Raw genomic sequence first — 112,896 nt, forward strand, 5'->3', positions numbered from 1 at the left:
CCTCCTTCTCCTTACCCCCCCCCCCCTCCCCCCCCCCCCCCCCCCCACCCCCTCCCCCCTCCCCCCCCCCCCCCCCCCCCCCCCCCCCGGCGCCGTCCGATTTCCGGCTTCTCCTACTTGACGGCGGTTTTCCCGATGGTCGGCAGGATGAAGTCCTGAATAAGTCCCTTGGCGTCGCGGACAATCGGCCGGAATACCCGATAACGCGAGAGGTTGATCACCCGGGCCGCCATGGGGGTGGACCGGCGGACGAATTCCCGCGTCCGCTCGGTGTCCTCGGTCCGGTCGAAGACCCAGTAGAGGACCACGACCATGAGGTGCAGCCAGAGCACGTCCGGCAGGAGCTCGACCAGCTCCGCGTCCAGCTTCGGCGCCAGTTCCGAGCCCTGCAGCACGTCGCGGAACAGCTCCACGGCGGTCGCCCGCGCCGGGTGCGACTCGTTGGAGAACGGGCTCAGCGAGCTGGTCGGGTCGGCGGCCGTCCGGAAGAACTGCGCGGCGAACTCGTGGTACGGCGCGGCGGTGTCGAGCCAGGAGGTCAGCGCGATTTCCAGCCGCTCGGCGAAGTCCCGAGTATGGGCCATGCGATTCCTGGCGTCCGCCGCGTGGTCGTACGTCATCCGGTCGTAGAATCCTTGGATCAGGAATTCCTTCGCCGAAAAATAATAGTAAGCATTCCCGACCGAGACGCCCGCCTCGGCGGCAATGGCGCGCATGGTGGTTTTCTCGTAGCCGCGCTCCTGGAACAGCCGCATCGCGGTCTCCAGGATCAGGGCCCGGGTCGCCTCACTCTTGTCCGTCTTCGGCTGGGCTCTTCCGCCGGGAAGCTCCGCCGGAGCGGGGGTACCGGTGGCGAGGCCGTCGCCGGGGCTGTCGGTGCCGGCGGTGCCGCTCGTGCTGTCGGGTCCGTTCGTCGCTGCCAGGTCGTCCACGGCTCCGAGCCTAGGGCCTGCCGTCAAACTCCCGCCTGACTGGCGGTGTCAGGGCAGGCATGACGCGACCGCTCGGCTCCAGCCGGTGTCGGTGCGGACAGCACCGGATGCCCCCTCCGCACCCGGTGCCGCCGCTCCGCCCCCGTCCGGTTCGAACGCGTTCAAAAGCATGGGCATGACTCTAGGGGCTGGAGTTGAACATGCTCAAGCTGGGGCGTGTGGGAAGCTCGTCACATGAACGCCACCATCCGCCGCGGCACCGCGCACGACGCCGAGGCCGTTGCCGGCCTGCACGCCCTCAGCTGGCGCACCGCCTACACCGGCATCGTCCCGGAGCAGGCGCTCGGTGACGGGATGGTGGCCGCGCGGCGCGAGCTCTGGGCGTTGCGGCTGACGGTCGACTACGGCGAACCGGCCAACACCCCCGAGCTGCTGATCGCCGAACAGGCCGGGAGCGTCGTCGGCTTCGTCTACCTGGTGCCGCAGGAGGACGGGCGGGTGCTGCTGGACAACCTGCACGTCCGGCCCGGGCAGACCGGCGGAGGCATCGGCCGTGCGCTGCTCGACGCGGCGCGCGGGCACGTCGCCAGGCAGCACCCCGGCGCCGACCTCTACCTGGAGGTGCTGCGCGACAACGCCCGGGCGGTCGCGTTCTACGAGCGCGAGGGCGGCCACCGGACGGCCGAGCAGGAGGGCGTCTTCCCGGGCGGCTACCTGCTGCCCGAGTACGAGTACACCTGGCCGGCGGCGTCGGTGCGGCCGTCACCGGCATCGGCGGGCCTTCAGCCGACGTCGTAGACCGTCACCGGGACCCCCCGGTTCACCAGGCGGGCCGTCACCAGCGGCTCGACCAACTCCCAGCGCCCGCCCGCCAGTCCGCAGCCGATCCGCGGCATGTGGACGGAGGCGCCGAGCGCGAGCGCCCGCTCGGCCAGCGCCGCCAGCGCGGTGTCGATCGCCTCGTACCGCACCGGTACGCCCGTCGACCGGCCGGTCCGGATGCCGCGCTGCCCGACCAGGTTGGCCACCCAGACGTACGGCTCGACCTGCACCAACTGGGCGGCTCCCAGGCCGAAGTCGTTCTTCGCGCGCTCCCGGTGCCAGCGCCGGAACGCCGCCTCCGGCTCCGGCCAGCGCCGCGACAGGGCCAGCACGAATCCCTTGCCCCACCCGCCGAGGTCGTTGCAGACGTGGGCGATCACCTTCACGCCCTTCGCCTGGGGCGCTGTGGCGTCGCCACGGACGTATCGGATGGTCGCCGTCTCCATGCCCGAACGCTAGCTCGCGGCAGTGACAGCCCGTTCGGAATTCTCGGACGCCGAGGGAGCGCCCGGCGCCGATGAGGTGCCCCGTACCGGGAGGGAGCCCTGCACCGGGAGGGCGTCCGGTACCGCGGAAGAGCCCGGTAGCCGCAGGTGGCGGCGGCCCGCCACGGCGATCAGCAGGGCGAGCGCGGCGGCTCCCGCGGGCAGCCAGTAGCCGGAGCCCGGTGCGGCGTGCTCGGCGACCGCCCCGGCGAGGGCGGCGCCGGCCGAGATGCCGACCACGATGCCGGACACCGCGACCGCCATGCCCTCGTTCAGCTGCCTCTGCGGGAGCAGCTCCTGGACCAGCGTCATACCGGTGACCATGGTCGGTGCGGTGCCCGTCCCGGCCACGAACAGCGTGACGCCGAGCACGGCCGGTCCGGCGCCGCCGACCCCGGCGGCCAGTGGCAGGAGCAGCAGGACGGCCATCGCGGTGACACCGAGCAGGAAACGGACGCCCGCCGCCCGGCGCGGCCGGAGCAGGCCGAAGAGCAGCCCGGCCACGCACGAGCCGGCCGCGACCAGCGCCAGCAGACCGCCCGCCACCGGCTTCTGTCCGAGGGCGTCGGCGTAGGCCACGGTGGTCAGCTCCATCGAGCCGAAGACCACGCCGCTGGCGAGGAAGGTCAGTACCAGCACCCGCAGCCCCGGCACCCGCAGCGGCGAGCCGTGGCCGCTGCCCGACGGGCGCTCCGCGAGCGGGGGTTCGGTGCGTCGCTGGGCGGCGAAGAGCAGGGCGCCGACGGAGCCGAGCACCCCGGCGGTGAGCATGCCGGCCTCCGGTGCGACCGCCGTGCAGAGCAGCATCGCGAGCACCGGCCCGGCCATGAAGCAGAGCTCGTCCAGCGCCTGTTCGAAGGAGTTGGCGAGGTGCCGGGCGGCCGGGTCGGCCCGGTAGAGGTGTGCCCAGCGGGCCCGCGCCATGCCGCCCAGGTTCGGCGCCGCCGCGCCGGCCGCCCAGCAGGCGTACAGCGTCCAGTCGGGCGCGCCGGAGCCGACGCAGACCAGCAGGCCGGCGAACGGGACGGCGTTGTACAGCGTGGCCGGGACGGCGACGCGCGCCTGCCCGTACCGGTCGACCAGACGGCCGAGCAGCGGCATGCCGATCGCCCCGGTGACCAGGCCGGCCGCCGAGACGCTGCCCGCCAGTGCGTACGAGCCGCGCCGTTCGGCGAGCAGCACCACCAGGGAGACGCCCGTCATCGACATCGAGAGCCGGCCGAACAGCCCGGCGAGGGTGAAGGCGGTGGTGCCGGGCAGGGCGAAGAGCCGTCGGTAGGAGGCGAGCACGGTACTCCGAAGCAGAGAGTGGGGGAGGGAGCTCCCAGCCTCACGTCTCGGCCCGGGCACGGTCCAACACCTGTTTCGCCGTACTGACAACATGATGTTGTTAATCTGCCGTCATGCCCTCCGACCTGCACCCCCGCCTGCTCCGCGGTTTCGTCGCGACGGCCGAGACCCTGCACTTCGGCCGGGCCGCCGAACGCCTGCACGTCGCCCAGCAGGCGCTCAGCCGGGACGTCCGCGCGCTGGAGAGGCTGCTCGGCGACGCGCTCTTCACCCGGACCACCCGTAGCGTCGAACTCACCCGGGCGGGGCTGCTGTTGCTGCCGAAGGCGCGCCAGCTCCTCGCCCTGCACGACGAGATCGTGACGGCCGCCGAGCTCCGCCCGTTGCTGCTGGACGTCAACAGCAACGTCAACGGCCCCGACCTGACCTCCGACCGGCTGCTCGAACCGGCCCGCGCCGCCTGGCCGGAGGGCGACATCCTGGCCCGCTTCCTCGGCGGTCTGGCGGCGGCGGCCGAGGAGCTGATCGCCCACCGCCTGGACGCCTCGCTCGGCCGGTTCGCCGGCCTGGACGCCCGAGTGCGGGGCCAACTCGTGCAGACGCCGGTGCGGTTGGAGCGGGTCTCGGTGATGATGGCGGTCGGCCACCCGCTGGCCGGCCGACCGGTGCTGCGCCTGGCGGAGCTGGCCGGCCACCCCGTGGACGTCTGCGCCGGCAACCCGGCCACCACCGAATGGGCCGACTTCGGCACCCGGCTGCTGCGCGAGCACGGGCTGACGGCGGCGGCGCCGTACGTCCCGCCGGTCGGGGTGGACGAGACCGCCCGCTACCTCACCCGGCACGGCGACCCGATGCTGACCACCACCAGCGGGCCGCTGATCCCCGGCGTGGTGAACGTGCCACTCGTCGACCCGGTGCCGCTCAGCCTGGTCAGCCTGGTGCACCGCCCGGGCCTGCGGCACCCGGGGCTGACGGCGCTGCGCGCGGCGGCCGCCGAACTCGGCGCCCGGGAGGGGTGGTTGCGGCGCCCGGCGGGCAGTTGGCTGCCGGCCGCCGACGCGGCGCTGCTGGAGGCGGGGGCGGTACTGCCGGGGGCGTAGTTCGTCCCGGCCGCAGCCGGTTCGTCCCGTCGGATGACGGCGGATCCCGCAGGACCGGAATTCGGCGGCCGACGGGCGTTGTTGTGCCCGGAGACGTCCCCACCCCTGCCGCTCGGGGGTCGGCAGGGGTGGGCGTGTGCGGGGCGGTCGCTACGGCGACCGCCGGTGCGAAGGCCGGTCCGGCGGCCGTGGTCGGCCGGTTCAGGCCGCCTTGACGGCGGAGATGTCGAAGCTGAGCTTGACCTTCTCGCCGATCAGCACGCCGCCGGTCTCCAGGGCGGCGTTGTAGGTGAGGCCCCAGTCGGTGCGGTCGAGCACGGCCGAGCCCTCGAAGCCGACCCGCTCGGCGCCGTAGGCGTCGGTGGCGCTGCCGGTGTAGTCGAGGTCCAGCACGATCGGGCGGGTGGTGCCCTTGATCGTGAGCTCGCCGTTCATCCGGTACGAGTCGTCGCGCAGACGCTCGGCGGAGGTGCTGCGGAAGCGGATCTCCGGGTGGGCGTCGGCGGCGAAGAAGTCGCCGGTGCGCAGGTGCTCGTCGCGCTGCGCCTGGTTGGTGTCGATGCTCGCGACCTTGATCACCAGCTCGGCGCTGGAGTTGCCCGGGGTGGTGCCGTCCAGGTGCAGCTTGCCGTCGTAGTCGGTGAAGCGGCCCTTGACGTTGGTCACCATGGCGTGGCGCACCGAGAAGCCGACCTCGCTGTGGGTGGTGTCGATGGCCCAGTCGCCGGTGAGGTGGCCCAGGTCCGGGCCGGCGGGGGTGTCGATGACGGTGGTGGCGACGGCGTTCTTGGTGCGGTTGAAAAGGCCCATGGCTCCTCCTCGGGTTCGAAGCCACTTGTTTAGGCTTCAACTTGTTGCCTCTACTGTAGGACGGTTTCGTTCAAAGTTCAACCACGTGGTGGTGGCGGTCGCGACGCCCGGTACCGTCGACGCCGGTCCGGCCGTGCGGCTTGACCCTCGACCCGGTCGAGGCCCCAGAGTCCCAGGCATGGAGAGCGACCTGCGCAGCATCGGTGAACTGGCCCGCGACAGCGGCCTCGGCGTCAGTGCGCTGCGCTTCTACGACGGCGCCGACGTCCTCGCCCCCGCCTGGGTCGACCCGCAGACCGGCTACCGCTGGTACGCGCCGGACCAGCTCGCCGACGCCCGGCTGCTCTGCCGGCTGCGGCGGGTGGGCCTGCCCCTCGCCGGCATCCGGGCCGTGCTCGCCGCGGCCCCTGGCGACGGCACGGCCCACCGGGTGCTCGACGCGCATCTGCGGCGGCTGGAGGACGGCCTCGCCGACGCGCGCCGGGAGCTCTCCCTGATCCGCACGCTGATCGACCAGAGGGAGAATCCCATGACCACCGCCCCCGCCGCGCACGGCTTCACCGTCTCCGCCCGCGAGCTGGCCGCCGCCCTGGACGCGGTCCGCTTCGCGGTCGGCAGTGACCCCGAAGTACCCATGCTGTCGGGCGTGTTGTTCGACCTGGACGGGGGGCTGCTGCGGCTGGTCGCCACCGACCGGTACCGGATGGCGCTGGCCGAAGTGCCCGCGCCGTCGGCGTCCTCGACGGGCGTGATCGTCCCGACCGCGTTGGCCGACGCCGTCCGCGTGCTGCTCGGCTCCGGCGCGGAGGAGGCGGAACTGGCCATCGGTGCCGGGCAGTTCCGGGTCACGACCGGTGGTCACCGGATCGAGGGCGCCACCCTCGACCACGACTACCCCGACTACCGCTCGCTGGTCCGGCTCGACCCGGGCCACCGGGTCGGCCTGCCCGCCGCCGAGCTGCTCGGCGCGGTCGAGTCCGGCGCCACCCGTAGCCTGCCCTCCGGCCCGCACGGCTCCGCCTGCGAGGTCACCGTGCTCACCCTCGACCGGGACGGGCGGCTCACCATCGCCTCCGACGGCGCCGAGCCCGCCCCCGGTGACGTCCGGGTGGCGGTCAACCGCGACTTCCTCCTGGACGCCCTCCGGGCCGGCGGCCCCGAGCAGCTCGTCCTCGAAATCGGCGGCCCGATCGCCCCGTTGGCCATCCGGACGGCCGGGCGGGACGGCACCTTCTCCCTCCTCATGCCGATCCGGGTCCCCGAGCTCGCCTGAGCGCCTGCGCCCGATCGCCCTCGTGCGGCCGTTCTCGTCCGGCCCGTCCGGCCCGGGCCGGGCGGGCGTGGTCGCCAACCTGCTCTTCCTCGCCGACGCGGTCCGTGTCGGCGTCCCCGGCCGGCGCACCGTCCGCACAGCCCTGGTCGCGGACCCGCTCACCACCCGACCGGCCCTCGACCCCGCCGCCGACCGGTCGGCCCCCACGGGCGACCTCCCCGCCCCGTGGTCGGCGCGCGCCGCCGCGTTTGCTGCTGTTAGCACCGTGCTTGCATTTGCAAGCGCGGTGGTGCAGCCTGGTCGCATGGCCTCACTGAATGTCGGTTCGCTGGGCGAGTACATCCGCGAGCAACGGCGGAACGCGCAGTACTCGTTGCGGCAGCTGGCCGAGGCCGCCGGCGTGTCCAACCCCTACCTCAGCCAGATCGAGCGAGGGTTGCGCAAGCCGAGCGCGGAGATCCTCCAGCAGATCGCCAAGGCGCTGCGGATCTCGGCCGAGACGCTGTACGTCCAGGCCGGGATCCTGGAGGAACGGCGGGGCGAGGGCCTGGAGCTGCGGGCCTCGATCCTGGCCGATCCGCTGATCAACGAGCAGCAGAAGCAGGCGCTGCTCGCGGTCTACGACGCCTTCCTCAAGGAGAACGCCGCGCGCAAGGACACTGACGCGGTGCCCGAAGACCCCGAAGCCGACCGGCCGAAGACCGCCGGCCCGGCAACCTAGACCACGGGAGGACCGGCCATGCCGATCACGGACGAGATCAAGAAGACCCTGAGCGACCCGACCCCGCTCTACGCCCTCGCCGGCGCGGGCGACCTCGCCTACGAGAAGCTGCGCGAGGTGCCCGGCAAGGTCGAGGCGCTGGCCGCGGACCGCAAGGGCGCGCAGGAGAAGGCCACCTCCAGGCTCCAGGAGGCGCAGAGCCGGCTGGTGGAGGCGCAGACGAAGGTCGCGGACTCGGTGACCACGCTGCCCACCGACCTCAAGATCCTCCAGGAGAAGGCGCAGAGCTTCGCGCTCCAGCAGGTCGGCCGCGCGGTCGAGCTGGCGGTGAAGGCCAAGGAGGCCTACGACGAGCTGGCTGAGCGCGGCAAGGGCGTCGTCGACCGGGGCCGTCCCGCCGAGTCCACGCCGGTGGCGGCCGAACCCGCCTCCGCGAAGCCGGTGGAGGCCGAGCCCGAGGCGGTCGACGCTGAGCTGGTCGAGGAGGACGAGCCCGGGGCGGAGGCCGCCACGGAGCCCGCCGCCGAGCGCGCCGTCAAGAAGTCCCCCCGGGCCCGCAAGAGCACCGAGTAGTCCGCCGGCCGGCCGGCGGAACGCCGGGAGCCACCACGGCCCGGTTGAGTCCGGGCCGGCCCGGGGCACATCTGGTGACCTCGGGACGTTGACACCGTGGCGGGCGGATCGCCGTGCCAGGATGGGCGGCGGCCGGGACGCCGGAGCCGAGACGCAGAGGAGACCGCGATGGGCGGAGTGGCTCAGATCCTGGGCTTGGACTACCTGAACCCGTTCTGGTGGCTGGCCGTCGCCATCCTGGGTTTCAAGCTGTTCGCCCTGGTCGACGCGGCCACCCGACCGGAGGACGCGTACCGTGCGGCGGACAAGAAGACCAAGGGGTTCTGGCTGGCGGTCCTGGGGATCGCCTTCGGGCTGGACCTGCTGTTCGGGGCGAACTTCATGACCAGCTTCCTGACCCTGGCGGGCCTGGTCGCGGCGATCGTCTACATGGTCGACGTGCGCCCGGCGATCCGGGAGCTGACCGGCCGGGGCGGCGGCCGGGGCGACCGGCGCAACATGGGCCCCTACGGCCCCTGGTAGCCGCCGGGCGGTGCACGCCCGGACACCCCCTGATACGGCCGGACTCGGGCGGGACAGGCACCTCGGGCGGGACAGGCACGGACCCGGGCGGGCCGAGGCAGCACAAGGCACGGGCGGGACAAGGCAGGACGAGCGTAGAGCCCCGGCGCGCGGAACCATCCGCGCGCCGGGGCTCTCCGTATGTGCCCCCGCCCCGGTCAGCCCAGGATCAGCTGCACCGGGTTGCGCTCCAGCAGCAGCACGGCGACGTCGTCCGTCAGCGCGCCGCCGTTCAGCTCCTCGACCTCGGCGATCGCGCTGTCCACCAGGCGGCCCCTGGTCAGCCCGGCGGACTGGTGGTCGCCGATGAGGTCCGCCAGGCCGTCCTGGCCGAGGCGGCGCGAGCCGGCCCCGACCCGACCCTCGATCAGGCCGTCGGTGTAGAGCAGCAGCCGCCAGCCGTCGGGCAGTCCGACCCGGTGCGCGGGCCAGACGGCCTGGCCGTCGTCGCAGGGGAGCAGGCCGAGTGCGGGGCCGGCGAGGTCGGCCGGCAGCATCGCCGGCTTCTGGCCGGCGCTGAGCAGCAGGGGCGCGGGGTGGCCGGCGAGGTAGAGCCGGGCGTGTTCGACGGTGCCGGGCGAGTCGAGTTCGCCGGCGGCGTCACCGGGCTCGATGACCAGCATGCAGAGCGTCGCGAAGATCTCGTCGCTGCGCCGCTCGTGCTCCAGGACGTGCTGAAGGGTGGTCAGCAGGGCCTCGCCGGTGAGGCCGGCGAAGACCAGGGTGCGCCACGCTATCCGGAGCGCCACGCCGAGCGCGGCCTCGTCCGGGCCGTGGCCGCAGACGTCGCCGATCACGACGTGGACGGTGCCGTCGTCGGTGCGCACGGCGTCGTAGAAGTCACCGCCGAGCAGCGCGCGGCGGCGGCCCGGGCGGTAGCGCCTGGTGAAGGAGAGCCCGGCGCCGTCCAGCAGCGGGGTGGGCAGCAGGTGGCGCTGGAGCCGGGCGTTCTCCTGACCGCGCAGCTCGGCCTCGACCAGCCGGCGCTGGGACTCGTCGGCACGCTTGCGCTCGACGGCGTACCGCAGGGCGCGGGCGAGCAGCGGGCCGTCCGTCTCGTGCTTGATCAGGAAGTCCTGCGCACCGGCGGCCACCGCGGCGGCGCCCAGCTCGGCGCCGGCGGCGTCGGTCAGCACCACGACGGCGGTGTGCGGGGCCCGGCGGAGCAACTCGTGCAGGCCCTCCAGGCCGTCCGAGGCGTCCGAGGGGTGGGGCAGGTCGGCGGGGGCGTCGAGGTCGAGGAGGACGCAGCTGAAGTCGGTGCCGCGGGCCCGGCCGCGCCGGGACGAGGCGGGGGCCAGCAGCTCGGAGGCCTGCTCCAGCCCGCGGGCCCAGTGGATCTCGATCGGGGCGCCGCTGTCGGCCACCGCGGCCTTGAGCAGCTGGGCGTCGGAGGCGTCGTCCTCGATCACCAGCAGCCGGAGCGGGGCCGCCTGGGGTGCGGCGGGCGACGGCGCGGGGGCGGCGTTCGACCGGGGGTGGGGTATCGGGGGAGGCGCCGTGGCCGGGCCGGCCGGTTTGTGGGCGGCGGACCGGTTGTGGGCACGGCCGGAGCGGGCACCGTCGAGGGTGCCCGGCGGGTCGGCGGCACCAGGTGCCCGCCCGTCTCCCGTTGCGGGCATCGGTTGATCCTCCCTTTCCCCGAGTGCGTAACGGTCGGCGTCCGTCCGCAGTGCCCGCGTGGCACCCTGCGTCGGGGAACTTCTCGCGACCATAACGTGATCTCCGGGGAACTCTCTGGCCGACCGGCACGCTTGTGTGGGTGCCACGCCGGTGGTGGTGTGGTGAACAGGACATGGCGACGACCGGGGCCCTGCCGACAGGCGCCGGGACGGGCCCGGAAGGGCGGACACGGTGGTGACACGGATCACCCTGGTCGAGGGTGACATCACGGAACAGCAGGTGGACGCGGTCGTGAACGCCGCCAACTCCTCTCTGCTCGGTGGCGGCGGTGTGGACGGTGCGATCCACCGCAAGGGCGGGCCGCAGATTCTGGAGGAGTGCCGCAGGCTCAGGGCCTCGCACTGGGGCCGGGGCCTGCCCACCGGGCAGGCGGTGGCGACCACGGCGGGGCGGCTGCCGGCCCGCTGGGTGGTGCACACGGTGGGGCCGGTCTACCGGGAGGAGGAGTACGACGTGCGGGCGGAGCAGTTGGCCTCCTGCTATCGCGAGTCGCTCCGGGTGGCGGCGGAGCTGGGCGCGCGGACGGTGGCCTTCCCGGCGGTGTCGGCCGGGGTGTACGGGTGGCCGCTGGAGGACGCGGCCCGGATCGCGCTCGGCACCGTCGTGGCGGAGGTGCCGGGGGCGGTGGGTGAGCCGGCGGAGGTGCGGTTCGTGCTGTTCGGCCCCGAGGCGTACGGGGCGTTCGAACGGGTCTGGCGGGCGATGGAGTCGGAGGGGCGGAAGAAGGAGGAGGGACAGGGGCCGGAGGGGCAGGACTGAGGCGCCGATCGGATGCCCCCATGGTGGCGTGACCAGGCGTCAACACGCCAGAGATATTCGATAACTCGTTCGAGTGAATCCCCGGGCTCGCTCAGTAGCGCGGCAGCGCGGCGCCGGCCGGGCGCCTACGGGGCGAGCGCCGTCCACGGAAGGGTGACCTCGCCCTGGCGCCACCGCCCGCGCGCGTCCACCAGCGGCCAGCTGCCGGCGAGCGCCGTGCAGGCGGCCACCCAGCGCTGCCGGGCCCCGAACGCCCCGTAGGGCGCGGCCGCCGCCCAGGCCCGGTCGAAGTCGGTGAGGAAGGCGTGCACCGGCCGGCCCGGCACGTTGTGGTGGATCAGCGCCTTGGGCAGCCGCTCCGCCAGGTCGGACGGCTGCCCGAGCCCGCCGAGCCGGGCCGCGAAGGTCACCGTCCGCGGGCCCTGCGGCCCGAGCGCGACCCAGACGTGCCGGCGTCCGATCTCGTCACAGGTCCCCTCGACCAGCAGCCCGTCCGGAGCCAGCCGGGCGCAGAGCCGTTCCCAGACCCCGGCCACCGCCGACTCCTCGTACTGCCGCAGCACGTTGGCGGCCCGGATCAGCTGGGCGGGCGCGCCGCCGTCCAGCGGCACCTCGAAGCCGCCGCGCCGGAAGGTGAGCAGCGGCGGCTCCGCGTACGGCAGCGCGGCCGCGACCCGCTCCGGCTCGATCTCGATCCCCACCACCCGGACGTCCGGCCGCACCGCCCGCAGTCGCCCGGACAGCTCGACCGCCGTCCACGGCGCGGCGCCGTACCCGAGGTCGACGGCGACCGGCGGGCGGTCGGCGGAGCGCAGCGCGGGGCCCAGCGTGCGGGCGATCCAGCGGTCCATCCGCCGGAGGCGGTTGGTGTTGGTGGTCCCGCGCGTGACGGTCCCCACCGGCCGCCCCGCCCGCCCGCGGGCAGGCGCGGTCACGGAGTCGAAGGAGGCGGCCATGCCGAAAAGCGTACGCGGCCGCCCCCGGGCGCCCTGCCGTCCGGCCCCGCCCCGGCCCGTCCGTTCCGACATCCCGCGCGCCCAGGGCCCGTCGTACCGCGCTCCGCAGTACCTCGCCCGCTGCGCCCCGCCCCACCGCGCCCCGCGCCGGCGAGCCCGCGTCCGGCGTACCGCCGGCCGCCCGCCGCCGAGGGCCATCTCATGTGCCGATGCGGGAATGCCGGTCGGTCACCCGGTGGTTGGCACACTGGTGGTGATGCGTGCCCGGACGGGGCAGCTCACCGCCGCGCCGCGACCGCGACGCGGTGGTGCGGTGTGGGCGGTGGCGCACACACCGCACGGCAGGCGGCGCACGGCAGGCAGGCAGGCTGCGGAGCGCCGCGGAGACAGAGCAGGGCTGCAGAGGCGGGCAGCACAGAGGAGGCTTCAGCCAGGTGATCCAGCACCCCGTCCGTTCGGTACGCCGTGCCCAGCCGACCCCGCCCGCGCGGGGCCGGCTCCAGTCGCTGGTCACGGGCGGCCGGCGCCGCCCGCGCCGGATAGCCATGCTCTCCGTCCACACGTCCCCGCTGCACCAGCCCGGCACCGGCGACGCCGGCGGCATGAACGTCTACATCGTGGAGCTGGCCAAGCGGCTCGCCGCGCTGGACATCGAGGTCGAGGTCTTCACCCGGGCGATCTGCTCGGACGACGAGCCCACCGTCGAGCTGGCCCCGGGCGTCCTGGTCCGGCACGTCACCGCCGGCCCGTTCGAGGGGCTGGTCAAGGAGGACCTGCCGGCCCAGCTCTGTGCCTTCACCCACGGTGTGCTCCGGACGGAGGCCGGCCACCGCCCCGGCCACTACGACCTGGTCCACTCGCACTACTGGCTCTCCGGCCAGGTCGGCTGGCTGGCCGCCCAGCGCTGGGGCGTGCCGCTGGTGCACACCATGCACACCATGGCGAAGGTCAAGAACGCCGCGCTGGCCGAGGGGGACACCCCCGAGCCGGCCGCCCGGGTGATCGGCGAGACGCAGGTGGTCGAGGCCGCCGACCGGCTGATCGCCAACACCACCGAGGAGGCCGCCGAGCTGGCCCTGCACTACGCGGCCCGCCCGGATCAGCTGGCCGTCGTCCACCCGGGCGTCAACCTGGACGTCTTCCGCCCGGGCGGCCCGGAGGCGCGCGCCTCCGCGCGGGCCCGGCTCGGCCTGCCGCAGGACGCCGCGGTGCTGCTCTTCGCCGGCCGGATCCAGCCGCTGAAGGCGCCGGACGTGCTGCTCCGTGCGGTCGCCGCGCTGCTGGAGCGGCAGCCGGAGCTGCGCGAGCGGCTGGTGGTGCCCGTGGTCGGCGGTCCGTCCGGCACCGGGCTGGCCAAGCCGGAGAGCCTGCACAAGCTCGCCGCCCAGCTGGGCATCTGCGACGTGGTCCGGTTCCACCCGCCGGTCGGGCAGGCCCAGCTCGCCGAGTGGTACCGCGCGGCGACGGCGCTGGTGATGCCCTCGTACAGCGAGTCCTTCGGGCTGGTCGCGCTGGAGGCGCAGGCCTGCGGGACGCCGGTGGTGGCGGCCGCGGTCGGCGGCCTGCCGGTCGCGGTCCGGGACGGCGTGACCGGCACCCTGGTCCGCGGCCACGACCCGCAGGCCTGGGCACAGGCGCTGAAGCCGTACGTCACCGAGCCGGGCCTGCTCGCCCGGCAGGGGGCGGCGGCGGCCCGGCACGCCGCCGGGTTCGGCTGGGACACCGCGGCGGCGACCACCGCCGAGGTGTACGCAGGCAGCCTGGCCCGCCCGGCCGGCCGTCTCGGCGGCTCCCGCCGCCGTCTGGCCTGATCCCGCCCCGCTTTCGGGTGCCGGTACCGCCGAGTAACGTCACCCCCATGGCAATCCGCACCAAGGACGAGGCCCTGACCCTCCTGCGTACAGCGCTGGACGACGCCGGGGTGGCCTGGGAGCCGGCCACCACCGACCCGTACACGCTGGTGGCGACCCTCCCGGGCACCCGCAAGCTGAGCACCACCTGTGCGCTCCGGGCCGGCGACCACACCCTCTCGGTGAACGCCTTCGTGATCCGCCGCCCGGACGAGAACCACGAGGCCGTCTACCGGTGGCTGCTGGAGCGCAACACCCGGCTGTACGGCGTCGCCTACGCGATCGACGCGCTCGGCGACGTCTACCTGGCGGGCCGGCTGCCGCTGGAGGCGCTCACCCCGGACGCGGTGGACCGGCTGCTCGGGACGGTGCTGGACAACGCCGACGAGCCGTTCAACACCCTGCTGGAGCTGGGCTTCGCCTCCGCCATCCGGCGCGAGTGGGAGTGGCGGACCAAGCGCGGGGAGTCCACCCGCAACCTGGCCGCCTTCGCCCACCTCGCCGGACCGGCCGCCGGGGCCGCGCCCGAGACCGAGGCTGCACCCGCGTCCGAGGCCGTCGCCGAGTAGCCCCGCCGTCGAGGGGCCCCGCCGTCGAACCGCCCGCGTCGGGTTGTACCGCCGTCGGGCAGCCCGGCCGCCCGACGGCCCCCCGCCGAGCAGCCCCGGGTTCAGCAAGCAGCCGGGGCCGGCTCGGCCTCGGTGTCCGTCTTCCCGGGCGCCACCGAGGTGCTCGCGCCCCCGGCCACCCCCGCCGTCGCCGCGCCCGGCCGCCGCCCGAGCACCACGTACCCGGCCGCCGCGATCGTGCCGCAGACCGCGCAGGCGCCCCACATGGCGCCACCGCCGGCCCGCTCCAGCAGCACCCCGCCGGCCGCCGGCCCGAGGAACGAGGCGAGCGACCAGGAGAGCGAGTACACGCCCTGGTAGCGGCCACGGGCGTGGGTCGGCGACAGCTCGGCGACCAGGCCCATCATGGTCGGCGCGTTCAGGATCTCGCCGATCGTCCAGACCGCGACGGTGAAGGCGTAGAACCAGGCGGACGACCCGGCGAGCGCGGTCAGCCCGAAGCCCCAGCCGATGAACAGCGCGCTGGCGACCAGCAGCGCGGTCCGGTTGCGGTTCTCCATCCACCGCGTGAGCGGGATCTGCAGCAGCACGATGAGCAGCCCGTTGAGGCCGATCACCAGCCCGTACTGGGTGGAGGTGATGCCGGCCCGGCCCATGTCCACGGCGAGTGTGGTGCTGCCCTGCTGGGCGACGAGGGCGAGCAGCAGGTTGAGCGCCACCACCGCCATGAAGCGGGCGTCCCGGAACACCGTGCCGAGCCCGATCGCGGGCTCGCCCGCCTGCGCGGCCGGAGCGTCCGGCTTGGTCTCGGGGATCCGGACGAAGATGACCACCGCGCAGACCAGGGTGGAGAGCGCGTCCAGCAGGAAGAGCGTCAGGTAGCCATGGGTGGCGATCAGGCCGGCGGCCGCCGCGGAGAGGCCGAAGCCGATGTTGATAGCCCAGTAGTTCAGCGAGTAGGCGCGGACGCGGTCCTCGGCGGGCACGATGTCCGCGATGATCGCCGAGGTGGCCGGCCGCGTCGCGTTGTTGCAGAGGCCGACCAGGAAGGCGACCGCGGCGATCGCCACCTGCCCGTCCGTGAAGCCGAGCACCGTCGTGAACAGCGCGGTGCCGAGCTGCGCGGCGACCAGCGTCGGCCGCCGTCCGATCCGGTCGGTCAGCACCCCGGCGCCGACTGCCGCGATCGCCGAACCGAGGCCGAACAGCGAGGCGACCAGACCCGCGTACGATGCCGAGTAGCCCCGGTCCGCGGTCAGGTAGAGCGCCAGGAACGTGACGACGAACCCGCCGAGCCGGTTGATCAGGGTGCCTGTCCAGAGCCACCAGAACTGCCGGGGCATCCCGCCCATCGTCTCGCTCGCGGCTCTCCGGATTCGGGCGGAGACGGGCAGATCGGGCATGTGGGGGCTCCCGGGCGGCAGGTGTGCCGCTGAGCGGTACCGGCAGGTCCGAGCAGCGGCCAGGTAAGTGGCGCAGATGCAGTGCGCACATTACACGCGGGGGGAGGTCCGAACCAGGGGGTTTTTGGGCCTCCACTAAGCTGGGGGCCATGGCTGACACGACGTACCGACTCATCCTCCTCCGCCACGGCGAGAGCCAGTGGAACCAGAAGAACCTGTTCACCGGTTGGGTCGACGTCGACCTCAACGAGAAGGGCGAGAAGGAGGCCGCACGTGGTGGCGAGCTCCTCGCCGCCGAGGGATTCTTCCCCGACGTGGTGCACACCTCGCTGCTGCGCCGTGCGATCCGTACCTCGCAGATCGCCCTGGACAAGGCCGACCGCCACTGGATCCCGGTCAGCCGCAGCTGGCGCCTGAACGAGCGCCACTACGGCGCCCTCCAGGGCAAGGACAAGGCCCAGACGCTGGCCGAGTTCGGCGAGGAGCAGTTCCAGCTCTGGCGCCGCTCGTACGACACCCCGCCGCCGGTGCTGGCCGACGACGCCGAGTACTCGCAGGCCGGTGACGCCCGCTACGCGGACATCCCGAGCGAGCTGCGTCCGCGCACCGAGTGCCTCAAGGACGTCGTCGACCGGATGCTCCCGTACTGGTACGACGCCATCGTCCCGGACCTCGCCGCCGGCAGGACCGTCCTGGTCACCGCCCACGGCAACAGCCTGCGCGCGCTGGTCAAGCACCTCGACGGCATCTCCGACGAGGACATCGCCGGCCTCAACATCCCGACCGGCATCCCCCTGGTCTACGAGCTGGACGCCGACTTCAAGCCGGTCGCCAAGGGCGGCCGCTACCTCGACGCGGACGCCGCCGCCGCCGCCATCGAGGCGGTCAGGAACCAGGGCAAGAAGTAGGCCCGAAGACAGAACGGCCCCACTCCCCGCGTGTGCGGGAGTGGGGCCGTTGCCGTTGCGTCGTCCGACGTGCGCGACCGTCTCCCACGGCGGCCGCGCACCCCGGAACTCCGCCGGGTGCCGGGCTCAGTGCCCGCAGCAGCCTCCGCTGACGCCGCCGCACTGGCAGGGGGCGCCGGACTGGCAGCCGCAGCCGCAGCCCGGACCACAGCCGCAGCCGGCCGCAAGGACGGGCAGCAGCTTCGGGGCGGGCGGCTCGACGGTGTCGTGTGCCGGGGTCGGTCGAGTCGGGTTTGCCTTCATCGCGCTGGACCCTCCTTGTGAGAGGCACACTTCGGTGCCTACGGCATCGAGTGAAACCGCCGATCGGAGGGAGCGTCAACGGGCGCGCAGTGGTGGGGCGCCCGAAAGGCCGTGCGCCCTCACCACCCCTGCCCGAGGTTTACTCACCCCGCAGGGTGAGCGCCCCACCCGCCGGGTCACTTCCCGGCGGCCTCCGCGGCCTCCGTGGCGGCGACGAACTCGTCCACGTGCTCGCCGGTCACCAGGTACACCACGCGCTTGGCCACCGAGACCGCGTGGTCGGCGAAGCGCTCGTAGTAGCGGCCGACCAGGGTGACGTCGACGGCCGTCTCGATGCCGTGGTGCCAGCGGTCGTCGATCAGGTGCGCGAACAGCTCGCGGTGCAGCGCGTCGATCGCGTCGTCGTCCTGCTCCAGCTCCAGCGCCTTCTCGACGTCCTTGGTGGCGATCACCAGGCCCGCCTTGGCCACCAGCCGCTGGGCGAGCTGGCCCATCTCCAGGACGGTCGCGTGCAGGTCGCGCGGGACGGCCGAGTCGGGGTAGCGCAGCCGCGCGACCTTGGCCACGTGCCGGGCGAGGTCGCCGCAGCGCTCCAGGTCGGCGCTCATCCGCAGCGACGTGACGACGATGCGCAGGTCGGTGGCGACCGGCTGCTGGCGGGCGAGCAGGTCGATCGCCCGGTTCTCCAGCTCGTGGTGCAGGTCGTTGATCTTCCCGTCGGCGGCGATCACGCTCTCCGCCAGCGCCAGGTCCGCGTCGAGGAGTGCGGTGGTGGCCCGGCCCAGCGCCGAACCGGCCAGCCGGGCCATCTCGACCAGGCTGTCGCCGATCGAGTCGAGTTCCTCGTGGTACGCGTCGCGCATGCTCTCTCCTCAGTAGCTGTGTCGGTGGCGGTGCCGACCGGTCGTCCCGTACGACCGTGGGTACGGCGTTCGGGTGACCGCTGCTGGTGGCGCGAATGGTACGCGCGCACCGGGGCCGGCGGACGGGTGTTCGGTCCGCCACCCCTCCCACACGGGCTGCGTGGCCAACTCTCGGCCGTCCGGGCGACCACGCACGACCCGTGCGGTGAATCGGCCGCTACGTGAAGGTGAATTCTCGGCAACGCGCGGCCGATCCCTTGATCCGACCCTTGGGGAGTGGCCTGGCTGTGCGCTTAGGCTGGCCGCATGGACGTGAACGTGGCCGCCGCCGCTGCCTGCGCCATAGCCGGGCTCGGCGTCGGCCTCACGGCCTCCATCGCCTTCCGTTGGAGCGAGCGCGAACAGGCCAGGAGCAGACACGGCGGAACCAGCGGCAAGAACCGGCAGCAGGCGCTCGGCGCAGGCACCCACGAGCCCCCGCTTCCCCCGGGGGTCGACACCGTACTCTCCGTGCTCCGATCCTGCGCGATCGTGCTCGGCGAGGGCGACGAGGTGGTCAAGGCCAGCTCGGCGGCGTACGCCATGGGCCTGGTGCGCGGCGGCGCGGTCGCCGTCGACCCGATGCTCGCGCTGGCCCGCGCCACCCGCCGGGACGGCGAGATCCGCCAGGTCGAGCTGGAGGTGCCGCGCCCGGGCACGGCTCGCACCGCCGAGCCCCTCGCGGTGTCCGTCCGGGTCGCCCCGCTGGGCTCCCGGCTGGTCCTGGTGCTGGTCGAGGACCAGACCGACCGCCGTCGGGTCGAGGCGGTCCGCCGCGACTTCGTCGCCAACGTCAGCCACGAGCTCAAGACCCCCGTCGGCGCGCTCTCGCTGCTCTCCGAGGCGGTCGCCGACGCGTCCGACGACCCGGAGGCGGTCCAGCGCTTCGCCGGCCGGATGCAGATCGAGGCGACCAGGCTGGCCAGCCTGGTCCAGGAGATCATCGACCTCTCCCGGGTCCAGGACGACCGGCTGATGGTCGACCCGGAGCCGGTCTCGGTGGACGAGCTGATCGCCGAGGCGATCGACCGCTGCCGCCAGCAGGCGGCCGCCAAGCAGATCCTGATCGCGGCCGGCGGCATCGCCGGCCTCTACCTGCACGGCAACCGCGGCCAGCTGGCCGCCGCGCTGGGCAACCTGGTGGAGAACGCGGTCAACTACAGCCCGCCGCGCACCCGCGTGGCGATCGCGACCCGCCGGATCTCCAGCGCCGCCGCCCTCGGCGAGGCCGACGGCGAGCTGATCGAGATCTCGGTCACCGACCAGGGCATCGGCATCTCCGAGAAGGACCGCGAGCGGGTCTTCGAGCGCTTCTACCGCGTCGACCCGGCCCGCTCCCGCCAGACCGGCGGCACCGGCCTCGGCCTCTCCATCGTCAAGCACGTGGCCGCCTCGCACGGCGGCACCGTCTCGGTGTGGAGCGTCGAGGGCCAGGGCTCCACCTTCACCTTGCGCCTGCCTGCCGGGCAGGCGCCCGCGGACCACACGCTCCCCGCCGGGGAGTCCGCGCAACTCCTGTCAGAAACAACCCCCCAGCTTGCCCCGGAGGCCTGATCGTGACCCGAGTACTGGTGGTCGAGGACGAGGAGTCGTTCAGCGACGCCCTGTCGTACATGCTCCGCAAGGAGGGCTTCGAGGTGGCCATCGCCGCCACCGGCCCCGACGCGCTCGAGCAGTTCGAACGGAACGGTGCCGACCTCGTCCTGCTCGACCTGATGCTGCCGGGCCTGCCCGGCACCGAGGTCTGCCGCCAGCTCCGGGTGCGCTCCAACGTCCCGGTGATCATGGTCACCGCCAAGGACAGCGAGATCGACAAGGTCGTCGGCCTGGAGATAGGTGCGGACGACTACGTCACCAAGCCGTACTCCACCCGCGAGCTGGTCGCCCGGATCCGCGCGGTGCTGCGCCGGCGCGGCGAGACCGAGGGCCCCGGCGAGGGCGGCGGTCCGGGTGCGCTGGAGGCGGGCCCGGTCCGGATGGACGTCGACCGCCACGTGGTGACGGTGGACGGCGCCAAGGTGGACCTGCCGCTCAAGGAGTTCGACCTGCTGGAGATGCTGCTGCGCAACGCGGGCCGGGTGCTCACCCGGATGCAGCTGATCGACCGGGTCTGGGGCGCGGACTACGTCGGCGACACCAAGACGCTGGACGTCCACGTGAAGCGCCTGCGGGCGAAGATCGAGCCGGACCCGGGCGCGCCGCGCTACCTGGTGACGGTCCGCGGCCTCGGCTACAAGTTCGAGCCGTAAACCCGGGCCGCACGCGCGGACACGGGCAGCGGACACGAGCACAGGGGATGCCCCCTCCGGCAGGTGCCGGAGGGGGCATCCCCTGTTGTTCAGCCCTGGACGGCCGCGGGTCAGTGGGTCCCGGCGGTCGGCGTGGCGGTACCGGCCGGAGCGGCGGCGCCGGACGGCGTGGCGCCCGGGGTGGCCGCGCCGGTGGCGGTGGCCGCGCCGGTGGCGGGGACGGTGGCCGCGGCGGGGGCGGACGGCGAGCCCGCGGGCTTGGACGGGGCGGCCGCCGGGCCGGGGCCCCAGCCCTTGTACAGGCCCGCGTTCGGGCTGACGGCGGCCTCGGTCCCGACCTTCTCGCCGCTCTTGAAGGCGAACTCGGTGGGCGCGTAGCCGCCGACGACCACGGTGGCGGCGGGGACCTTGGCGGACGGGTTGCCGTCCCCACCCAGCAGCACCGTGCCGCCGGCCGGGATGACGAGGGAGCCCACCGGGGCGCCCTTCTCGTCCAGCAGGGCGGCGGCGCTGGTGCCGACGGCGACGGACTGCAGCTCGATCGGCGTCTTCCCGGAGTTGCTGATGTTCACCGTCACGTTGACGGGGCCGGTGTACTCACCGGAGGGCTCGTCGCCGGTGACGACGACGATGTTGTTCAGCCGGATGTTGGTGCCCAGCGTCGCCTGGGCGTTGTCGGGCTTGATCTCCAGAGTGTCCGGCGTGTTGCCGGCCGCGCAGGACGACAGCGAGGCGATGGCGAGGGCGGCGATGGCGGCGATGCTGCCGACTCGAAGGCTGCGGCTCACGGCGGCGGCTTCTCCTAGGTCACGTGGCGGGTGGTCGGGTCTCAGATTATCGACCTTGCTTATGCGCTCCTCACGGGGTGGTCCCCGTGTCGCCCGCCGAAGCTGTCCCGGGCGCCCGTACGGCGGCACATCGCCGTGTCCAGGTCAAAATCGACCAAGATCGGATCACGATCGGGAAACGGCCCGATAAACGGTGAAAACTCAAGATCCAATCACGGTTTCGGGAGTGTTGCCGCAGGTTTCGGTGGGTGCCGGAACCGCCTCCGACCTGCGGTAAGCCCCCGTCGAACACCGGTCGCAGCACGTCATGGGGGTCCTTGTCAAGCCCCGAGACCCGCCCTGACCTGCGAAAACGCCCTTCGGGTGCGCCGAAAAGCGTGTTATTCTGGAAAGCCACGGAAGGGGTCCTGTCACATGACGTTCAAGGTTGGCGACACGGTGGTCTACCCCCATCACGGGGCCGCGCTGATCGAGGCCATCGAAATTCGCCAGATCAAAGGTGTGGACAAGACCTACCTGGTGCTCAAGGTGCAGCAGGGAGACCTGACGCTCCGCGTGCCCGCCGAGAACGCGGAGTTCGTCGGCGTGCGCGATGTGGTCGGCCAGGAGGGTCTGGACCGGGTCTTCGAGGTGCTCCGCGCACCGTACACCGAAGAGCCGACCAACTGGTCCCGTCGCTACAAGGCGAACCTGGAGAAGCTCGCCTCGGGTGACGTTATCAAGGTCGCCGAGGTTGTGCGCGATCTCTGGCGTCGCGAGCGCGAGCGCGGTCTGTCGGCCGGCGAGAAGCGCATGCTCGCCAAGGCGCGCCAGATTCTCGTCAGCGAGCTCGCGCTGGCCGAGAACACCAACGAGGACAAGGCGGAGACGCTGCTCGACGAGGTGCTCGCCTCGTAGTGCAGTCGGGCTGCCGCCCACCGCTCACAGCGCCCGATGCCGGCGCGCCGCTCCCCGGACGAACCGTCCTGGAGTGGTGCAGTGGCACTTCGGGCGCTGAGGCGTGTCCGGACGACGCCCCCTCACCCGAGCCGGCCGGTCCCGGGTCTGCATGACCGTTCTGCGCGTACTGCTTCTGCGTGTGCCGCGGTGCGTGTTCGGCGGGCGGGGGGACCATGGTGCTTTCGGAAGGGGTCCGGACGCCCGTCGTGCACGCGGTCGTCGTGCACGCCATGGCCATACCCACTTCGCCGAAGGAGTGAAACCTGAACGCCGCAGCAGCAGTTGCAGCAGCAGTGGTGCCCGCCGCGGGACGCGGTGAGCGGCTGGGGCCCGGAGCCCCCAAGGCCCTGCGGGAACTGGGCGGGGTGCCGCTCCTGGTGCACGCCGTCAGGGCGCTCGCCCGCAGCCGGGCGGTCGGCCTGGTCGTGGTCGCCGCGCCGGCCGACGGGGTCGCCGAGGTGGTCGGCCTGCTCGACAGCCACGGGCTGGACGGCAAGGACGTCCGGGTGGTGGCCGGCGGGGCGACCCGCCAGGAGTCGGTCCGGCTCGGTCTCGCCGCCATCCCGCCCGAGGTGGAGATCGTCCTGGTGCACGACGCGGCCCGGCCGCTCGTCCCGGTCGAGGTGGTGGACGCGGTCGCGGCCGCCGTCCGGTCCGGGGCCGAGGCCGTGGTGCCCGCCGTCCCGCTGGCCGACACCGTCAAGCGGGTCGAGCCCAACCCGGGCGGGCCCGAGCCGGTGCTCGACACGCCCGACCGCGCCACCCTGCGGGCGGTCCAGACGCCCCAGGGCTTCCGCCGGGAGACGCTGGCCGGGGTGCACGCCAAGGCGCTGACCGAGGAGGCCGAGGGCGGTCTGCCGCCGGTCACCGACGACGCCGGCCTGGTGGAGCGCTTCGGCGGCCGGGTGGTGGTGGTGCCCGGCCACGAGGAGGCGTTCAAGGTGACCCGTCCGCTGGACCTCGTGCTCGCCGAGGCCGTACTCGCCCGCCGGAGGGCATCCGATGGCTACTGATCCGACGACGGCCGCTGGGCCCTCCGTACCGCTGATCCCCCGGGTGGGCATCGGCACCGACGTGCATGCCTTCGAGGCCGGCCGGCCGCTCTGGGTCGCCGGGCTGGAGTGGCCGGGCGCCGAGTACGGCCTGGCCGGGCACTCGGACGCCGACGTGGCCGCGCACGCCTCCTGCGACGCGCTGTTCTCGGCCGCCGGGATCGGCGACCTCGGCGCGCACTTCGGCACCGACCGGCCGGAGTGGTCGGGCGCCTCCGGCGTCACGCTGCTCAAGGAGGCGGCCCGGCTGGTGCGCGAGGCCGGCTTCGAGATCGGCAACGTCTCCGTCCAGGTGATCGGCGTCCGGCCGAAGATCGGCAAGCGCCGGGACGAGGCCCAGGCCGCGCTCTCGGCGGCGGCCGGCGCGCCCGTCTCGGTCTCGGGCACCACCACCGACGGCCTGGGCCTCACCGGCCGGGCCGAGGGCCTGGCGGCGATCGCCACCGCCCTGGTGTACGAGCGGCGCTGAGGGGCCCGGCGGGTCGGGGGCCCGGCCCGGGCCTCACCGGCCGGGCCCGGGGGCGTCGTCGGCCGGGCGCGGGGTCCGTTCCGGGGGCACCCGGAGATGAGGGGTCCGTTCCGGGGACACCCTGAGGTTGACGGGTGTTCAGGACGCCTTGCCGGGGCGGGAGTCGCTACGGTTCGGTGCGGGCCCCTCGGCAGGGGCCTCCCGTACCCGCTTGACGAGAAGAGGTCCCGATGACCGCGCATCTCTCCGACCGGGCCAAGGCCCTGATCGACGGCAAGAGCTTCGCCGTCGTTTCCACGATCCAGCCCGACGGAAGCCCCCAGTCCTCCGTGGTCTGGGTGAAGCGGGACGGCGACGACGTCCTGTTCTCCACCGTCGAAGGCCGCCGCAAGCACCTCAACCTGCTGAAGGACCCGCGGATCTCCCTGGTGGTCAACCCTCCGGAGAGCCCGTACTCCTACCTGGAGGTGCGCGGCGAGGTCACGCTCACCCGGGAGGGCGGCCGGGAGCTGATCGACGAGCTGGCGCACAAGTACCGCGGTGAGAAGGTCTACCGCTTCGACGGCCCGGACGATGTGCGGGTGGTCGTGCGGATCGCCCCGCGCAAGGTGGTCGGCAACCTCTGAGCGGCCGGTCCGGCGGTCCGGCACGGAGGGGGCGCCTCCACCAAGTCACGGAGAAGAAACGGCGCAGCCGCGGTATTGACATTCGAGAATGTCGCGGGGCACCCCCTGCTGCCCACTACGCTTGACGCTGTGAGCATTCGCCTGTACGACACCAGCACCCGCCAGGTACGCGACTTCGTCCCGCTTGTACCGGGTTGTGTCTCGATCTACCTGTGCGGCGCTACCGTCCAGTCGGCGCCTCACATCGGGCACATCCGGTCCGGCCTCAACTTCGACATCATGCAGCGGTGGTTCGCCTACCGCGGCTACCAGGTGACCTTCGCCCGGAACGTCACCGACATCGACGACAAGGTGATCGCCAAGGAGCGCCAGCTCGGCACCCCGTGGTGGCAGATCGCCTACGAGAACGAGCGCGCCTTCAACGACGGCTACTCGGCCCTGGGCTGCCTGCCGCCGACCGTCGAGCCGCGGGCGACCGGGCACGTCCCCGAGATGATCGAGATGATGCAGACGCTCATCGCGAAGGGGCACGCCTACGCGGCCGACGGCAACGTCTACTTCGACGTGAAGTCGTACCCCGAGTACCTCGCGCTCTCCAACCAGAAGCTGGCGGACCTCCGCCAGCCCGCGGGCGAGGGCGAGACCGGCAAGCGCGACCCGCGCGACTTCGCGATGTGGAAGGCCACCAAGCCCGGTGAGCCGAGCTGGGACACCCCGTGGGGCCGCGGCCGCCCGGGCTGGCACCTGGAGTGCTCGGCGATGGCCCACAAGTACCTCGGCGCGGCCTTCGACGTGCACGGCGGCGGGCTGGACCTGATCTTCCCGCACCACGAGAACGAGATCGCCCAGTCCAAGGCGTACGGCGACGACTTCGCGAACTTCTGGGTGCACAACGCCTGGGTCACCATGGCCGGTGAGAAGATGAGCAAGTCGCTGGGCAACTCGGTGCTGGTCTCCGAGATGGTCCAGCGCTGGCGGCCGATCGTGCTCCGCTACTACCTGGCCGCCCCGCACTACCGCTCGATGATCGAGTACAGCGAGGAGTCGCTGCGCGAGGCCGAGGCCGGCTTCGGCCGGATCGAGGGCTTCGTCCAGCGGACCGTCGAACGCTGCGGGCCGGTCGACGCGGCGCCCGAGGTGCCGCCGGCCTTCGCCGAGGCGATGGACGACGACCTGGGCGTTCCGCAGGCGCTGGCCATCGTGCACACCGCCGTCCGCCAGGGCAACAGCGCCCTCACCGCGGACGACAAGGAGAACGCGGTGGCGCGTCTGGCCGAGGTCCGTGCGATGCTCGGAGTGTTGGGTCTCGATCCGCTCGACCCGCACTGGGCCGGGGCGGAGCGCGGTGACGACCTGCACGGCGTGGTCGATTCGCTGGTCCGGATGGTGCTGGAGCAGCGGCAGGCGGCCCGGGCCCGCAAGGACTTCGCCACCGCGGACGCCATCCGCGACCAGCTCGGCGTGGCCGGGCTGGCGATCGAGGACACCCCGTCCGGCCCGCGCTGGACGATCAACAGCCAGTAACCCCATCTGACGATCGGGGTGAGGGTGGGCCGTACCGGACCGGTGCGGCCCTCCCGCATGACGTAGCGCATGCCGTCGGCCGGCTCCGGTTTCCACCGGGCGGCCGGGCATGCCGGACAGACAGGAAGTACAGCCATGGCCGGCAACAGTGCACGCAGGAACCGTCGCAACCCCGGATCGAAGAAGGGCGCGAGTGTCGGTACCGGCGGCCACAGCCGGAAGGCGCTCCAGGGCAAGGGCCCGACCCCTCCCGGCGCGGAGCGCAAGGGCCACCCGAAGCAGCGCCAGGCCAACGCCGCGCTGAAGCGCGAGCGGGACGCCAAGGCCCGGGCCGGCATGCGCCGGGCCGGCGCCGGCGGCCGGGGCGGCCGCGGCGGCGCCGGTGCCGCCGAGCTGGTGTTCGGCCGCAACTCGGTGGTCGAGGCCCTGCAGGGCGGTGTTCCGGCCACGGCGCTGTACGTGATGCAGTTCATCGACACCGACGACCGGGTCCGCGACGCCTTCCAGGCCGCCAACGACCGCGGTATCCCGCTGATGGAGGCCCCGCGGCCCCAGCTGGACCAGATGACCGGCGGCATGAACCACCAGGGCCTGGTGCTCCAGGTCCCGCCGTACGAGTACGCGCACCCCGAGGACCTGCTGGCCGACGCCGCCGACGCCGGTGAGGACGCGCTGATCATGGCGCTGGACGGCGTCACCGACTCGCGCAACCTGGGCGCCGTGGTCCGCTCCGCCGCCGCCTTCGGCGCGCACGGCGTTGTCATCCCCGAGCGCCGGGCGGCCGGCATGACCGCCGGTGCCTGGAAGACCTCCTCCGGTGCCGCGGCGCGGCTGCCCGTCGCCCGCGCCACCAACCTGACCCGGGCGCTGGAGGCGTACCAGAAGGCCGGCCTGATGGTGGTCGGTCTGGCCGCCGACGGGGAGGCCGAGGTCGGCGACCTGGAGGCGCTGTCCGGCCCGGTGGTGATCGTCGCGGGCAGCGAGGGCAAGGGCCTGTCCCGGCTCGTCTCGGAGACCTGCGACATCCGGGTGCGGATCCCGATGCCGGGTGCCACCGAGTCGCTGAACGCCGGCGTCGCCGCGGGCATCGTGCTGTACGAGGCCGCGCGCCTGCGCAGCAAGGTCGGCTGAGGCGGGCTATCGGCCCAGCACAGGCGAGGCGCGCGGCGCAGGCGATCTTCCGAATTTTCCGCAGCGCGTCCGCAATCCGGGTGAAAGCGATCGGGCCCGACCGGGCCCGATCGCTTTTCTCATGATCACTTCAAGTGGGCGCCGGATATCCACCTGCGAGAGTGTCCTAACCGGGTGACACCCGGTTAGACGGGTGTGGACACCAGAACACCTCGGCGCCCCCTCCTGGGCGACGGCAGCACCGGGATAGACGCGGGCCCCGGCCTCAACACCGTCAAGGTGCCGTCCGACCCCGCGCGCCTCAGCAGCACCCAGGCGAGCTTCCGGCTCCGGCTCGGCACCCCGGTGGCGCCGCTGATCGAGGCCCCGGCCGGACTGCTGTCCACCGGCGCCGCGTTCGGCGACCCGTACGCCACCCAGGGCCTGATCCGACGTCCGCTGGTCACCCCGCAGGTCGTCGTGCCCGCCTCCGCCGTGCCGGCGTTCGCAGGGGCCGGCGGCGCCGGTGCGCCGCGCCGCAAGGGCCGGGTCACCGCCGTCACCTGGACCGGGCAGGCGCCCCCCGGGGACCTCGCGGCCACCCAGCTGCTGGACGCCGTCCGGCTCACCGGCGTGCCCGCGCCGGCCGGGGGCGGCAGGCGCGGCATGGGCGACGGAGACCCGGCCGACTACGACACCCAGGTGATCCCGCCGTACGCGGGCGCCCGGACCGTCCCGCGCCAGCCACGCGAGGGCGGCGGGGCGGTCACCGAGGCCGGCGTCGGCCCGGTCGGCGTGCCGCAGGGCTGGACGCCCAGCGGCGAGCTGCCCGAGGTCTCGGCCGCGTCCGCCGAGGGCAGGCAGCCCTGGTACCCCGGCCGCCGGGTCGACCTCGGCCTGGTGCTGCTGCCGCTGCGCGCCGTGCTGGGCTCGCTCTCCGTCTACGCCGGGTTCAGCAAGCTCTGCGACCCGGTGTACTTCGACGGCGGCGAGCGCGGCTCGATGATGCGCTGGCTCTCCTCGCTGCACCCGTGGAAGGTCGCCGAGCCGCTGCTGTCCTTCGCGATGGCGCACCCGGTGGGCTCGGGCCTGGTGGTGTCGTTCACCGAGATCGTGGTGGGCGTGCTGACCCTCCTCGGCCTCTGGCAGCGGCTCGCGGCCGGGGCGGCGATGCTGCTCTCCGCCGCGCTGCTCTTCACCGTCAGCTGGCGGTCCGTGCCGGTCTACGACACGCCCGACCTGATCTTCCTGGCGGCCTGGAGCCCGCTGCTGATCGCCGGAGCGCCGTACGCCTCGCTGGACGGGCGGCTCAACCTGGAGGCCTGGCGCCGGTACGGCTCCGGCGCACCGGGGGTGCTGCGCCGCCGCGTGCTGCGGCGTGGCGCCGTGGTCACCACAGTGGTGGTCGGCCTGACCCTGGTGCTCGGGTCGATGCTGGGCGCCGCGGTCCGCACCGGCGGCCGTCCGCACCCCGCGCCGTCCCGGCCGGGCACCGACTACGGCACGCCGGTCTGGCCGAGCGGCGGGCCGTCCGTGGCGCCCGGCGGGCAGGGCCCGTCCACCTCGCCCTCACCCGTCCCCTCCCGGCCCGCCTCGCCGACGCCGAGTGCGTCCGCGCCGCCGACGCCGGCCTCGGCCTCGGCGAAGGCCGCGACGGCCACCCCGAGCGGCAAGGCGCGGTCGACCAAGCCCGAGACCGGCGGTACCGGCTCGACACCGTCGGCGGCGCCGTCGGCCGCCGCGCCGGCCGGCTCGTCCTCCACGCAGCGCACCACACCGGCGCCGGGCGGTTCCGGGACGGCGCCCAAGCCCAGCCAGAGCACCGGCTCCGGCTCGGGCCTGCTGGGCGGGGTGCTGGGCAGCGGGCCGCTGTCCGAGCTGTCCGGCGGCGGCGCCCGCAGTCCGCGACCGGGGTCGCCGACGTCGACCTGACGGACCGTCCGGTCGCTCGGGGGCTCCGGCCCCTCAGTGGGCCGGGGAACGGATCGGCCGGGTGCTCCGTGGGGGAGCACCCGGCCGATTGCCGTGCGGTGGCCGCCCCCGATTCGGGCGGGGGCCGCCCATGGCCGTGCGGTGGCCGCCCTGCGGCCTCCTGAGGGCCCTCGGGGAGAGCGTCTAGCCGGGAGTGCGGCCCGCCCCCGCGGCGAGCTCCTTGGCCGCCTCGGTGAGGTCCTTCGCGGTGTCGATGGCACGCCAGTAGACGCCCTGCGGCAGCTGGTACCCGGCCAGTCGCTTGCCGCGGGCCAGTTGCGGGAACGTGGTGCGCTCGTGGTCGCCGACGTCCGGCAGCAGCTCGGCGAACTCCGGACTGAACACGTACAGCCCGGCGTTGATGAGGAACGGCGAGGGCGGGGCCTCGATGAAGTCCAGCACGTTGCCGAACTGGTCGGTCTCCACCGCACCCCACGGAATCCGCGGCCGGGCCAGCGCGAGGGTCGCGACGGCGCCCCGCTCGTGGTGGAAGGCGGCCATGTCGCGCAGGCTGAACCTGGTCCAGATGTCGCCGTTGGTGGCGTACCAGGGCTCGCCCGGCCGGGGCAGCGCCTTGGCCGCGTACTTCAGACCGCCGCCGCGTCCGAGCGGCTCGGCCTCGACGACGGTGCGGACCCGCAGCGGCAGGTCGGCCTTGTCGAGCCACTCCTCCAGCACGTCGGCCAGGTGCCCGCAGGAGATCACCGCGTCGGTGACGCCCTCGGAGGCGAGCCAGGCCAGCTGGTGCCCCAGGATCGGCGTGCCCGTCCCCGGGATCTCGACCAGCGGCTTCGGGCGGTCGTCCGTGTAGGGCCGCAGCCGGGAGCCCTGGCCGCCGGCCAGGATGACGGCCTGGGTGACGACGGTCTGCTGGGGCGTGGGAGGCTGCGGCGCCTGCGGGGGCGTGGTGTCAGCGGTCATGCCTGCACAATAGGCGCGCGCCGGTGGCGGCCCACAGTGGCAGGGAGGGTCAGCCGGTGATTCCCGAGGCGAACGAGCCGTCACAGACCGGGCGGGCGAAGGAGCGGGCCCGCTGGGCGTCCCCCTGGTACTTGCGCACCGCCGCCTTGCCCAGCTCGGTGGCGAGCGTGCTGCAGTACGGCGTCAGCGCCGGCTGCTCGCGCATCGAGCGCTCCAGCAGGTCCAGCGCGGTGCCCGGGTTGTGCGCGCGCAGCTCGTCCAGCAGGGCGACGCGCAGCGCGTCCTGCGGGTCGAGCCCCTCCGGCGCCTTGCCGGTGGACGCCCGGCCGATGCCGGCGCCGTCCCCGCTGGACGCCGCCACCACCTGCTGGTCCAGGCCCGTCGGCGGAGCCCACGGCACCCTGGTCACGGCGAGGGTGCCCGTGGTCACCAGGACGACGGGCAGAGTGAGGGCGATGGTCTGGCCGATACGGCGAACAAGCTGCTTCACGCTCAGGAGAGTAGCGCCGGGTAGGGGTCGGATCGCCCTCCGTTACACCATCGAGTGACGTGGTGTCCCGGTTTGTCCCTTCACCGTGTTGACGAAGGCCGGTTGACGGCGGAGCCCCGCCGGACCGCGACGGTCCGACGGGGCTCCGTCCTGCGCTGCTCCGCGCCCTACGTCCTCGGGCAGTGGGGCGCCGGGTCGCTCAGTTGCTCAGGCGGGCGCCGGAGCTGGTGGAGAACACGTGGGTCTCGTTGGCGATCGGCACGACGTGGATGGTCTCGCCGCGCGCCGGGATCTGGCGGCCGTGCACGCGGACGACCAGGTCCTTGTCCTCGCCGCCGATCTTGGTGGTGCCGTAGACGAAGCCGTCCGAGCCGAGCTCCTCGACCACGTTGACGGTGACGGCGACGCCCTCGATGCCGCCGCTCGGGACGATCTCGAAGTGCTCCGGGCGGATGCCGACGGTCACGGTCTTGTCGGTGCCGGCGCCGGCGAGGTCCTCGCGGGAGATGTTGACGACCGAGCCGCCGAACTTCACGCCGCCGTCGACCAGCGGCACCTCGACCAGGTTCATCGCGGGCGAGCCGATGAAGCCGGCCACGAAGAGGTTGGCGGGCCGGTCGTACATGTTGCGGGGGGTGTCGACCTGCTGGAGCAGGCCGTCCTTGAGCACCGCGACCCGGTCGCCCATGGTGAGCGCCTCGGTCTGGTCGTGGGTGACGTACACGGTGGTGATGCCCAGGCGGCGCTGGAGGCCGGCGATCTGGGTGCGGGTCGAGACGCGGAGCTTGGCGTCCAGGTTCGACAGCGGCTCGTCCATCAGGAAGACCTGCGGCTCGCGGACGATCGCGCGGCCCATCGCGACACGCTGGCGCTGACCGCCGGAGAGCGCCTTCGGCTTGCGGTCCAGCAGCGCGGTGAGGTCCAGGATCTTCCCGGCCTCCTCGACCTTGGCCCGGATCTCCGTCTTGTTGACGCCCGCGATCTTGAGCGCGAAGCCCATGTTCTCCGCGACGGTCATGTGCGGGTACAGCGCGTAGTTCTGGAACACCATCGCGATGTCCCGGTCCTTCGGCGGCAGGTGCGTCACGTCGCGGTCGCCGATGCGGATCGCGCCGCTGTTGACGTCCTCCAGGCCTGCCAGCATGCGAAGGCTGGTCGACTTGCCGCAGCCCGAGGGGCCGACCAGGACGAGGAACTCCCCGTCCGCGATGTCCAGGTCCAGCGCGTCCACAGAGGGCTTGTCGGCCCCGGGGTAGACACGGGTCGCCTTGTCGTACGTCACAGAAGCCATGGCTGTGCTCTCCTTCACCGGCAGGAACGTGCCGGACGATCCGAGTAAAGGGTGGATGTCGCGCCGCCCGCCCAGTGGTCTGAACCACTGAACACGGCGACTCCAGGCGACGCTACCGGCGCCTTCGCCGCTTGTCAGCCCCCGGCCCACCCGATTTCGGCATCGGTTCCATCACGCCCGCCCACCCCGCCCCGCCCGGGCCCCGCCCGGCCCATCCCCCGGATATGCCACCACCGCCCGACCCCCGCCCGGTAGACTGCCCCCGGTGCCGCCGTGACCATGTCGCGGACGGTCACCATGCCTCCTTAGCTCAGTTGGCCAGAGCACCGCTCTTGTAAAGCGGGGGTCGTCGGTTCGAACCCGACAGGGGGCTCACTGCACCACCCGGAATTGAGGCGGGACTTTGGCCTTCCGGAGGCTTCGTCAGCGGCCTCGGACGAATTGTCCGAGGCCGTTTGCATGGGCGGACGCGGTGGCTCCGCTTGGCCGATCGGGTTGTCGGGGTGACCTGGCAAGATCAATCTGCCATAGGCCACTTAGGAGGATTCCATGCGCGGAGCGCGCTTCATAGCCGGCGCTGTCCTTGTCCTGCCAGCGGCCAGCGGCCTGCCGCTGGCGTCTCCCGCCTTTGCCGACTCCCCGATCCAGCCGAATCTCACGGTTGCCGTGTACCGGCCTGGATACGGAGAGGCCGATCGCCCGTTGAGGGTGACCGCCAGTATTTTCGGAGTGGGGGAGAGCGAATACCCGATCACCAGGAACGTCGTCGAGTTCGGCGACGGCACGGCGCCCGAGACTGCGGGGATCGGGACCTACCGGCATGACTACGCGGTGCCCGGCACCTACACGGTGACCCACACGATCACGGATGACCACGGTCGCACCGCCACCACCTCACGGGCTGTGAGTGTGGGTAGCAGCTATGTGCCGCTCTACTACCCCACGCGGTACCTCGATACTCGTATCGGCAAGGGCGCTCCCGCCAAGGCGGTGGGCCCCGGAGGCGTAGTCAAGCTGCAGGTCACCGAGTCTGCCACCGGCGGAGTCCCGGACAATCGCAAGGTCACCGCGGTTCTGCTCAATCTGACCGCCACCAACGCCACTGAGGGTACCCACATCACGGCGTTTCCCGGTGGCGCGGTGCCGACGGCGTCGAACGTGAACGTAACCCCAGGCCACGACGTCGGCAACGCCGTACTCGTGCCAGTGGCCGCGGACGGCACAGTCTCGTTCTTCAACCACGCTGGGAACGTCGACTTGGTCGTCGACATCCTGGGCTACTACACCACAGAGCCTCTGAGTTGGTCGGTACGCCTGGGCTCTGCGCAGAACAACGTCCGTGCCCTCGACACCCGTAACGGAACCGGCGGCATCAACCGGCCGGTGGGGCCGAATGAGGTCATCACGGTGCCGGTCCGCGGTGACGGGATGCTCCCCAAGGATGCCGAGATCGCGGTTGTCAATCTGACCGTCACCGAGGGTACTGAGAGCAGCTTCATTACGGCCACCCCGAGCGTAGTGCCGCCGCACACGTCCAACCTCAACTTCACCGCCGGACAGACGGTCGCCAACCAGATCACCGCCCCGATCAACGCCGACGGCACGATCACGCTCTACAACCATGTGGGGAACGTCCATGTCGTCGCCGACATCCAGGGTTACTACGCCTCGGCGATCACGACTGCGGACACCAGGGCGGTCCTGACCACCGCACCGACCCGGCTGGCGGACACGCGCGCTTCCCAGCAGAAGCTGGGTGAAGGCGGTCGGCTGACGGTCAAGGTCCGGGGTGCCGCCGGCGTGCCGGACGGTGTCTCGGCCGTGATGGTGAACCTGACGGCGACCAACGCGACGGGGAGCAGCTGGCTGAAGGTCTCCACGCCCGGAAAGCCGTGGGCCGCCGCCTCGAACCTCAACGTCGAACCCGGTGCCACCGTGCCGAACCTCGCCCTGGTCCCGGTGGACTCCGACGGCAACATCGAGGTCTACAACAACGCCGGTTCGACCGACGTGATCGTCGACCTCCAGGGCTTCATCGCCTGAAGCGCTTGATCGCATCGGATCCTGCCCGTGCGATGTGTGACGTGCGCTCCGATTACCGGCCCCGGGTTTTCTGCCCGGGGCCGGTGGCGTTTCTCGGGGCACCTGTGTCGGACCGGAGTTGGCGCAGGGTCCAGGGGGTGGTGGGGGCGAGGGGGCGGGTGAGGGTGGTGAAGAGTTCGGCGGCACGGCGGTAGGAGAGGCGGGCGCGGCCGGTGTGGGGGCAGCGGTCGGCGGCGGGGGTGGTCGCGGGGGCGCGGCGGTCGGTGAGGAAGAGCGGGCCGGTGGTGCGGCCGGCGAGGAGCAGGGGGAGCAGGCGGGCGGTCCCGGCCCGCCAGCGGAGGGGCGGGGCGGACGGGAGGGTGTGGCGGCGGGGGAGGTCGAGGTCGTCGGCGTCGAGGGCGAGGACGGTCTCGATGGCGGCGCCGCTCTCGTGCAGCAGGTGCCAGAGGGCCTGTTCGCGCAGCGGGGCCCGGAGGGTGAAGAGGGTGCGCAGCTGGTCGGCGGTGAGCGGGGCGGGGCCGTCGGCGGTGGCGGGAAGGGGGTGCGGGCGCAGGCCGGTGGTGGGGTCGGTGCGGATCCAGCCGTGGGCGCGCCAGAAGGCCACGGCGGCGCGCAGGGTTGAGAGTTCGCGGTTGAGCGTGCGCGGGTCGGTGTCGGCGGCGCGGTGGGTGGCGCCGGCCCGGAGGCGGGCGGGGGCGTCAGGGTGGTCGAGCAGGGCGAGGGGGAGGACGGGCGGCCGGGCGCGGCGCCGTCCGGGGCCGGTGGGGGCGGGGCGGTCGGCGAGAGCCCAGGCCCAGGTGTCCAGGGCGATCCGGTAGATGCGGCGGGAGGCCGCGCCGAGGCCGGCGGCGGCCAGGTAGCGCTCGACGGCGACTGCGTACTCGACAGGCTGGGGGCTCTCCACCGGAACGGTTCTTCTTTCCGCAGTAAACGACATCTTGAGGAGGGGTTCAAGAATAGCCACTGGCTGCAGTAAACCGCATGCTGATGTGGTGGATTGAGGATATTTACTGCGGCAGGTCCGACCGTCCGAAGAATTGATGCGTAAAGGCTCAACTTTTCCTCCGGAAACCCTTGTTCGCGGCTCTTCGGCGGGGGCAGACTTGCCGCCCATGGCAGTGGATACGGAGCAGGTTCCGTCGCGTCGGCAGCGGTCGGGCGGGCGTCTCGCCGTGCTGGGCGAGCGCGATTTCAGGTGGTTCTTCGTCGGGTACGCGACGTCGTTGTTCGGCTCCTCGATGGCACCGGTGGCGGTCGCCTTCGCGGTGCTCGACGGCGGTGGGGGCGGGACCGACCTGGGGTGGGTGATGGCGGCCCGGATCCTGCCGATCGTGCTGGTGATGCTGGTCGGCGGGGTGGTCGCCGACCGGCTCGGCAGCCGACGGGTGATGCTGGTGGCGGACGTGCTCCGCTGCGGGGTGCAGGGGGTGTTCGCGGCGGCGTTGGCGGCGGGGCACGCGCCGGTCTGGGTGATGGTCGGGCTGGTCGCGCTCTGGGGGCTCGGCGAGGGGGTGTTCCTGCCGGCGCTCGGGGCGCTGGTGCCCGCGCTGGTCTCCCGGAAGGAGCACCTCCCGGACGCCAACACCCTGCTGGGGCTGGCCCGTTCGGTGTCCACGGTGGCCGGTCCGGCGACCGCGGGGGTGGTGGTGGCGGTGTACGGCCCGGCGGCGGTGCTGCTGGCCGACGCGGTGACGTACGCGGTCGGCGCGCTGGCACTGGCCCGGATCGCGGTGGCCGCACCGGCGGAGCCGGGGGAGCCGGAGTCGATGCTGGTGGACCTGCGCGAGGGGTGGTCGGAGTTCCGCTCCCGGCCGTGGCTCTGGATCACCACGGTCCAGATGGCCTTCTTCAACCTGCTGGTCTGGGCGCCCTTCCTGGTGCTCGGCCCGCTGACCGCGCAGCACGCGCTCGGCGGCGCCCGCGGCTGGGGCCTGGTGATGGGCGTGTACGGGGCCGGCGCGGTGCTGGGCGGCCTGCTGATGCTGGGCCGCAGGCCGGCGCGGCCGCTCGCGGTGGCCACGGCGGCGACGTTCGGCTGGGCGCTGCCCTCGGCCGCGCTGGCGGCGGGCCTTCCACTGCTCTGGACGGCGGCGGCGGCGCTGGTGGCCGGGCTCGGTTCTGCGGTCTGCGGGGCGCTGTACGACTCCACGATGCAGCGCTGGGTGCCGGCCGACGTCCTCGCCAGGGTCACCGCGTTCGGCGGACTCGGTGCGTTCGTGCTCGGGCCGCTGGGCCTGGCGGCGGCCGGCCCGCTGGCGGACCGGGCGGGCGCGGCGTCCGTGCTCGGCTTCGGCGCGTTGTGGCAACTGGGCGCGGGTGCAGTGGTGTTGGCGGTTCCAGCGGTGAGCCGGCGGCGATGGGACGAACCGGCGGCGCCCGGCGCGGCGGCCGGGCGTTCCGGCCGGGCGGGCGAGGACCGGCACGCGGGTGCCGCCCCGGGCGACCGCGCGGCACGACCGCCCCGTCACCCGCGGTGAGCGGGCGCGCAGGGCGGCCCGGGCGGTCGTACGGTGGAGGGAGTGCGGGGGCGAACGGAGGAGGTAGGCCATGCCCGGTTCTTCTACCATCAGCCACCACGAGTCGGCGGTCGCCCTGGACCACACGGACGGGAAGCGGCTTGCCACGGTGCTGGAGGAGCTCGCGTATCTGCTGGAGATCCCCGGTCCGAACCGGATCAACGACGCCCAGCTCGGCGCCCTCTGCGAGGGCCGGGCGCCGGACCGGGCCGAGCTGTCGCGTTGGTCGCGCGGGCTCGCCGCGGAGCTGAAGGGGCGGCTCTAGCCGCGGCCGTGCCGGACCGGCCGGAGCCGTACGATGGCGCGCGGGGCGGGTGGTCCTCGCGCGCCTTCCGGGTGCCGGCGTGGCCGGCGGCCGGCCCGGCGGAGGAGGGTGGGGGCCCGTACGTGTCGCAGTCCGAGTCGCAGCCCCGGCAGGCGTCCGGCCCCGGGCCCGGCCCGAGGTCCGGCACCGGCACCGGTGCCGGCAGCCGCTCCGGGCCCGGCCCGATGTCGTGGCTGACCGTGGAGACGCCGCTGCCGAGCGGGCCGATGCACATCGCGGTGACGCCGCTGGGCGTGGCGGCCGCGGGCTACCTGGGTCACGCGGGCGGTGAGCTGCCGCGCTGCACGGACGAGCCGAAGATCGCCGCCGTCACGGACCGGATCGGTGCCTACCTTGCGGGCCGCAGCCGGGAGTTGGGGCTGCCGATCGACTGGAGCCTGAGCGCCGGGCCGCACCGCGCCGTGCTGCAGACGCTCTGGCGCGACGTGCCGTTCGGGCGGACTATCACCTACGGCGAACTGGCCTCCCGCAGCGGGGTGTTCGAGGACGTGTCGGAGCCGGGGCTGGCGGCCCGGACGGTCGGGCAGATGATGGCCGCCAATCCCGTGGCGCTGCTGGTGCCGTGTCACCGGGTGGTGGCGGCGGACGGGATCGGCGGCTTCGGCGGCGGGCGGGTCGGGATCGACGTGAAGCGCTGGCTGCTCACCCTTGAGGGCGTGCTGGAACCGACGCTGGACTGGAACGGGCCGCTGTAGCAGTCCGGTCGGGTCCCGGAGCGCGTCCGCTCGTGCTCAGTGGACCAGCTCCACCGGGGCGAGGCCGCGGGCGAACGGGGCCTGGCGCGGCAGCACCGGCTGGATGCCCGAGACGAGCGTGTAGTCGATGCCTCCGAAGTCCCCGCCGAAGTCTCCGGTGAAGTCCCGGGCGAGGTCTCCGGCCCGGCCGGTGTCGGGCCGCTCGCCGAGCGCCAACTGCACCGCGTTCCACGGCAGGTTGAGGCCGCACAGGCGCAGCTGGTGCAGGCCGCCCGAGGGCCGGGTGTTGACGTCGATGACCACCGGTTCCCCGGCCAGGTGGCGGAACTGCACGTTGGAGAGGAACGCCATCCCGGTGGACTCGACCACCCGGCGGGCGGGTTCCAGGTACCGCCGGGCGGTGGTGAAGCTGCGGCGGCGCCGGTGCTTGCTGCGGCCGACGGCGGCGAGCAGGGTGCCGTCGCGGTCGGCGAGGCAGTCCACCGAGACCTCGGGGCCCTCCAGGTAGGGCATCACCAGCAGGTCGGCGGGACCGCCGGCGCCCCCGGGGGTGACGCCTTCCGGTGTGGCGGCCTCCAGCGCGGCGGCCACCTGGTCGACCTGGACCCGGCTGTCCCAGCCGGCCAGCCGGTGCAGGCCGAAGGGCTCGCGGGTGAGGACCCGGAACCCCTCGCCGCCGGCGCCCGAGGAGGGCTTGAGGCAGGCGGTGAGCCCGGCGGCCTCGATCCGTTCGACGGCGGCGAGCAGGTCGGCGGCGGTGCGGACCTGCCACCAGGGCGGGGTGGGCAGGCCGGCGGCGGCGATCGCCGCGTAGCCGTCCGCCTTGCTGTCGAAGGCCGCGACGGCGGTGGCGGGCGGGCAGACGAGGGCGGTGCCGATCGCCTCGAACTCCTGGTGGTGCAGGGATATCGCGAGCTGGTGGAGGCGGGGCAGGAAGACGTCGACGGAGTGCCGGGTGCAGTAGTCGAGGGCGTAGCCGACGTACGCGTCGGGGGTGAGGTCGCCCGGCTCCAGGGTGGCGTGGTCGGCGGCGGCGAGGACGGGGGAGTCGGGGTCGACGTGGGTGGCGTGGATCTCGACCGGCCGCGGCGCCTCGCGCAGCTGTTCGATGAAGAACACGTTCTCGGCGTAGGTGCGGTTGAGCCAGATACGGACGGGGGCGCTCATGACGGCTCCCAGGGCAGAGGTGAACGAGGGGAGGGCATCCGGTCCGACCACACTCGTCAACTGGCCCCGTGGCCCTTTGAGGTGGCACCTTAGCGGCCCCTCGCACGGGCGCGAACCCGGGGTGGGTGAGGGGCGGGAGCGGCGCCGCGGGCGGCTCCGGGGAGGGAGTGCGGGGCGGCCGCCGGGGCGAGGCATTATTAAATGTTCGAATAATGGTCGAACTGATATCGATCTGGTGATCCAGTCGTCCTATTTGTTCGGTTATTCCGACCACTCGAAAGAGTGATTGCGAAGCCCACCGAATGGCCTCACCATGATTGTTGCAAGGCGACACTTCATCGGGTATTTGAAGGGCTCCCTATGTCGACCGAAACCAACGTCGGTATTCCTGCGCCGGGCGGCGAGCCGCAGGCCCGGCAGCAGCAGAGTCTCGGCACGGCGGGCGCGAGGAACCTCGCGACGACCACCAAGTCCGCGCCGCAGATGCAGGGCATCAGCCCGCGCTGGCTGCTCAGGATGCTTCCGTGGGTCCAGGTGTCCGGCGGCACCTACCGGGTCAACCGTCGCCTGCGCTACTCGGTCGGCCGCGGCCGGGTGAGCTTCGTGAAGACGGGCTCCGAGGTGCGGATCGTCCCGCCGACGCTGCGCGAGGTACCGGTGCTGCGCGGCTTCGAGGACGACGCCGTCCTGGAGGAGCTGGCCGGGCGCTTCGTCCAACGCGAGTTCTCCGCCGGTGACGTGCTGGTCGCGGCCGGGGCCCCGATCGACGAGGTCTTCATCATCGCGCACGGCAAGCTCGACCGGCTGGGATCCGGGAAGTACGGCGAGCAGACGGTGGTCGGCACCCTCGCCGACGGCGACCACCTGGGCGACGAGGCGCTCCGGCAGGACGACGGCGCCTGGCCGTACACGGTGAAGGCCGCCACCGCCGGTACCGTCCTGGCGCTCGCCTGGCCCTCGTTCCAGGAGCTCGCGGACCGCTCCGAGGCGCTCCAGCTCCAGATCATGGACTACCTGGCCGGCTTCGAGCAGGCGCAGAACAAGCACGGCGAGGCGGCGATCGGTCTCTCCGCCGGCCACCACGGCGAGTACGAGCTGCCCGGCGCCTTCGTGGACTACGAGCTGAAGCCGCGCGAGTACGAGCTGAGCGTCGCGCAGACGGTCCTCAAGGTGCACAGCAGGGTCGCCGACCTCTACAACCAGCCGATGAACCAGATCGAGCACCAGCTCCGGCTGACCATCGAGGCGCTGCGCGAGCGCCAGGAGTTCGAGCTGGTCAACAACGAGGAGTTCGGGCTGCTGCAGAACGCCGAGTACGACCAGCGGATCCAGACCCACTCCGGCCCGCCCACCCCGGACGACATGGACGAGCTGCTGAGCCGGCGCCGTTCCACCAAGATGTTCCTCGCCCACCCGCGGGCCATCGCCGCCTTCGGCCGGGAGTGCAACCGCCGCGGCCTCTACCCGGACACCGTCGAGGTCCAGGGCCGGCAGGTCTTCGGCTGGCGCGGGGTGCCGGTCTTCCCGTGCAACAAGATCCCGGTCGTCGGCGGTCACACCAGCTCGATCATCGCGTTGCGCACCGGGGAGGAGAACCAGGGAGTCATCGGGCTGCACCAGACCGGAATTCCGGACGAATACCAGCCGAGCCTCTCCGCCCGGTTCATGGGAATCAGCGAGAAGGCCATCATTTCCTATCTCGTCAGCGCCTATTACTCCGCCGCCATTCTGGTGCCCGACGCGGTGGGCGTCCTGGAAAACGTCGACGTCGCGCACCACCGCGACTGACCGGGGCCGGTCGGACCCGCGCTGCCCGGCCGGGCTCACCCGCACCCCGGCCGGGCGGCGCCCATCGCCACATCAGGGGGAGGAACCCAATGGCAATCTTCACGTTGGAACGCGACCACCGCGAGGGGCACGAGGCGGAGGACGTGCTCGCCCGCGCCCGCGGCCTCGTCGACCCGGTCCTGCGCGCCGCCGTCGACTCGCTGCCCGGCTCGATGCGCAGGGTGGCCGGCTACCACTTCGGCTGGTGGGAGGCGGACGGCACACCCGTGGCCGCGCCCTCCGGCAAGGCCATCAGACCGGCGCTGGTGCTGGCCGCCACCCAGGCACTCGGCGGCACCCCGGCCACGGCCACCGCTGCCGCGGCCGCCGTCGAGCTGGTCCACAACTTCACCCTGCTCCACGACGACGTCATCGACCGTGACGAGACCAGGCGCCACCGTCCCACCGCCTGGCGGGTGTTCGGCACCACCGAGGCCATCCTCGCGGGGGACGCGATGCACTCGCTGGCCCTGCGCCTGCTCGCCGAGGACACCCACCCGGCTGCCCAGGGCTCGATCCGCCGGCTGACCGACTGCGTGGTCGAGCTCTGCGAGGGCCAGCAGATCGACTGCGCCTTCGAGCAGCGCAGTGACGTTTCGCTCACCGAGTGCCTGGCGATGGCGGAGGCCAAGACGGGAGCGCTGCTCGGCGCCGCCTGTGCGATGGGCGCGACGTACGCGGGTGCCTCGGAGGAGGCCGCGCAGGCGATGGACGGCTTCGGCCGCGAGATCGGCCTGGCGTTCCAGCTGATCGACGACCTGATCGGGATCTGGGGCGATCCGGCCGTCACCGGCAAACCCGTCGGGGCGGACTTGGCCGCGCGCAAGAAGTCGCTGCCGGTGGTGGCGGCGCTCGGCTCCGGCACGGCCGACGGGCGCGCCCTGGCCGAGCTGTACGCACTCGAACGTCCGCTCAGCCCGGACGAGTTGAACCGCTGTGCGGCCGCCGTCGAGGGGGCCGGCGGGCGCGGTTGGGCCCAGGGGGAGTCCTGCGAGCGGATGGCCACGGCGCTCGCCCAGCTGGCTACGGCGGTGCCCGAGCCGTCCGCGGCCGACGAACTGCTCGCCCTCGCGGAGCTGGTCACCCGTCGTACCCACTGACCGGACGGCGTGCGGGGGAGTGGGAGGTCGGCGGGCCCGACGCCCCACTCCCGCCCACGCCTGGCCGGCCAGGAGCAGGCGCGCCAGGTGTAGGCGGGCCAGGATTACGCGCGCCAGGGGCAGGCGGGGCCAGGATTACGCGCCCGGCAGGGATCAGGCGAGCGCGGCGAGCAGGCGCTGCTCCTTCGCCGGGACGATCCCTTGCCTGTGCCGGGCGCCCTTGCGCCCCTTGAGGCCGTCCGGGTCCGTGTCCTCGGCCGGCCCGCGCTGCTGGAGCCACGCCCAGGTGTCGCGCGCGGTCTCGGTGAACGGCCGGCAACGCAGCCCGGCCGCCTGTGCCCGGGAGGTGTCGGCGAGCCAGACGCCCGCCATCTCCGGCACGTCCGGCGCCCAGAGCGGGAGTTCCAGCCACGGCAGGACGCTGTCCGGGCCCTCGGCGAGCAGCGGGCCGTCCTCGACCCAGACCAGCTCGGCGGCCGGGCGGCCGTCGGAGGGCTCGCCGACCACCTCCCGGCAGGTGGCGAGGAACTCCCCGAAGGTGACGTTCCCGGTCGGGGCGGTGGTGATGTAGCGCCCGGTGTGCCGGGCGGTCACCACCTCGATGCCGAAGGCGGCGAAGTCACGGACGTCGATCACCTGCATCGCCCGCTCCCGGTCGCCCGGCGCCAGCACCGGGCCGCCGCGGGCCATCCGCTCCAGCCACCAGGGCAGGCGGCCCCCGTTCTCGTACGGGCCTATCAGCAGCCCGCTGTTGAGGATCAGGGTGCGGTCGGCACCGAAGTGCTCCAGCACGGCGCGCTCGCAGCCGGCCTTGAGGGTGTTGCCGGGCGGCTGGTCGGGCGGGGTGTCGGCGGGGCAGGGGTGCAGCGGTGAGTCCTCGTTCACCGCCAGGGCCGGCCAGTCGGAGAAGGCGTGCACGGAGGAGACGAAGGTGTAGTGGTCGGCGTGCCCGCGGAGCAGCCGGGCGGAGATCACGGCCTGGGCGGGCTGCTGCGCGGAGGTGTCGACGACGGCGTCCCAGTGCCGTCCCTCGACCAGCCGTGCCAGGTCGTCGGCGGAGTCGCGCTCGCCCCGGACGGCCTCGACCCCGGCCAGGTCGCTGTGGGAGCGGCCGCGGTTGAAGGTGGTCACCTCGTGGCCCCGGTCGAGGGCAGCGGAGGCGAAGGCCCGCCCGAGGAAGGACGAGCCACCGAGCAGAAGGATCTTCATACCGGTAAGGCTGCCTCCCCTGCTTCATCCGCATGCGCTCGTTCGCTCTCGGCAGAGGGCGCCGGGCCGGCGGCGCCGGGCGGGGGCGGGCAGTGCGGGACGGCGGGCTGGCCACCCCGGACAGGCGGGCCTGCCGGTCGAGGTGCTGATCCAATCGGCTCCGCATAGCATCCCCCGTGTACCTATATGTCTGATTTCTGAGCAATGATCCGGTCTTCTGGGCGATGCTCCGGCACTGGGGAGAGCGACAGCATGGTCAACCCGGCACTCGTGGACCCGGCCACCATCCGTGCGACCGCCGCCGAAGCGTGGGTCCGCGGCTATCCGATCCTGCAGAACTACCGCACCATGTACGCGCAGGCGGTGGACGACGCCGACCCGAGGTACGTCGGCGGCTTCGGCGTCTTCCGGCACTACCCGCAGCCCTTCACCCCGGCCAACACCGACGTCGTCACCCCCAACAACGACACCCCGTACTCCTGGGCCTGGCTCGACCTCCGCGCCGAGCCGTGGGTGATCTCGGTACCCGCCGAGGACCGCTACTACGTGCTCCCGCTGCACGAACTCGACACCGTCTTCGCCGGCTTCGTCGGAGCCCGCGCCACCGGCCAGGAGGCCGGCGACTACCTGGTGGCCGGCCCCGGCTGGCGGGGCGAGGCCCCCGAGGGCATCAACGGCGTCATCCGCACGGCCACCCAGCTGATCGGCGTGCTCGGCCGCACCTACCTCGGCGGCACGTCACCCGGGGCCGTCGAGGAGCTGAAGGCGATCCAGCAGCAGTACCGCCTGCGCCCCTTGCACGAGTACGCGGGCACAGCGGCACCGGCTCCCGTGCCGAACCCGGTCTGGCCGGTCTGGCGCGAGGAGGTGCTGGACACCATCGAGTTCTTCAGCTTCCTCGACTTCCTGCTCGGCTTCTTCCCCGCCCTGCCCGCCGAGGCCGACCTGCGAGGCCGCCTCACCGACCTCGGCATCGACGGCCGCGGCGAGTTCGAGCCCGCCGCGCTGCCGATCGCGGTCCGCGCCGAGATCGAGCGCGGTATCGCCGACGGCCGCGCCGAGCTGGAACGCGCGGCCGAGGAGACCACCGGCTCCACCGGTCTCTTCGGTACCCGCGAGCAGCTCGGCACCGCCTACCTGAAGCAGGCGGTCGGCGCGATGAAGGGCCTGTACGGGCTGCCCGTGCAAGAGGCCTGGTACGGCGGCTGGCTCGCCGACAGCGAGGACAACCGGCCGCCCGACGCCGCCGACCACGACTACGTCGTGCGGTTCGGCCCGGACGGGTTGCCGCCGGCCCGGTTCTTCTGGTCGGCCACCATGTACGCCCTCCCGGAGCGCCAGCTGGTCGACAACATCCTGGACCGCTACTCGATCGGCGACCGCACCCCCGGGCTGGTCCGCGACGCGGACGGTGGCCTCACCCTCTACCTCCAGCACAAGCGCCCCGCCGACGCCCAGCACTCGGCCAACTGGCTGCCCGCGCCGGACGGCCCCTTCACGGTGGTCCTCCGGCTCTACGGCCCGGACGAGTCGGTCCTCGACGGCCGCTGGACGCCCCCGCCCCTGACACCGCGCTGACCACCGCGCCCTCGCGCCACCTCACCCGCACCGGCCTGCCCGGACCGTGCAACCCGCGCCAGCCACCCGTACCGCCCGCACCACCCGTACCCACGCACGCCGGACCCGAGAAGGAATCCCGATGACCGAGCCCGAGCTGGAGGCCCTGGCCGCCGACGCCTACGTCTACGGCTATCCGCTGGTCTCCGACCTCACCATGGTCGAGCGCTTCACCGAGGGCGGCATGGGCATCCTGCCGGCGGCTCCGTTCAACCACGTCAGCCACGCCGCCCGGCTCGCCGGGCCGGACGACCCCTTCGTCTCCGTCAACAACGACACCGTCTACTCGATTGCCCAGCTCGACCTCTCCGAGGGCCCCCAGGTGCTGCACGTGCCGGACACCGACGGGGCGTACTACGTGCTGCAGTTCGTCGACGCGTGGACCGACAACTTCGCCTACGTCGGCCGCCGGGCCACCGGCACCGGCGCGCAGACCTGGCTGATCGTCCCGCCCGGCTGGCACGGCACCCCGACGGACCACGAGCACGTGATCGTCTCGCCGACCACCGTGGCCACCATCGTCGGCCGCTTCGCCTGCACCGGCCCCGACGACCTGCCGCGCGTCGGGGCGCTCCAGGAGGGACTGACGCTCGAATCGCTGGAGCCGGGCGGCCTGGTCGCCGGGCTGCCCGCACCGGACCCGGACGTGCCCGAGCGGCTGTCGTTCTTCGAACGGCTCCGGGTCTGGATGGCGGCCTTCCCGCCGTCCGCGGCGGACGTCGAGTACCAGCAGCGGTTCGCCCCGCTCGGTCTGCTCGACTCGGGGCCCTCGCCGTACCGGGCCGCCGCGCCCGACTGGACCCTCGCCCTGCTCAAGGGCATGGCGGCCGGCCGCGAACGGGTCGAGGACGCCACCCGGCCGCCGGAGGACCACCCGGCGGGTGAATGGCGCACTGCCCTGCACCTGTTCGACTACAACGTCGACTTCCTCGGCCCGGGCACGATCGACGACCAGGAGTGGCGCATCCCCGACCGCCGCGCCGCCTACCTCAGCCGGGCCGCCGCCGCCCGCGCCGGCCTCTGGGGCAACCACGCGTACGAGGCGGTGTACGCGATGACGTACGACGACTCCGACGGCCGCCCGCTGAACGGCGCCCACGCGTACACGCTGCGCTTCGACCAGCCCCCGCCGGCCGACGCCTTCTGGTCCGTCACCATGTACGGCCTGCCCGAGTACTACCTGGTGGCGAACCCGGACGCGCGCTACTCGATCGGCGACCGCACCCCCGGCCTGGTCTACGGCGAGGACGGCTCGCTGACGCTCCGGCTCCAGCACGAGCGGCCCGCCGACCCGGCCGGGGCGGCGAACTGGCTGCCCACCCCGGAGGGCGGGTTCCGCCCGATCATCCGGCTCTACCAGCCGAAGCCGGCCGCCCTGGACGGCACCTACCGGGTACCGCCGATCCGGCGCACCTGAACCGCACGGGTCCGGGCGCCGAGGCCGCGCACCTGAACCGCACGGGTCCGGGCGCCGAGGCCGGGGACCGGCACCGGCCGGCACCGACGGGCAGCCGGCGCACCGACGAAGGGACGCAGGGATGGGCGACGCCGTCGGCCAGATGCTGGCCTCGGCCGTGGGCATCGCGATCAGCCCGATGCCGTTGATCGCGGTGATCCTGATGCTGGCCACCCCTAAGGGGAAGGCCAACGGCCTGGCGTTCACGGCCGGCTGGGTGGTGACGCTGGCGGCGGTGGTCACCGTGGTCGTGTCGGCGGGATCGGGGCTGAGCACCGACTCGTCCAAACCGACCTGGGCGTGGTGGCTGAAGCTGGCACTGGGCGTACTCTTCGTGCTGCTGGGCCTCAAGCAGTGGCAGGGCCGCCCGCGAGAGGGGCACGTCCACGGCCCGCCGAAGTGGATGCAGGCGATCGACCGGATCACCCCGGGCAGGGCGGCCGGGCTGGCCGCCGTCCTGGTGGCGGCCAACCCCAAGAACCTGGTGCTGGCGGTCGGCGGCGCCGTCTCCATCGCGACCAGTACGGCCTCCGGTGGCGGCAAGGCGGTCGCGGCCGCGCTGATGGTGCTGATCGGCTCGCTCTGCACGCTGCTGCCGCTCTCGGTCTACCTGTTCGCCGGGGACCGCTCGGCCCGCGTGCTGGGGGAGTGGAAGGCGTGGATGGCGGCGCACAACGCGGCGATCATGGTGGTGGTCCTGGTCGTCCTCGGTGTGAAGTACATCGGCGACGCGATCTCGGGCCTGACGGCCTAGCGGCCCCGGCCACCCGGCCACCCCGCCCCCCTCACCCCGGCCACCCCAACCACCCCGGCCGCAGCCTGGCCCACCCCGCCCCCACGGGTCAGTGCGGTGACACGGACCCGGTCGCGGCAGGGGCGGACGCGCTCCCCGACGGCGAGGGCGACGACGGGGGCGACGACGGAGGCGAGGCCGATGCCGTCGCCGTCGGCGCAGTCGTCGGCGGGGCGGACGGGGGTGAAGCGGACGACGGTGACGTCGTCGCGGTCGGCGAGCCCGGCGAGCTCGGCGTACCGGTCGGCCCGCCGGTCGGCGTGCCGGAGGGTGTCCCGCTACCGGAGGGCGTCCCGCCCGGCGAGGGTGTGCCCGACGGGGCCGGGCCCGTCGTCGGTTCGGCCGGGGCCGAGGTGGAGCCGCCGCGGTTGTGCGGGCCTCCCTCCAGGGTGACCACGGCCTGCGAGGGCGGCAGCGCGATGCGGGCGGTCCAGTGCCCGTCCGGGGCGAGGTCCTCGTCCACGGTGACGATCACGGTGATCCGCTGGCCCGGGGCGAGCGTTCCGGCGTCCCGGCTGAGCCGGAGCCAGGCGGCGTCCACCTCGGCGTGCCAGCGGATCTCGGTGGTGCCGGAGTTGGTGAGGGTGAGCACGGTCCGGTTGCCGTACTCGCCGGCCTCGACGGTGAGCAGCCCGGCAGGGGCGGGTACGGGCACCCCGGCTCCGGGCCCGCTGCCCCCGGCACCGCCCGCCGCCGGACCGGCAGCGGGCGCCGGTGCCGGCGCTGGTGCCGCGACCAGCGTCGGACTGCCGAGCGGCGTCGCACCGTGTGCGGGCACGGGGATGGCCGGCCCCTGGATCCCGGGAAGCAACGTTTCTGCACTCACCGGCCCGGCCCACGCCAGCTCCATCCCGGCCACCGCCGGAGCCGCCCCTACGGCGCCCACCACCCCGCCGACCTGCCCGGCCTGCCCGGGCCCTCCGTCGGCCGGCCCGGAACCGCCCGGCCGGTGTCCGGCGGCCCGCTGGTCGTCCTCGACCCGGACGGAGGAGACCGCCGCGGCCGCGCCGGCGCCGCCGCCACCCCGGTGGCCGGCCCAGAGCGCGACGACCGGCGCGGCCAGCACCGCCGCCAGCACTCCCGTGGTCACCACCCGCCGGCGCACCGCCACCGCACGGCCCGCGTCCGGCGCGCGGTGGCGCGGGAACCCGCCCTGGTCGAACCGCAGGCCCGGCTCGACCACCGGGGCGGGGGCGGCCGTCCGCCGCCCCGCCGGGGCCCCGGCCGCACGCGGCAGGAACAACACCCCGCCGCCCCGGCCGGCCTCGCCCGCCGACGGCGCCGACGGCCTGGCCGGCGCCGACGGCGCGGTGAGCACCGGCAGCCCCGAGAGGCCCGCCGTCCCCTCCGCCACCTCGCCGGCCACCCGCTCGGCCGTGCCCCGGCACGTCGGGCACTCCACCACGTGCTGCACCAGCTCCCGGCGCAGCGCCGGGCCGAGCACCCAGTCCCGCCAGCTCTCCGCGCCGGCCCCGCCGAGGCGGTCCAGCTCGGGGCAGCTGCCGACGCCGAGCACCAGCAGCGCCGCCCTGGTCCGGCCGACCTCCGCCTCGGCCGAGGCGAGCAGCACGCGGGAGGTCTCGAACGGGACGCCCAGCACGGCCGCCACCTCGATCGGGCTGAGCCGGTGGCGGACCGACAGCTCCAGCGCCTCGCGCTGCTCGGGGTCGGTGCCGGCCGCCTCGGGCCAGGCGAGCGAGGCCAGCTCGCGCCGCCGCCGGGCCGCCTCCGCCGCCGGAACGCCCGCCCCGGCCTCCGCCACCGAGGGGCCCGGACCGGCACCGGAGGGCCCCGTACCGTCCTCCAGCCGCCGCAGGCAGCAGTACCGCGCCAGCGAGTACAGCCAGGCCCGCACCATCCCGGGCTCCGCCAGCCGTACCCCGTGCCGCAGCGCCAGCTCCCGCACCTCGCACAGGGCGTCGGCGGCCGCGTCGTGCTCGCACAGCACCGAGAGGCAGTAGGTGAACAGGCCGTCCACCTGCCGCTCGTACGCCGCGAGCGCGGGGTCGCGCGGGCCTTCCGTGCTCTGCGGCCCTTCAGTACTCGTTGTCACCCGTCCGACGGTAGAGAGCCGGAGCACGGCATCCGGGCTATTCCCTGCTGTTGTACTTCTTTCGGGTAACAACATCGCCCATTCGTGGACCTCACGCGAGCCCCCGCGTCCCGGCCCGCGCCCCCTCGCCCGCCCCCTCGCCCGCCCCCGCCCACGGCCCGTTGTCGGACCCAGGCGCTACGGTGACCGCATGGCTGCCCGCACCAAGACCACCGCCAAGCCGCGCCCGGCGTACCGCTGCACCGAGTGCGGCAACCAGCTGCCCAAATGGGTCGGCCGCTGCCCGGAGTGCAACGCCTGGGGCACGGTCGAGGAGTACGGCGCCGTCCCGATCCGGACGACGGCCGCCGGCCCGGTCAGCGCGCCCGCCCGCCCGATCTCCCAGGTGGACGGCCAGGTCGCGACGGCCCGCTCCACCGGCGTGCCCGAGCTCGACCGGGTGCTCGGCGGCGGTCTCGTCCCCGGTGCGGTCGTCCTGCTGGCCGGTGAGCCCGGTGTCGGCAAGTCCACCCTGCTGCTGGACGTCGCGGCCAAGGCGGCCACCGCCCAGCACCGCACGCTCTACGTCACCGGCGAGGAGTCGGCCGGCCAGGTCCGGCTGCGCGCGGACCGGATCAACGCGCTCTCCGAGCACCTCTACCTCGCGGCCGAGTCCGACCTCGGCGCCGTCCTCGGCCACATCGAGGCCGTCAACCCCGGCCTGCTGATCCTGGACTCCGTGCAGACCATCGCCTCCGCCGAGCTGGACGGCGCGCCCGGCGGCCCGGCGCAGGTCCGTGAGGTGGCGGGTGCGCTGATCAGGGCGTCCAAGGAGCGCGGCATGGCCACCCTGCTGGTCGGCCACGTCACCAAGGACGGCCAGATCGCCGGCCCCCGCCTGCTGGAGCACCTGGTGGACGTGGTGCTGAGCTTCGAGGGGGACCGGCACGCCCGGCTGCGCATCATCCGGGGGGTCAAGAACCGGTACGGCGCCACCGACGAGGTGGGCTGCTTCGAGCTGCACGACGAGGGCATCGCGGGCCTGGCCGACCCGTCCGGCCTCTTCCTGACCAGGCGTGACAAGCCCGTCCCGGGCACCTGCCTGACCGTCACGCTGGAGGGCCGCCGCCCGCTGGTGGCCGAGGTGCAGGCGCTGATGGTGGACTCGCAGATCCCGTCCCCGCGCCGGACGACGTCGGGCCTGGAGTCGCCCCGGATCGCGATGATCCTGGCCGTGGTCGAGCGGCACGGCGGGGTCAAGCTCGGCAAGCAGGACATCTACACCGCGACGGTCGGCGGGGTGAAGCTGAGCGAGCCCTCGGCCGACCTCGCCGTCGCCCTCGCGGTGGCCAGCTCCTCCTCCGACACCCCGCTCCCGAGCAACCTGGTGGCGATCGGCGAGGTCGGCCTGGCGGGCGAGGTGCGGCGGGTGACGGGTGTGCAGCGCCGCCTGGCGGAGGCGCACCGGCTCGGCTTCACCCACGCGCTGGTCCCGCCGGACCCGGGCAAGGTGCCGCCGGGCATGAAGGTGGTCGAGGTCGCGGACATCGGCGAGGCGCTGCGGGCCATTCCGGGCCGCCGCCGGGCCGCCGCCAAGCCCCGTGGTGAGGCACCGTCGGGGCCGCCCACCCCGCGCCGGGCCGCCGCCGCACCCCCCGTCGTGGCCCACCCGGAGGAGCTGATGGAGGGGTGGGAGCCGCTCGACTCCGACGAACTGCACTGACCCAAGCCCTGTCGTTGCCGTACACAGTTAGACTTTCCCCTGTCTCATTGGTGATAAGGCAGTACTAAGCGACAGAGCAACAGACCGTAGGCCGGCGCACGGCGCGAGGCGCGCGGCACGGGGTCGACCGGAGGAGTCACGTGGCAGCCAGCGACCGGGCGGACAAGTCCTCCCGCGAGGAGGCCCTGCTGCGGGCCTCCCTCACCGCCATCGCGCCCGGCACGGGGCTGCGTGACGGCCTGGAACGGGTGCTGCGGGCCAACACCGGTGGTCTCATCGTGCTCGGCTTCGACAAGACGGTCGAGTCGATCTGCACCGGTGGTTTCGTCCTGGACGTCGAGTTCACCGCGACCAGGCTGCGCGAGCTGTGCAAGCTCGACGGCGCCGTGGTGCTCGACAAGGACATCACCAAGATCGTCCGGGCCGGGGTGCACCTGATGCCGGACTCCACCATCCCCACCGACGAGACCGGTACCCGGCACCGCACCGCGGAGCGGGTCAACCGGCAGACCGGGTTCCCGGTGGTCGCGGTCTCGCACTCGATGCGGCTGATCGCGATGTACGTCAACGGCACCCGCCGGGTCCTGGAGGACTCGACGACCGTCCTCTCCCGGGCCAACCAGGCGCTGGCCACCCTGGAGCGCTACAAGCTCCGGCTGGACGAGGTGGCCGGCACGCTCTCCGCCCTGGAGATCGAGGACCTGGTGACGGTCCGGGACGTCACCGCCGTGGCCCAGCGGCTGGAGATGGTCCGGCTGATCGCCACCGAGATCGCCGGCTACGTGCTGGAGCTCGGCATCGACGGCCGGCTGCTCTCGCTCCAGCTGGACGAGCTGATCGCGGGCGTGGAGCCGGAGCGCGAGCTGGTCGCCCGGGACTACTTCCCCGAGCGGGCCGCCAAGAAGGGCCGGACGGTCACCGAGGTGCTGGCCGACCTGGAGGCGCTGACCCACGCCGAGCTGCTCGACCTGCAGACGGTGGCCAAGGCGCTCGGCTACTCGGGCTCCCCGGAGTCGCTGGACTCGGCGGTCTCGCCGCGCGGCTACCGGCTGCTGGCCAAGATCCCCCGGCTCCCCAACACGGTGATAGAGCGGCTGGTCGAGCACTTCGGCGGTCTGCAGAAGCTGCTGGCCGCCAGCATCGACGATCTGCAGACGGTCGAGGGCGTCGGCGAGACGCGCGCCCGCTCGGTCCGCGAGGGCCTGTCCCGCCTTGCCGAATCGTCTATCCTGGAGCGGTACGTCTGACCGGCACACCGCCGGCACGCGCGAGGACGGCCCCCGGGGATCCACTCCCCGGGGGCCGTCCTGTCGCTCCGTGACCGCTACGGCGTCAGCGGAGCAGCAGGGCCGGGCCGGGGCCGCCGACCGAGGCGAGCCCACCCGCGAACGCCCGCGAACGCCCGCGAACGCCCGCGAACGCCCGCGAACACCCGTGAACCCGCGACCACCGCGAACACCCGCGCGGACCCCCGAACGCCCGCGAAGCACACCGAAGCACGCCGCACGCCGAGGCCCCGGCGCGGAATCGCGCCGGGGCCTCGGGGAGGGCGGGTTGAGGAGCGGTCAGCTCTCCAGGCGGATCGAGGAGCGTGCCGACACCTGGCCGCCGGAGAGGCCGGTGAGGTCGGCGACCACCAGGTAGTTGCCGGCGGGGGCGGCCGCCGGGTCGGCCGTGGCGCACTGCTGCTTGCTGCGGCTGCGGTCCCAGGTGAAGGTCTCGGTCAGACCGCTGTTCGCCGGGATCTGCACCCAGGTGCTGCCCCGGTCGGACGGGCAGTCGCCGGAGGACCAGATCCGCTCGCCGTTGCTGGCCGTCACGGTGATGGCGGAGGCGGTCCGGCCCAGGTCCACCCGGCAGTTGGCACCGGAGGAGTTGCGGACGGTCAGCGCCAGCTTCGGCTTGTCCTTGGGCTGGTAGGAGTTCTGTGCGCCGGCCAGCTCCAGCGTCACCTGCGACGAGGCGCAGACGGGCAGCCCCATCACCTCGGGGGTGTTCACCGCGGGAGCCCCGCCACTGCCGCCGGTGCCACCACCGGCGCCACCACCGGTGCCGCCGGCCGCTCCACCGCCCGCGGCCGTCCCGCCGGCCGCCGCGCCGCCGCCGGTCGCGGGGGCCGGGTTGGGCGCCCCGCCCGTGCCGCCGGTGCTGAGACTGACGTCGCCGCCGCCGGAACCGGAGACCGCGCCGCCGCCAGGGCTGGTGCCACCGCTCCCGCCGCTGCCGGGGCGCGAGTTGTTCGCGGGGCCGCTGGGGGAGGCGCCGGGCGTGATCGCCTGGACGGGGGTCTGGGACGGCGCGGCCTGTGCGGCCTTGCCGGATGATCCACCGTCACCACCGCCCTGATCGGACATCAGCCAGGCGATCAGGGCGACGACCGCGGCGACGGCGACGAGCACGACGACGCGCCGTCGCCAGTAGATCGAAGCCGGCAGCGGTCCCACGGGTTGACGGAGAGAGGGCACGCCCAAACTCTACGAGACCGTGTGTGCCCTTTGACTCACCAACACCGCACACTCGCCCCTTCCTTCACATGATCCGCCATTTGCGCCGTTCGAGGGAGGCTGATCGGGGGTTTTGGCGCGGCGATCCGGATCTTCGGACTCCGCTTCGGCGGGCGGAGCGGGCGTGGGAGGATCGAAGGGCCATGGCTGCCATCACCGTCACCCCCGCCCCCAGTCCCGCCGCCGTCCCGCTGCCTCTGCCGCTGCCGGTGCTGCACTCCACCGTCCTCGGCTGGTACGGGGCCAACGCCCGTGAGCTGCCCTGGCGGACCCCCGAGGCCTCGTCCTGGGCGGTGATGGTGAGCGAGTTCATGCTCCAGCAGACCCCGGTGAAGCGGGTGCTGCCCGCCTACGCGGCATGGCTGGAGCGCTGGCCGACGCCGGCCGGCCTGGCCGCCGACGCGCCCGGCGAGGCGGTCCGGATGTGGGGCCGGCTCGGCTACCCGCGGCGGGCGCTGCGCCTGCACGCGGCCGCGGTGGCGATCACCGAGGAGCACGGCGGCCTCGTCCCGGACGACCACGCGACGCTGCTCTCGCTGCCCGGGGTGGGGGAGTACACGGCGGCCGCGGTGGCCTCCTTCGCCTTCCGCCGGCGCCACGTGGTGCTGGACACCAACGTCCGCCGGGTGTTCGCCCGTGCGGTGACGGGCGTCGAGTACCCGGCGCAGGCCACGACGGCCGCCGAGCGGCGGACGGCGACGGCACTGCTGCCCGAAGACGCGGAGACGGCGGCGACCTGGGCGGTCGCCGTGATGGAGCTCGGCGCGCTGGTCTGTACGGCGCGGAGCCCGGAGTGCGGCGACTGCCCGCTGTTCACCGGCTGCGCCTGGCAGCGGGCAGGCCGCCCGCCGTACGAGGGCCCGGCGCGGCGCGGCCAGTCGTACGAGGGGACGGACCGGCAGGTCCGCGGGAAGCTCCTGGCGGTGCTGCGCGCCGAGCACGGCACGGTCGAGCAGGCCCGGCTGGACGCCGTCTGGCCGGACGCGGTGCAGCGGGCCCGGGCGCTGGACGGCCTGGTCGCCGACGGCCTGGTCGAGCCGGTCGAGCAGGGCGTCTACCGGCTGCCGCAGTAGTTCCCGGAGCAGTTCCCGGTGCACCGGAGTTCCCGGAGCAGCTCCCGGTGCACCGGCCGGAATGACAGGAAGACCCGGCCGCCGCGGCAGGCTGCCGGTGCACCGGCCGGTATGACGGAAAATCCCCCTTGCCCTTCTCATGGGAGAGGGGCAAGGGGGATTTCCGGACCGCGGACGTCAGATGGCGACGGCCTCGGCGTTGGGCTCGGTGGCCTTGCCGTCGCCGTCCGATGCCGGCGCACCGGCGCCCCGCAGCGGGACCTCGCGCACGAAGAGCGCGGCGGCGACCGCGATGACCGCGACCGCGGCACCCCACAGGAAGACGGTGTGCATGCCGTTGGCCACCGCGTGGTGGTACGCGTCCTGGACGGGGGCCGGCAGCGCCTTGAGCGCGGCCGGGCTCAGCTGGCTCGGGTCGCCCTTGCCGCCGCCGTTCGCGGCCGCGTCGCCGAGCCGGTCCTTCATGGTCTCGGTGACCCGGCTGTTGAACAGCGCGCCGAACAGCGCGACGCCGAAGGAGCCGCCGATGGTGCGGAACAGGGTGGCGGTGGAGCTGGCCACGCCCATGTCCTTCAGCTCGACGCTGTTCTGCGCGACCAGCATGGTGATCTGCATCAGGAAGCCCATGCCGGCGCCGAGCACGACCATCCAGCAGGAGGCGGCGAAGCTGCCGGTGTCGGTGGAGAGCGTGGAGAGCAGCACCAAGCCGGCGGTCATCACGATCGTGCCGATGATCGGGAAGATCCGGTACTTGCCGGTCTTGGTCACCGCCTGGCCGACCACCAGCGAGACGACCAGCATGCCGAACATCATCGGCATCAGCAGCAGGCCGGAGTTGGTGGCCGAGGCGCCCTGCACGATCTGCTGGTAGAGCGGCAGGAAGACGGTCGAGCCGAACATCACGAAGCCGACGACGAAGCCGATGATCGAGACCAGGGTGAAGTTCAGGTTCTTGAACAGGCCGAGCGGGAGCATCGGCTCCTGGACCCGCTGCTCGACGTAGCAGAAGGCGATCAGGGTGGCGGCGGCCAGCGCGGCCAGGCCCAGGATCTGCTTGGAGCCCCACGCGTACTGCTGGCCGCCCCAGGTGGTGATCAGGGTGAGCGCGGTGATGCCGGTGGTGAGCAGGACCGCACCGAGGTAGTCGATCCGGGCGTTGTTGCGGACCTTCGGGAGCTTCAGGGTGACCATGACGACGGCGAGCGCGACCAGGCCGAGCGGCAGGTTGATGTAGAAGGTCCAGTGCCAGCTCAGGTGGTCGGTGATGAAGCCGCCGACGAGCGGGCCGCCGATGGTGGCGAGCGCCATCACCGCGGCGAACATGCCCTGGTACTTTCCGCGGTCGCGCGGCGGGACGAGCGCGCCCATGATCGACATCACGCCGACCATCAGACCGCCGGCGCCGAGGCCCTGGAGGGCGCGGAAGCCGATCAGCTCGTTCATGTTCTGGGAGAGGCCGGAGAGGGCCGAGCCCACCAGGAAGATCACGATCGAGGTGAGGAAGGTGCCCTTGCGGCCGTAGAGGTCGCCGAGCTTGCCCCAGATCGGGGTGGAGGCGGCGGTGGCCAGGGTGTAGGAGGTGACCACCCAGGACAGGTGCTCGGCGCCGCCGAGGTCGCCGACGATGGTCGGCATCGCGGTGCCGACGATCAGGCCGTCGAGCATGGCGAGCAGCATGGTGACCACCAGGCCGACCATGACCAGGCGGATCTCACGGGGGGAGCGCGGCTGCTCCTCCTCCTCGGACGTCTTCTTCTCCGGTGCCGGGTTGTCGGCCTTGGGTTGTGACATGGGGGGTGTCTCCCGGACAGGATCGGACGATCGTTCGGGCCTTCGACGGCACTTACTTGTCGCCCGGCTAGTTTGTTGACCGTGGGCACGGTAGGTTGTCTGCTAGCCGGTCGTCAAGCCAGTTTCTCGGCCGGCGGCCTGGGCAGGGAGAATGAGCCCGGGGGTGGGTGCCGAGGGGCACCCGAGAACGAGCAGCAGTCAACCGACGCAGTCATGAGGCAGGCCATGGGTACTCCGCACAGCCCCCGCAGCGACACCCGGGCCCGCATCATCGTGGTCGCGCTGGAGCTCTTCTCGGAACAGGGCTACGAACAGACCTCGCTGCGGGAGATCGCCGACCGGCTGGGCGTCACCAAAGCCGCGCTCTACTACCACTTCAAGACCAAGGACGACATCGTCCACGGCATCGTGGAGAGCATGGCCGCGCCGATCGACGAGACCCTCGCGTGGGGCGCCGAGCAGCCGTGGACCCCGGAGCTGCGGGACGAGCTGATCCGGCGGTTCGCGGCCGGCATGTCCGAGCGGGCACCGCTGCTGCGCTTCTTCCACGAGAACCAGCCCGCACTGCGCGACTCGCCGGCCGGGCTGGAGTTCAAGGAGCGGATGGTCGCCATGGTCCGCCTGGTGCACGGCCCGCAGGCCACCTTCGAGGACCGGCTGCGCGCCGCCATGTCGCTGTTCACCATCAACTCGGCGCTGTTCCTGCTCAAGCAGGACGCCTGCGACGGCGAGGCCGCCGGGCACATCCCGGACGACGTGGTGAGGGCGGCCTCGCTGGAGGAGGCGATGGCGGCCGCGCAGCGCGTCGCCCTGGAGATCGGCGCCCTGATCGACCACCCCGCGGCGCACGTCTGACCGGCGCGGTCGACACTGACGCCCGAGGGGGGCGGCCCGGCTCCGGGCCGCCCCTCGGGCGTGTGCGCGGGCCGGTCAGAACCCGGTGACCCCGTGTCCGGAGAGGTACGCGATCGGGTTGATCACCGAGCCGTAGTGGTTGCTGGAGCGGATCTCGAAGTGCAGGTGCGGCCCGGTCGAGTTGCCGGTGTTCCCGGAGCGGCCGATCTGCTCGGCCGCCGACACGCGCTCGCCCGCCTTCACCGAGATCGCCGACATGTGCGCGTACTGCGCGAAGCGCCCGTCGGCGAGCCGGAGCACGACCTCCTTGCCATAGGCGCCGTCCCAGCCGGCCGACACCACGGTGGCGTTGCCGACCGCGAGCAGCGGGGTGCCCGGGGCGACGGCGAAGTCCACCCCGGTGTGGTACCCCGCCGCGTACTCGGGGTTGGCCACCCCGTACGGGTTGCTGGTCGGCGCGCCCGGGACGGGGGCGGACCACTCGGGTGCCGGAGCGGGTGCCGGGGCGGGCGCGGGCTCGGGCTCGGGGGCCGGAGCGGGTGCCGGGGCGGGCGCGGGCTCGGGCTCGGGGGCCGGGGCCGGAGCGGGCTCGGGGGCCGGGGCGGGCGCGGACGCAGGCGCCTGGTCCGCGGAGGGGGCGGCCGCGGGCGGCTCGGGGGCCTGCAGGTTGGCGGCGACCGCCACGTACTCCTGTGCGGAGCCGTGTTCGTGCGGGAGCTTGTACGTGCTCGGGCCCGCCACCTGGACCAGCGCCGGGGTGGGCGCGGCGCCCTGCGCGACGGTGAACGCCGAGCTGCCGGGGGTGGTGGGGGTGACCGTCTGCGCCGAGGCGCTGCCCGGGGCGGCGACCAGCAGGGCGCCGGAGAGTATCACCGCGCTGGCCCCGACCGCGGTGACGGTGCGGTGCCGGTCGGCCCGGAGCGGGCCGCCGGGCAGGGTGTGCCGGGGCGCGGTGAGCGCGTGCAGCGGGGCGGCGTGGGTGCGGACGGCGTGGCCGAGCCGGGGCTGCCAGGCGGCCGCCTGGGTCGCCGCGCGGGCGGCGAGGCGGCGAAGGGCCGGCCCCATGGGCGGGACGGAAGACATCGGAAGCTCAACCTCACGGACGTACGGGGGCAGCACAACGAGCCCGTTCGGGCGTGCTGAGCGGGGGACCACTCAGGTGTAACCGTCACCGAGCGGACTCCCAAACGGTGTGACGTACTACGGCGTGTAGTCGGCGTCGTGCCGGAGATTCAAGCTGACGGAGCAACGATCATGTGATCCGGTCGTCCGTTCGGGGGTCGGGCCACTCCGGACGCCCGCTCCTCGCGTCTACTACCGCCGGTCGTACCGCTGTGGATCCCTGTGACCAGTCCCACCCGCCGCCGGGGTTCGGACGTTTCCGCGGCACGAATCCCGGGCACGTGCCCGCACCGCTGACCGGGCGCCCCTGCTGCGGGACCATCGACGCATGTATCCCAACAGGAGCGAATCCACCGAAGGCGGCCACGGCCCGGGCCTCCAGGAGCGCCGCTTCGCCGCGCGGCGCGGCTGCGAACGGCTGCTCTCCGGTGCCCGGCCGCTGAGCCTGCGCGAGCACCTCGCCGCCCTGGCCGAGGACGCCGAGGGCGTGTACGACCTGGACCGGCGGCCGGACATGTACGGCGACGGCGTGGTCCGCGCCCTGGAACAGAAGGTCGCCGGGCTGCTCGGCACCGAGGACGCGGCGTTCTTCCCGACCGGCACCATGGCCCAGCAGGTCGCGCTGCGGATCCACGCCGAGGCCGCCGGGCTGCCGACGGTCGCGACCCACCCGCTCGGCCACACCGAGCAGCACGAACGCCACGCGCTGACCGTGCTCAGCGGCCTGCGCAGCGTCTGGCCCACCGTCGCGCCGAGGCTCCCGACCGTGGCCGAGCTGGAGGCGTTCGACGAGCCGTACGCCGCGATGATCCTGGAGCTGCCGCTGCGCGAGGCCGGCTTCGTGCTGCCGTCCTGGGCCGAGCTGGAGGCGGTCGCCGCGGTGGTCCGGGAGAAGCACCACGCGGCGCTGCACCTGGACGGGGCCCGGATCTGGGAGTCGGCCGTCCACTTCGGCCGGTCGCTGCCGGAGATCGCCGCCACGGCCGACTCGGTCTACGTCTCCTTCTACAAGACCCTCGGCGGGATCAGCGGCGCCGCGCTGGCCGGCCGCTCGGGCTTCGTCCGGACCGCCAGGGCCTGGCGGCACCGCTACGGCGGCCAGCTCTTCCAGCAGTGGCCGGCCGCGCTGGCCGCGCTCGCCGGGCTGGACCGCGAACTGCCGCGGCTGCCCGGGTACGTGGCGCACGCCAAGACCGTCGCGGCGGCGCTCGCCGATTCGTTCGCGGTCGTTCCGGGGGCCCGGATCCACCCGGCCCCGCCGCACACCCACCAGTTCCAGCTCTGGCTGCCGTACGCCCCGGAGGAGCTGGACACGGCGGGTCTGCGGCTGGCCGAGGAGGCGGGGACGGCGCTGTTCGGCTCCTGGCGGGAGCAGGGCCTGCCGGGCCTGTCGATGACCGAGGTCACGGTGGCGGCCGACGCGCTGGACTGGACCGAGAAGGAGATCGCGGAGGCGGTGGACGCCTTTCTCGCGCTGCTGCCGACGAGGCCGTTCTGAGGGCCTGAGAGCACGGGCCTGAAAAGACGTCCGGCCCGCCCCCGCGGGTGCGGGGACGGGCCGGACGGTGAATCAGTGATGCCTGGTCAGAGGCTGATCGTCACTGCTCGGTGCGATCAGTTGTCGACCGGGCGGACCCGGATCCAGGTCTCCAGGTAGTTCGAGGACTCGTTCTCGACCTCGATGCTGGTGCCCGTCTTCGGGACCTTGACGCTGCTGTACTTGTTGTCCTCGGACCAGTACGACTTCAGGTCGCTGAACTCGTCGACGCCCTTGGCCCTCGGGACGACCGTCTCGACGCCGTTCTTGTGCAGGGTCAGCGCGTCGGTCTTGCGCGAGCCGAAGGTCGAGTCGTAGCCCTGGATGCGCGGACGCATCAGGGTGCCGTCGGCCCACTTGACCGGGGTCGGGTGGGAGTCGACCGGCAGGATCAGACCCTGGCCCGGGTGGTTGGTGACGTTGTTGTCGGTCTGCGACTCGTCCCAGTACCAGATCAGCAGACCGGCCTGGTACGGGTAGTGCTCCACCCAGCTCGGCTTGGCGGCGCCGAAGCCGAAGTTGTACGGGCCGGTCTTGAGGGTCCGGTCGTACGAGATGTACTGGCGGTTCTCGGCGATGTAGTACTGGGCGTAGTCGTTGGAGAACTTGCCCGAGATGCGCGAGAAGCCCTTGGCGGCCCAGCCGTTGTCACCGTTCTCGGCACCGTCGGTGAAGACGGTGGCGCCGTCGGCGGTGACGACGATGTCGTCCAGGGCCAGGCCCTTCATGTGCAGGCCGCCGTCGGTGGTGTTGTGGAAGCGGACCTTGACGGCCTTGCCCGCGTAGGCGTCCAGCGGGAAGACCAGGTCGCCCCACTTGTTGGCCGAGCTGCCGCTCAGCGACGCCTTGTCGGCGGCGTTGTGCGGGAGGGCGGTGCCGTTGAAGGTGCCCTCCAGGGCCTTCCAGGTGGCGCCACCGTCGGTGGAGACCTCGCCGTATGCGTAGTCGAAGTCCTGCTCCAGGTCGTACCAGGCCTTCGCGGAGAGCGAGCCCGAGGTCTTCCCGGTCAGGTCGACGTCGCGGGTCAGCGTGACGTTCAGGTCGTCGGCGCTGCCGCTCCACCACTCGTTGGCACCCGCGAACGGGGTGTTGATCGTGGTGGTGACGGTCTTCTTCGGCAGGTCGACGACCAGCGCCTGCGGCAGCTTGGAGTTGTACTCGACCGGGCCGATGTGGTGGGTCGACTCGGTGCCGGCCTTGGCCTTGTCGAACTTCAGCCAGCCGAGCTTGAGCTTGCTCCAGGCGTCGAGGTCGTTCGGCATGTCGCCGATCGAGTTCTTGCCCTCACCCAGCCAGGAGCCGGAGGACATCAGCGACCAGAAGCCGACCGAGTTGTCGATCCCGCTGCCCGAGGTGTCGTACAGGTCCGGCAGACCGAGGTCGTGACCGTACTCGTGGGCGAAGACACCGAGGCCGCCGTTCTCGGGCTGCATGGTGTAGTCGCCGATCCAGATGCCGGTGTCACCGACCGGGGTGCCGCCGAGCAGGTTGTTCGACGGACCGGTCGAGCCGGCCTGGGTGCCGTAGACGTACGAGCGGTGGGCCCAGAGGGCGTTGTCGCCCTGCTTGCCGCCGCCCGCCGACTGGTCCTCACCGGCGTGCACGATCTGGAAGTGGTCGATGTAACCGTCGGGCTCGTTGAAGTTGCCGTCGTGGTCGTAGTCGTACCGGTCCCACTGGTCGTACTGCGCGATGGTGGCCTTGATCTGAGCGTCCGTCTGGCCCTTGGCCTTCTGGTCGGCGACCCAGGCGTTGATGCCGTCGCGGATCAGGTCCTGCGCGTTGGAGCAGACGTGCGAGCCGCAGTAGTCCGAGCCGTAACGGGCCTCGTTCCACGGCACCTTCACCCAGTCGGTGACCTGGCCGTCGACCGAGTAGCGGCCCGAGGACTGCTTCTCGTAGAAGGTCTTCAGCGAGTCCTGGGTCTTGCTGAAGTACATGTCCTGGTAGTGCGACTGGTTGTAGTCGGCCTGCCAGAGCGTCGAGTTGTTGGTCGCCGCGTCGGGCTTCTCGATCTGGTTGTGCTGCGGGCCGGGCGTGCCGCCGTACTTGACCTTGCCGTCCGGCGTCTTCGTGGTGCTGTCCACCTGGTCGCTGAAGTCGACCAGGATGGTGAAGATCTTGTCCGTACGCTCACGGGCCAGCTCGACGTACTTGTCCTTGCCGAGCTTGATGCTGCTGCCGCCGCCGTGCTGCTCGATCTGGGCGGTGCCGGCGAGCAGCTGCTCGGTGGCAGCCTTCTGCTCGGCCTCGACCTTCTCGGTGAGCGGGCCCGGCAGGTTGTGCTCAGTGCTGACCTGAACGGCGTCGGCCGGGTCCTGCGGCACCGGGGCGGATCCGGCGGCGAAGGCCGTCCCCGGGAGCAGCCCCGCGCCGAGCGCGGCTATGACCGCGGCGGCCGAAACGGCCGCAGCGGCTTTCCTGGTCATCTTCAACGTTGTGACGTCCTCCCCAAACCGGTCCGGCTCATGGCCTTCCGGTAAACCAATGAAAGACAGGTGGACGTCATTTGATCCAAGTGTGGACGGAAAAGATAGACCTTGACCGTGACATGGCCACAGCGCTATGCTCCGCGACTCCCTATCAGCTGACGATCTGTCAACAACATTGGCATTAAAAGATGATGATTGATTCGATCGCCCTCGCACCACCCCGCGATCAGGCCTCCCACCTGCTGCATCGTGGGGTGGATCACACCTTTTGCGGCGGCACGAAAAACGGCCTGAGCCCCCGACGCGAACGCCGGGGGCTCAGACCGTTTGCTGTTATCTGTTAAATGTTGCTACTTCGTCAGGTCCGGACCCGGCGAGGCAACGGCGGCCGGGGTGTCCGCGACCGCGGACTTCTCCACGCCGCGGAAGGTGAACTTGGCATCCTTGCCGTCACCCTCGACACCGACGACCACGATGTGGCCGGCCCGCAGCTCGCCGAAGAGGATCTTCTCGGAGAGGTGGTCCTCGATCTCGCGCTGGATGGTGCGGCGCAGCGGACGGGCACCCAGGATCGGGTCGTAGCCGCGCTTGGCCAGCAGCTTCTTGGCCTCCACGCTGAGCTCCAGGCCCATGTCGCGGTCCTTGAGGCGGCCGTCCACCTTGTCGATCATCAGGTCGACGATCTGGATGATGTCTTCCTCGGTCAGCTGGTGGAAGACCACGATGTCGTCGACGCGGTTCAGGAACTCGGGGCGGAAGTGCTGCTTGAGCTCCTCGCCGACCTTCGCCTTCATTCGGTCGTACCCGGTCTGGGTGTCACCCGTGGCCGCGAAGCCCAGGTTGAAGCCCTTGGAGATGTCCCGGGTGCCGAGGTTGGTCGTCATGATGATGACGGTGTTCTTGAAGTCGACCACGCGGCCCTGGGAGTCGGTCAGGCGACCGTCCTCCAGGATCTGCAGCAGCGAGTTGAAGATGTCCGGGTGGGCCTTCTCGACCTCGTCGAAGAGGACGACGGAGAACGGCTTGCGGCGCACCTTCTCGGTCAGCTGCCCGCCCTCCTCGTAGCCCACGTAGCCGGGGGGCGAACCGAAGAGCCGGGAGACGGTGTGCTTCTCCGAGAACTCGGACATGTCGAGCGAGATCAGCGCGTCCTCGTCGCCGAAGAGGAACTCGGCGAGCGTCTTGGACAGCTCGGTCTTACCGACACCGGACGGGCCGGCGAAGATGAACGAGCCGCCGGGGCGCTTCGGGTCCTTGAGGCCCGCACGGGTGCGCCGGATGGCCTGGGAGAGCGCCTTGATGGCGTCCTTCTGGCCGATGACGCGCTTGTGCAGCTCGTCCTCCATGCGCAGCAGCCGGGAGGACTCCTCCTCGGTGAGCTTGAAGACCGGGATGCCGGTGGCGGTGGCCAGGACCTCGGCGATGAGCTCCTCGTCCACCTCCGCGACGACGTCCATGTCGCCGGCCTTCCACTCCTTCTCGCGCTTGGCCTTGGCCTGCAGGAGCTGCTTCTCGTCGTCGCGCAGGGACGCGGCCTTCTCGAAGTCCTGCGCGTCGATCGCGCTCTCCTTCTCGCGGCGCACGTCGGCGATCTTCTCGTCGAACTCGCGCAGGTCCGGCGGCGCGGTCATCCGGCGGATGCGCATCCGGGAGCCGGCCTCGTCGATCAGGTCGATGGCCTTGTCCGGCAGGAAGCGGTCCGAGATGTAGCGGTCGGCCAGGGTGGCGGCGGCGACCAGGGCGGCGTCCGTGATGGAGACCCGGTGGTGGGCCTCGTAGCGGTCGCGCAGGCCCTTGAGGATCTCGATGGTGTGCGGCAGCGACGGCTCGGCGACCTGGATCGGCTGGAAGCGGCGCTCCAGCGCGGCGTCCTTCTCCAGGTGCTTGCGGTACTCGTCCAGCGTGGTGGCACCGATGGTCTGCAGCTCGCCACGGGCCAGCATCGGCTTGAGGATGCTGGCGGCGTCGATGGCGCCCTCGGCGGCGCCCGCGCCGACCAGGGTGTGCAGCTCGTCGATGAACAGGATGATGTCGCCGCGGGTGCGGATCTCCTTGAGCACCTTCTTCAGGCGCTCCTCGAAGTCACCGCGGTAGCGCGAGCCGGCCACCAGGGCGCCCAGGTCCAGCGTGTAGAGCTGCTTGTCCTTGAGCGTCTCCGGGACCTCGCCCTTGACGATCGCCTGGGCCAGGCCCTCGACCACGGCGGTCTTGCCGACGCCGGGCTCACCGATCAGCACGGGGTTGTTCTTGGTGCGGCGGGACAGCACCTGCATGACCCGCTCGATCTCCTTCTCGCGCCCGATGACCGGGTCGAGCTTGGCCTCGCGGGCGGCCTGGGTGAGGTTGCGGCCGAACTGGTCCAGGACCAGCGAGGTCGACGGGGTGCCCTCGGCGGGCCCGCCGGCCGTGGCCGACTCCTTGCCGCCGCCGGTCTGGTAGCCGGAGAGCAGCTGGATGACCTGCTGGCGCACCCGGTTGAGGTCGGCGCCCAGCTTCACCAGGACCTGGGCGGCGACGCCCTCGCCCTCGCGGATCAGGCCGAGCAGGATGTGCTCGGTGCCGATGTAGTTGTGGCCGAGCTGCAGGGCCTCGCGGAGCGACAGCTCCAGGACCTTCTTCGCCCGGGGGGTGAAGGGAATGTGACCGGACGGGGCCTGCTGGCCCTGGCCGATGATCTCCTCGACCTGCTGGCGAACAGCCTCTAGAGAAATCCCGAGGCTCTCCAGGGCCTTAGCGGCGACACCCTCACCCTCGTGGATCAGACCCAGGAGGATGTGCTCGGTGCCGATGTAGTTGTGGTTGAGCATCCGGGCTTCTTCCTGAGCCAGGACGACAACCCGCCGCGCGCGGTCGGTGAACCTCTCGAACATCGTTTATCGCTCCTCAGAGCGGTCGGGCAGTTCGGGGTCGGTCCCCGCCCTGTCCTTCCGCATGCTAGTCCCGCTCAGCGGCGCGGCCCACGGATTCACTCCCCGGTACGGGAGCGACATGCTGCGCGACCAGCCGACACCAATCCCAACCTGATGCTGGGAGACGGTGTTCCCACAGGTGGGCCGGATGCACCAGATACCGCTACGCCATCGGCGAACATCGCCGGACTCGGCGGATCCGGAACGGCCCCCGGCCGGTCGCACGTACTGCCCCGGGCGGGGTCGAGGACCCCGTCCACCTGCATTCATACCCGGTATCGGGGTGGTTCTCGCGCAGTTTCCGCGGTGGCGGTGTTCGCCTGGCGAGAAGTCGGCCGGCGGTGACGGTGGTTCAGCCGCGGCCGCTGTGGCCGGTAGGCCATCCCGGTGGTGCCTGCGTTACCGCTTCGCCCCTACAGCGTTGCACAGCCTGTGATTGTTCCGCCGCCCGGAACGCCGCCCGGAACGCCGCCCGCAACGTGGTCCGGAACGACGGCCGGACCGGTGCCCGCCGCCCGGGCGCGCGCCGCGGGGCGCGGAGGAGGATCCCTCCGCGCCCCGCGCGTGTGCCAGGAACACCGCCGGCCCGCGCCGGCGCCCCGCACCTGATCCGGCGGCGCCGGGGTCAGGCCGCGTTGGCCTTGTCGTAGGCCTCGCGGACGGTGCTCGGCACCCGGCCGCGGTCGTTGACCTCCAGGCCCTGCTCCTTGGCCCACGCGCGGATCTTGGCGGTGTCCGGAGCGCTGCCGGACGGGCGCGGAGCCGTGCCACGGCCCGGGCGGCGGGCGCCGGCGAGCCGGCCGCTCTGCTTGCGGCCCTTCTCCACGTACGGCGCCAGCAGACCGCGGAGCTTGTCCGCGTTGGCGCTCTTCAGATCGATCTCGTAGGCAACGCCGTCGAGCGCGAACGTCACCGTCTCGTCCGCCGAACCACCGTCGAGATCGTCTTCAAGAATGACCTGCACCCTCTGTGCCACGGGCTTCCCTTTCCGCTAAACGACCCATTGCCTAAGGAAAGGAAAGCGCCTTTCAGCGGAAAACACAAACCCCTGAGGGGGTCGGGAGCCGCTCACAGGTGCAGCAGCATGCGCGAGTTGCCCAGAGTGTTGGGCTTCACCCGCTCCAGGTCGAGGAACTCCGCGACACCTTCATCGTACGAGCGGAGAAGTTCTTCATAGACATCCGTAGCGATCGCCGCCGGGTCTGTCGTACCATCATCGGTTTCCTGGACCTCGCCGATCTCGACGAAACCGTGTTTCGCGAAGAAGGGCACCTCGAACGTCAAGCAGAAAATCCGACGGACGCCCAGCCAGCGCGCGGTCTGCAGCAGCTTCTCCAGCAGCAGGTGTCCGACGCCGTGTCCGCGGCAGGAGGGATCGACGGCGAGCGTACGAACCTCCGCGAGGTCCTCCCACATGACGTGCAGCGCGCCGCAGGCCACCACCGCCCCGTTGTCGTCGCGTTCCGCGACCCAGAACTCCTGGACGGACTCGAACAGTGTGACGGTGGGCTTGTCGAGCAGAATGCCGTCGCGCGAGTAGGCGTCGATGAGCCTGCGCACTGTCCGCACGTCCGTGGTCCGCGCCCGGCGGATGGTGACCTCCATGGCGGGACGTTATCGCGCCAGCCCCGCCCCGGTCTCCCCGGTATCCGTCCCGGGCCCGGCGGAATCCGGCGGGGCCGGATCGGTCGGGAACAGAGCGGCCACCCGCAGCGCGTCCCGCAGCGCCTCCCGTTGCTCGGGCGACATCAGGCCGAAGAAGTGCACCAGGGCGGCCGCCGGATTGTCGCTGGTGGCCCAGGCGTCGTTCATCAGGGCCGCCGTGTACGCCTCGCGGGACGAGACCGGTTCATATCGATAGGCCCGGCCGGCGCGCTCGCGGCGCAGCCAGCCCTTTCTGTGGAGCTTGTCCAGGACGGTCATCACCGTGGTGTACGCGATTTCGCGTTCCGACTGCAGATCCAGCAGAACCTCGCGAACCGTGACCGGTCGGTTCCACCGCCACACCCGGGTCATGATGGCGTTCTCAAGTTCGCCGAGTTGCCGGACCATAGTGCGGCCAGGATAGGGAGTGAATGGGGCAAATCTTGTGAAGTGCTGCCAAACCGGCGCGCCGCCACCCCGGGAATCGGGAATGGCGGCGCGCCGGTGTCCGCGGGCGGCTGACGGCGTCAGTCGGCCAGGTCCTCCTTGGCCTTCTGGGCCCCGCCCTGGCTGCGGATGATGGCCCGCACCAGGAAGCCGAATCCGATCGCCATGACCAGCGGCGGGACGATCGCGCTGACGTAGTCCATCAGGTCACTCCTCCTCGGTCTTCTCCGCCGCGGTGGCGGCGGACGCCTTGGGCTCCGGCTTGACCAGCGGGAAGAGCACGGTCTCCCGGATGTTCTTGCCGGTGAGCAGCATGATCAGGCGGTCCACCCCGAGGCCGAGGCCGCCGGTGGGCGGCATCGCGTACTCCAGGGCCCGCAGGAAGTCCTCGTCGACCTGCATCGCCTCGACGTCGCCGCCGGCCGCAAGCAGGGACTGCGCGGTCAGGCGGGCGCGCTGCTCGACCGGGTCGACCAGCTCGGAGTAGGCCGTGCCGATCTCGGTGCCGAAGATCACCAGGTCCCACTTCTCGGCCACGCCCGCGATCGAGCGGTGCTGGCGGGTGAGCGGGGACACCTCGGTCGGGTAGTCCTTGATGAAGGTCGGCGCGACGGCGTTCTCCTCCAGCAGGCGCTCGACCATCTCCAGCACGATCTGGCCGTGGCCCCACTCCTTCTCGAAGGGGATGCCGTGCTCGGTGGCCAGCTTGCGCAGCTCCTCGACGCCGGTCTCCGGGGTGACCTCGGTGCCCAGGTGGGCGGAGATGCCGGGGTAGACGCTGACCTCGGCCCACGGCTCGGCCAGGTCGATCTCGTGCTCGACGCCGTGCGGGTCCAGGCCGCGGATCACCGTGGTGCCCAGCGCGTCCCGGGCGGCGTTGATGATCGTCGCCCGGATCAGCTCGGCCTGGGTGTCGTAGTCGCCGTAGGCCTCGTACGACTCCAGCGAGGTGAACTCCGGGTTGTGGGTGGAGTCCGCGCCCTCGTTGCGGAAGTTGCGGTTGATCTCGAAGACCTTCTCCGCGCCGCCGACCACCAGCCGCTTGAGGTACAGCTCGGGGGCGATCCGCATGAAGAGGTCGATGTCGTACGCGTTGATGTGCGTCTTGAACGGACGCGCGTTGGCGCCGCCGTGCACCGGCTGGAGCATCGGGGTCTCGACCTCGATGTAGCCGCGCTCCTCGTAGGTGCGGCGGATCGAGCGGACCACCTTGGAGCGCAGGTGCAGGATCTCGCGGGCCTCGGGGTTGACGATCAGGTCGACGTACCGCTGGCGGACCCGGGCCTCCGGGTCGGTCAGGCCCTTGTGCTTGTCCGGCAGCGGGCGCAGGCACTTGGCGGTGAGCGCCCAGCTGTCCACCATCACCGACAGCTCGCCGCGGCGGGAGGTGATCACCTCGCCCTCGACGCCGACCTGGTCGCCGAGGTCGATGTCGGACTTCCAGGCCGCCAGCCGTTCCTCGCCCAGCTTGTCCAGGGAGAGCATCACCTGGAGGTCGCCGCTGCCGTCGCGCAGGGTGGCGAAGCAGAGCTTGCCGCCCGTCCGGGAGAGGATCACGCGGCCGGTGATGCCGGCCCGCTCGCCGGTCGCGGTGTCCGGAGCGAGGTCCGGGTGCTTGGCACGGAGGTCCGCGATGGTGCTGGTCCGGGGGAAGCCGACCGGGTACGGGTCGACGCCGGCCGCCCGGAGCCGGTCCAGCTTCTCGCGCCGGACGCGCATCTGCTCGGGAAGGTCGTCGGTCGCGGGGAGGGGGCTCTGATCGCTCACCCCACAAGGGTAGCCAGCCACACACCGTGCTCCGCCACGGGATATCCGCAGCGCGTGCCGAAAGGGGGAGGGCGCCGTGGGCCCTCCCCCTTTCCGTGTGCTTCCGGTCAGCGCCAGATCACGTAGAACGACGTGCTCGCCCTGGAGACCCGCGTACCGTCGGCGCTCGTGGCCTCGACGTACAGGACCTGGGAGCCCCAGCTGCTCGGGCGGAGGTCGACCGTCGCGGTGCCGTCGGTCGCGGTCACGGTGGAGTTCATGTTGTAGACGTCACCGAGGCCGTAGCGGAACGACGCGGCCTGCAGGCCCGGTTCGATGTCGTCGGTGGTGGCGGTGAACGTGATCCGGGTCGTCTGCCCGGTGTACACGGGCCCGCTGGGATCCGAGATCTTCATCCTGAACCCGGGGTCGTTCCCGTAGCGGAAGTAGCACGGCCTGCTGGCCGCGGAGGTGTGGACCCCGTCCGTGGTGTACGCGTACCAGCTGTACGCGGTGCCCTGCTGGAGGTCCGGCAGCGGGACGCCGATGGTGGACTTGGTCCCGGGACCGGCCGGCTTGCCCGCGTAGGTCCTGGTGCCGGCCGGGCCGGTCACGACGAGCTGCGTCCACACCGGGCCGGTGGCGCCCGGCAGCGCGCCCTGGACGGCGTTGAAGCCGGTCGAGTAGAGGCCCGGGCGGAGCCAGCGGCCCGGGCCGGGGAGGTCGCAGGCGACCGGGTTGTCGTAGTCCATCGACAGCCCGGTCGGGCCGCCCTGCGGTGCGGTGAAGTAGCCGAACACGTCGACCACCACGTCCACCGAGCCGGAGTGGTTGTAGAAGTTGACGTCCCCGGAGCCGTCGACGGGGACGATCACCGTGTTGGCCACGGTCTGCCCCGCCGTGTAGTTCAGGTTCGAGCTGCTCGGCCGCGGGCTCCCGCCCGGGTAGACGTCGAGGTGGCTGGTGGCCGTCGGGCCGGTCGCGGTCACGTTCAGCACGACGGCGCTCACCTTGCCGGCGGGCAGGGCCGGCTCGTCGCCGACGGACCAGCTCAGGATCTCGCCCGGGCCGACCGGGTGGTGACCCGGGTCGCGGGTGTCCAGGACCCGGGCCGGGCCGGCGGAGGTGAAGCCGGAGCCGCTGGGGGCGCCGGTGTAGAAGCCGAACACGTCCACGACCAGGTCGGCCGAGCCGACGTGGTTGTAGAGGTCGACGCTGCCGTCGGCCCCGAGCGGGACGGTGACGAGGTTGGGCACCGTCCGGCCCGCGGTGAAGTTGAGGTTCGAGGTGACCGGCCGGGCGGTGCCGTGCGGGTACACCGTGAGGAAGCTGGAGTCCTCGGTGTCGGTGGCGGTGACGTTGAGCACCACGGCCGTGGCCCCGGCGGCCGGGACGCGGTTGCGCCCGGCGAGCGCGAGGTTGACCGTGGCGTCGGTGCCGACCGGCTGCGCGGTGCCGCCCGGACCGGTCGTGCGGGTGTCCAGCGCCCGCGACGGGGTGACGGGCTGGAAGGTCGAGGCGGTCGCCGCGGGGTCGTCCGTGTAGTAGCCGAACAGGTCGGCGATCAGGCTGGCCGAGCCGACGTGGTTGTAGACGTCGACGTACCCGTTGGACACCGGGACGGTGACCAGGTTGGCGACCGTCTGGCCGGGGGTGAAGTTGAGGTTGGACGTCCCGGGCCGGGGCCGGCCGTCGGGGTGCACGGTGACGAAGCTGTCCTCGGTGGTGTCCGTCGCCGTCACGTTCAGGACCACTGCCGTGGCACCGGGCGCGAGCTGTCCGACGGGGAAGCGGAGGGTGCTGTCGCCGCCGAGCGGCCCCTCGGCCGGGACGCCGATGGCGGCCCGGGTGTCCAGCAGCCTGGTGAGGTCCGTCTGGACGAACCGGCCGGGCTGGACGGCGGCGGGCGGGACGGGGTCGCCGGGGGAGACGGCCGGTGCGGCGGACGCCGGCACGGTGACCGCCGCGAGGGCCAGGGCGGTGGCGGCGACCGCGAGGCGCAGCAGTGTGCGCGGCGGTGCCCAGGCCCGGGGCCGCGGCGGGTAGGGGGTGGACCGGTCCATCCATGCTCCAGGGATCGCGAGTCGGCAGATCAGGGAGCGAACGATGGCGGACCGCGCACGGTCCGGCCCGGCCACGGGCATCGTGACCGGTGAAACGAACGAAAGAGTGTTCCTGCAGAGCCCGCCCCCACCGGAGGCGTACTCCGGCAGCACACAGTCATACCAGTGGGGTGATCATCGGGGCTGCCCTTTGACGATCACTGTTCGGCAACGAAGAGACGAAGAGAGAGGGGCGGCGGGCCGTCGGCCCGCCGCCCCTCTCGGCCCTCCCGGTCAGCCGGTGCCGGTGGCGAGTTCCAGTTCCTCCTCCGGCGCGGCGGGGGGAGCGGGGCGGGCCGGAGGCTTGGGGCGGCGGCCGAAGAGCTCGGCCGGGGTGGGCATCCGGTGCGGGCGGGGCGCGGACGCGGGGGTGGCGGGCTGCTCGGTGCCGGCGTCGGTGCTGCTCATCGGAATCCGTCCTCCAACAGGGGTGGGGAGACTGCTCGGGGGTGCGGCGGGGCTCGGTACGGCGACGAGGTGGCGCTGGCCGGTGGTGAGGGCGAGCCGTTCGCGGACGGCGGCCTCGGCCAGTGCGTGGCAGCGGCCGGCCAGCCGCGAGCGGCGGGCCCGCTCGCTCTGGCCGCAGGGCTGGCGGGTCAGGCCGCGCAGCGCGGTGAGGTCCTCGGGCCCCGGGAGGTAGCCGTCGGTCACCGCCTCCTCCAGGCGTTCCAGGTAGCCGCGGGCGCTGCCGGGCAGCGCGGCCCGGTAGCGGCCGAGGTCGGCGAGCAGGAAGGTGCGCAGCCGGCCGCCCTCCTGGACGGCTTCGTCGATCGCCTCGGTCAGGCGCAGGGCCTCCTGGACGTCCTCGGCCCACATGTCCGCGCCCGCGCCGGCGAACGGCAGCCGGTCGGGGGCCTGGAGATGGAGGGGGACGGCAGGGTGCAGGGCTTGGGCGAGGGCGCGGCGCAGCACGCGGACTTCGTCGGCGCTGAAGGCCATGCCGCCGCGCGATCCGTGTGGCGTAGGCATGGGTTGACACTACGTGAGGAATATCCGATTTGTCGGTAACGTCGCGCCGACGCCCCACGTTCGGCCCGCCGAATGCCCGCGGATGTCCCGTGGACGAAGGGCCCGGGCGGGGGCCGGGGCCGTCCGCCGGCGCCGGACCGGTGCGGCGTCAGCGTCGCAGCGCCTCCGCCGGCTGGATCCGGGCCGCTCGCCAGGCCGGGTAGACGCCGGCCAGCAGGCCGGTGGCGAGGCCGATGACCGGCGCGGCGGCCACCGTCGCGGGGTCGACGACCGGGGTCCAGTCGCGGGCCAGCGCCACGCCGAGCACCGTGAGCACCCCCAGCGAGGTGCCGACCAGGCCGCCGACCAGCCCCAGCGAGGCCGACTCGGCGAGGAACTGGCCGGTGATGTGGCGGCCCCTGGTGCCCAGCGCCCGGCGCAGGCCGATCTCGCCGGTCCGCTCCAGGACGGCGACCAGGGTGGTGTTGGCGATCCCGACGGCGCCGATCACCAGGCAGAGCCCGGCGAGCAGCAGGAAGAGCCGGTCGAGGTCGGAGGTGACGTCGGAGCGCAGTGTGCGCGGGTCCGGGGGCGGCACCGGCTTGAAGTTCTCCGGGTGGGCCGGGTCCAGGGCGAGCGCGGCCTCGTCGGCGATCTGCCGGGCCGCGCCGATCCTGGTGGAGATGACCATCTTCGCCCGGCTCCGGTCGGGCGGGCCCCACAGCCTCTCGGCGGCCCCGCGCGGCACGGTGACGGAGAGCAGCAGGTCGGCCTTGCGGCGGACGTCGCCGACGATCCCGATGACGCTGAACGGCTTGCCGTCCAGGAAGACCGCGGGTTGGGTGTCCAGCGTGGTGATCCCCAGCCGGGCCGCCACCGCGGCGCCGATCACGGCGACCTGCCGGCCGGTGCCGTCGTGCCAGGAGTCGAAGGTCCGGCCCTGGACGAGCTGCGGCTCGGCCGCCGCCAGCACGCCGGCCGAGGCGGCGACCACCGCCACCTGCTCCCCGCCGTTCCGCCGGCCGACCGGCGCGGCCCGGACGGTGCCGGTGGCCTGGTGCACCGGCCAGTAGACGCCGGCCGCCTCGACCCCGTTCAGCCGCTGGATCCGGGCGTCGGCGTCGGAGGGGAAGGAGAGGGCGGTCAGCTCCGGCCGCGGCCCGCCGGTGTCCTCGACGTTCACCTCGGTCGCGGTCAGCACGCTGAACCGGGAGTCGATCCGGGAGGAGGCGGTGGCGGTCAGCCCGAGGACGGCCACGAAGGCGCCGACCCCGAGGACGGTCCCGAGGCCGGTCAGCGCCGAGCGGGCGGGCCGCTGCAGCAGCCCGGCCAGGGCCTCGGAGAGCAGGTCGCGCAGCGGCAGCCGGGACGGTTCGACCACGGGGGTACGGCGGCGCAGCCTCATGCCGCGGCCACCTCCCGCAGCACGCCGTCGCGGATCGCCACCGTCCGCCGGCCGCGGGCGGCCACCTGCGGGTCGTGGGTGATCAGCAGGACGGTCAGGCCCCGCGCGTGCAGCTCGTCCAGCAGGGCGAGGACGGATTCCGCGGTGGCGGTGTCCAGGTTGCCGGTCGGCTCGTCGCAGAGCAGCAGCGAGGGCCGTCCGACCAGCGCCCGGGCGATCGCGACCCGTTGCCGCTCGCCGCCGGAGAGCCGGGTCGGCAGGGCGTCCAGCCGGTGGCCCAGGCCCACCTGGACGAGGGCCGCGCGGGCGCGCTCCCGTCGCTCGGCGGCGGCCCGGCGGCCGCGGGCCGCCGTGTACAGCAGGGCGAGGGCGACGTTCTCGGCCGCCGAGCGGTGCGGCAGCAGGTGGAAGGACTGGAAGACGAAGCCGATCCGGCGCCCGCGCAGCGCGGTGCGGTCGCCGTCCGGGAGTGCGCCGGTGTCGATGCCGTCCAGCAGGTACCGGCCGGTGGTGGGGGTGTCCAGCAGGCCGGCGAGGTTGAGGAAGGTGGACTTGCCGGAGCCGGAAGGCCCGGTCACCGTGACGTACTCGCCCGGGGCGACGGCCAGGTCGCAGGGCCTGAGGGCGGTGACCGGGGGCGGCCCCGGGTAGGTCAGGCCGACCTGGCGGAACTCGACGACGGGGGTGCTCACGGGGCGCCCGCCCCGGAGGCGTCCTTCACGCCGACGATCACCTGGTCGCCGGGCCCGACCGCGCCCTCGGTCAGCGGCCGGACCTCCGCGCTGCCGCCGCCGACCGTGCCCGGGGTCACCTCCACCCGGCGGCGCCGCCCGTTCTCGTAGACCGTCACCACGGTCTTGCCGTCGGCCGTCGCGGAGACCGCCGACAGCGGGACGACCAGCACCGGGCCGGCCGAGGAGGCGGCCTGGACGGTGAGGCGGACGTCCTGGCCGGCCAGCTTCGGGTCGAGCGGGGCGTCCGGCTGGACGACCAGCTGATAGCCGGCCGGCCCGCCTCCCTGACCGCCGCCGGCCTGCTGGCCGGTGCCGCCCTGGGTGCTGCCGGGGGCGGACTGCTGGCCGTCGCCGGGGGCGTCGGCGACGGCCGCCACCTTGGCGGTGGCCTTGACCCCGGTCACCTCGGAGAGGATCTCGACCGGCTGGCCGGGGTGGACCAGGCCCTTGTCGGAGACGGTCAGCGTGCCCTTGACCACCAGGGCCCCGGCCGAGACGGTCAGCACCCTGCCGCTGACCTCGCCGCCGATCCGGCCGGTGACGGCGTCCACCCGGGCGGGGAAGCCGGAGAGGAAGAGCAGTTCGGCGGCCGGGACCATCGGGCCGTCGGCGGCTGTGACGTCGGCGGCCTTCTTCCGGAGCCTGGCGAGGTCCTCGCCGGAGCGGGTCACCTGCTTCTGGGCGGTGGCGACGGCGGTGCGGGCGGCGTCCACCGGGCTCTCGCCGGCGGAGCCCGCGCCCGCGGCGGCCGATCCCGTGCCCGTGGAGCTCGCGCCCGCGCCGGCGGAGCCCGTCACCCCGCCGCCGGGGGGCGGGGTGGCCGGCGCGCCTGCCATGGCCGTCGCGGGGCCCGGGGCCCGGGCGGACTGCTGGGCGGCCACCGCGTCGTCGTACCGCTTCCGGGCGGCTTTCAGAGCGTCCTTGGCGTCGGACAGCGCCCGCTCGCCGCCGGTCACCGCGTCCTGGGCGGCCGACACCTGGGCGTCCCCGTCCGGGGAGGCCGGCAGCGGGTCGTAGCCGTGCGCCGCGTAGAACGCCTTCACCGCGGTCTTGGTCGCCGCCCCGTAGGTGCCCCCGGGGTCGCCGTCCGAGCCGAAACCGAGCTCCTCCAGGGCCTGTTGGAGCTGTCGGACGTCCTGTCCGGTGGCCCCGGGCTTGAGGTCCCGGTAGACCGGGAGGTCGCCCTTGAGCGCGAACACCGGCCGCCCGGCCACCTCCAGCACCGACTGCCCGGCCCGGGCCTGGTCGCCGGCCTTCATCGGCAGCTTGGTCACCACCGGCCTGACCCCGCCCGCCCCGCCGCCGGCCGGCGCCACGTCCACCGACTGGCCCGCGCTGACCTGCCCGCGGACCACCACCGAGTCGGTCAGCACCCGCTTCTCCACCGGGGCGGTCAGCACGTCTGCCGGCGGGGGGTCGCTCTCCGCCGCCGCCTGCGCGGGCGACTTGATCACCAGTGAGGCGGCCAGCCCGCCGCCGGAGAGGGCGACCGCGGCCGCCACCACGGCCAACAGCAGCCGTCCGCGCCGCCGCAGCCCGTGCCGCCCGGACTCGTCCTCCAGCGCCTCCGGCCCCCCGGCCGGCCTGCCCCCGGCCGTCCCCTCGAACTCCGTCATGCCCCACCCTCGATCCGGCCCCCCGGGCCACGTTTCACGACTGGGTCAACCAGGCTTGTATACAACACCATTGACGGAAAATCAGATGGCCTGTTGCCCGGGGAGAGGGCCCGGGCCGCGGTCCCCTCCGACCCCCCGGCCGAACCCCCGTCGTTCCCGCGGACCCGCGCCCGGCGGACCTCTGTAACATCCCCGGGCCGCCGCCGGTCATTCAGGTGTAGGGGAAAACGAGGCAGGGGAGCCCGGCAGATGGCACGAGAAGGTCAGCTTCGGACGGCAGGAGTCCAGGGCCGGGACGAGGACTTCCGGGCCTTCGCGGCGGCCCGCACCCCGCACCTGTACCGCACCGCCTGCCTCCTCACCGGCGGGGACACCCACCTGGCGGAGGACCTGGTCCAGGAGACCCTCGGGCGGATCTACGCCCAGTGGCACCGCACCTCCTGGTTCGTCCCGCGCGCCCGGATCGACAACCCGGCGGGGTACGCGCACACGGTGCTGGTGCGCGCCTTCCTCTCGCACCGCAGCCGGCGCAGCAGCGGCGAGCAGCCCGTCGACGCCGTCCCGGACGGCGCCGCCCGGGAGAGTGACCCGGCACTGCGGCTGACCCTGGTCGACGCCCTCGGCCGGCTTCCGCCGCGTGACCGGGCGGTGCTCGTCCTGCGCTACTGGGAGGACCGCAGCGTCGAGGAGACCTCCGAGATCCTTCGCAGCAGTTCGGGCGCGGTCCGCACCCGGACGGTACGGGCGCTCGACCGGATCCGCGCCGTACTCGGCGACAGCCTCGGCGAGCTCGCCGGGCGTTGAGCCGGCTCGCCTTCACGCACACCCGACCGACCGACCTGAAACGGTGGTTCAGCATGCCCGCAAACCGGGATCTTCCCGACGCCCAGTACGAGCAGGACTTCGCCGCGGCGATCACAAGCGCGGGGGAGACATTCCAGACCGAGACCACCTCGCTGGTCGACACCGGCTGGGCGTACGGCCGCCGGCTGCGCCGCCGCCGGCGGGCGTCGGTCCTGGCCGGTGCCGCCGCGCTGGCGCTGATCGGGGTCGGCGGTGTCGCCGTCGGCTCCCTGACCGGCGGTGAGGGCGCCGTCCCGGCCTCCGGGGCCTCGGCCGCACCGGTCTCCGGCCAGGAGTTCCTCGGCATGCTGACCGGCCTGCTGCCGGCCGGAAAGGTCGTCGAGGTCGGTGAGGCCAGGGGGACCGAGGGCGGCAGCCCGCAGCTGCGGCTGACCTACGACGACGGGCAGGGCGTGGTGCAGTACCTGTTCTGGATCACCCGCGCCGTGAAGGTCGCGGACGGCGGCTGCGAGCACACCGTCGCACCCGACGTCTGCGCCGAGACCACCGCGGCGGACGGGTCACGCGTCGTGGTCTACCAGGCAGGGACGCGGTCCGGCGAGCCGGCCGGATCGAAGACCTGGTCCGCCTCGTTGTACTCGAAGAACGGCTACCAGCTGATGCTCCAGGAGTGGAACCGCAAGCCGCTGGAGAAGGACTCCCCCGTCACCAGGGCCGATCCGCCGCTGACCACCGACCGGATGGCCGAGGTGGTGGCCGACCGGCGCTGGGAGCGGGTGGCCGCCGCGATCCCGGGGGAGAAGCAGCCCTACGTGACGACCACCATCCAGGGGCCGGACGGCGGCCCGGGCATCGTCGTGACCCACGAGAGCGGCCGGCCGCTGCCCTCCGACATGGTGTCCGCACTGGTCGAGGACGCGAAGCGGAAGGGCCCGGCCACCCCGGTCCCGGGGGCCGGCGCGACGGTGCCCCAGCCGCCGCTCCCGAAGCCGGACGGCGCCACCCCGCCCGCCGGTTCGGTGACGCTCCCGGCCACCCCGCCGGCCGGTCTGGTGACGGCCCAGGCCACCCCGCAGAGCGGTCCGGTGACGGCCCAGGCCTCGCCGCCGGCCGCTCCCTGAGGCGGCGTCCGCCGGGGCTCAGCTCGGGCGGTTGCGCTCGTAGACCAGGCGCAGGCCGATCAGGGTCAGCCAGGGCTCGTGCACGTCGATGGTGCCGGCCTCGCCGAGGACCAGCGGGGCCAGCCCGCCGGTGGCGATGACCTGGACGTCGTCCGGGTCCTTGGCGAGCTCCCGGGCCATCCGGTCGACCAGGCCGTCGACCTGGCCGGCGAAGCCGTAGAGGATGCCGGACTGCATGCCCTCGACGGTGTTCTTGCCGATCACGTTGCGGGGCCGGGCCAGCTCGATCTTGCGCAGCTGGGCGCCGCGCGCGCCGAGCGCCTCCACGGAGATCTCGATGCCGGGGGCGATCGCCCCGCCGACGTAGTCGCCGCGGGCGTTGATCGCGTCGAAGGTGGTGGCGGTGCCGAAGTCGACCACGATGCACGGGCCGCCGTACAGGTGGTTGGCGGCCAGCGCGTTGACGATCCGGTCGGCGCCGACCTCCTTGGGGTGGTCCATCAGGACGTGCACGCCCGTCTTCACCCCGGGCTCCACGATCACCGCGGGGACGTCACCGTAGTAACGGCGCGTCACCTCGCGGAACTCGTGGAGCACCGAGGGGACGGACGAGCAGATCGCCAGGCCCTCCACCGCGGCCTCGTTGACCGCGGTGTGCGAGCCCATCAGCCCCTGCAGGAGGACCGCCAGCTCGTCGGCCGTGCGGCGCGGATCGGTGGAGATCCGCCAGTGCTCGGCCACTTCCTCGCCGTCGAACAGGCCGAGTGTGGTCTGGGTGTTGCCGACGTCGATGGTGAGCAGCATGGGTGCCTTCTGCGTGAGGGGCGATCAGGTGATCAGGCGCGCAGGTCGAGGCCGATGTCCAGGATCGGCGAGGAGTGCGTGAGCGCGCCCACGGCCAGGTAGTCCACACCAGTCTGGGCGACCTCGTGCGCGGAGGCCAGGGTCAGGCCGCCGGAAGCCTCCAGCCGGGCGCGGCCGGCCACCAGCTCGACGGCCTCCTTGAGCTGCGGGACGGTGAAGTTGTCCAGCAGGATGAGGTCGGCCCCGGCGTCCAGCACCGGCGGGATCTGCTCCAGGGTGTCCACCTCGACCTCGACCGGCAGGTCGGGGTAGGCGGCCCGGACCGCCCGGAACGCCTCGGCGACGCCGCCGGCCGCGATCACGTGGTTGTCCTTGACCAGGGCGGCGTCGGAGAGCGCCATCCGGTGGTTGGCGCCGCCGCCGCAGCGGACCGCGTACTTCTGCAGCGCCCGCAGGCCCGGGGTGGTCTTGCGGGTGTCGCGGACCACAGCGCCGGTGCCCTCCAGGGCGTCCGCCCAGGCGCGGGTGGCGGTGGCGATGCCGGAGAGGTGGCAGAGCAGGTTGAGCGCGCTGCGCTCGGCGGTCAGCAGGTCGCGGGTGCGGCTGCGGACGGAGAGCAGCACCTGGCCGGCCTCGACCCGGTCGCCGTCCTGGACGTGCCGCTCGACCTCGAACTCCTCCTCGCAGACCAGCGAGACGACGGCCTCGGCGATCCGCAGGCCGGCCACCACGCCGGCCTCGCGGGCGGTGAAGTCGGCGGTGGCGACGGCCTCGGCCGGCACGGTGGCGACGGAGGTGACGTCCTCGCCGCCGGCCAGGTCCTCGGCCAGCGCCAGGGTGGCGATGTCCTCGACCTCGATCGGGTCCAGCCCGGCCTCCTCCAGCAGCTCGGCGAGCTGCGGGTCCAGGCCGGTCTCGTAGCCCTCGCCGTCCCCGCACGCGCAGCCGTCGCCGCAGCCGCCGGCCATCGGGAGTTCCTCGTGGGAGTGGGTCATGGTTCTACTGCTCCTCAGGGGTGCTGACAAGGTCGCCGGAGGCGGTGAGGGTGGTGATCAGGTGGCGCTGCCAGTGGGCGTCGTCCCGTTCGGGGAAGTCCTCGCGCCAGTGGCAGCCGCGGGTCTCGGCCCGCTGCGCGGCGGCCGTGACCAGGGCGGTGGCGACCAGCAGCAGGTTGGCGGCCTCCCAGGTCTCCACCCGGGGGTCGGCCGGCTTCTCCTCGGCGCCGTCCGCGGACCCGCCCCCGGCCCGGCGGCTGTGAGCTGACCCCGGCCCGGCGAGCAGGGCGAGCCCGGCGGCGGTGCCGGCCATCGACGCGGCCGAGCGCAGCACGCCGGCGCCGCGCGACATCAGCCGCTGGATCTCGGCGCGCGCCTCGGGCGCGGGCAGCGGCACCGCGTGCGCGGCGCGGGCGGCCGCGACGTCCACCGACCGCTCGGGCAGGTCGCCCGCGCGGTGCCGGCCGGTCAGGTCGGCGGCGATCCGCTCGGCGAAGACCAGGCCCTCCAGCAGCGAGTTGGACGCCAGCCGGTTGGCGCCGTGCACCCCGGTGCAGGCCACCTCGCCGCAGGCGTACAGGCCCGGGACGGTGGTGCGGCCGTGCAGGTCGGTGCGGATGCCGCCGGAGGCGTAGTGCGCGGCCGGGGCGACCGGGACCGGCTCGGTGACCGGGTCGATGCCGTGCGCGCGGCAGGAGGCGAGGATGGTCGGGAACCGCTGCTCCCACATCTCGGCGCCGAAGTGCCGCCCGTCCAGGTACATGTGGTCGGTGCCCCGCAGCTGCATCTGACGGGTGATCGCCTTGGCGACGATGTCGCGCGGGGCCAGCTCCGCCAGCTCGTGCTGACCGAGCATGAACCGGGTGCCGGCCGCGTCGACCAGGTGCGCGCCCTCGCCGCGGACCGCCTCGGAGACCAGCGGCTGCTGGCCCTCGGCCTCCGGGCCGAGCCAGAGCACGGTCGGGTGGAACTGGACGAACTCCAGGTCGGTGACCTCGGCGCCGGCCCGCAGCGCGAGCGCGACGCCGTCGCCGGTGGAGACCGCCGGGTTGGTGGTCGCCGAGAAGACCTGGCCCATGCCGCCGGTGGCGAGCACCACCGCGCGGGCCCGGATGGCGCCGACGCCGTCGCGCTGGCCCTCGCCCATCACGTGCAGGGTCAGGCCGGCCGCGTGGCCGTCGGCGTCGGTCAGCAGGTCGAGGACGAGGGCGTGCTCGATCAGCTCCAGGCCCGGGTCGCTGCGCACGGCGGCCACCAGCGCGCGCGATATCTCGGCGCCGGTGGCGTCCCCGCCCGCGTGCGCGATCCGGCGCCGGTGGTGGCCGCCCTCGCGGGTGAGCAGGATCTCGCCGTCCTCGCCGCGGTCGAAGGCGGCGCCGGTGGCGATCAGGTGGCGGACGGCCTCCGGGCCCTCGGTGACGAGGGTCCGCACGGCCTCCTCCTCACAGAGTCCGGCGCCCGCCACCAGGGTGTCGGCCAGGTGCTGCTCGGGGGTGTCGCCCTCGCCCAGGGCGGCGGCGATGCCGCCCTGGGCCCAGCGGGTGGAGCCGTCGTCGAGCATCGCCTTGGTGACCACCACGGCCCGCAGGCCGGCCTTGCGGACGTTGAGGGCGACGGTGAGGCCGGCCACGCCGGAGCCCACCACGACGACGTCGGTGGTGGTCGTCCAGCCGGGGGCGGGGGCGGCGAGGCGGTGCGTGACGGACATGGCGTTCAGTGGCTCCTTCAGCGCGCGGCGGTCGGGGCCGCGTCGTTGCCGTCACCGTACGCCTGGTCGCCGCGGAGCAGCCCGGTGCCCTCCCCGGCCTCGGCGGGGTCGCCGCCCATGCCGGTGATCCGGTTGTCGGCGTCCACGAAGACGACCTTCGGCTCGTAGCCCTTGGCCTCGGCGGTGTCCATCTGCCCGTAGGCGATGAGTATGACGAGGTCGCCCGGGTGGACGAGGCGGGCGGCGGCGCCGTTGATGCCGATCACGCCGGAGCCGCGCGGGCCGGCGATGGTGTACGTCTCCAGCCGGGCGCCGTTGTTGATGTCGACGATGTGGACCAGCTCGCCGGGGAGCAGGTCGGCGGCGTCGAGCAGGTCCTCGTCCACCGTGACGGAACCGACGTAGTGCAGGTCGGCCTGGGTCACGGTGGCCCGGTGGATCTTGGACTTGAGCATGGTGCGGAGCATTGCGGGTCACGCCTCCTGTGAGTGCATGCCTGGGGGTTGCCTACCGGATTCGCCCGGGTTGCCGGGTGGTTCTGTGCTTCGTGCCCATCCGCCTAGCGGCAGATGACGTGGACGTTGTCGATCAGGCGGGTCGAGCCCACCTTCGCGGCGACGGCCAGCACCGCCTCGCCCTGGAAGTCGTCCGCCGCCTCGGTGAAGGCGTGCGGGTCGATCAGGGCGAGGTAGTCGAGGGTGACGCCCTCGGCGGCGTCCAGGACGGCCGCGGCGGCCTCGCGGACGGCCTTCGGGCCCTGCGCGGCCACGTCGCGGCCGGCGAACAGCGCCTTGGAGAGGGCCGCCGCGTGCACGCGGTCCTCGTCCGAGAGGTAGCGGTTGCGGGAGGAGAGCGCCAGCCCGTCCTCCTCGCGGATCGTCGGAACACCCACGATCTCGACGTCGAAGTCCAGGTCGGCCACCATCCGCTGGATGATCGCCAGCTGCTGGGCGTCCTTCTCGCCGAAGAAGGCGAAGTCCGGGTCGGTGATGTGCAGCAGCTTGGCGACCACGGTCAGCACGCCGTCGAAGTGGCCGGGGCGGGTGGCGCCCTCGTAGCGCGCGCCCATCGGGCCGGCCGCCAGGCGCACCTGGGGCTCGCCGTTCGGGTAGACCTCGTCGACGGACGGCGCGAAGACCACGTCGGCACCGGACTCCTCGGCGAGCCTGACGTCGTCGTCCAGGGTGCGCGGGTAGCGCTCCAGGTCCTCGCCCGCACCGAACTGCAGCGGGTTGACGAAGACGGTGACGGCGACCCGGCCCTCCCGGCCGACCTGCTTGCGGGCGGCCCGGATCAGCGCGGCGTGGCCCTCGTGCAGTGCGCCCATGGTCATCACGACCGCGTTGTCCACCGGCTGCTCGTCCGGCCAGAAGGCCGCCTCGAAGTCGGCGACGGTGCGCGTCACGACGGCCCGGTGGACCTTGGGTGCCCGCTGGGCCTTGCCCGGCTGCTTGCCGCGTGCCATTGGTCAGCTCTCCTCGTTCAGTACGTCCAGCAGTGCCGCCGCCGACGCTTCGTCGATCGTCCCGTGCGCGAGCGCCCGCTGGGCGGTGGCGCGGGCCATCGCCCGGTAGGCGGCCGGGATGTCCGGGGACACCGTACTGAGCTGCGCCAGGTGGCGCCGCACGGTGCCGCTGTCGCCCCGGGCGACCGGGCCGGTCAGGGCCGCGTCGCCGGAGCGCAGGCTGTTGTCCAGGGCGGCGCCGAGCAGCGGGCCGAGCAGCCGGCCGGGTTCGGCGACCCCGGCGGTGCGCAGCAGCTCCAGGGCCTGCGCGACCAGCGTGACCAGGTGGTTGGCGCCGTGCGCGAGGGCCGTGTGGTAGAGCGGGCGGACGCCTTCCGGCACCCACTCGGGCTCGCCGCCCATCTCCACCACCAGCGCCTCGGCGACCGGGCGCAGCTCCTCGGGGGCGGTCACCCCGAACGGGCAGCCGGCGAGGCGGGCGAGGTCGACGGAGGTGCCGGTGAAGGTCATCGCGGGGTGCAGCGCCAGCGGCAGCGCCCCGGCCCGGGTGGCGGGCTCCAGGACGGCGACGCCGTGCGCGCCGGAGGTGTGCACGAGCAGCTGGCCCGGGCGGACCGAACCGGTCGCGGCGAGGCCGGCGACCAGGTCGGCCAGGGCGTCGTCGGGGACGGTGAGCAGCACCAGGTCGGCGGCGGCGAGGACCTGCGGCGGGGTGACGATCCGTACGCCCGGCAGCAGCGCGTCGGCGCGTCGGCGGGAGGCGGCGGAGACCCCGGAGGCGGCGACCACCCGGTGCCCGGCGAGCTGGAGGGCGGCGCCGAGCGCGGGGCCGACCCGGCCGGTGCCGACCACGCCGACGGCGAGCCGGGCGGGGCGGTTGCCGGGGTCGGCCGGGTCGCCGAAACCGTCGGCGAGCGGGGTGAAGTCGGCACTGTCGGCACTGCTCACGGCTCGGCCCTGGTCCTCACTCTCCGTTCCGGTCCTCCTCGGGTACCGGACGCACCGGCCCATTCTACGGGCGCGGCCCGGCGCGCCTTCAATCCGTGGCGCCGGCCCGGATCAGACCCGCCTCGTAGGCCAGGACGACGGCCTGGACCCGGTCGCGCAGGCCGAGCTTGGCCAGGATCCGGCCGACGTGGGTCTTCACGGTGGCCTCGGAGAGCACCAGCCGGGCGGCGATCTCGCCGTTCGACAGGCCCTGGGCGACCAGCAGGAAGACCTCGCGCTCGCGCTCGGTGAGCGGGCCGAGGGTGTCCGGGCCGGGCGCGCTGGCCGGGGTGGGCAGCACCTCGGCGAAGCGGTCGATCATGCGGCGGGTGGTGGTGGGCGCGACCACCGCGTCGCCGCCGTGCACGGCGCGGATCGCGGCCACCAGCTCGGTCGGCGGCACGTCCTTGAGCAGGAAGCCGCTGGCCCCGGCCTTGAGCGCGGCGAAGGCGTACTCGTCGAGGTCGAAGGTGGTGAGGATGAGGACGTGCGGGGCGTCCGGCAGGGGGCTGCCGTCCTCGGCGAGGCAGATCCGGCGGGTGGTCTGCACACCGTCCAGGCGGGGCATCCGGACGTCCATCAGGATCACGTCCACCTCCGTGTGCTTCAGCTTCTCCAGGGCCTGCGCGCCGTCGCCGGCCTCGGCGGCGATCTCGATGTCGCCCTGTGACTGCAGGATCATCCGGAAGCCGGTGCGCAGCAGCTCCTGGTCGTCGACGAGCATCACGCGGATGGTCAAGGTGGCTCCTAGTTCGGGGGCGGCGCGGTGGGGGCGTTCGGGGGGGGGGCGGCCCGGTCAGTGGGCTGCCTTGAGCGGCAGGACGGCGCGGATCCGGAAGCCGCCGCCGGGGCGCGGCCCGACGTCGAGGCTGCCGGCGACCATGCCGACCCGCTCGCGCATGCCGATCAGGCCGTGGCCCTGGCCGTCGATGCCGCCGGTGGCCAGCTGCTCGTCGGTGGAGCCGCGGCCGTCGTCCTCGACCAGGACGGCCAGCTCGCGCTCGCCGAAGTCGACCGCGACCCGGGCGTGCACGTCGGGGCCGCCGTGCTTGCGGACGTTGGTCAGCGCCTCCTGGACGATGCGGTAGACCGTCAGCTCGACGCCGCGGGGCAGCTCGCGGAGGTTGCCCGAGGTGGCGAACTCCACCTGGAGGCCGGCCGTGCGGACCTGGTCCAGCAGCTCGGGCAGCTCCTCGATGCCCGGCTGCGGCACGTACTCCTCGGCGGTGTCGGCCGTCCGCAGCACGCCCAGCAGGCGGCGCATCTCGACCAGCGCCTGGCGCCCGGTGGAGGCGATCGTGCCGAGGGCCTCCTTGGCCTGCTGCGGCGAGTTGTCCAGGACGTACGCGGCGCCGTCGGCCTGGACGATCATGACGGAGACGTTGTGCGCGACCACGTCGTGCAGCTCACGGGCGATCCGCGCCCGTTCGGCGGCGACGGCCACCTTGGCCTGGGCGTCCCGCTCGCGTTCCAGCCGGGCGGCGCGGTCCTCCAGCTCGACCAGGTAGGCCCGGCGCACCCGGGTCAGCCGGCCCCACGCCCAGCAGAGGATGAAGGGGCTGGTCATCAGCGCCATGATGAGGAGCGTCTCGCCGACGCCGTAGGGGTGGAGGGTGGTCGTCCTGGTTTCCGGGTGGTACGTGCTCTTGAGCAGCCCCTGCTGCCAGAAGACCAGCGGCCCGGCGGCCAGGCCGGCGGCGAGGGCCAGTCTGGAGATCCAGGCGGAGCCGAAGGCGGCGCCGGTGTACGCGAAGACGAGGTAGGCGATGCTGGAGGCGCCCGGGTCGACGTTCAGCGCGACCTGGGTGAGCCCGATGACGACGGCGGCGGCCACCGTGAGGTCGGGCCGGCGCCGCCGGAAGACCATCAGCAGCGGCAGGATGATCGCCACGGCGAGTTGCACGCCCCCGCGCCACTCCTCCTCGCCGGCGTCGCTGGGCAGCACCCCGAAGAACAGCACGATCGCCGCCCAGGCGGAGTCGACCACCATGGGGTGACGGCGGAGCCAGGCGTTGAGTCGTTGCACGTCTCAAGCGTAGGCAGTCGCACAGTGTGCCCAGGTCCGCCGGGAGGGCGATCCGTCCTACTCCCTAGGTCGGAGAAGCCCCCGCTCCGTTTGGGAGGGTGCGCCCGGATCCCGGTAGCGTCCCGCTGCATGACTTGGATGCGGTGGCAGCCCGCCATGGAACGGGCCCTGTACGACCCGGACGGCGGCTTCTACCGCAGGCCGGAGGGCCCGGCCGGGCACTTCCGCACCTCCGTGCACGCCTCACCGCTGTTCGCCCGTGCGGTGGCCCGGCTGCTGCTGGAGGTTGACGCGGCCCTCGGCCGTCCGGAGGAGCTGGCCTTCGTGGACGTCGGGGCGGGCCGTGGCGAGCTGCTGGCCGGCGTGCTGGCCGAGCTGCCGGACGCGGTGCGGGCCCGGCTGCGGCCGTACGGCGTGGAGATCGCCGACCGGCCGGACGCATGTCCGTCCACAGCCCTGTGGACGGACGAGGTGCCGAGCGGGGTCACCGGGCTGCTGTTCGCCAACGAGTGGCTGGACAACGTGCCGCTGGACGCCGGCGAGGTGGACGGGGACGGGGTGCTGCGCTACGTCGAGGTGGACACCGTGACGGGCGTCGAGCGCCCGGGCGGGCCGGTGGACGCGGCGGACGCCGCCTGGGCCGCCCGCTGGTGGCCGGTCCGCCACCCGGGGGCGTACGTGGAGTTCGGCGGGCCCCGGGACGCGGCCTGGGCGCGGGCCGTCGCCGGGCTTGAGCGCGGCCTCGCCGTCGCCGTCGACTACGGGCACACCGCCGCCCGCCGCCCGCCGCTGGCCACCCTGACCGGCTTCCGGGCCGGACGCGAGGTGCCGCCGGTGCCGGACGGCTCCCGCGACGTCACCGCGCACGTGGCGCTGGACGCGGTGGCCGTGCCCGGTCTCCACAGCCTGTGGACGACGCAGCGCGACGCCCTGCGGGCGCTCGGCGTCAGCGGCGCCCGCCCGGCGCTCGCCCTGGCCTCCACCGACCCCCTCGCCTACCTGCGGGCGCTCGGCGCCGCGGGCGAGGGCGCCGAGCTGACCGACCCCGCGGGCCTGGGCGCGTTCGGCTGGCTCGCGCAGACCGTCCGCATGCCGGTACCGGAGAGCCTGGGGATGCTGCCGGGATGGCAGACTCTGGGGTCATGAGGGAGACCACGGTCGGCATCGGGGCGGGAGCCGAGAACTTCACGGGCGAGGCGGGCACCACCGACATGGTGCTCAACATCGGCCCGCAGCACCCCGCGACCCACGGCGTGCTGCGCCTGAAGCTGGTGCTGGACGGCGAGCGGATCGTGACCGCCGAGCCGGTGATCGGCTACATGCACCGCGGCGCGGAGAAGCTCTTCGAGGCCCGCGACTACCGGCAGATCATCATGCTGGCCAACCGGCACGACTGGCTCTCCGCCTTCGCCAACGAACTGGGCGTGGTGCTGGGCGTCGAGCGGATGCTCGGCATGGAGGTGCCCGAGCGCGCGGTCTGGATCCGCACCCTGCTCGCCGAGCTGAACCGGGTGCTCAACCACCTGATGTTCCTCGGCTCCTACCCGCTGGAGCTGGGCGGGATCACCCCGATCTTCCACGCTTTCTCCGGCCGCGAGGACCTCCAGCACGTCCTGGAGGAGGCCTCCGGCGGCCGGATGCACTACATGTTCAACCGGGTCGGCGGCCTCAAGGAGGACCTCCCGGCCGGCTGGCTCGGCCGGGTCCGTGCGGCGGTCGCCACCGTCCGGTCGCAACTGCCGGTCTTCGAGGACCTCGTCCTCGGCAACGAGATCTTCCGCGCCCGCACCGCCGGCGTCGGCGTGCTCAGCAGGGCGCACGCCGAGGCGTACGGCGTCAGCGGGCCGATCGCCCGCGCCAGCGGGCTCGACTTCGACCTGCGCCGCGACGAGCCCTACCTCGCGTACGGCTCGGACGAGCTGCGCTCGGTGCTGACCGTGGTCACCCGCGAGGAGGGCGACTGCCTGGCCCGCTTCGAGTGCCTGCTGGAGCAGACCGTCAACGCGCTGGACCTCGCCGACGCCTGCCTCGACAAGCTGGCCACGCTGGCGCCCGGCCCGGTCAACCTGCGGCTGCCCAAGGTGCTCAAGGCCCCCGAGGGCAGCACCTACGCCTGGACCGAGAACCCGCTCGGCGTCAACGGCTACTACCTGGTGTCGCGCGGCGACAAGACGCCCTGGCGGCTCAAGCTCCGCTCGGCGTCCTTCAACAACATCCAGGCGCTGACCGAGCTGCTGCCCGGCACCCTGGTCGCCGACATGGTGGCGATCCTGGGCTCGATGTTCTTCGTCGTCGGGGACATCGACAAGTAGGCCGCCGAGCAGCCCGCGCCTACGGCTGCTTCTTCTTCGGCTTCGCCGGGTCGGCCGGGTGCGGGGCCACCCTGCGGTCGCCCTTGGTGGCGATCCGCTGCTCGCAGAGGCCGGCCAGCACGTCGTACGCGGCCTTGCCCATCAGCTCGGTGAGCTCGGGGCGGTAGCTGACGTACACCGGGTCCGCGCCGGTGTGCGCGTCCGGGCTGCCGGTGCACCACCAGTGCAGGTCGTGGCCGCCCGGGCCCCAGCCGCGGCGGTCGTACTCGCCGATGGTGACCTGGAGGTAGCGGGTGTCGTCCGGGCGGTCGATCCAGTCGTAGGTGCGGCGCACCGGGAGCTGCCAGCAGACGTCCGGCTTGGTCTCCAGCGGCTCCTTGCCCTCCTTGAGGGCGAGGGCGTGCAGGGCGCAGCCGGCGCCGCCCGCGAAGCCCGGGCTGTTGACGAAGATGCAGGCGCCGTTGACCCGGCGGGTCTGCCGGTCGCCGTCCTCGTCGAGCATGGTGATGCCGCCGTCCGGCTTGATCCGGCCCTTGGCGTCGGTGCCGTGCGCGAAGTTCTCCCAGAGCTCGGGCGTCAGCCGGGCCGCGTGGCCGGCCACGCGCTGCTCGTCGTCCTCGTCCGAGTAGTGCGCGCCGAGCGTGCAGCAGCCGTCCGACTCGCCCCGGCCCTCGCGGATGCCCTGGCAGCCCTGGCCGAAGATGCACGACCAGCGGGAGGTCAGCCAGGTGAGGTCGCAGCGGAAGACCTGCTCCTCGTCGTCGGGGTCGCCGAACTCGACCCAGGCGCGCGGGAAGTCGAGCGGGACCTCGGCACGCAGGGTGGGCATCGCGAGGTCGACCGCGGTGGTGCCGGTCTTGGACTTCTTCTTGGACGTGTCTGCTGCTGCCACTCGGCAAGGGTAGAGCCTCGGCGCCCGGTGCGAACCGCCCGTGGCTTGGGCATTTGCGACGATTTCACCGGGTGACGGCAGGGGTACGCCGCGTCGGCGGGCGTGAAGGCGGGGTGAAGAGGTCCCCGGCGTGCTGCGGGGGCGCCCGGAAGCGGCCCTAGGATGGCGGCCGGTCCGCTACGGGGAGGTACGGGGATGGCCAGCGGCAGCAGTACAGGCGGGTCCGGAGGCGGCAAGTTCGTCATCAAGCCGTGGGAACTGCACGGCGAGGGGCGGGAGTTCGAGAAGATCTCGCAGGACTTCGGGAAGGCCGCCGCCACCCTGGAGCAGGCGCTCGCCGCGCTCGGCAGCCCGTGGGGGCTGGACAAGCCGGGCAGCGGGTTCGCCGCCGTCTACAAGGACGCGCACGGCGGGCTGCTCGGCGGCCTGCGCGGGCTGGCCGGCCGGCTCGGCCAGGTCGGCTCCGGGCTGCACACCATGGCCGAGCGGACCGCGGACGCGGACACCTCGGCCGCGACGGGGTTCGGCGGCGGGGCGGGGCCCGGCGCGGCGGTGCCGGGCGGGAGGCCGGGCGCAACCCCGGCGGGCGGGAAGACCGTCCCCAAGGACATGTCGGCCTGACCTCCGGCCCGTCCGGCCGGTGCGGCCGATGGCCCGCACGGCGAAGTCCGCAGTTCGAAGACCGCACGTCGAAGGGGGAGGCACGTGTCCCGGAAACTGCCCGAGGAGCTGGCGCCGGTACTGGCCAGGACCGGTCACCAGTGGCCGCAGGCCGACGAGGACGGGCTGCGCAAGGCAGCCGGACTCTGGCGCGAGTTCGGCACCGAGGCCGAGCGCCTCGGCAAGCGCGGCGGGGACTCCGCCAAGCGCGTCGCCGGGGACAACTCCGGCCGCGCGGTGGAGGCCTTCGAGGCGTACTGGCAGGCGTTCAGCGGGAGCGGCAAGGGCCACCTGGACGACGCCCACTCCGCCACCGGCCTGATCGCCGGCGCCTTCGACAAGGCCGCCCGGGCCGTCGACAGCTGCAAGGGCGACATCGTCGCCACCCTCACCGAGCTGGCCGCCGAGCTGAAGAAGGCCGAGGAGCAGGCGGCCAAGGCCAAGGAGGCCGCGGCCGCGATCGCCGCCGCCACCCAGACCACCCAGAGCGGGGGCAGCGCCCCCGGCGGCGTCTTCGGGGGGCTCCGGCAGGGCGTCAACGCCATCGCGACCGGGGTGCAGAACGCCGCCACCGAGAAGGTCGCCGAGGTGACGGCGGCGCTCGCCGTCGAGGCCGCGAAGCTGAAGATCGGCGGGCTGCTGGACGAACTCGGCCGGGCCATGAAGGACGGGCTGAGCGGCACGCTCAAGGAGCCCGCCGTGGTCGCCATGCTGCGCCTCGGGCCGGACGGGGGCCCCGGCGGCGTCCGCCCGGCCTCGTACACCACCGGCCCCGGCGGCGCGTTCGACCCGCTGGCCGCCGGCCTGCCCGCCGCGCTCGGCGAGCCCGGCGTGCTCGGCGCGGGCGGCGCCGGCCTGGCGGTGGTGGTCGGCGAGGACGGCAAGCCGGTGATCGGCGAGGACGGCAAGCCGGTCGTCGGCGTCCCCGGGCTCGCGGTCAAGCTGGACGAGACCGGCCGGCCGGTGCTGGACGAGCTGGGCAACCCGGTCATCGTCCGGGCCGACGGCACGCCGGTCGCCGACCCGAGCGGCCTGCTCGTCGTCCGGGGCGCGGACGGCAGGCCGGTGGTCGGGGTGGAGGACCTCACGGTCAAGGTCGACGAGCACGGGCGGCCGGTGCTCGGCAAGGACGGCCGGCCGGTGCTGACCGACAAGGACGGCAAGGAGGTCGTCGTCCCGCTGTCCGACCTTGCGGGGGGCGGCAAGGGGAACGGCCACGGGCTCGACGGCAAGCCGGGCGGCCCGCTCGCCGACGGGCCGGGGGCCGTGCTGCCCGGCGCGCCGGGCGCTCCCGTGGCACCCGGGACGGGGGTGACCGGGGCCGGGCCGGACGATCTGGTGATCATGGCCGGGGCCGACGGCAACGGGCACGGCCGTGGCGGCGGGCCGGGCTCCTCGGGTGGCCCCGGCGCGGACGCCGCCGCCGACGGCGGCCGGGCGCCGGTGCGGACCGGCCCGGTGACCGGTGGCGGCGACTGGTCGCCGCCACCCGCCCGCCCCGACACCCCGGACCGGCCGGCCTCCCCGGCGCACCACGGCGGCGGGGGCGGCGGCCCGGCCGAGGGGGACTACAACCTGGCGCCGGCCACCCCGGCCGCGGCCTCGCACGCCTCCGGCGGCGGGCCCGTCACCGTGCGGACCGACTCCGTGCTCGCCCCGCCCGCGCCGTCGGCGCCCGCCTCGTACCCGTCGTACACGCCGGGGCCGGACGCGCCGTCGGGCGGCGGCGCCTCGCACGGCAGCTCGTACGGCGGCACCTCCTACAACGGCCCGTTCAACGTGCCGGTCGGGGCCGGACCGGCCGCGGGCCCGACCGGCCCCGGCCCGCTCGGCGGCGGGTCGGCCGGCTACAGCGGTGGCTACGGCGGCGGCTACAGCGCCGCCCCGCCGGCGGCCGGGCACGGCACGGCACCGTTCGGCGGCGGCGTCGCCGGTCCGCCGGCCGGCGGCGCCCACCCCGGTGCGCCGGTACCGGCCGGGCCCGCCGGCGTGGTCGGCGTCCCGGTCGGCACGGGCAGCCCGGTGCCCGGCGGGTCCGCGGCGCCCGGCGCCTCCGGGCAGCACGCCCCCGGCGAGGCCCGGCCCGGCGCCGGGCCGGGGGGCGGCCCGCGCGCCGCCACCGGCACCCCGCACCCCGTCACCACACCGGGCCCGCTGATCGTGCCGCCGCCCCCGGGCGCCCCGCCGGTCGCCGGCCCCGGCGCCGGGCGCCCCGAGTTCCACCCGGGCGACCAGCGGCGCCGCCCCGACGGCTCCCCGGCCGAGGGCCAGACCGGGCTCGACTGGGCCGCCGTGCCCGTCGCCACCGCCCACGCGATGGCCCTTCAGCTCGCCCTGCGGGGGAGGCGCGGCACCGCCCCCGACGAGCTCGTCCTCCGGCTGCGGACCATCGCCGACAGCCGCCCCTACGGCCTGCCCGGCGGCCTCGGCCCCGTCGACCCGGAGCACCAGCGGGAGATCGAACGCCGCGCGCCCCGGGACGCCGACGGCCTGCCGCTGCGTCACCCCGACCCGGCGGCCGGCGGCTGGGCCGAGGTCGTCAACGACGGCGGGCACCGCGAGCCCGGCCGGGCCAACAACAGCCTGGAGATCGCCCTCTCCGCCGTCGACACCTTCACCGGCCGCCCGACCTGCGCGGCCCCGCGCATCCCCACCGAGGGCGACGCGGGCGAACGCGGCGGGCGGGACCGCGCCGAACGGGAACTCGGCGCACCCTTCCGCGACCTCGGCGACGGCGGAACGGCCTTCGGCCGGCTTGCCGGCGAGCTGCGGCGGGCCGGCCACGGCGCCCAGGCCGTGCTGCTCACCCTGGACGGCTTCGGCCGCCCGCACGCCTGGAACGCCGTCAACCACGAGGACACCGTGACCTACCTCGACCACCAGGTCGGCCGCCAGGGCCACGCCCCCCTGCACGACGCCGCCCACGGCCTCTGGGCCATCGCCCTCGACCCCGACGGCCGCCCCCTCGACCTCGCCGCCCGCCGCCCCGACTTCGCCACGGCCCAGGCCTCGTGACGTCCCGTCCGTCCGCCCGGCGCCGTCCCCCCGGGCGGGGGCCGGGCCGGCCGGTGCGCCGGCGGCGCGTGGGATCCTGGCAGGTGGCCGGTGGGGGGCCGGAGGCCGGACCGGCGCTCCGGTGCCCGCCGTCCGGTCCGTCCGTCCGTGCTCGCGCCCATGCAAGGAGCTCCACCACGTGACCACCCGCGCGCAGGCGATCGAGGCCGCCCACCGCTGGATCAACGGCGAGCTGCCGAGGGCTTCGGCCGACGGTTCGACCGGGAGCCGACGGGTGCACTCGCACGAGTTCGAGCTGGGCTGGGTGGTCTGGGCCGAGCCGTCGCCGGCCCGGGTCGACCCGCTGACGGGGGAGCGGCGGGCTCCCGAGGAGGTGGGGGCGGCCTGTGCGGTGGTGGACCGGGAGACCGGGCGGTTCACCGTCTGGCCGTCGGTGCCGGTGGACGCGGTGGTCGCGCTCTACCGGGACTTCCTCGGTGCGGGCGCCCACGACCCGGCTCGGCCGCCGGCCACCGGCCGGGGCACCCGGGCCGAGCTGACCTACCGGGACGACCTGGGCGAGGTGCGCTCGCTGGCGCTGCGTTCGGCGCCCGGCCTGCCGCACCCGGCGCTGCGCGGCTGGTGGTGGCTGCGCGAGCAGGGCGTGCGGGCCGAGCACATGCTGTCCGTCCACACCGACCTGCGGCTGAGCGCGCTGCCCGGCGGCTACTCGGCGTACGCGCTGGCGGCCGAGCTGCCGGACGTCCGGGTGGGCTTCGACCTGCCGTACGGGCCGTACTTCGACCACCGTGCGTCGGCCGTCCGCGCCCTGCCGCCCGAGGCGCCCGGGGGGCCCGGGGGGCCCGGGGGGCCCGGGGAGGGTGCGCCGGCCCGCAACCGGGTGCCGTTCCCGCGCGCCCTGCCGCCGGTGCCCGCCGAGCCGGACGGGGTGCTGGCGGCCCGGCTGGTGGAACGGTTCGGCGCCGGCGGCGTCCAGCGGTTCGACCCGGCGGACGTCGCCCGGGCGGACCTGCCGGAGGCCTCCGCCCGCGTCCTGCTGACGGTCGGCGTGCCGGTGGCGGTCGAGGGCTTCTTCGCGCTGCACCACCCCCGGCCGGACGCGATCGCGGACGGCACCCGGCCCGGTACGGTGCTGCCGCCGCTGGCCGGCCACCTGGCGGAGATCGGCCGCGGCACCCGGGTGGCTGAGCGGGAGCGCCTGGCCCTGGCCCCGCAGCTGCTGCTGGGCACGGACGGCTGGGCACTGATCACGGTGGACACCGCCTGCGGCGCCGTCCGGGCGGTCGACCCCGACTACGCCACCGCCCGGCACTGCAACGACGGGCCGGCGTCCTTCGTCCGCTGCCTGGCGCTGTTCGCCGAGCGGCTGCCCGGCCTGCGCGGGCTCGACCCGTTGGCCGCCGGGGCCGCCGTCGACGCCTTGCAGCGCGGGTTGGCGGCGATCGACCCGACCGTCTTCGACGACCCGGAGAACTGGTGGGCCGTCATAGTCGAGCAGCTCTGGGACGGCCTGCTGTGACGGCGGAGGCGGGCGCGTGCGTCCGGGCGATCTGTGGTGCGCCGCGGCCGGGCGTCCCGGGGAGCGGGCGCACCCTGAGGGGAGCCGACCGTACTGTCGGATTGTCAGATCATCTTGACGATTCCTGGCCGACCTCCGACGATCCCCCCGGACGCCCGCCTCCACCGCGGCGTCCGCAACAGAGCTGGAGCCCCGCCGCCGTGACCACGTCGCCCCGCGCCGCCCGCACGGCCGTGCTCGCCGCCCTCGCGGTGCTGGCCGCCGCCTGCGCCTCCGACCCCGGGCTGCGCGCCCGCCCGGCCGCCGCTCAGCCGGTCTGCGCCCCGCCGGTGGTGATCGGCCACCGGGGCGCGCCGCTGGACGCCCCCGAGAACACCATGGCCTCCTTCGAGAAGGCCCTCCAGCAGGGCGCCGACTGGCTGGAGACCGACGTCCAGACCACCCGGGACGGCGTTCCGGTGCTGATGCACGACGCCACCGTGGACCGCACCACCAACGGCAAGGGCGCGATCGCCGACCTGACCTCCGCCCAGCTCGCCGAGCTGCGGGTGACCGTCGGCCCCGGCCCGGCCGAACCGGTACCGACCCTGGAGGAGTTGCTGAGGCGGCTGGCCGGCACCGGCGTCCCGCTGCTGATGGAGCTCAAGTGGCAGCGCGCCGAGGACGTCGCCCGGATCGCCGGGATCGCGGCCGGCAGCGGCGCCCGGGCCTTCCTGTACTCGTTCTCCGCCGAGCACCTGCGCCAGGCCCACGCCGCCGCCCCCGGCCTGCCGGTGGTCCTCATCCAGAGCGCCGGCATCGCCGAGGACCCGGGCGGCCTGCCGCTGCACGGCATCGCCCTCGACGCCACGCTGGCCACCGCCTCCCGGATCGCCGCCGAGCACGGGGCCGGCCGCGAGGTCTACGTCTGGACACTGGACGACGAGGAGTCCTGGCAGCTGATGACCGAGCGGGACGCCGACGGCCTGATCACCGACACCCCCGCCCGGGCCCGCCGTTGGGCGGACGCCGACTGCCGCGCCGGGAGCCCGGAGGCCGCCCCGCGACGCGCCCGCGTGCACTGAGCCGGGGCCCTCCGGCCGACCGGCCCGGACCAGCACCAATACCGCCGTGCCAGGTCTGCCCCGGGGCAGGATCGCGTAGCGTGGAGAGTTATGCGACTCGGTGTGCTCGACGTAGGTTCCAACACGGTCCACTTCCTCGTGGTGGACGCCCATCCCGGGGCCGCCCCGCTGCCCGCCTACTCCCACAAGGCCGAGCTGCGGCTGGCCGAACTCCTCGACGGGCAGGGCGCGATAAGCGGACCGGGCGTCGACAAACTGGTCGGCATGGTCGCCTCCTCGCTGCGGGTCGCCGAGGACAAGGGCGTCGTCGACATCCTGCCGTTCGCCACCTCCGCCGTCCGGGAGGCCGCCAACGGCGAGGAGGTGCTCCGCCGGGTCGCCGAGGAGACCGGCGTCGAGCTGCGGGTGCTCTCCGGGCAGGACGAGGCCCGGCTCACCTTCCTGGCCGTCCGTCGCTGGTTCGGCTGGTCCTCCGGCCGGCTGCTCAACCTCGACATCGGCGGCGGCTCGCTGGAGATCGCCTGCGGGCTGGACGAGCAGCCCGACGTCGCCTGCTCGCTGCCGCTCGGCGCCGGCCGCCTCACCGGCCGCTGGCTGCCCGGCGACGTCGCCGACCCGGAGGATCTGCGCGGCCTCAGACGCCACATCCGGGCCGAGATGGCCGCGGTGGTCGGCGAGATCGCCCGGCTCGGCGCGCCGGACCACGCCGTCGCCACGTCCAAGACCTTCAAGCAGCTCGCCCGGATGACCGGCGCCGCCCCCGCCGACGCCGGCCCCTACGCGGACAGGCGGCTCACCCGCAGCAACCTCTCCGCCTGGCTGCCCCGGCTCTCCGCGATGACCGTCGCCGAACGGGCGCAGATCCCCGGTGTCTCCGAGGGCCGCGCCAAGCAGCTGCTGGCCGGCGCGCTGGTCGCCGACGCCGCGATGGACCTCTTCGGCCTGGACGAGCTGGACGTCTGCCCGTGGGCGCTGCGCGAGGGCATCATCCTGCGCCGCCTGGACACCATGGACAGCCCCACCGACCGCCGCCGTCCCGCCCTCACCACCTGAGGGCCGTCCGGACCGACCCCGAGGGCCCTGCTCCCCGTTCCGGGCGCGGTCCGCTTACGCTGTCTCCCGTGGCGCAAGCAGCGGGCGAGGACGGGACGCAGGAGGGCCGCGCACCCGGGGACGGGCAGCCGCGGCCGGACGCCCCGCGCCGCACGCGCCCGGCCGGCGGGGAGGGCCCCGCGGAGGGCCCGGACGGGACGGCCGGCCGCTCCCGCAAGCTCGGCAAGGCGGTGAAGGGCGTCCGGGCGGCCAAGGCGGCGACCGCAGCCAAGACCGCGGCGGCGGCGAAGAAGGCCGCCGGCGGGGTCGACCGGAAGGCCGCGGAGAGGGCCGGACGGAAAGCCACCCGGAGCGCCGCACCGCAGAGCGCGCAGGACACCCCGGAGAAGGACACCCGGGAGGAGGCCACCCCGGCCGGGCCGGCGAGGAAGCCGGCGAGGAAGCAGGCGAGGAAGGCCCCCGCGGCCAAGGCGCCCACCGCCCAGGCGCCCCGTGAGACGCGGACCGCACGCGCCGCCGGCGCCGCCAAGGCCGCCGTGCAGTCGGTGAAGTCCGTCAAGGCCGCCCGGCAGGCCGCCGGCCGGACCGCCCCGCTGCTGCGCACCACCGACCGTCTGGTGCTGCCCCCGCACCCGGCCCTGCACATCCCCGACACCAAGGTCGCCCTCTCCACCGCCTCCGTCTACCCGGCCGGCACCGCCATCGCCTTCGAACTGGCCGCCAAGCTGGGCTACGACGGGGTCGAGGTGATGGTCTGGAACGACCCGGTCAGCCAGGACATCGAGGCGCTGCGCAGGCTCTCCGACGTCCACCGGATGCCGATCCTGGCCGTGCACGCGCCCTGCCTGCTGATCACCCAGCGGGTCTGGACCACCGACCCGTGGACCAAGCTGGTCCGGGCCCGGGCCGCGGCCGAGAAGCTCGGCGCGAGCGCCGTCGTCGTCCACCCGCCGTTCCGCTGGCAGCGCCAGTACGCCCGCGAGTTCGTCGAGGGCATCAACCGGATGGCGGGTGAGACCGACGTCCGCTTCGCCGTCGAGAACATGTACCCGTGGCGCTACCGCGACCGCGAGATGCTCGCCTACGCCCCCGGCTGGGACGTCACCGAGGAGGAGTACCGGCACTTCACCATCGACCTCTCGCACGCCGCCACCTCCCGGATCGACGCCCTCGCCATGGTCGAGCGGATGGGCGGCCGGCTGGCCCACATCCACCTGGCCGACGGCAGCGGCTCCGGCAAGGACGAGCACCTGATCCCCGGCCGCGGAAAGCAGCCCTGTGCCGAGCTGCTGGAGCACCTGGCCCGCACCGGCTTCGACGGCCACGTGGTGCTGGAGGTCAACACCCGGCGCTCGGCCTCCCCCGCCGAACGCGAGGCCGACCTCGCCGAGGCGCTCGCCTTCACCCGGCTCCACCTGGCCACCCCGGCCCGGGTACGATGACCGCGAACTGCCGTACGGAGGGGGAGAGATGACGGAAGCGGCGGATTTCCGGGAGCTGGCCAAGTCCTTCGGCGGGGTGGCCGCCGAGTACGACCGGGCGCGGCCCTCGTACCCGGACGAGCTGTTCGACGAGCTGGAGCGCCTGGCCGGCCGTCCGCTGAAGGGCGCCCGGGTGCTGGACGTCGGCGCGGGTACCGGTATCGCCACCCGGCGGCTGGCCGGCCGCGGCGCCGACGTCATCGGCGTCGAGCCCAACGACGGCATGGGCGCCCAGTTCCTGGCCTCCTCGCCGGCCCTGCCGCTGGTCAAGGGCGGCGGCGACGAGCTGCCCTTCCACGACCACTCGGCCGACTTCGTCACCTACGCCCAGGCCTTCCACTGGACCCACCCGGAGCGCTCCGTCCCCGAGGCGATCCGCGTGCTGCGGCCCGGTGGCGCCCTGGCCACCTGGTGGAACGTGAAGGACAGCAGCGTCGGCTGGGTGCGCGCCATGGGCGAGCGGCTCGCCGTCGCCCTGCAGGAGCGGTACCACGGCTACGGCGCGGTCAACGAGATCGCCGGCCACCTCGCCCCGTACGACCTGCGGATCGGCAGCGCCGTGCTGCGCTGGGAGCGCCGGGTCACGGTGGACCACGTGCTCACCGACCTCACCTCCCGCTCCTACCTCGCCTCTCTCACCCCCGAGCAGCGCGCCCCGCTGCTCGCCGTCGAGCGCGAGGCCCTGCTGGCGGAGTTCCCGGACGGCTGGGTGACCGAGCCGTACGTGCTGGACCTGACCGTGGCGCGCACGCGCGGCTGACCGCATCGCGGACGTGGCGTCCACCGCCCGGACGGCGGGCGTAGTCTCGGAAGACACAGCGGCCGCCGCACCCTCCCTACCGGCGGCGCCGCCGGCCTCCGAAGGAGTGGAGCACAGTGCCCGAGCTGAAGTCCCGTACGGTCACCCACGGTCGCAACATGGCAGGCGCCCGGGCGCTTCTCCGGGCCGCCGGCGTAGCCCGCGAGGACTTCGGCAAGCCGATCATCGCGGTCGCCAACTCCTTCACCGAGTTCGTCCCCGGCCACACCCACCTGCAGCCGGTCGGCCGGATCGTCTCCGAGGCGATCAAGCAGGCGGGCGGCATCCCGCGCGAGTTCAACACCATCGCGGTGGACGACGGCATCGCGATGGGCCACGGCGGCATGCTCTACTCGCTGCCCTCGCGCGACCTGATCGCCGACTCCGTGGAGTACATGGTCAACGCGCACTGCGCCGACGCCCTGATCTGCATCTCCAACTGCGACAAGATCACCCCCGGCATGCTGATGGCGGCGCTGCGCCTCGACATCCCGACCGTCTTCGTCTCCGGCGGTCCGATGGAGGCCGGCAAGGCCACCCTGGTCGACGGCACCGTGCGCAAGCTCGACCTGGTCGACGCGATCTCCCAGGCGGTGAACGAGAACGTCTCCGACGAGGACATCGCGATCATCGAGGAGAACGCCTGTCCGACCTGCGGGTCCTGCTCGGGCATGTTCACCGCCAACTCGATGAACTGCCTCACCGAGGCGATCGGCCTCTCGCTGCCCGGCAACGGCTCGGTGCTCGCCACCCACACCGCCCGCAGGGCGCTGTACGAGCGGGCCGGCCGGACCGTCGTCGAGATCACCAAGCGCCACTACCACCAGGACGACTACTCCGTCCTGCCGCGCTCGATCGCCACCCGCGCCGCCTTCGAGAACGCCATGGCCCTCGACATCGCCATGGGCGGCTCGACCAACACCATCCTGCACCTGCTCGCCGCCGCCCAGGAGGCCGAGCTGGACTTCGACATGCGGGCCATCGACGCCATCTCCCGCAAGGTGCCCTGCCTCTCCAAGGTCGCGCCCAACGGCTCGTACTACATGGAGGACGTGCACCGGGCCGGCGGCATCCCCGCCATCCTCGGCGAGCTCTACCGCGGCGGACAGCTCAACGAGGACGTGCACACCGTCCACGCCGACTCGCTCGCCGAGTGGCTGAAGACCTGGGACGTCCGCGGCGGCTCGCCGTCCGCCGAGGCCGTCGAGCTCTGGCACGCCGCCCCCGGCTGCGTCCGCTCCGCCGAGGCGTTCTCGCAGTCCGAGCGCTGGGAGTCGCTGGACACCGACGCGGCCAAGGGCTGCATCCGCAGCGTCGAGCACGCCTACTCCGTCGAGGGCGGCCTCGCCGTGCTGTACGGCAACCTCGCCGAGGACGGCTGCATCGTGAAGACCGCCGGCGTGGACGAGTCGATCTGGACCTTCAGCGGCCCGGCCGTCGTGGTCGAGTCCCAGGAGGACGCCGTCGATGCGATCCTCACCAAGCGGGTCAAGGAGGGCGACGTCGTCGTCATCCGTTACGAGGGCCCCAGGGGCGGCCCCGGCATGCAGGAGATGCTCTACCCGACCTCGTTCCTGAAGGGCCGCGGCCTCGGCAAGGCCTGCGCGCTGGTCACCGACGGCCGCTTCTCCGGCGGCACCTCGGGCCTCTCGATCGGCCACGCCTCCCCGGAGGCCGCGTCGGGCGGCACCATCGCCCTGGTCGAGGACGGCGACATCATCGCCATCGACATCCCCGGCCGGAAGATCTCCCTGGAGGTCTCCTTCGAGGAGCTCCACGAGCGCCGGCTGAAGCTGGAGGCCGAGGGCGGCTACCGGCCGAAGAACCGCGACCGCCAGGTCAGCCAGGCCCTGCGCGCCTATGCCGCGATGGCCACCTCGGCCGACAAGGGCGCCGTCCGCGACGTCTCCAAGCTCGGCTGACGCACCGCGCACCCGCCTGACACCCCGCGCACGGCACCGCGCACCACGAGGAGCCGTTCCGCCCGGCGGACGGCTCCTCCGCGTTCCCGCGGCACCGGGTGATAATCGGCCGTGTGACCGAGCACTCCACCCCCGCCCCCAAGCCCGCCGGCGCCCCCGAGCCGGAGCCGATCCGCTGGTTCGGCACCAGCTGGGTCGGCCGTGGCAGCGACTACTGGACGCGCCGGGTCGTCGTGCCGGTCGGCGCCCTGCTGGCGACCGCTGCCGTGGCCCTCGTCCTGCGCCTCGCCGTCGACGGCGTCCGGCTCTCCGACAACGGGGGCTTCGTCAACGGGCTGCTGCTCGCCGCCCTCGCGATCTGCTCCTGCCTCTCCGGCCTGCGCAACTGGAAGCTGCTCACCGAGGGCAGGGACCAGCTGACCGGCTGGATGGCCGAGGAGAAGTCGCTCGGCGCGGTCTGGATGATCGGCGGAGCCGGCGCGCTGTTCGCCTACTTCCTGCGCAGCCTCACCGAGGCGCCCGGCGAGGCGGTCAAGCGGGCCGGGTACGAGCGGGCCGCCGCCGCCCACGGGCGCCGCCAGGCCGGCCGCAGCGGCCGGCCCGACGCCAAGGCGCCGGGCCGGGGCAAGCGCAAGCGCTGACGGCGGTCAGCTGCGGCTGACCGTGCCGCAGTCCTCGTGGTCCGTCAGGTCCTTGGAGCGGTCGTACGGGTCGCTGGTCGGCCCGCTCTGATTCGGCTGCGGCCGGGCGAACTGGTTGAACTGCGGGTGGAGGTAGCCGTCGTAGACGTCGCAGGCCGAGTTGCCGGACTCCGAGCGGCTCCTGCCGAAGTTGATCTTCTTCGGGTCGTTCCGGTACTTGCCCGGGTCGTAGAACCGGAAGTCCTCGATCTTCCGCACCACGGTGCGGGCGGTCCAGGTGTCCCCGGCGACGTCGGCCGCCGGCACCAGCAGGCCCACCGGCTTGGCCGTCCCGTCACCCTTGGCCGTCCCGTCGCCCTTGGGAGCGGGAGCCGCCGACTGCGACGGGGTGCCCGTCGTGGGGCGCCGGGAGGCGGCCAGCTGCGCGGCCTCCGGCCCCGGGCGCAGGGCGTAGACGTAGGTGAAGTCGGTGTGCACCACGACTCCCTTCTCGCCGTCGCCCTCGACGCTGATCCGGCCCTGCAGCCTGACCGTGTCGGTCACCGGGACCGCCTCGCGCGGATCGAAGCGGCTGAACGACCCGGTGGGGTCGTTCTCCTTCGACGGGTGGGCCAGTGCGGCCTCGATTTCGTCCCTGGTCTCCCGTTCGAGCATCGCCAGCGCCGCGTCCGGCCGCCCGCCCGCGAGCACCTTCGGATCCAGGTTGGCCGCCGCCAGGTACGCCTTCACCAGCTTGACCTGGGCGGCCACCTGCTCGGCGCTGAACACCCCGATCGCGCCGGGGGCCTGCGGCAGCTCGAAGGCGTCCAGCGTGGTCGGCCAGCCCTCGGCGGGCGAGCCGGCCCACGGGTGGTCCACGGTCGGCTGCTGCGCGTCGGCGGCCGGCGGTGCGGTGGTCGGCCTCGCCGTCTCCGGGGGCGCGGACGGCGCGGGGGAGGAGCCGCTGTCGCTGCCGTAGTGCTCGGAGTACCAGCTCCGCAGGGCGTTCAGGTTCAGTGCCGCGAGCAGCACGGTGATCGTCAGCACCACGTAGAGCGGCGTGCGCCACTCCAGCCGGCGGCGCGGGCGGGGGCCGCCCCAGGGGTCGACCGGCTTCGGGGCGCGGCCGAACCGCCTCCCCTTCGACGGGCCGTCGTTCACCGAGCGGCGGCCGCCGGGGTCGACCGGAGGGGTGTGCTTCCACTGGGCGGCGAGCATCCGGGTGCGACCCGACTGCTCCTTCACGGCAGCGCCCTTGACGAACTCCTCGTCCAGGACGAGGTCGTCGAACGGGTCCTTCCCGCCCGCCCCGGACGGGTCCGCCCCGTCCGGGCTCCGGCCCTCGGACGGGCGCGGTTCTGGATCTTCGGCTATCGGCATCGCGCCAGTATGCCGACGGGGTGTGACGGTTCTTCGATCGGGTCCGCACCTTGTGGTGAACTCGTGTGCGGCGTGCGGGAATCGCCCCTGTTTGTCCGGTCCGGGGCCGCATCACCCCTTGCCGCGGGCCTGCTTCACCGAGCCGACCACGCCCGCGACCGCCAGCAGCACGCCGGCCGGCAGCAGCGAGAGGAAGAACGCGCCGAACAGGCTCGCGTCGCCGAGGAACGCCTGCGCCAGCGTGTTCAGCACCAGTAGTCCGCCGGCCGCCGGCAGCGCCGACTGCCACGGGTGCTCGGCCGCCCACGCGCGCAGCCGCCGGTCTCCGGTGTCGCGGCGCAGCCGGCCGCCCACCGTGCCGACCAGGAAGAAGAAGAACAGCGCCCAGCCGGCCGGACCGGCCAGCATGCTCAGCGACCAGTCCCCGGTGATCGCGTCGATCCCCAGGGCCGTCGCCCCCACCACCGCACCGACACCCGCGGCCGTCCGCCACGGTCCCACCGTCGCGGCGGCGACGGCGACTTGCCGGTTCTCACGTCGGGACATCTCTCCGTGTGCCATATCTCCACGGTGCGCCCGGGAACAGCCGCGGGCCATAGGGGAGAACCCCGAGTTTCTCCCTAGGGCGTGCCTGCCGCGCCCCGTGGGGCGCGCCCCGGGCTGCCCCGTGGGCTTCCGCAGGGTGGACGTTCCCGCTGCGGGCGGACCGGCGGTGCGAGGATGGCGGCAGGAACGGATGCAAGGAGCGGGCATGGGCAGCGCAGCGGCGCACGGGCAGAAGATCGCCTTCCTCGGCACGGGCAAGATCGGGGAGGCCCTGCTCTCCGGTCTGCTGCGGGCCGGGAAGGACCCGGCGGACGTCCTGGTGACCGCCCGCCGGCCGGAGCGGGCCGCCGAGCTGGCCGCCACGTACGGCGTCGCCGTGGTGGGCAACAGCGAGGCCGCCAAGCTCGCGGACACCCTGATCCTCGCGGTGAAGCCGCAGGACATGGGCACCTTGCTGGACGAGCTGGCGCCGCACGTCGGCGCTGACCGGCTGGTGATCTCGGCGGCGGCCGGCATCCCCACCGCCTGGTTCGAGGCCCGGCTGGCGGCCGGCACCCCGGTGGTCCGGGTGATGCCCAACACGCCCGTCCTGGTGGACGAGGGGATGAGCGTGATCTCCGGCGGCTCGCACGCCACCGAGGCGCACCTGGAGCGGGCCGAGGAGATCTTCCGTTCGGTGGGCAAGGCGCTGCGGCTGCCGGAAGCCCAGCAGGACGCGGCCACCGCGCTGTCCGGCTCCGGCCCGGCGTACTTCTACTTCCTGGTCGAGGCGATGACCGACGCGGGCATCCTGCTCGGCCTGCCCCGGCACGTGGCGCACGACCTGATCGTGCAGTCGGCGATCGGCGCCTCGGTGATGCTGCGGGACTCCGGCGAGCACCCGGTGAAGCTGCGCGAGGCGGTCACCTCGCCGGCCGGCACCACCATCGCGGCCATCCGCGAGCTGGAGAACCACGGGGTGCGGGCCGCCCTGCTCGGCGCCCTGGAGGCGGCCCGGGACCGCTCCCGGGAGCTGGCCTCCGGCGGCAAGTAGGGCCGCCGGAGCCGCCCAGTAGGCTCGACGGCATGGCCTACGACCTGGTGATCTTCGACAACGACGGTGTCCTGGTGGACAGCGAGCCGCTCTCCAACCGGCTGCTCGCCGAGTACCTGACCGAGCTCGGGTACCCGACCACGACCGAGGACTCCTACCGGGACTTCATGGGCACCGCCGCCCACCGGATCCACGACGTGATCGCCGAGCGGTACGACGGCGCGAAGCTGCCCGACGGCTTCGACGACCTGTTCCACGCCCGGGTGTTCGCCACGTTCGACGCCGAGCTCACCGCCGTCCGGGGCGCGGAGCCGCTGCTGAAGGAGCTTCAGCAGCGCTCCGTGCCCTACTGCCTGGCCTCCTCGGCGAGCCACGCGTGGATCCGCACCGCCCTCGACGTCACCGGCCTGCGCGGGTACCACGCCGAGGAGCGGATCTTCAGCGCCCAGGACGTCGGCGTCGGCAAGCCCGCGCCCGACCTCTTCCTGCACGCCGCCCGTACGCTCGGCGTCGACCCGGCCCGCTGCCTGGTGCTGGAGGACAGCCCCAACGGCGTGCTGGCCGCCCGCGCCGCCGGGATGGACGTGTACGGCTACACCGCGCTCACCGACCCGGCCAAGCTCACCGCCGCCGGTGCCACCGGGCTGATCGCGGCCCTGGCCGAGGTGCCGGCGCTGCTCTGAGCCCGCGGGGCCGGACCCCGGAACTCCCGCGCGACCCCTCCCGCAATCGCCCGCCACCGCCTACGCTCTCGCCAACATCGTCGTACCGGCCAGTAGCGAGGTCCGTGTGAGCACCGCGATACCCCCTCGGCTGCGGCAGGCCAGAGCCGCGCTCGCCGCGAGCTTCCTGCTCCAGGGCGTCACCTTCGCCCTGCTGGTCACCTGCATCCCCGAGCTCCAGGACCGGTACGGGCTCAGCGACGCGCTGCTGCCGGTCTTCCTGGCCGCCGTGCCGGTCCTGGCCGGGGTGGGCTCGATCCTCTCCGAGCAGCTGGTGAAGCGGACCGGCGCGCGGGCCGTGCTGCGGGTGGTCCAGCCCGCCGTCTGCCTCACCCTGGCCGGAGCCGGGCTCGGCGGGACGCTCTGGCAACTCGCCCTCGCGCTGGGCGCGTTCGGGCTGCTGGTCGGCGCGCTGGACGCCAGTATGAACATGCTCGGCGTGGGCCTCCAGCACCTCTACGGCCGCTCGGTCATGCTCGGCTTCCATGCCGCGTTCAGTCTCGGCGGCATCGTCGGCGCGGCCCTCGCGGGCCTCGGCTCGCACTACGACCTCGGCCTGCCCGTCCTGTTCGGGACGGCCGCCGCCGTGGTCGCCCCGCTCGCCGTGGCGGCCGGCACCCTCCCCCGGCCTTCGGCCGGGGGGACCCCCACCGCCGGGCCCGCCGAACTCGGCGACGCCGTCCGGGAGGCCGCCGAGGCCGCGGCCCGGTCCATTCCGTGGCGGCCGCTGCTGCCGCTCTGCCTGGCGATGGCCTTCGCCTACATCGCCGACGCCTCGGTCTCCAACTACAGCGTCAAGTACCTCACCGACGGCCTGGGCAGCCCCGAGGACGTCGCCAAGCTCTCCTACCTCGGCTACATGGTGGCGATGCTGCTCGGCCGTGCGGTCGGCGACCGCGCGGTACAGCGCTGGGGCGCCGTCCCGGTGGTCCGCGGCGGTGCCGCACTGGCCGCGCTGGGCTTCGCGGCGGCGGCCGCCGCGCCCGGTGCGGCGGCCGGGATCGCCGGCTTCACCGTGCTCGGCTTCGGGATCTGCGCGATCATCCCGCAGGTCTTCGCGGCCGGCGGGCGGCTCTTCCCGGCCGACTCGGACGCCGCCGTGGCCCGGCTCAACCTCTTCAACTACGTGGGCTTCCTGATCGGTTCGCCCCTGGTCGGGGCGATCGCCGGCGCCGGCTCGTACCGCTGGGCGCTGCTCGCCCCGATGCTGCTGGTGCTGGCCGTCCTGCCGCTGGCCGGCCGGTTCACCCCCGCCCCGGTGCTCGCTCCGGCGACGGCCTGAGGCCCGCGGCCCGCGGCCCGAGGTCCGAGGCCCGCGGTCCGGGTGCTGGGCGCAGGGCTCAGGGCTCGCGGATCTCGTCCAGTGACTCCTGCATCAGCGCCTTGGCGCGGGTGAACCAGTCCGCGAGGACGGCGATCTCGGCCGGGGTGTAGTCGGCGAACAGCGCGCCGAGGCGCTGGTAGAACGGGCCGTAGACCTCCAGGACGCGCGCCTGTGCGGACTCGGCCATCACCACCCGTACCCGGCGCCGGTCGGCGGGGTCGGCCTCCCGGTGGGCGTAGCCGGCCTTCTCCAGGCGGTTGAGCACGCCGGTCACCGCGCCGGTGGTCAGGTGTGCCCGCTCGGCGAGGTCGCCTGCCGCCAGCGGCTCCCCGGCCAGGGCCGCCTCGATGACGAAGCCGAGGCAGGTGAGGTCGGTGACGTTCAGTCCGAGCCGTGCGGCGATGTCCTGTTGTCCGAACTGTGCGAGCGCGATCATCCGGTCCATCGCGTACTGCGCCTGCTCGGCCGTCGCCTGCGGGCGCGGCTTGCCCTCCACGGGAGATCTCCTTAGTATCTAAGTTACTTAGCTCGTGAGATAAAACGTCTGCGCGGCCGCTCCGCCCTGCGGTCCGGCCGGCCGCGGGTCCCATCACACCAAAGAAGGAGACATGGGCGCACACGACGAGCACGACATGGGCCACACCGTCGCCGGCTGGACCGGCGTCGCCCTCGCGGTCACCGGCAGCGCCGTCGCCGGCCTGGCCCTGGTGGCCGGCTCGGCGGCAGGGCTCTGGCTCGGCGCGGCGGTCACCGCCCTCGGCGGGCTCACCGCCTGGCTGCTCCACCTCGCCGGCTGGGGCAAGGCCACCGGCCCGCGCCCGCCCGGCCGCCGGCACTGGCGCACCCGCGACACGGCCGCCGGGTACGGCCACCCCGACTGCCTCGGCTGCCGCCTGGCGGGCCGGACGGGCACCGCGGCCGTCACCGCGGCCGTCACCGCGAGCGGAACCGGGGCCGCCCCCGCACCGCGGCCGGCCGGCCGGGCCGCCCGCGGGTAGCCGCGCCCGCGGGCCGGGGCCACGCCCCTGGCGGCCGTCGCACCGCCGCGACGCACTACCGTGGAGGCCATGCCCGAAGCCGAGCGTGACACCCCCTGCGGCCTGCATCTCTTCTGGGACGAGGCGGTCATCGCCTACGACTTCGGTCCCGGCCACCCGATGGACCCGGAGCGGCTGGCGCTCACCATGCGCCTCGTGGAGTCGCTCGGGCTGGACGCCGGGCCGGGTGTGACCGTCCGCTCGGCGCCGCCGGCCGGGGACTCCACCCTCCACCTGGTGCACACCCGCGAATACGTCGAGGCGGTCAAGCACGCCGCCGCCCACCCGGACGAGCGGGACCAGCGGCACGGGCTCGGCACCGACGACAACTGGGCCTTCCCCGCCGTGCACTCCGCCTCCGCGCTGATCGCCGGCCAGTCGGTGGCCGCTGCCGAGGCGGTCTGGCGCGGCGAGACCTCGCACGCCGTCAACTTCGCCGGGGGCCTGCACCACGCCATGCCCGGCAAGGCGTCCGGCTTCTGCATCTACAACGACCCCGCGCTCGCCATCGCCCGGCTGCTCGAACTCGGCGCCGAGCGGGTCGCCTACGTCGACGTGGACGTCCACCACGGCGACGGTGTCCAGCAGGCGTTCTGGGACGACCCCCGGGTGCTCACCGTCTCGCTGCACGAACACCCCGCCACGCTCTTCCCGCAGACCGGCTGGGCCACCGAGACCGGCGGTCCGGACGCCCCCGGCACCGCCGCCAACCTTCCGCTGCCCGCCGGCACCGGTGACTCCGGCTGGCTGCGCGCCTTCCACGCCCTGGTGCCCGAGCTGCTGGCCGCCTTCCGCCCGCAGGTCCTGGTCACCCAGCACGGCGCGGACACCCACCTGGAGGACCCGCTCGCCCACCTCGCCGTCACCGTCGACGCCCAGCGGCTGATCGCCGAGGAGCTGCACGCCCTGGCCCACCGGCACGCCGAGGGCCGCTGGATCGCCCTCGGCGGGGGCGGCTACGCCGTCGTGGACGTCGTCCCGCGGACCTGGACCCACCTCGTCGCCACCGCCGCAGGCCGGCCCGTCGACCCGGCCACCGAGACCCCGGAGGCCTGGCGCGCCGAGGTGTACCGGCGCACCCGCCGCCCGGCCCCGCTGCGGATGACCGACGGCGCCCGGCCGGCCTGGCGGGACTTCGACGCGGGATACGATCCGGCCGACCGGCTCGACCAGGCGATCCTGGCCGCCCGCCGTGCCGTCCTGCCCCACCACGGCCTGCTGCCCTGACCGGGGGGACTGACCAGGGCCCCGGCCGGGGCCTGAACCGCGGCCCCCGGTTGTGAAGGGTGTGGGTGGTGCGCACGGACGGTACGGCAGACCGCCGAGCGACTACGTACTGCAACAGTCCTATCTCTCACCGTACGAGGACTGCGCTTCTCCCTCTTCCCACTGGTACCACCCATAACTACTCTGGGGATACACGTGTGCCGGTGGAGTCACCGGAGGGGAAGCCGGTGCCTTGCACACGGGTAAGGGTCGGGTGATGGTCATGAGTTCCGGCGAACGCCCCCTGCAGGAAGTTGTCTTCCTGACCGTGGCCGAGGTGGCCGCGGTCATGCGGGTGTCGAAGATGACGGTGTACCGGTTGGTGCACAGCGGAGAGCTGCCGGCCATCCGGGTCGGGCGGTCCTTCCGGGTGCCCCAGCAAGCGGTGCACGAGTACCTCAAGGAGTCGTACGTGCGGCTCGAGAGCGCGTAGGACAGGCGGCGGGTCGGGGCTCACAGCCGGTGGGCCCCGCACTCGTTTGCCGCAGATTTCCCCCGAGTTTCCCGGTCACCGGGAGCACGATTACTGCCCTGGGCCTACGGACGGTAGGCTAGGCCCTCCGTCAGTCGTATGGACTCCGTCTCTCACGGACGGGAGTCTCAGTGAGCGAGGGTTGTTCCGTGGGCTCTGTCATCAAGAAGCGTCGCAAGCGTATGGCCAAGAAGAAGCACCGCAAGCTTCTGAAGCGGACCCGCGTGCAGCGTCGCAACAAGAAGTAAGCGCCCGCCGCGCCCTGCGCGCCCGGCGCTTCCACCGCCCGTCCAGGCCCCTGTGGTCTGGGCGGGCGGTGTCGTTTCACGGCCCGCCGCGGTGTCGCGGTACGGTGCACGCAGGCCGCGAAGGCCGAGGAACGAGGTGCAGCACCGTGGGCAAGGTCGTGCTCGTCACCGGCGTGGCCCGCCAGCTGGGGGCCCGCTTCGCCGCCGAGCTCCGCCGCCGGCCCGGCGTCGACCTGGTGGTCGGCGTGGACGTGCTGCCGCCCCGGCAGGCCGTCGAGGAGCCGGACGGGCCCGCCGCGCCGTACCGGTTCCACCAGCTCGACCTGCGCCGCCCGGCGGTGGCCCGGGTGATCGCCGAGCACGGCGTCGACACCGTCGTCCACCTGGCCGTGAGCGCCACCGGTCTGGGCTCCACCAACCGCTCGTCGGTCAAGGAGTCCAACGTCATCGGCACCATGCAGCTGCTCGGTGCGTGCCAGAAGGCGCCCGGGGTGCGGCGGCTGGTCGTGAAGTCGACCACCGGCGTCTACGGCTCGGCGCCGCGCGACCCGGCGGTGTTCACCGAGCGGACCCAGCCCAAGAACCTGCCCGGCGGCGGCTTCGCCAAGGACGCGGTGGAGGTCGAGGGCTACGTCCGCGGCTTCGCCCGGCGCCGCCCGGACGTCGCGGTGACGGTGCTGCGGTTCGCCAACATCGTCGGCCCCGGCGCCGACACCCCGCTCAGCGAGTACTTCGCGCTGCCGGTGCTGCCCACCGTCCTCGGCTACGACCCGCGGCTGCAGTTCGTCCACGAGGACGACGTGCTCGCGGTCCTCTCCCGGGCGGCCGACGAGCCCGAGCCGGGCACCGTCAACGCCGGCACCTTCAACGTGGCGGGGGAGGGCGTGCTGCTGCTCTCCCAGTGCGCCCGCCGGCTCGGCCGGCCGATGCTGCCGCTGCTGCTGCCCGCGATCAGCTGGATGGCCGGGCTGGCCCGGCAGACCAGGATGGTCGACTTCTCGCCCGAGCAGCTGCGGCTGCTCACCCACGGCCGGGTGGTGGACACCACCCGGCTGCGCGAGACCTTCGGCTACCGGCCCCGGTACACCACCCCGGAGGCGTTCGCCGACTTCGCCGCCGCGCAATCCGCCGGCCTGCTGCCGCCCGAGCGGCTCGCCGCCGTCACCGACGGGCTGGCCGCGCTGCTCGGGCGCGAGTACGGCCCGGCCACCCGCCCCGACCGACCCAGGAGCTGAACCCGCGATGAGTGCCGCAGCCGAGAACGCGCCGGGCCGGGCCAAGGTCATCCCGATCGAGTCCGCGCCCAGCTGGAGCGAGCCCGACCGGCCCGCCGGCCTGGCCGACCAGCTCGCCGACGCCGTCGGCGGGGCGCTGGCCGGGCGGCTCGGCCCGGCCGCCACCCGGCTGTTCGGCAAGGGCTGGGAGGGCCGGGCCGCCGAAGGCCTCGCCTTCCTGCGCCGCCGGGTCACCGGGGACTACGAGGTGGACGAGTTCGGCTTCGACCGCGAGCTGACCGAGGAGGTGCTGCTCTCGCTGCTGCGTCCGCTCGCCGAGAAGTACTTCCGGATCGAGGTGCGCGGGATCGAGAACATCCCGGCCGAGGGCGGCGCGCTGATCGTCGCCAACCACTCCGGGACGATCCCGCTGGACGCCCTGATGACCCAGGTCGCCATCCACGACCACCACCCCGGCGGCCGGTTCCTGCGGATGCTCGCCGCCGACCTGGTGTTCGTCCTGCCCGGCATCAACGAGCTGGCCCGCAAGGCCGGCCACACGCTGGCCTGCAACGAGGACGCCCAGGCGCTGCTGGAGCGCGGCGAGCTGGTCGGGGTCTGGCCGGAGGGCTTCAAGGGCATCGGCAAGCCGTTCTCCGACCGGTACAAGCTGCAGCGGTTCGGGCGGGGCGGGTTCGTCGCCTCGGCCCTGCGGGCACAGGTGCCGATCGTCCCCTGCTCGATCGTCGGGGCGGAGGAGACCTATCCGATGATCGGCAACTTCAAGACCCTCGCCCGGCTCCTGGGCCTGCCGTACGTGCCGATCACGCCGACCTTCCCGTGGCTCGGGCCGCTGGGCGCGGTGCCGCTGCCGACCAAGTGGACGATCCAGTTCGGCGAGCCGATCGCCACCGACCGGCACCCTGTGGAGGCGGCGGACGACCCGATGCTGGTCTTCGACCTGGCCGACGAGGTGCGGGAGACCATCCAGCACACCCTCTACGAGCTGCTGGTGCAGCGGCGTTCGGTGTTCTTCTGAGCCTGCCGGCGTCCTGCCGGATTCCTTTCCGGAACGGCTGAGGGGCCCGGCGGCAGCGCCGGGCCCCTCAGCCGTGTTCGACCGCGTCAGCCGCCGAGGATCCGCAGCCCGGGCAGCAGCCCGGGGATCAGCGGGGGCACCTCGACGGCCTGCGGCGGTGCGTCGCCGGTGGCGGCGCTGGGCGTCCCGGACGGCTGTGAGGCCGCCTGGTCGGGCGTCGGGTCGGGGCTCGGCGAGGGCTTGGTGCCGGTGAGCCCGTCGGTGAGGTTGTCGACCAGCCCGTTGACCGCGCCCGCGGCGTTGCTGGGCACGCTGCTCGGGGCGCCGGCGCCGCCGTTGCCCGGCGTGCTCGCCCCGGTGGACGGTGCCCGCTCGGTGGTGCCGGCCTTGCCGCCGTTGGCGCTGCCCGCGCCGCCGCTCTGGGCCGGCCCGGTGCCCGGTGCGGCGTTGCCGCCGACGGCCGGGGTGCCGGCCGGGGAGCTGCCGTTGGGCGCGGAGCCCGTGCCGCCGCCCGTCCCGTTGCCGGCCTTGTCGCCGCCCTTGGCGGGCGGCGCAACCAGTCGCAGGGGCGCGACGTCCTCGCTTATGTCGTCGAAGAGCTGGTCGACCAGGTGCGCCTGGGGGATCAGCTGGACCGGCAGCCTGCTCTGCAGGTCGCTCCACCGGTCGTCCTCGTCCTGGGCGAAGCCGGCCAGGGTGCGCATCGGGTCGAGCGAGCCGTTGCTCCGGTAGACCGAGCGCAGCAGGTCGCGGCCCTTGAGGGCGTCGGCGTGCATGTCGTCGAGCGCCTTGCGGACCTGATCGACGGTGCCCGGGCTGAGCGCGCCGGCGCCGTCCGTCCGGCCGACCAGGCTCTGGGCCTCGTCGAGCCGGGTGGCGGCGTTGTCGAGCAGCAGCCCGCCGCGCTCGCTGTCGGAGTTCGCGAGGTCCAGCCGGAGCCCTTCGAGGCCGCGCTTCATGCCGTAGAGCGTGTCCCCGGGCAGCGCGGTGGAGCTGGCGACGGCCGCGCCGGCGAAGCTGCCGACGGCGAGCCCGGCGACCAGGCCGCCGATCGCGAACCGGCGGCTCCAACGGCCGCGCGGCGCCATCCGGACCGCCCGGTGCCTGCGCTGGCGGGGGACGGTCGCGCCCGGTCCGCCGGCGAAGGCCTGCTCGAACGCGGCCATCAGCTGGGCGCGTTGGACGGTTCGGACCTCCGCGTCCAGCTCCGGTCCGGGCAGCGCGCCGAGCGCACCGGCCATGCCGACCAGCTCGGCCATGGCGGCCGAACCGGCACCGGTGGAAGCGGTGTTGGCCGATCCGGCAGCGGCGGCGCCGCGTTGCTCTGCCTGGTGGGCCTCCAGCGCCTCGGCGAAGGCCTTCACCCGCCGGTGCTCCAGCACGTTTGCCGTCACGGGCCACACCTCCCTTCGTCGTTGTCGACACCCCGGCCTGCCGGACGGTTGCCTCGGCGGGCCAAAACCACTCCATCGGGTGAGAGGTCGCAATTCGACTTGACCGTACGCCTGGTGGAGGCTTGCACGCTGGCCAACGAGCGGTGCGGGCGGTCGGTTACGCACGGCTGATCATCGGACCGACCGTTCACCCGGACGTGTCGGGCCTGCACCGACGGTGACGGCACCCCTGGCGCCCTCTCCGCCGTCCGCCCGGCTCGCTGCCCGGCCATCTCACCGGGGCGGTCCCCGGCGCCGTCTCCGGTGGCGTTCCCGCCACGGCCCCCTGGTCCGGCTCCGCTCACCGCGCGTCGGGCGGCAGCAGACGGGCCAGCGTCCGCACCGCGCGGTACTGGAGGGTCTTGATGGCGCCCTCGTTCTTGCCCATGATCCTGGCCGTCTCGGCCACCGAGAGCCCCTGCAGGAAGCGGAGCGTGACGCACTCCTGTTGCTGCGGGTTGAGCCGGCGCACCGCGTCCAGCAGGGCGGCGTTGGAGAGCGACTCCAGCACCGACTCCTCCGGGCTGCGCTCGCACTCGTTGGAGTCGAGCATCTCGCCGGTGGTGACCTCCAGCCGGAACCGGCTGGACTTGAAGTGGTCGGCCACCAGGTTGCGGGCGATGGTCACCAGCCAGGCGCCGAAGTCCCGGCCCTGCCAGGTGAAGGTGCCGATCCGGCGCAGCGCGCGCAGGAACGTCTCGCTGGTGAGGTCCTCGGCGGTGGCCCGGCTGCCCACCCGGTAGTAGATGTAGCGGTAGACGGTGTCCGCGTAGTGGTCGTAGAGGCGGCCGAAGGCCTCGCTCTCGCCGGCCTGGGCCTTCTCGACCAGCTCCATGATCGGGTTGTGCTCGGTCTCGTAGCCGGGGCTCGGGGCCGTCCTGGCCCGGCTGCGGCCGCTGGCGCCGGTGGCCCCGGTCCGGCCGCGCGAGCCGGTCCCGGTGGAGGAGCCGGCGGCGGTGGTGCGCAGGGCCTGGCCGGCGGGTTGGGGCGGGCCGTAGCCGAACGCGGCGCCGGCGGGGACCAGTTGGGGCGAGGCGGCGAGCTGGCTGCGGAGCAGGGTGCGCAACAGCTCCAGGCCGGTGGAGATCTGCCGGGCGGAGGGCAGGCGGCCGCGGAGGCTGGTGCGGGAGCGCAGGGGCGCGGGCGACGGGCGGGAGGGTGCAGGCGCGTCGTTCCGGACGGGTGGGTACACGGGACTCCCAGAGGCAGAACTGTGGACGGATCACCTCCGCCTGCG

100 protein-coding genes and 1 tRNA gene are annotated in these 112,896 nt (G+C 73.6%); 56 read left to right on the top strand and 45 right to left on the bottom strand.

Translation table 11 applies throughout. From position 1 onward, the window contains the following. Positions 1-113 precede the first annotated feature (113 nt). On the bottom strand, positions 114-932 hold the full coding sequence (locus ACZ5WK_RS17915) for a TetR/AcrR family transcriptional regulator (RefSeq protein WP_465548374.1): 819 nt from the start codon (positions 930-932) through the stop codon (positions 114-116). 234 nt (positions 933-1,166) lie between these two features. Here ACZ5WK_RS17915 and ACZ5WK_RS17920 point away from each other — a divergent pair, with 234 nt between their 5' ends. Then, positions 1,167-1,730, top strand: a complete 564-nt coding sequence (locus ACZ5WK_RS17920; RefSeq protein WP_465548375.1) for a GNAT family N-acetyltransferase — start codon at positions 1,167-1,169, stop codon at positions 1,728-1,730. On the opposite strand, the gene ACZ5WK_RS17925 is transcribed toward ACZ5WK_RS17920, so the two are convergent. Next, complete coding sequence (locus ACZ5WK_RS17925; protein WP_465548376.1) at positions 1,715-2,200, bottom strand: macro domain-containing protein; 486 nt, start codon at positions 2,198-2,200, stop codon at positions 1,715-1,717. The genes ACZ5WK_RS17920 and ACZ5WK_RS17925 overlap by 16 nt on opposite strands. A 9-nt stretch (positions 2,201-2,209) precedes the next feature. After that, on the bottom strand, positions 2,210-3,529 hold the full coding sequence (locus ACZ5WK_RS17930; RefSeq protein WP_465548377.1) for an MFS transporter: 1,320 nt from the start codon (positions 3,527-3,529) through the stop codon (positions 2,210-2,212). Positions 3,530-3,642: 113 nt separating this feature from the next. Here ACZ5WK_RS17930 and ACZ5WK_RS17935 point away from each other — a divergent pair, with 113 nt between their 5' ends. After that, a complete protein-coding gene (locus ACZ5WK_RS17935; RefSeq protein ID WP_465548378.1) occupies positions 3,643-4,629 on the top strand; it encodes a LysR family transcriptional regulator in 987 nt (328 codons plus the stop codon). Positions 4,630-4,830: 201 nt separating this feature from the next. Here ACZ5WK_RS17935 and ACZ5WK_RS17940 read toward each other — a convergent pair whose 3' ends face one another. After that, positions 4,831-5,439, bottom strand: a complete 609-nt coding sequence (locus ACZ5WK_RS17940; protein ID WP_465548379.1) for a YceI family protein — start codon at positions 5,437-5,439, stop codon at positions 4,831-4,833. Positions 5,440-5,617: 178 nt separating this feature from the next. Between ACZ5WK_RS17940 and ACZ5WK_RS17945 the strand changes: the two genes are divergently transcribed. The 4 genes from ACZ5WK_RS17945 to ACZ5WK_RS17960 all read left to right on the top strand — a co-directional run bounded on the left by ACZ5WK_RS17945 (position 5,618) and on the right by ACZ5WK_RS17960 (position 8,528). Further along, on the top strand, positions 5,618-6,712 hold the full coding sequence (locus tag ACZ5WK_RS17945; protein WP_465548380.1) for a DNA polymerase III subunit beta family protein: 1,095 nt from the start codon (positions 5,618-5,620) through the stop codon (positions 6,710-6,712). Positions 6,713-6,734: 22 nt separating this feature from the next. Continuing rightward, on the top strand, positions 6,735-7,433 hold the full coding sequence (locus ACZ5WK_RS17950; protein WP_465548381.1) for a helix-turn-helix domain-containing protein: 699 nt from the start codon (positions 6,735-6,737) through the stop codon (positions 7,431-7,433). 18 nt (positions 7,434-7,451) lie between these two features. Beyond that, positions 7,452-8,006: a hypothetical protein gene (locus tag ACZ5WK_RS17955; protein ID WP_465548382.1), complete on the top strand. Its 555-nt coding sequence runs from the start codon at positions 7,452-7,454 to the stop codon at positions 8,004-8,006. A 168-nt stretch (positions 8,007-8,174) separates the two neighbouring features. After that, positions 8,175-8,528, top strand: coding sequence for a DUF2516 family protein (locus ACZ5WK_RS17960; RefSeq protein ID WP_396321954.1), 354 nt, complete (start codon positions 8,175-8,177; stop codon positions 8,526-8,528). A gap of 197 nt (positions 8,529-8,725) precedes the next feature. Here ACZ5WK_RS17960 and ACZ5WK_RS17965 read toward each other — a convergent pair whose 3' ends face one another. Next, the gene (locus ACZ5WK_RS17965; protein WP_465548383.1) at positions 8,726-10,189 is read right to left on the bottom strand and encodes a PP2C family protein-serine/threonine phosphatase; all 1,464 of its coding nucleotides are present in this window, start codon (positions 10,187-10,189) and stop codon (positions 8,726-8,728) included. A 235-nt stretch (positions 10,190-10,424) separates the two neighbouring features. Here ACZ5WK_RS17965 and ACZ5WK_RS17970 point away from each other — a divergent pair, with 235 nt between their 5' ends. Beyond that, complete coding sequence (locus ACZ5WK_RS17970; RefSeq protein ID WP_465548384.1) at positions 10,425-11,009, top strand: O-acetyl-ADP-ribose deacetylase; 585 nt, start codon at positions 10,425-10,427, stop codon at positions 11,007-11,009. Between the two features lie 125 nt (positions 11,010-11,134). Here the strand turns inward: ACZ5WK_RS17970 and ACZ5WK_RS17975 are convergent, their stop codons facing one another. Further along, on the bottom strand, positions 11,135-11,965 hold the full coding sequence (locus ACZ5WK_RS17975) for a methyltransferase domain-containing protein (RefSeq protein WP_465548385.1): 831 nt from the start codon (positions 11,963-11,965) through the stop codon (positions 11,135-11,137). A 437-nt stretch (positions 11,966-12,402) separates the two neighbouring features. On the opposite strand from ACZ5WK_RS17975, the gene mshA reads away from it, so the two are divergent. Together mshA and ACZ5WK_RS17985 are read left to right on the top strand one after the other, a co-directional pair. Next, complete coding sequence (gene mshA, locus ACZ5WK_RS17980) at positions 12,403-13,776, top strand: D-inositol-3-phosphate glycosyltransferase (RefSeq protein WP_465548458.1); 1,374 nt, start codon at positions 12,403-12,405, stop codon at positions 13,774-13,776. Between the two features lie 47 nt (positions 13,777-13,823). After that, positions 13,824-14,384 carry a type III secretion system chaperone family protein gene (locus ACZ5WK_RS17985; RefSeq protein WP_465548386.1) on the top strand — a complete coding sequence of 187 codons (561 nt, stop codon included), beginning with the start codon at positions 13,824-13,826 and terminating at the stop codon, positions 14,382-14,384. 101 nt (positions 14,385-14,485) lie between these two features. Here the strand turns inward: ACZ5WK_RS17985 and ACZ5WK_RS17990 are convergent, their stop codons facing one another. Continuing rightward, positions 14,486-15,787, bottom strand: coding sequence for an MDR family MFS transporter (locus ACZ5WK_RS17990; RefSeq protein WP_465548387.1), 1,302 nt, complete (start codon positions 15,785-15,787; stop codon positions 14,486-14,488). A 149-nt stretch (positions 15,788-15,936) separates the two neighbouring features. On the opposite strand from ACZ5WK_RS17990, the gene ACZ5WK_RS17995 reads away from it, so the two are divergent. Beyond that, positions 15,937-16,695 (top strand): phosphoglyceromutase, encoded by a 759-nt coding sequence (locus ACZ5WK_RS17995; RefSeq protein WP_465548388.1) that lies wholly within the window; start codon positions 15,937-15,939, stop codon positions 16,693-16,695. A gap of 479 nt (positions 16,696-17,174) precedes the next feature. Here ACZ5WK_RS17995 and phoU read toward each other — a convergent pair whose 3' ends face one another. After that, complete coding sequence (gene phoU / locus ACZ5WK_RS18000; RefSeq protein WP_396321947.1) at positions 17,175-17,861, bottom strand: phosphate signaling complex protein PhoU; 687 nt, start codon at positions 17,859-17,861, stop codon at positions 17,175-17,177. Positions 17,862-18,167: 306 nt separating this feature from the next. Here phoU and phoR point away from each other — a divergent pair, with 306 nt between their 5' ends. After that, on the top strand, positions 18,168-19,454 hold the full coding sequence (gene phoR, locus ACZ5WK_RS18005; RefSeq protein ID WP_396321946.1) for a two-component system sensor histidine kinase PhoR: 1,287 nt from the start codon (positions 18,168-18,170) through the stop codon (positions 19,452-19,454). 2 nt (positions 19,455-19,456) lie between these two features. Beyond that, positions 19,457-20,149, top strand: coding sequence for a two-component system response regulator PhoP (gene phoP / locus ACZ5WK_RS18010; RefSeq protein WP_148644185.1), 693 nt, complete (start codon positions 19,457-19,459; stop codon positions 20,147-20,149). Positions 20,150-20,259: 110 nt separating this feature from the next. On the opposite strand, the gene ACZ5WK_RS18015 is transcribed toward phoP, so the two are convergent. Further along, positions 20,260-20,937 carry a DUF461 domain-containing protein gene (locus ACZ5WK_RS18015; protein WP_465548389.1) on the bottom strand — a complete coding sequence of 226 codons (678 nt, stop codon included), beginning with the start codon at positions 20,935-20,937 and terminating at the stop codon, positions 20,260-20,262. 414 nt (positions 20,938-21,351) lie between these two features. On the opposite strand from ACZ5WK_RS18015, the gene ACZ5WK_RS18020 reads away from it, so the two are divergent. From ACZ5WK_RS18020 to ACZ5WK_RS18050, 7 genes are all read left to right on the top strand, one after another. Further along, positions 21,352-21,834 carry a CarD family transcriptional regulator gene (locus ACZ5WK_RS18020; protein WP_030244332.1) on the top strand — a complete coding sequence of 161 codons (483 nt, stop codon included), beginning with the start codon at positions 21,352-21,354 and terminating at the stop codon, positions 21,832-21,834. A 335-nt stretch (positions 21,835-22,169) separates the two neighbouring features. After that, positions 22,170-22,889 carry a 2-C-methyl-D-erythritol 4-phosphate cytidylyltransferase gene (gene ispD / locus ACZ5WK_RS18025; protein ID WP_396321943.1) on the top strand — a complete coding sequence of 240 codons (720 nt, stop codon included), beginning with the start codon at positions 22,170-22,172 and terminating at the stop codon, positions 22,887-22,889. After that, positions 22,879-23,397, top strand: a complete 519-nt coding sequence (ispF, locus tag ACZ5WK_RS18030; RefSeq protein ID WP_465548390.1) for a 2-C-methyl-D-erythritol 2,4-cyclodiphosphate synthase — start codon at positions 22,879-22,881, stop codon at positions 23,395-23,397. Before ispD ends, ispF begins: the two co-directional genes overlap by 11 nt. A 230-nt stretch (positions 23,398-23,627) precedes the next feature. Next, complete coding sequence (locus ACZ5WK_RS18035) at positions 23,628-24,023, top strand: PPOX class F420-dependent oxidoreductase (RefSeq protein ID WP_396321941.1); 396 nt, start codon at positions 23,628-23,630, stop codon at positions 24,021-24,023. 129 nt (positions 24,024-24,152) lie between these two features. After that, the gene (cysS, locus tag ACZ5WK_RS18040) at positions 24,153-25,547 is read left to right on the top strand and encodes a cysteine--tRNA ligase (RefSeq protein WP_396321940.1); all 1,395 of its coding nucleotides are present in this window, start codon (positions 24,153-24,155) and stop codon (positions 25,545-25,547) included. Positions 25,548-25,682: 135 nt separating this feature from the next. Next, positions 25,683-26,678, top strand: coding sequence for a 23S rRNA (guanosine(2251)-2'-O)-methyltransferase RlmB (gene rlmB, locus ACZ5WK_RS18045; protein WP_396321939.1), 996 nt, complete (start codon positions 25,683-25,685; stop codon positions 26,676-26,678). Between the two features lie 195 nt (positions 26,679-26,873). Further along, positions 26,874-28,589, top strand: coding sequence for a DoxX family membrane protein (locus ACZ5WK_RS18050; protein WP_465548391.1), 1,716 nt, complete (start codon positions 26,874-26,876; stop codon positions 28,587-28,589). A 183-nt stretch (positions 28,590-28,772) separates the two neighbouring features. Here the strand turns inward: ACZ5WK_RS18050 and ACZ5WK_RS18055 are convergent, their stop codons facing one another. The 3 genes from ACZ5WK_RS18055 to ACZ5WK_RS18065 form a co-directional block, all read right to left on the bottom strand. Continuing rightward, entirely contained in the window at positions 28,773-29,549 is a 777-nt protein-coding gene (locus ACZ5WK_RS18055; RefSeq protein WP_465548392.1) for a nucleotidyltransferase family protein, read from the bottom strand. Positions 29,550-29,598: 49 nt separating this feature from the next. After that, positions 29,599-30,039 carry a hypothetical protein gene (locus ACZ5WK_RS18060; RefSeq protein ID WP_465548393.1) on the bottom strand — a complete coding sequence of 147 codons (441 nt, stop codon included), beginning with the start codon at positions 30,037-30,039 and terminating at the stop codon, positions 29,599-29,601. Positions 30,040-30,238: 199 nt separating this feature from the next. Continuing rightward, positions 30,239-31,330: an ABC transporter ATP-binding protein gene (locus ACZ5WK_RS18065; RefSeq protein ID WP_465548394.1), complete on the bottom strand. Its 1,092-nt coding sequence runs from the start codon at positions 31,328-31,330 to the stop codon at positions 30,239-30,241. Between the two features lie 299 nt (positions 31,331-31,629). On the opposite strand from ACZ5WK_RS18065, the gene ACZ5WK_RS18070 reads away from it, so the two are divergent. Together ACZ5WK_RS18070 and ACZ5WK_RS18075 are read left to right on the top strand one after the other, a co-directional pair. Then, positions 31,630-31,703 (top strand) — tRNA-Thr (locus tag ACZ5WK_RS18070). 176 nt (positions 31,704-31,879) lie between these two features. Then, positions 31,880-33,373, top strand: a complete 1,494-nt coding sequence (locus tag ACZ5WK_RS18075; RefSeq protein ID WP_465548395.1) for a PKD domain-containing protein — start codon at positions 31,880-31,882, stop codon at positions 33,371-33,373. A gap of 52 nt (positions 33,374-33,425) precedes the next feature. Here the strand turns inward: ACZ5WK_RS18075 and ACZ5WK_RS18080 are convergent, their stop codons facing one another. Continuing rightward, on the bottom strand, positions 33,426-34,277 hold the full coding sequence (locus tag ACZ5WK_RS18080) for a hypothetical protein (RefSeq protein ID WP_465548396.1): 852 nt from the start codon (positions 34,275-34,277) through the stop codon (positions 33,426-33,428). Positions 34,278-34,485: 208 nt separating this feature from the next. Between ACZ5WK_RS18080 and ACZ5WK_RS18085 the strand changes: the two genes are divergently transcribed. The 3 genes from ACZ5WK_RS18085 to ACZ5WK_RS18095 all read left to right on the top strand — a co-directional run bounded on the left by ACZ5WK_RS18085 (position 34,486) and on the right by ACZ5WK_RS18095 (position 36,909). Further along, a complete protein-coding gene (locus ACZ5WK_RS18085; RefSeq protein ID WP_465548397.1) occupies positions 34,486-35,850 on the top strand; it encodes an MFS transporter in 1,365 nt (454 codons plus the stop codon). Positions 35,851-35,920: 70 nt separating this feature from the next. After that, the gene (locus ACZ5WK_RS18090) at positions 35,921-36,154 is read left to right on the top strand and encodes a hypothetical protein (protein ID WP_396321913.1); all 234 of its coding nucleotides are present in this window, start codon (positions 35,921-35,923) and stop codon (positions 36,152-36,154) included. Positions 36,155-36,276: 122 nt separating this feature from the next. Beyond that, positions 36,277-36,909: a methylated-DNA--[protein]-cysteine S-methyltransferase gene (locus ACZ5WK_RS18095; RefSeq protein ID WP_465548398.1), complete on the top strand. Its 633-nt coding sequence runs from the start codon at positions 36,277-36,279 to the stop codon at positions 36,907-36,909. A 36-nt stretch (positions 36,910-36,945) separates the two neighbouring features. Here the strand turns inward: ACZ5WK_RS18095 and ACZ5WK_RS18100 are convergent, their stop codons facing one another. Beyond that, positions 36,946-38,076, bottom strand: coding sequence for an ATP-grasp domain-containing protein (locus tag ACZ5WK_RS18100; RefSeq protein WP_465548399.1), 1,131 nt, complete (start codon positions 38,074-38,076; stop codon positions 36,946-36,948). Between the two features lie 360 nt (positions 38,077-38,436). On the opposite strand from ACZ5WK_RS18100, the gene ACZ5WK_RS18105 reads away from it, so the two are divergent. After that, entirely contained in the window at positions 38,437-39,864 is a 1,428-nt protein-coding gene (locus tag ACZ5WK_RS18105; RefSeq protein ID WP_465548400.1) for a family 2B encapsulin nanocompartment shell protein, read from the top strand. An 89-nt stretch (positions 39,865-39,953) separates the two neighbouring features. Next, the gene (locus tag ACZ5WK_RS18110; RefSeq protein WP_465548401.1) at positions 39,954-41,003 is read left to right on the top strand and encodes a family 2 encapsulin nanocompartment cargo protein polyprenyl transferase; all 1,050 of its coding nucleotides are present in this window, start codon (positions 39,954-39,956) and stop codon (positions 41,001-41,003) included. 153 nt (positions 41,004-41,156) lie between these two features. On the opposite strand, the gene ACZ5WK_RS18115 is transcribed toward ACZ5WK_RS18110, so the two are convergent. Beyond that, a complete protein-coding gene (locus tag ACZ5WK_RS18115; protein ID WP_465548402.1) occupies positions 41,157-42,212 on the bottom strand; it encodes an NAD-dependent epimerase/dehydratase family protein in 1,056 nt (351 codons plus the stop codon). A gap of 252 nt (positions 42,213-42,464) precedes the next feature. Here ACZ5WK_RS18115 and ACZ5WK_RS18120 point away from each other — a divergent pair, with 252 nt between their 5' ends. The 3 genes from ACZ5WK_RS18120 to ACZ5WK_RS18130 all read left to right on the top strand — a co-directional run bounded on the left by ACZ5WK_RS18120 (position 42,465) and on the right by ACZ5WK_RS18130 (position 46,039). Further along, positions 42,465-43,790 (top strand): DUF1254 domain-containing protein, encoded by a 1,326-nt coding sequence (locus ACZ5WK_RS18120; RefSeq protein ID WP_465548403.1) that lies wholly within the window; start codon positions 42,465-42,467, stop codon positions 43,788-43,790. Positions 43,791-43,911: 121 nt separating this feature from the next. Beyond that, positions 43,912-45,246: a DUF1254 domain-containing protein gene (locus ACZ5WK_RS18125; RefSeq protein WP_465548404.1), complete on the top strand. Its 1,335-nt coding sequence runs from the start codon at positions 43,912-43,914 to the stop codon at positions 45,244-45,246. Between the two features lie 121 nt (positions 45,247-45,367). Next, positions 45,368-46,039, top strand: coding sequence for a GAP family protein (locus tag ACZ5WK_RS18130; protein ID WP_465548405.1), 672 nt, complete (start codon positions 45,368-45,370; stop codon positions 46,037-46,039). 88 nt (positions 46,040-46,127) lie between these two features. Here ACZ5WK_RS18130 and ACZ5WK_RS18135 read toward each other — a convergent pair whose 3' ends face one another. Further along, a complete protein-coding gene (locus ACZ5WK_RS18135; protein ID WP_465548406.1) occupies positions 46,128-48,131 on the bottom strand; it encodes a BACON domain-containing protein in 2,004 nt (667 codons plus the stop codon). 190 nt (positions 48,132-48,321) lie between these two features. Between ACZ5WK_RS18135 and radA the strand changes: the two genes are divergently transcribed. Further along, positions 48,322-49,833 (top strand): DNA repair protein RadA, encoded by a 1,512-nt coding sequence (gene radA, locus ACZ5WK_RS18140; protein ID WP_396321903.1) that lies wholly within the window; start codon positions 48,322-48,324, stop codon positions 49,831-49,833. A gap of 188 nt (positions 49,834-50,021) precedes the next feature. Continuing rightward, a complete protein-coding gene (disA, locus tag ACZ5WK_RS18145; protein WP_148644934.1) occupies positions 50,022-51,080 on the top strand; it encodes a DNA integrity scanning diadenylate cyclase DisA in 1,059 nt (352 codons plus the stop codon). 318 nt (positions 51,081-51,398) lie between these two features. On the opposite strand, the gene ACZ5WK_RS18150 is transcribed toward disA, so the two are convergent. Then, positions 51,399-52,298, bottom strand: a complete 900-nt coding sequence (locus ACZ5WK_RS18150; RefSeq protein WP_465548407.1) for a hypothetical protein — start codon at positions 52,296-52,298, stop codon at positions 51,399-51,401. A gap of 182 nt (positions 52,299-52,480) precedes the next feature. Between ACZ5WK_RS18150 and ACZ5WK_RS18155 the strand changes: the two genes are divergently transcribed. Beyond that, a complete protein-coding gene (locus ACZ5WK_RS18155; RefSeq protein WP_465548408.1) occupies positions 52,481-53,410 on the top strand; it encodes an HhH-GPD family protein in 930 nt (309 codons plus the stop codon). Between the two features lie 177 nt (positions 53,411-53,587). On the opposite strand, the gene ACZ5WK_RS18160 is transcribed toward ACZ5WK_RS18155, so the two are convergent. Next, positions 53,588-55,201: an MDR family MFS transporter gene (locus ACZ5WK_RS18160; protein WP_396321900.1), complete on the bottom strand. Its 1,614-nt coding sequence runs from the start codon at positions 55,199-55,201 to the stop codon at positions 53,588-53,590. 225 nt (positions 55,202-55,426) lie between these two features. Here ACZ5WK_RS18160 and ACZ5WK_RS18165 point away from each other — a divergent pair, with 225 nt between their 5' ends. Next, the gene (locus ACZ5WK_RS18165; RefSeq protein WP_465548409.1) at positions 55,427-56,056 is read left to right on the top strand and encodes a TetR/AcrR family transcriptional regulator; all 630 of its coding nucleotides are present in this window, start codon (positions 55,427-55,429) and stop codon (positions 56,054-56,056) included. A 75-nt stretch (positions 56,057-56,131) separates the two neighbouring features. Here ACZ5WK_RS18165 and ACZ5WK_RS18170 read toward each other — a convergent pair whose 3' ends face one another. Continuing rightward, on the bottom strand, positions 56,132-57,121 hold the full coding sequence (locus ACZ5WK_RS18170) for a M23 family metallopeptidase (RefSeq protein WP_465548410.1): 990 nt from the start codon (positions 57,119-57,121) through the stop codon (positions 56,132-56,134). A 385-nt stretch (positions 57,122-57,506) separates the two neighbouring features. On the opposite strand from ACZ5WK_RS18170, the gene ACZ5WK_RS18175 reads away from it, so the two are divergent. Beyond that, complete coding sequence (locus ACZ5WK_RS18175) at positions 57,507-58,676, top strand: threonine aldolase family protein (RefSeq protein ID WP_465548411.1); 1,170 nt, start codon at positions 57,507-57,509, stop codon at positions 58,674-58,676. Between the two features lie 116 nt (positions 58,677-58,792). Here ACZ5WK_RS18175 and ACZ5WK_RS18180 read toward each other — a convergent pair whose 3' ends face one another. From ACZ5WK_RS18180 to ACZ5WK_RS18235, 12 genes are all read right to left on the bottom strand, one after another. Further along, on the bottom strand, positions 58,793-61,144 hold the full coding sequence (locus ACZ5WK_RS18180; protein WP_465548412.1) for an immune inhibitor A domain-containing protein: 2,352 nt from the start codon (positions 61,142-61,144) through the stop codon (positions 58,793-58,795). A 353-nt stretch (positions 61,145-61,497) separates the two neighbouring features. Beyond that, complete coding sequence (locus ACZ5WK_RS18185) at positions 61,498-64,017, bottom strand: ATP-dependent Clp protease ATP-binding subunit (protein ID WP_465548413.1); 2,520 nt, start codon at positions 64,015-64,017, stop codon at positions 61,498-61,500. Between the two features lie 664 nt (positions 64,018-64,681). After that, positions 64,682-65,032: a histone-like nucleoid-structuring protein Lsr2 gene (locus ACZ5WK_RS18190; protein ID WP_396321894.1), complete on the bottom strand. Its 351-nt coding sequence runs from the start codon at positions 65,030-65,032 to the stop codon at positions 64,682-64,684. A 92-nt stretch (positions 65,033-65,124) separates the two neighbouring features. Further along, positions 65,125-65,661, bottom strand: a complete 537-nt coding sequence (locus ACZ5WK_RS18195; RefSeq protein ID WP_396321893.1) for an amino-acid N-acetyltransferase — start codon at positions 65,659-65,661, stop codon at positions 65,125-65,127. Between the two features lie 9 nt (positions 65,662-65,670). Further along, entirely contained in the window at positions 65,671-66,108 is a 438-nt protein-coding gene (locus ACZ5WK_RS18200; RefSeq protein WP_465548414.1) for a BlaI/MecI/CopY family transcriptional regulator, read from the bottom strand. 119 nt (positions 66,109-66,227) lie between these two features. Then, the gene (locus ACZ5WK_RS18205; protein ID WP_030304873.1) at positions 66,228-66,350 is read right to left on the bottom strand and encodes a hypothetical protein; all 123 of its coding nucleotides are present in this window, start codon (positions 66,348-66,350) and stop codon (positions 66,228-66,230) included. Positions 66,351-66,354: 4 nt separating this feature from the next. Then, complete coding sequence (gene lysX, locus ACZ5WK_RS18210) at positions 66,355-67,959, bottom strand: bifunctional lysylphosphatidylglycerol synthetase/lysine--tRNA ligase LysX (RefSeq protein WP_465548459.1); 1,605 nt, start codon at positions 67,957-67,959, stop codon at positions 66,355-66,357. Positions 67,960-68,021: 62 nt separating this feature from the next. After that, a complete protein-coding gene (locus tag ACZ5WK_RS18215; protein ID WP_465548415.1) occupies positions 68,022-69,956 on the bottom strand; it encodes a hypothetical protein in 1,935 nt (644 codons plus the stop codon). Between the two features lie 273 nt (positions 69,957-70,229). Continuing rightward, complete coding sequence (locus ACZ5WK_RS18220) at positions 70,230-70,964, bottom strand: hypothetical protein (protein ID WP_465548416.1); 735 nt, start codon at positions 70,962-70,964, stop codon at positions 70,230-70,232. Between the two features lie 148 nt (positions 70,965-71,112). Next, positions 71,113-72,348 (bottom strand): ABC transporter permease, encoded by a 1,236-nt coding sequence (locus tag ACZ5WK_RS18225; RefSeq protein ID WP_465548417.1) that lies wholly within the window; start codon positions 72,346-72,348, stop codon positions 71,113-71,115. Next, positions 72,345-73,040 (bottom strand): ABC transporter ATP-binding protein, encoded by a 696-nt coding sequence (locus ACZ5WK_RS18230; protein ID WP_465548418.1) that lies wholly within the window; start codon positions 73,038-73,040, stop codon positions 72,345-72,347. The genes ACZ5WK_RS18225 and ACZ5WK_RS18230 overlap by 4 nt, the downstream gene beginning before the upstream one ends. Beyond that, positions 73,037-74,698, bottom strand: coding sequence for a peptidoglycan-binding protein (locus tag ACZ5WK_RS18235; RefSeq protein ID WP_465548419.1), 1,662 nt, complete (start codon positions 74,696-74,698; stop codon positions 73,037-73,039). The genes ACZ5WK_RS18230 and ACZ5WK_RS18235 overlap by 4 nt, the downstream gene beginning before the upstream one ends. 249 nt (positions 74,699-74,947) lie before the next feature. Between ACZ5WK_RS18235 and ACZ5WK_RS18240 the strand changes: the two genes are divergently transcribed. Beyond that, a complete protein-coding gene (locus tag ACZ5WK_RS18240) occupies positions 74,948-75,502 on the top strand; it encodes a SigE family RNA polymerase sigma factor (RefSeq protein ID WP_465548420.1) in 555 nt (184 codons plus the stop codon). Between the two features lie 53 nt (positions 75,503-75,555). Beyond that, entirely contained in the window at positions 75,556-76,623 is a 1,068-nt protein-coding gene (locus tag ACZ5WK_RS18245; protein ID WP_465548421.1) for a hypothetical protein, read from the top strand. Positions 76,624-76,641: 18 nt separating this feature from the next. On the opposite strand, the gene ACZ5WK_RS18250 is transcribed toward ACZ5WK_RS18245, so the two are convergent. From ACZ5WK_RS18250 to ACZ5WK_RS18285, 8 genes are all read right to left on the bottom strand, one after another. Next, positions 76,642-77,427, bottom strand: a complete 786-nt coding sequence (locus ACZ5WK_RS18250; RefSeq protein ID WP_465548422.1) for a type III pantothenate kinase — start codon at positions 77,425-77,427, stop codon at positions 76,642-76,644. A 32-nt stretch (positions 77,428-77,459) separates the two neighbouring features. Further along, positions 77,460-78,422: a carboxylating nicotinate-nucleotide diphosphorylase gene (gene nadC / locus ACZ5WK_RS18255; protein ID WP_396321883.1), complete on the bottom strand. Its 963-nt coding sequence runs from the start codon at positions 78,420-78,422 to the stop codon at positions 77,460-77,462. Between the two features lie 4 nt (positions 78,423-78,426). After that, on the bottom strand, positions 78,427-80,130 hold the full coding sequence (locus ACZ5WK_RS18260) for an L-aspartate oxidase (RefSeq protein WP_465548423.1): 1,704 nt from the start codon (positions 80,128-80,130) through the stop codon (positions 78,427-78,429). A 17-nt stretch (positions 80,131-80,147) separates the two neighbouring features. Further along, positions 80,148-80,597 (bottom strand): aspartate 1-decarboxylase, encoded by a 450-nt coding sequence (panD, locus tag ACZ5WK_RS18265; protein ID WP_396321881.1) that lies wholly within the window; start codon positions 80,595-80,597, stop codon positions 80,148-80,150. Between the two features lie 92 nt (positions 80,598-80,689). Further along, positions 80,690-81,595, bottom strand: coding sequence for a pantoate--beta-alanine ligase (gene panC, locus ACZ5WK_RS18270; protein WP_465548424.1), 906 nt, complete (start codon positions 81,593-81,595; stop codon positions 80,690-80,692). A 3-nt stretch (positions 81,596-81,598) separates the two neighbouring features. Next, positions 81,599-82,543 carry a Rossmann-like and DUF2520 domain-containing protein gene (locus ACZ5WK_RS18275; RefSeq protein WP_465548425.1) on the bottom strand — a complete coding sequence of 315 codons (945 nt, stop codon included), beginning with the start codon at positions 82,541-82,543 and terminating at the stop codon, positions 81,599-81,601. Between the two features lie 88 nt (positions 82,544-82,631). Beyond that, positions 82,632-83,321 carry a response regulator gene (locus ACZ5WK_RS18280; RefSeq protein ID WP_396321878.1) on the bottom strand — a complete coding sequence of 230 codons (690 nt, stop codon included), beginning with the start codon at positions 83,319-83,321 and terminating at the stop codon, positions 82,632-82,634. A gap of 57 nt (positions 83,322-83,378) precedes the next feature. Then, entirely contained in the window at positions 83,379-84,572 is a 1,194-nt protein-coding gene (locus ACZ5WK_RS18285; RefSeq protein WP_465548460.1) for a sensor histidine kinase, read from the bottom strand. Positions 84,573-84,737: 165 nt separating this feature from the next. Between ACZ5WK_RS18285 and ACZ5WK_RS18290 the strand changes: the two genes are divergently transcribed. Beyond that, positions 84,738-85,754 carry an SAM-dependent methyltransferase gene (locus ACZ5WK_RS18290; RefSeq protein ID WP_465548426.1) on the top strand — a complete coding sequence of 339 codons (1,017 nt, stop codon included), beginning with the start codon at positions 84,738-84,740 and terminating at the stop codon, positions 85,752-85,754. Continuing rightward, positions 85,751-86,920, top strand: coding sequence for an NADH-quinone oxidoreductase subunit D (locus ACZ5WK_RS18295; RefSeq protein ID WP_396321876.1), 1,170 nt, complete (start codon positions 85,751-85,753; stop codon positions 86,918-86,920). The genes ACZ5WK_RS18290 and ACZ5WK_RS18295 overlap by 4 nt, the downstream gene beginning before the upstream one ends. Before the next feature lie 19 nt (positions 86,921-86,939). Here ACZ5WK_RS18295 and ACZ5WK_RS18300 read toward each other — a convergent pair whose 3' ends face one another. Further along, positions 86,940-87,749 (bottom strand): DUF3109 family protein, encoded by an 810-nt coding sequence (locus ACZ5WK_RS18300; protein WP_465548461.1) that lies wholly within the window; start codon positions 87,747-87,749, stop codon positions 86,940-86,942. A 258-nt stretch (positions 87,750-88,007) separates the two neighbouring features. On the opposite strand from ACZ5WK_RS18300, the gene ACZ5WK_RS18305 reads away from it, so the two are divergent. The 9 genes from ACZ5WK_RS18305 to ACZ5WK_RS18345 all read left to right on the top strand — a co-directional run bounded on the left by ACZ5WK_RS18305 (position 88,008) and on the right by ACZ5WK_RS18345 (position 99,966). Next, positions 88,008-88,433 (top strand): hypothetical protein, encoded by a 426-nt coding sequence (locus ACZ5WK_RS18305; protein WP_396321875.1) that lies wholly within the window; start codon positions 88,008-88,010, stop codon positions 88,431-88,433. 84 nt (positions 88,434-88,517) lie between these two features. Then, the gene (locus ACZ5WK_RS18310; RefSeq protein WP_465548427.1) at positions 88,518-91,487 is read left to right on the top strand and encodes a toxin glutamine deamidase domain-containing protein; all 2,970 of its coding nucleotides are present in this window, start codon (positions 88,518-88,520) and stop codon (positions 91,485-91,487) included. A 178-nt stretch (positions 91,488-91,665) separates the two neighbouring features. After that, a complete protein-coding gene (locus tag ACZ5WK_RS18315; RefSeq protein WP_465548428.1) occupies positions 91,666-93,006 on the top strand; it encodes an SUKH-4 family immunity protein in 1,341 nt (446 codons plus the stop codon). 200 nt (positions 93,007-93,206) lie between these two features. Beyond that, on the top strand, positions 93,207-94,070 hold the full coding sequence (locus ACZ5WK_RS18320) for a glycerophosphodiester phosphodiesterase (protein WP_465548429.1): 864 nt from the start codon (positions 93,207-93,209) through the stop codon (positions 94,068-94,070). Positions 94,071-94,160: 90 nt separating this feature from the next. Then, positions 94,161-95,123, top strand: a complete 963-nt coding sequence (locus ACZ5WK_RS18325) for a Ppx/GppA family phosphatase (RefSeq protein WP_396321871.1) — start codon at positions 94,161-94,163, stop codon at positions 95,121-95,123. Positions 95,124-95,737: 614 nt separating this feature from the next. Then, positions 95,738-96,565, top strand: a complete 828-nt coding sequence (locus ACZ5WK_RS18330; RefSeq protein WP_396322069.1) for a sugar phosphate isomerase/epimerase family protein — start codon at positions 95,738-95,740, stop codon at positions 96,563-96,565. A 28-nt stretch (positions 96,566-96,593) separates the two neighbouring features. After that, positions 96,594-97,364, top strand: a complete 771-nt coding sequence (locus tag ACZ5WK_RS18335; RefSeq protein WP_465548430.1) for a class I SAM-dependent methyltransferase — start codon at positions 96,594-96,596, stop codon at positions 97,362-97,364. Between the two features lie 116 nt (positions 97,365-97,480). Continuing rightward, complete coding sequence (ilvD, locus tag ACZ5WK_RS18340; protein ID WP_465548431.1) at positions 97,481-99,325, top strand: dihydroxy-acid dehydratase; 1,845 nt, start codon at positions 97,481-97,483, stop codon at positions 99,323-99,325. Between the two features lie 113 nt (positions 99,326-99,438). Further along, positions 99,439-99,966 (top strand): EamA/RhaT family transporter, encoded by a 528-nt coding sequence (locus tag ACZ5WK_RS18345; protein ID WP_465548432.1) that lies wholly within the window; start codon positions 99,439-99,441, stop codon positions 99,964-99,966. Positions 99,967-99,972: 6 nt separating this feature from the next. Here the strand turns inward: ACZ5WK_RS18345 and ACZ5WK_RS18350 are convergent, their stop codons facing one another. Continuing rightward, the gene (locus ACZ5WK_RS18350) at positions 99,973-101,325 is read right to left on the bottom strand and encodes an SCO2583/SCO2584 N-terminal domain-containing protein (protein WP_465548433.1); all 1,353 of its coding nucleotides are present in this window, start codon (positions 101,323-101,325) and stop codon (positions 99,973-99,975) included. A gap of 111 nt (positions 101,326-101,436) precedes the next feature. Further along, positions 101,437-101,871 carry a hypothetical protein gene (locus ACZ5WK_RS18355; RefSeq protein ID WP_465548434.1) on the bottom strand — a complete coding sequence of 145 codons (435 nt, stop codon included), beginning with the start codon at positions 101,869-101,871 and terminating at the stop codon, positions 101,437-101,439. Positions 101,872-102,076: 205 nt separating this feature from the next. Between ACZ5WK_RS18355 and proC the strand changes: the two genes are divergently transcribed. The 3 genes from proC to ACZ5WK_RS18370 all read left to right on the top strand — a co-directional run bounded on the left by proC (position 102,077) and on the right by ACZ5WK_RS18370 (position 104,908). Further along, entirely contained in the window at positions 102,077-102,904 is an 828-nt protein-coding gene (gene proC / locus ACZ5WK_RS18360) for a pyrroline-5-carboxylate reductase (protein ID WP_465548435.1), read from the top strand. A gap of 32 nt (positions 102,905-102,936) precedes the next feature. Continuing rightward, on the top strand, positions 102,937-103,587 hold the full coding sequence (locus ACZ5WK_RS18365; protein ID WP_396321864.1) for an HAD family hydrolase: 651 nt from the start codon (positions 102,937-102,939) through the stop codon (positions 103,585-103,587). A gap of 106 nt (positions 103,588-103,693) precedes the next feature. Further along, complete coding sequence (locus tag ACZ5WK_RS18370; protein WP_465548436.1) at positions 103,694-104,908, top strand: MFS transporter; 1,215 nt, start codon at positions 103,694-103,696, stop codon at positions 104,906-104,908. A gap of 58 nt (positions 104,909-104,966) precedes the next feature. Here the strand turns inward: ACZ5WK_RS18370 and ACZ5WK_RS18375 are convergent, their stop codons facing one another. Beyond that, complete coding sequence (locus ACZ5WK_RS18375) at positions 104,967-105,446, bottom strand: MarR family transcriptional regulator (protein ID WP_465548437.1); 480 nt, start codon at positions 105,444-105,446, stop codon at positions 104,967-104,969. A gap of 112 nt (positions 105,447-105,558) precedes the next feature. Here ACZ5WK_RS18375 and ACZ5WK_RS18380 point away from each other — a divergent pair, with 112 nt between their 5' ends. The 6 genes from ACZ5WK_RS18380 to ACZ5WK_RS18405 all read left to right on the top strand — a co-directional run bounded on the left by ACZ5WK_RS18380 (position 105,559) and on the right by ACZ5WK_RS18405 (position 110,226). Beyond that, a complete protein-coding gene (locus ACZ5WK_RS18380; RefSeq protein WP_465548438.1) occupies positions 105,559-105,948 on the top strand; it encodes an HGxxPAAW family protein in 390 nt (129 codons plus the stop codon). A 69-nt stretch (positions 105,949-106,017) separates the two neighbouring features. Then, on the top strand, positions 106,018-107,214 hold the full coding sequence (locus ACZ5WK_RS18385) for an acetoin utilization protein AcuC (RefSeq protein ID WP_465548439.1): 1,197 nt from the start codon (positions 106,018-106,020) through the stop codon (positions 107,212-107,214). 262 nt (positions 107,215-107,476) lie between these two features. Beyond that, complete coding sequence (locus ACZ5WK_RS18390) at positions 107,477-107,686, top strand: helix-turn-helix domain-containing protein (protein WP_148644250.1); 210 nt, start codon at positions 107,477-107,479, stop codon at positions 107,684-107,686. A gap of 188 nt (positions 107,687-107,874) precedes the next feature. Beyond that, on the top strand, positions 107,875-107,973 hold the full coding sequence (locus ACZ5WK_RS18395; protein WP_003948845.1) for a 30S ribosomal protein bS22: 99 nt from the start codon (positions 107,875-107,877) through the stop codon (positions 107,971-107,973). A gap of 146 nt (positions 107,974-108,119) precedes the next feature. After that, complete coding sequence (locus tag ACZ5WK_RS18400) at positions 108,120-109,208, top strand: NAD-dependent epimerase/dehydratase family protein (RefSeq protein ID WP_465548440.1); 1,089 nt, start codon at positions 108,120-108,122, stop codon at positions 109,206-109,208. A gap of 7 nt (positions 109,209-109,215) precedes the next feature. Next, positions 109,216-110,226: a lysophospholipid acyltransferase family protein gene (locus ACZ5WK_RS18405; protein WP_465548441.1), complete on the top strand. Its 1,011-nt coding sequence runs from the start codon at positions 109,216-109,218 to the stop codon at positions 110,224-110,226. 86 nt (positions 110,227-110,312) lie between these two features. On the opposite strand, the gene ACZ5WK_RS18410 is transcribed toward ACZ5WK_RS18405, so the two are convergent. Further along, positions 110,313-111,620 carry a DUF5667 domain-containing protein gene (locus ACZ5WK_RS18410; protein ID WP_465548442.1) on the bottom strand — a complete coding sequence of 436 codons (1,308 nt, stop codon included), beginning with the start codon at positions 111,618-111,620 and terminating at the stop codon, positions 110,313-110,315. A gap of 340 nt (positions 111,621-111,960) precedes the next feature. Beyond that, complete coding sequence (locus ACZ5WK_RS18415; RefSeq protein ID WP_465548443.1) at positions 111,961-112,851, bottom strand: ECF subfamily RNA polymerase sigma factor, BldN family; 891 nt, start codon at positions 112,849-112,851, stop codon at positions 111,961-111,963. Positions 112,852-112,896 lie beyond the last annotated feature (45 nt).

The sequence above is a fragment of the Kitasatospora sp. NPDC032757 genome, from assembly GCF_055579305.1.

Excerpts from the sequence above, each read along its gene's own strand:
- ACZ5WK_RS17920 (WP_465548375.1), top strand. The coding sequence starts at position 1,167 with ATGAACGCCACCATCCGCCGCGGCACCGCGCACGACGCCGAGGCCGTT.
- ACZ5WK_RS17925 (WP_465548376.1), bottom strand. The coding sequence starts at position 2,200 with ATGGAGACGGCGACCATCCGATACGTCCGTGGCGACGCCACAGCGCCC.
- ACZ5WK_RS17935 (WP_465548378.1), top strand. The coding sequence starts at position 3,643 with ATGCCCTCCGACCTGCACCCCCGCCTGCTCCGCGGTTTCGTCGCGACG.
- ACZ5WK_RS17940 (WP_465548379.1), bottom strand. The coding sequence starts at position 5,439 with ATGGGCCTTTTCAACCGCACCAAGAACGCCGTCGCCACCACCGTCATC.
- ACZ5WK_RS17945 (WP_465548380.1), top strand. The coding sequence starts at position 5,618 with ATGGAGAGCGACCTGCGCAGCATCGGTGAACTGGCCCGCGACAGCGGC.
- ACZ5WK_RS17955 (WP_465548382.1), top strand. The coding sequence starts at position 7,452 with ATGCCGATCACGGACGAGATCAAGAAGACCCTGAGCGACCCGACCCCG.
- ACZ5WK_RS17960 (WP_396321954.1), top strand. The coding sequence starts at position 8,175 with ATGGGCGGAGTGGCTCAGATCCTGGGCTTGGACTACCTGAACCCGTTC.
- ACZ5WK_RS17965 (WP_465548383.1), bottom strand. The coding sequence starts at position 10,189 with ATGCCCGCAACGGGAGACGGGCGGGCACCTGGTGCCGCCGACCCGCCG.
- ACZ5WK_RS17975 (WP_465548385.1), bottom strand. The coding sequence starts at position 11,965 with ATGGCCGCCTCCTTCGACTCCGTGACCGCGCCTGCCCGCGGGCGGGCG.
- ACZ5WK_RS17985 (WP_465548386.1), top strand. The coding sequence starts at position 13,824 with ATGGCAATCCGCACCAAGGACGAGGCCCTGACCCTCCTGCGTACAGCG.
- ACZ5WK_RS17990 (WP_465548387.1), bottom strand. The coding sequence starts at position 15,787 with ATGCCCGATCTGCCCGTCTCCGCCCGAATCCGGAGAGCCGCGAGCGAG.
- ACZ5WK_RS17995 (WP_465548388.1), top strand. The coding sequence starts at position 15,937 with ATGGCTGACACGACGTACCGACTCATCCTCCTCCGCCACGGCGAGAGC.
- phoU (WP_396321947.1), bottom strand. The coding sequence starts at position 17,861 with ATGCGCGACGCGTACCACGAGGAACTCGACTCGATCGGCGACAGCCTG.
- phoR (WP_396321946.1), top strand. The coding sequence starts at position 18,168 with ATGGACGTGAACGTGGCCGCCGCCGCTGCCTGCGCCATAGCCGGGCTC.
- ACZ5WK_RS18020 (WP_030244332.1), top strand. The coding sequence starts at position 21,352 with ATGACGTTCAAGGTTGGCGACACGGTGGTCTACCCCCATCACGGGGCC.
- ispF (WP_465548390.1), top strand. The coding sequence starts at position 22,879 with ATGGCTACTGATCCGACGACGGCCGCTGGGCCCTCCGTACCGCTGATC.
- ACZ5WK_RS18035 (WP_396321941.1), top strand. The coding sequence starts at position 23,628 with ATGACCGCGCATCTCTCCGACCGGGCCAAGGCCCTGATCGACGGCAAG.
- rlmB (WP_396321939.1), top strand. The coding sequence starts at position 25,683 with ATGGCCGGCAACAGTGCACGCAGGAACCGTCGCAACCCCGGATCGAAG.
- ACZ5WK_RS18055 (WP_465548392.1), bottom strand. The coding sequence starts at position 29,549 with ATGACCGCTGACACCACGCCCCCGCAGGCGCCGCAGCCTCCCACGCCC.
- ACZ5WK_RS18065 (WP_465548394.1), bottom strand. The coding sequence starts at position 31,330 with ATGGCTTCTGTGACGTACGACAAGGCGACCCGTGTCTACCCCGGGGCC.
- ACZ5WK_RS18075 (WP_465548395.1), top strand. The coding sequence starts at position 31,880 with ATGCGCGGAGCGCGCTTCATAGCCGGCGCTGTCCTTGTCCTGCCAGCG.
- ACZ5WK_RS18085 (WP_465548397.1), top strand. The coding sequence starts at position 34,486 with ATGGCAGTGGATACGGAGCAGGTTCCGTCGCGTCGGCAGCGGTCGGGC.
- ACZ5WK_RS18090 (WP_396321913.1), top strand. The coding sequence starts at position 35,921 with ATGCCCGGTTCTTCTACCATCAGCCACCACGAGTCGGCGGTCGCCCTG.
- ACZ5WK_RS18100 (WP_465548399.1), bottom strand. The coding sequence starts at position 38,076 with ATGAGCGCCCCCGTCCGTATCTGGCTCAACCGCACCTACGCCGAGAAC.
- ACZ5WK_RS18105 (WP_465548400.1), top strand. The coding sequence starts at position 38,437 with ATGTCGACCGAAACCAACGTCGGTATTCCTGCGCCGGGCGGCGAGCCG.
- ACZ5WK_RS18110 (WP_465548401.1), top strand. The coding sequence starts at position 39,954 with ATGGCAATCTTCACGTTGGAACGCGACCACCGCGAGGGGCACGAGGCG.
- ACZ5WK_RS18115 (WP_465548402.1), bottom strand. The coding sequence starts at position 42,212 with ATGAAGATCCTTCTGCTCGGTGGCTCGTCCTTCCTCGGGCGGGCCTTC.
- ACZ5WK_RS18120 (WP_465548403.1), top strand. The coding sequence starts at position 42,465 with ATGGTCAACCCGGCACTCGTGGACCCGGCCACCATCCGTGCGACCGCC.
- ACZ5WK_RS18125 (WP_465548404.1), top strand. The coding sequence starts at position 43,912 with ATGACCGAGCCCGAGCTGGAGGCCCTGGCCGCCGACGCCTACGTCTAC.
- ACZ5WK_RS18130 (WP_465548405.1), top strand. The coding sequence starts at position 45,368 with ATGGGCGACGCCGTCGGCCAGATGCTGGCCTCGGCCGTGGGCATCGCG.
- radA (WP_396321903.1), top strand. The coding sequence starts at position 48,322 with ATGGCTGCCCGCACCAAGACCACCGCCAAGCCGCGCCCGGCGTACCGC.
- ACZ5WK_RS18155 (WP_465548408.1), top strand. The coding sequence starts at position 52,481 with ATGGCTGCCATCACCGTCACCCCCGCCCCCAGTCCCGCCGCCGTCCCG.
- ACZ5WK_RS18160 (WP_396321900.1), bottom strand. The coding sequence starts at position 55,201 with ATGTCACAACCCAAGGCCGACAACCCGGCACCGGAGAAGAAGACGTCC.
- ACZ5WK_RS18165 (WP_465548409.1), top strand. The coding sequence starts at position 55,427 with ATGGGTACTCCGCACAGCCCCCGCAGCGACACCCGGGCCCGCATCATC.
- ACZ5WK_RS18170 (WP_465548410.1), bottom strand. The coding sequence starts at position 57,121 with ATGGGGCCGGCCCTTCGCCGCCTCGCCGCCCGCGCGGCGACCCAGGCG.
- ACZ5WK_RS18175 (WP_465548411.1), top strand. The coding sequence starts at position 57,507 with ATGTATCCCAACAGGAGCGAATCCACCGAAGGCGGCCACGGCCCGGGC.
- ACZ5WK_RS18180 (WP_465548412.1), bottom strand. The coding sequence starts at position 61,144 with ATGACCAGGAAAGCCGCTGCGGCCGTTTCGGCCGCCGCGGTCATAGCC.
- ACZ5WK_RS18185 (WP_465548413.1), bottom strand. The coding sequence starts at position 64,017 with ATGTTCGAGAGGTTCACCGACCGCGCGCGGCGGGTTGTCGTCCTGGCT.
- ACZ5WK_RS18195 (WP_396321893.1), bottom strand. The coding sequence starts at position 65,661 with ATGGAGGTCACCATCCGCCGGGCGCGGACCACGGACGTGCGGACAGTG.
- ACZ5WK_RS18200 (WP_465548414.1), bottom strand. The coding sequence starts at position 66,108 with ATGGTCCGGCAACTCGGCGAACTTGAGAACGCCATCATGACCCGGGTG.
- ACZ5WK_RS18205 (WP_030304873.1), bottom strand. The coding sequence starts at position 66,350 with ATGGACTACGTCAGCGCGATCGTCCCGCCGCTGGTCATGGCGATCGGA.
- ACZ5WK_RS18215 (WP_465548415.1), bottom strand. The coding sequence starts at position 69,956 with ATGGACCGGTCCACCCCCTACCCGCCGCGGCCCCGGGCCTGGGCACCG.
- ACZ5WK_RS18220 (WP_465548416.1), bottom strand. The coding sequence starts at position 70,964 with ATGCCTACGCCACACGGATCGCGCGGCGGCATGGCCTTCAGCGCCGAC.
- ACZ5WK_RS18225 (WP_465548417.1), bottom strand. The coding sequence starts at position 72,348 with ATGAGGCTGCGCCGCCGTACCCCCGTGGTCGAACCGTCCCGGCTGCCG.
- ACZ5WK_RS18235 (WP_465548419.1), bottom strand. The coding sequence starts at position 74,698 with ATGACGGAGTTCGAGGGGACGGCCGGGGGCAGGCCGGCCGGGGGGCCG.
- ACZ5WK_RS18240 (WP_465548420.1), top strand. The coding sequence starts at position 74,948 with ATGGCACGAGAAGGTCAGCTTCGGACGGCAGGAGTCCAGGGCCGGGAC.
- ACZ5WK_RS18245 (WP_465548421.1), top strand. The coding sequence starts at position 75,556 with ATGCCCGCAAACCGGGATCTTCCCGACGCCCAGTACGAGCAGGACTTC.
- ACZ5WK_RS18250 (WP_465548422.1), bottom strand. The coding sequence starts at position 77,427 with ATGCTGCTCACCATCGACGTCGGCAACACCCAGACCACACTCGGCCTG.
- nadC (WP_396321883.1), bottom strand. The coding sequence starts at position 78,422 with ATGACCCACTCCCACGAGGAACTCCCGATGGCCGGCGGCTGCGGCGAC.
- ACZ5WK_RS18260 (WP_465548423.1), bottom strand. The coding sequence starts at position 80,130 with ATGTCCGTCACGCACCGCCTCGCCGCCCCCGCCCCCGGCTGGACGACC.
- panD (WP_396321881.1), bottom strand. The coding sequence starts at position 80,597 with ATGCTCCGCACCATGCTCAAGTCCAAGATCCACCGGGCCACCGTGACC.
- panC (WP_465548424.1), bottom strand. The coding sequence starts at position 81,595 with ATGGCACGCGGCAAGCAGCCGGGCAAGGCCCAGCGGGCACCCAAGGTC.
- ACZ5WK_RS18285 (WP_465548460.1), bottom strand. The coding sequence starts at position 84,572 with ATGGTGGTCGACTCCGCCTGGGCGGCGATCGTGCTGTTCTTCGGGGTG.
- ACZ5WK_RS18290 (WP_465548426.1), top strand. The coding sequence starts at position 84,738 with ATGACTTGGATGCGGTGGCAGCCCGCCATGGAACGGGCCCTGTACGAC.
- ACZ5WK_RS18295 (WP_396321876.1), top strand. The coding sequence starts at position 85,751 with ATGAGGGAGACCACGGTCGGCATCGGGGCGGGAGCCGAGAACTTCACG.
- ACZ5WK_RS18300 (WP_465548461.1), bottom strand. The coding sequence starts at position 87,749 with ATGCCCACCCTGCGTGCCGAGGTCCCGCTCGACTTCCCGCGCGCCTGG.
- ACZ5WK_RS18305 (WP_396321875.1), top strand. The coding sequence starts at position 88,008 with ATGGCCAGCGGCAGCAGTACAGGCGGGTCCGGAGGCGGCAAGTTCGTC.
- ACZ5WK_RS18325 (WP_396321871.1), top strand. The coding sequence starts at position 94,161 with ATGCGACTCGGTGTGCTCGACGTAGGTTCCAACACGGTCCACTTCCTC.
- ACZ5WK_RS18335 (WP_465548430.1), top strand. The coding sequence starts at position 96,594 with ATGACGGAAGCGGCGGATTTCCGGGAGCTGGCCAAGTCCTTCGGCGGG.
- ACZ5WK_RS18350 (WP_465548433.1), bottom strand. The coding sequence starts at position 101,325 with ATGCCGATAGCCGAAGATCCAGAACCGCGCCCGTCCGAGGGCCGGAGC.
- ACZ5WK_RS18355 (WP_465548434.1), bottom strand. The coding sequence starts at position 101,871 with ATGTCCCGACGTGAGAACCGGCAAGTCGCCGTCGCCGCCGCGACGGTG.
- proC (WP_465548435.1), top strand. The coding sequence starts at position 102,077 with ATGGGCAGCGCAGCGGCGCACGGGCAGAAGATCGCCTTCCTCGGCACG.
- ACZ5WK_RS18365 (WP_396321864.1), top strand. The coding sequence starts at position 102,937 with ATGGCCTACGACCTGGTGATCTTCGACAACGACGGTGTCCTGGTGGAC.
- ACZ5WK_RS18380 (WP_465548438.1), top strand. The coding sequence starts at position 105,559 with ATGGGCGCACACGACGAGCACGACATGGGCCACACCGTCGCCGGCTGG.
- ACZ5WK_RS18385 (WP_465548439.1), top strand. The coding sequence starts at position 106,018 with ATGCCCGAAGCCGAGCGTGACACCCCCTGCGGCCTGCATCTCTTCTGG.
- ACZ5WK_RS18390 (WP_148644250.1), top strand. The coding sequence starts at position 107,477 with ATGAGTTCCGGCGAACGCCCCCTGCAGGAAGTTGTCTTCCTGACCGTG.
- ACZ5WK_RS18405 (WP_465548441.1), top strand. The coding sequence starts at position 109,216 with ATGAGTGCCGCAGCCGAGAACGCGCCGGGCCGGGCCAAGGTCATCCCG.